The organism is Prauserella sediminis (assembly GCF_014195435.1).
In the GTDB taxonomy this organism is placed as follows: Bacteria; Actinomycetota; Actinomycetes; order Mycobacteriales; family Pseudonocardiaceae; genus Prauserella; species Prauserella salsuginis.
In genome coordinates this window covers 1,925,058-2,038,578 of record NZ_JACIBS010000001.1, presented here as the reverse complement: position 1 = coordinate 2,038,578, position 113,521 = coordinate 1,925,058, and the positions used below count along the sequence as shown (strand labels likewise).

At 69.5% G+C, this 113,521-nt stretch carries 106 protein-coding genes, 1 tRNA gene and 1 pseudogene (1 of these 108 running past the window's edge); 45 read left to right on the top strand and 63 right to left on the bottom strand.

What is annotated here, in order from left to right:
* On the top strand, positions 1–1,019 hold the 3' portion of the coding sequence (locus tag FB384_RS09245; RefSeq protein WP_183781525.1) for an NDMA-dependent alcohol dehydrogenase. The gene continues 94 nt to the left of window position 1, outside the view; the window shows 1,019 of its 1,113 coding nt (coding positions 95–1,113); its start codon lies beyond the left edge, outside the window; its stop codon occupies positions 1,017–1,019.
* Positions 1,020–1,413: 394 nt separating this feature from the next.
* On the opposite strand, the gene FB384_RS09240 is transcribed toward FB384_RS09245, so the two are convergent.
* Positions 1,414–1,698, bottom strand: coding sequence for a YciI family protein (locus tag FB384_RS09240; protein ID WP_183781507.1), 285 nt, complete (start codon positions 1,696–1,698; stop codon positions 1,414–1,416).
* Positions 1,699–2,031: 333 nt separating this feature from the next.
* Between FB384_RS09240 and FB384_RS09235 the strand changes: the two genes are divergently transcribed.
* The 3 genes from FB384_RS09235 (at position 2,032) to FB384_RS09225 (ending at position 4,653) form a co-directional block, all read left to right on the top strand.
* A complete protein-coding gene (locus tag FB384_RS09235) occupies positions 2,032–2,745 on the top strand; it encodes an RNA polymerase sigma factor (RefSeq protein ID WP_228725992.1) in 714 nt (237 codons plus the stop codon).
* 241 nt (positions 2,746–2,986) lie between these two features.
* Positions 2,987–4,156, top strand: coding sequence for an N-acetylglucosamine-6-phosphate deacetylase (gene nagA / locus FB384_RS09230; protein WP_258936789.1), 1,170 nt, complete (start codon positions 2,987–2,989; stop codon positions 4,154–4,156).
* Positions 4,157–4,221: 65 nt separating this feature from the next.
* Complete coding sequence (locus tag FB384_RS09225) at positions 4,222–4,653, top strand: hypothetical protein (protein ID WP_183781504.1); 432 nt, start codon at positions 4,222–4,224, stop codon at positions 4,651–4,653.
* A gap of 166 nt (positions 4,654–4,819) precedes the next feature.
* Here FB384_RS09225 and FB384_RS09220 read toward each other — a convergent pair whose 3' ends face one another.
* A complete protein-coding gene (locus FB384_RS09220) occupies positions 4,820–6,223 on the bottom strand; it encodes an FAD-binding oxidoreductase (RefSeq protein ID WP_183781500.1) in 1,404 nt (467 codons plus the stop codon).
* A 222-nt stretch (positions 6,224–6,445) separates the two neighbouring features.
* Here FB384_RS09220 and FB384_RS09215 point away from each other — a divergent pair, with 222 nt between their 5' ends.
* The 3 genes from FB384_RS09215 to FB384_RS09205 all read left to right on the top strand — a co-directional run bounded on the left by FB384_RS09215 (position 6,446) and on the right by FB384_RS09205 (position 8,957).
* On the top strand, positions 6,446–7,012 hold the full coding sequence (locus FB384_RS09215; RefSeq protein WP_221212679.1) for a MarR family winged helix-turn-helix transcriptional regulator: 567 nt from the start codon (positions 6,446–6,448) through the stop codon (positions 7,010–7,012).
* 367 nt (positions 7,013–7,379) lie between these two features.
* Positions 7,380–8,201 carry a YceI family protein gene (locus FB384_RS09210; protein WP_183781497.1) on the top strand — a complete coding sequence of 274 codons (822 nt, stop codon included), beginning with the start codon at positions 7,380–7,382 and terminating at the stop codon, positions 8,199–8,201.
* An 87-nt stretch (positions 8,202–8,288) separates the two neighbouring features.
* Positions 8,289–8,957, top strand: a complete 669-nt coding sequence (locus tag FB384_RS09205) for a DedA family protein (RefSeq protein WP_372497741.1) — start codon at positions 8,289–8,291, stop codon at positions 8,955–8,957.
* A gap of 157 nt (positions 8,958–9,114) precedes the next feature.
* On the opposite strand, the gene FB384_RS26820 is transcribed toward FB384_RS09205, so the two are convergent.
* Positions 9,115–10,941 (bottom strand): ABC-F family ATP-binding cassette domain-containing protein, encoded by a 1,827-nt coding sequence (locus FB384_RS26820; protein WP_407676072.1) that lies wholly within the window; start codon positions 10,939–10,941, stop codon positions 9,115–9,117.
* A 428-nt stretch (positions 10,942–11,369) separates the two neighbouring features.
* Positions 11,370–12,005 (bottom strand): nucleoside/nucleotide kinase family protein, encoded by a 636-nt coding sequence (locus tag FB384_RS09190; RefSeq protein ID WP_183781494.1) that lies wholly within the window; start codon positions 12,003–12,005, stop codon positions 11,370–11,372.
* A gap of 180 nt (positions 12,006–12,185) precedes the next feature.
* Here FB384_RS09190 and FB384_RS09185 point away from each other — a divergent pair, with 180 nt between their 5' ends.
* Positions 12,186–13,220 (top strand): LacI family DNA-binding transcriptional regulator, encoded by a 1,035-nt coding sequence (locus FB384_RS09185; RefSeq protein ID WP_323985178.1) that lies wholly within the window; start codon positions 12,186–12,188, stop codon positions 13,218–13,220.
* Between the two features lie 245 nt (positions 13,221–13,465).
* A complete protein-coding gene (locus FB384_RS09180; RefSeq protein ID WP_183781489.1) occupies positions 13,466–15,658 on the top strand; it encodes a molybdopterin-dependent oxidoreductase in 2,193 nt (730 codons plus the stop codon).
* A gap of 105 nt (positions 15,659–15,763) precedes the next feature.
* Here FB384_RS09180 and FB384_RS09175 read toward each other — a convergent pair whose 3' ends face one another.
* Entirely contained in the window at positions 15,764–16,366 is a 603-nt protein-coding gene (locus FB384_RS09175) for a TetR/AcrR family transcriptional regulator (protein WP_183781486.1), read from the bottom strand.
* 37 nt (positions 16,367–16,403) lie between these two features.
* Between FB384_RS09175 and FB384_RS09170 the strand changes: the two genes are divergently transcribed.
* The gene (locus tag FB384_RS09170; RefSeq protein ID WP_183781483.1) at positions 16,404–16,997 is read left to right on the top strand and encodes a GNAT family N-acetyltransferase; all 594 of its coding nucleotides are present in this window, start codon (positions 16,404–16,406) and stop codon (positions 16,995–16,997) included.
* Between the two features lie 95 nt (positions 16,998–17,092).
* Here the strand turns inward: FB384_RS09170 and FB384_RS09165 are convergent, their stop codons facing one another.
* From FB384_RS09165 to clpB, 7 genes are all read right to left on the bottom strand, one after another.
* Positions 17,093–17,764, bottom strand: coding sequence for a TrmH family RNA methyltransferase (locus FB384_RS09165; RefSeq protein ID WP_183781479.1), 672 nt, complete (start codon positions 17,762–17,764; stop codon positions 17,093–17,095).
* 179 nt (positions 17,765–17,943) lie between these two features.
* Positions 17,944–18,339 carry a DUF2784 domain-containing protein gene (locus FB384_RS09160; protein ID WP_183781476.1) on the bottom strand — a complete coding sequence of 132 codons (396 nt, stop codon included), beginning with the start codon at positions 18,337–18,339 and terminating at the stop codon, positions 17,944–17,946.
* A gap of 210 nt (positions 18,340–18,549) precedes the next feature.
* On the bottom strand, positions 18,550–20,136 hold the full coding sequence (locus tag FB384_RS09155) for a flavin monoamine oxidase family protein (protein WP_323985177.1): 1,587 nt from the start codon (positions 20,134–20,136) through the stop codon (positions 18,550–18,552).
* A gap of 275 nt (positions 20,137–20,411) precedes the next feature.
* The gene (gene pyrE / locus FB384_RS09150) at positions 20,412–20,981 is read right to left on the bottom strand and encodes an orotate phosphoribosyltransferase (RefSeq protein WP_183781473.1); all 570 of its coding nucleotides are present in this window, start codon (positions 20,979–20,981) and stop codon (positions 20,412–20,414) included.
* A 124-nt stretch (positions 20,982–21,105) separates the two neighbouring features.
* The gene (locus FB384_RS09145; protein WP_183781471.1) at positions 21,106–21,870 is read right to left on the bottom strand and encodes an SDR family NAD(P)-dependent oxidoreductase; all 765 of its coding nucleotides are present in this window, start codon (positions 21,868–21,870) and stop codon (positions 21,106–21,108) included.
* A complete protein-coding gene (locus tag FB384_RS09140; protein ID WP_183781468.1) occupies positions 21,870–22,628 on the bottom strand; it encodes a type III secretion system chaperone family protein in 759 nt (252 codons plus the stop codon). Before FB384_RS09140 ends, FB384_RS09145 begins: the two co-directional genes overlap by 1 nt.
* A gap of 72 nt (positions 22,629–22,700) precedes the next feature.
* Positions 22,701–25,307, bottom strand: a complete 2,607-nt coding sequence (gene clpB / locus FB384_RS09135; protein ID WP_183781465.1) for an ATP-dependent chaperone ClpB — start codon at positions 25,305–25,307, stop codon at positions 22,701–22,703.
* A gap of 566 nt (positions 25,308–25,873) precedes the next feature.
* On the opposite strand from clpB, the gene FB384_RS09130 reads away from it, so the two are divergent.
* The 3 genes from FB384_RS09130 (at position 25,874) to FB384_RS09120 (ending at position 31,268) form a co-directional block, all read left to right on the top strand.
* Complete coding sequence (locus FB384_RS09130) at positions 25,874–27,475, top strand: alanine/glycine:cation symporter family protein (RefSeq protein WP_183781462.1); 1,602 nt, start codon at positions 25,874–25,876, stop codon at positions 27,473–27,475.
* 496 nt (positions 27,476–27,971) lie between these two features.
* Positions 27,972–29,561, top strand: coding sequence for an alanine/glycine:cation symporter family protein (locus FB384_RS09125; protein ID WP_183781459.1), 1,590 nt, complete (start codon positions 27,972–27,974; stop codon positions 29,559–29,561).
* A gap of 531 nt (positions 29,562–30,092) precedes the next feature.
* Positions 30,093–31,268: an FAD-binding oxidoreductase gene (locus FB384_RS09120; protein WP_183781456.1), complete on the top strand. Its 1,176-nt coding sequence runs from the start codon at positions 30,093–30,095 to the stop codon at positions 31,266–31,268.
* Between the two features lie 169 nt (positions 31,269–31,437).
* Here FB384_RS09120 and FB384_RS09115 read toward each other — a convergent pair whose 3' ends face one another.
* The gene (locus tag FB384_RS09115) at positions 31,438–32,106 is read right to left on the bottom strand and encodes a hypothetical protein (RefSeq protein WP_258936780.1); all 669 of its coding nucleotides are present in this window, start codon (positions 32,104–32,106) and stop codon (positions 31,438–31,440) included.
* Entirely contained in the window at positions 32,103–33,584 is a 1,482-nt protein-coding gene (locus FB384_RS09110; protein ID WP_183781453.1) for an alpha/beta hydrolase, read from the bottom strand. Before FB384_RS09110 ends, FB384_RS09115 begins: the two co-directional genes overlap by 4 nt.
* Before the next feature lie 183 nt (positions 33,585–33,767).
* Here FB384_RS09110 and FB384_RS09105 point away from each other — a divergent pair, with 183 nt between their 5' ends.
* Genes FB384_RS09105 through FB384_RS09095 form a run of 3 tightly spaced genes read left to right on the top strand, consistent with a single transcriptional unit; the run spans position 33,768 to position 36,361 of the window.
* Complete coding sequence (locus FB384_RS09105; RefSeq protein ID WP_183781451.1) at positions 33,768–34,952, top strand: sensor histidine kinase; 1,185 nt, start codon at positions 33,768–33,770, stop codon at positions 34,950–34,952.
* On the top strand, positions 34,953–35,630 hold the full coding sequence (locus FB384_RS09100; RefSeq protein WP_183781449.1) for a response regulator transcription factor: 678 nt from the start codon (positions 34,953–34,955) through the stop codon (positions 35,628–35,630).
* 26 nt (positions 35,631–35,656) lie between these two features.
* Positions 35,657–36,361 carry a dienelactone hydrolase family protein gene (locus FB384_RS09095; RefSeq protein WP_183781447.1) on the top strand — a complete coding sequence of 235 codons (705 nt, stop codon included), beginning with the start codon at positions 35,657–35,659 and terminating at the stop codon, positions 36,359–36,361.
* 242 nt (positions 36,362–36,603) lie between these two features.
* Here FB384_RS09095 and FB384_RS09090 read toward each other — a convergent pair whose 3' ends face one another.
* The 5 genes from FB384_RS09090 to FB384_RS09070 all read right to left on the bottom strand — a co-directional run bounded on the left by FB384_RS09090 (position 36,604) and on the right by FB384_RS09070 (position 42,022).
* On the bottom strand, positions 36,604–37,053 hold the full coding sequence (locus FB384_RS09090; RefSeq protein WP_183781445.1) for a heat shock protein transcriptional repressor HspR: 450 nt from the start codon (positions 37,051–37,053) through the stop codon (positions 36,604–36,606).
* On the bottom strand, positions 37,053–38,261 hold the full coding sequence (dnaJ, locus tag FB384_RS09085) for a molecular chaperone DnaJ (RefSeq protein WP_183781443.1): 1,209 nt from the start codon (positions 38,259–38,261) through the stop codon (positions 37,053–37,055). The genes FB384_RS09090 and dnaJ overlap by 1 nt, the downstream gene beginning before the upstream one ends.
* A gap of 27 nt (positions 38,262–38,288) precedes the next feature.
* Complete coding sequence (grpE, locus tag FB384_RS09080; protein WP_183781441.1) at positions 38,289–39,047, bottom strand: nucleotide exchange factor GrpE; 759 nt, start codon at positions 39,045–39,047, stop codon at positions 38,289–38,291.
* Positions 39,044–40,915 (bottom strand): molecular chaperone DnaK, encoded by a 1,872-nt coding sequence (gene dnaK, locus FB384_RS09075; RefSeq protein ID WP_183781424.1) that lies wholly within the window; start codon positions 40,913–40,915, stop codon positions 39,044–39,046. The genes grpE and dnaK overlap by 4 nt, the downstream gene beginning before the upstream one ends.
* A 324-nt stretch (positions 40,916–41,239) precedes the next feature.
* Positions 41,240–42,022, bottom strand: a complete 783-nt coding sequence (locus FB384_RS09070; RefSeq protein WP_183781422.1) for a DUF4097 family beta strand repeat-containing protein — start codon at positions 42,020–42,022, stop codon at positions 41,240–41,242.
* A 255-nt stretch (positions 42,023–42,277) separates the two neighbouring features.
* Between FB384_RS09070 and FB384_RS09065 the strand changes: the two genes are divergently transcribed.
* On the top strand, positions 42,278–42,826 hold the full coding sequence (locus FB384_RS09065; protein ID WP_183781420.1) for a YbhB/YbcL family Raf kinase inhibitor-like protein: 549 nt from the start codon (positions 42,278–42,280) through the stop codon (positions 42,824–42,826).
* Between the two features lie 496 nt (positions 42,827–43,322).
* Here FB384_RS09065 and FB384_RS09060 read toward each other — a convergent pair whose 3' ends face one another.
* Positions 43,323–43,886: a TetR/AcrR family transcriptional regulator gene (locus FB384_RS09060; RefSeq protein WP_183781418.1), complete on the bottom strand. Its 564-nt coding sequence runs from the start codon at positions 43,884–43,886 to the stop codon at positions 43,323–43,325.
* Positions 43,883–44,209: a DMT family transporter gene (locus FB384_RS09055; protein ID WP_183781416.1), complete on the bottom strand. Its 327-nt coding sequence runs from the start codon at positions 44,207–44,209 to the stop codon at positions 43,883–43,885. Before FB384_RS09055 ends, FB384_RS09060 begins: the two co-directional genes overlap by 4 nt.
* Positions 44,210–44,369: 160 nt before the next feature.
* Between FB384_RS09055 and FB384_RS09050 the strand changes: the two genes are divergently transcribed.
* Positions 44,370–46,673: a (Fe-S)-binding protein gene (locus FB384_RS09050; protein ID WP_183781413.1), complete on the top strand. Its 2,304-nt coding sequence runs from the start codon at positions 44,370–44,372 to the stop codon at positions 46,671–46,673.
* Between the two features lie 159 nt (positions 46,674–46,832).
* Here FB384_RS09050 and FB384_RS09045 read toward each other — a convergent pair whose 3' ends face one another.
* The gene (locus tag FB384_RS09045) at positions 46,833–49,067 is read right to left on the bottom strand and encodes an esterase-like activity of phytase family protein (RefSeq protein ID WP_183781411.1); all 2,235 of its coding nucleotides are present in this window, start codon (positions 49,065–49,067) and stop codon (positions 46,833–46,835) included.
* Between the two features lie 116 nt (positions 49,068–49,183).
* Here FB384_RS09045 and FB384_RS09040 point away from each other — a divergent pair, with 116 nt between their 5' ends.
* Together FB384_RS09040 and FB384_RS09035 are read left to right on the top strand one after the other, a co-directional pair.
* Complete coding sequence (locus FB384_RS09040; RefSeq protein WP_183781408.1) at positions 49,184–49,795, top strand: TetR/AcrR family transcriptional regulator; 612 nt, start codon at positions 49,184–49,186, stop codon at positions 49,793–49,795.
* On the top strand, positions 49,774–51,402 hold the full coding sequence (locus FB384_RS09035) for an acyl-CoA dehydrogenase family protein (protein WP_183781405.1): 1,629 nt from the start codon (positions 49,774–49,776) through the stop codon (positions 51,400–51,402). Before FB384_RS09040 ends, FB384_RS09035 begins: the two co-directional genes overlap by 22 nt.
* A 105-nt stretch (positions 51,403–51,507) precedes the next feature.
* On the opposite strand, the gene FB384_RS09030 is transcribed toward FB384_RS09035, so the two are convergent.
* The 3 genes from FB384_RS09030 to FB384_RS09020 form a co-directional block, all read right to left on the bottom strand.
* Positions 51,508–52,311, bottom strand: a complete 804-nt coding sequence (locus FB384_RS09030) for a CAP domain-containing protein (protein WP_323985174.1) — start codon at positions 52,309–52,311, stop codon at positions 51,508–51,510.
* A gap of 118 nt (positions 52,312–52,429) precedes the next feature.
* Positions 52,430–53,011 carry a dCTP deaminase gene (gene dcd / locus FB384_RS09025; RefSeq protein WP_183781402.1) on the bottom strand — a complete coding sequence of 194 codons (582 nt, stop codon included), beginning with the start codon at positions 53,009–53,011 and terminating at the stop codon, positions 52,430–52,432.
* A gap of 24 nt (positions 53,012–53,035) precedes the next feature.
* Complete coding sequence (locus FB384_RS09020) at positions 53,036–54,265, bottom strand: oxygenase MpaB family protein (RefSeq protein WP_183781398.1); 1,230 nt, start codon at positions 54,263–54,265, stop codon at positions 53,036–53,038.
* Positions 54,266–54,408: 143 nt separating this feature from the next.
* Here FB384_RS09020 and FB384_RS09015 point away from each other — a divergent pair.
* Positions 54,409–54,482: transfer RNA gene (locus FB384_RS09015), tRNA-Gly, on the top strand.
* Between the two features lie 170 nt (positions 54,483–54,652).
* Here FB384_RS09015 and FB384_RS09010 read toward each other — a convergent pair.
* Positions 54,653–54,943 carry a DUF2283 domain-containing protein gene (locus tag FB384_RS09010; RefSeq protein ID WP_183781396.1) on the bottom strand — a complete coding sequence of 97 codons (291 nt, stop codon included), beginning with the start codon at positions 54,941–54,943 and terminating at the stop codon, positions 54,653–54,655.
* A gap of 63 nt (positions 54,944–55,006) precedes the next feature.
* The gene (locus FB384_RS09005; protein WP_183781394.1) at positions 55,007–55,357 is read right to left on the bottom strand and encodes a VOC family protein; all 351 of its coding nucleotides are present in this window, start codon (positions 55,355–55,357) and stop codon (positions 55,007–55,009) included.
* Between the two features lie 229 nt (positions 55,358–55,586).
* Here FB384_RS09005 and FB384_RS26490 point away from each other — a divergent pair, with 229 nt between their 5' ends.
* The gene (locus tag FB384_RS26490) at positions 55,587–56,330 is read left to right on the top strand and encodes a class I SAM-dependent methyltransferase (RefSeq protein WP_323985290.1); all 744 of its coding nucleotides are present in this window, start codon (positions 55,587–55,589) and stop codon (positions 56,328–56,330) included.
* Between the two features lie 109 nt (positions 56,331–56,439).
* Here FB384_RS26490 and FB384_RS08995 read toward each other — a convergent pair whose 3' ends face one another.
* From FB384_RS08995 to FB384_RS08980, 4 genes are all read right to left on the bottom strand, one after another.
* Complete coding sequence (locus tag FB384_RS08995) at positions 56,440–57,366, bottom strand: NAD(P)H-binding protein (protein WP_221212677.1); 927 nt, start codon at positions 57,364–57,366, stop codon at positions 56,440–56,442.
* Between the two features lie 135 nt (positions 57,367–57,501).
* Complete coding sequence (locus FB384_RS08990) at positions 57,502–57,849, bottom strand: nitroreductase/quinone reductase family protein (protein ID WP_183781388.1); 348 nt, start codon at positions 57,847–57,849, stop codon at positions 57,502–57,504.
* Between the two features lies 1 nt (position 57,850).
* Positions 57,851–58,699 (bottom strand): ABC transporter permease, encoded by an 849-nt coding sequence (locus FB384_RS08985; protein ID WP_183781383.1) that lies wholly within the window; start codon positions 58,697–58,699, stop codon positions 57,851–57,853.
* A complete protein-coding gene (locus FB384_RS08980) occupies positions 58,696–59,640 on the bottom strand; it encodes an ATP-binding cassette domain-containing protein (protein WP_183781380.1) in 945 nt (314 codons plus the stop codon). Before FB384_RS08980 ends, FB384_RS08985 begins: the two co-directional genes overlap by 4 nt.
* Before the next feature lie 94 nt (positions 59,641–59,734).
* On the opposite strand from FB384_RS08980, the gene FB384_RS08975 reads away from it, so the two are divergent.
* Positions 59,735–60,496 carry a TetR/AcrR family transcriptional regulator gene (locus FB384_RS08975; protein ID WP_183781378.1) on the top strand — a complete coding sequence of 254 codons (762 nt, stop codon included), beginning with the start codon at positions 59,735–59,737 and terminating at the stop codon, positions 60,494–60,496.
* 81 nt (positions 60,497–60,577) lie between these two features.
* On the opposite strand, the gene FB384_RS08970 is transcribed toward FB384_RS08975, so the two are convergent.
* The 5 genes from FB384_RS08970 to FB384_RS08950 all read right to left on the bottom strand — a co-directional run bounded on the left by FB384_RS08970 (position 60,578) and on the right by FB384_RS08950 (position 63,644).
* Positions 60,578–60,949 (bottom strand): VOC family protein, encoded by a 372-nt coding sequence (locus tag FB384_RS08970; RefSeq protein ID WP_183781376.1) that lies wholly within the window; start codon positions 60,947–60,949, stop codon positions 60,578–60,580.
* A gap of 150 nt (positions 60,950–61,099) precedes the next feature.
* Complete coding sequence (locus FB384_RS08965; RefSeq protein WP_228725990.1) at positions 61,100–61,573, bottom strand: hypothetical protein; 474 nt, start codon at positions 61,571–61,573, stop codon at positions 61,100–61,102.
* Between the two features lie 161 nt (positions 61,574–61,734).
* On the bottom strand, positions 61,735–62,988 hold the full coding sequence (locus tag FB384_RS08960; protein ID WP_183781373.1) for a WXG100 family type VII secretion target: 1,254 nt from the start codon (positions 62,986–62,988) through the stop codon (positions 61,735–61,737).
* A 9-nt stretch (positions 62,989–62,997) separates the two neighbouring features.
* Positions 62,998–63,285 (bottom strand): hypothetical protein, encoded by a 288-nt coding sequence (locus tag FB384_RS08955; RefSeq protein WP_183781370.1) that lies wholly within the window; start codon positions 63,283–63,285, stop codon positions 62,998–63,000.
* Positions 63,282–63,644, bottom strand: coding sequence for an SAV_915 family protein (locus FB384_RS08950; RefSeq protein WP_183781368.1), 363 nt, complete (start codon positions 63,642–63,644; stop codon positions 63,282–63,284). Before FB384_RS08950 ends, FB384_RS08955 begins: the two co-directional genes overlap by 4 nt.
* A 262-nt stretch (positions 63,645–63,906) precedes the next feature.
* Here FB384_RS08950 and FB384_RS08945 point away from each other — a divergent pair, with 262 nt between their 5' ends.
* Positions 63,907–64,788: an LLM class F420-dependent oxidoreductase gene (locus FB384_RS08945; RefSeq protein WP_183781366.1), complete on the top strand. Its 882-nt coding sequence runs from the start codon at positions 63,907–63,909 to the stop codon at positions 64,786–64,788.
* 57 nt (positions 64,789–64,845) lie between these two features.
* Here the strand turns inward: FB384_RS08945 and FB384_RS08940 are convergent, their stop codons facing one another.
* The 3 genes and pseudogenes from FB384_RS08940 to trpS all read right to left on the bottom strand — a co-directional run bounded on the left by FB384_RS08940 (position 64,846) and on the right by trpS (position 67,322).
* Complete coding sequence (locus tag FB384_RS08940) at positions 64,846–65,526, bottom strand: cation transporter (RefSeq protein WP_372497729.1); 681 nt, start codon at positions 65,524–65,526, stop codon at positions 64,846–64,848.
* Between the two features lie 355 nt (positions 65,527–65,881).
* A pseudogene (cmtR, locus tag FB384_RS26815) lies at positions 65,882–66,196 on the bottom strand (Cd(II)/Pb(II)-sensing metalloregulatory transcriptional regulator CmtR); the annotation flags it as partial.
* An 82-nt stretch (positions 66,197–66,278) separates the two neighbouring features.
* The gene (gene trpS / locus FB384_RS08930; RefSeq protein WP_183781362.1) at positions 66,279–67,322 is read right to left on the bottom strand and encodes a tryptophan--tRNA ligase; all 1,044 of its coding nucleotides are present in this window, start codon (positions 67,320–67,322) and stop codon (positions 66,279–66,281) included.
* Positions 67,323–67,621: 299 nt separating this feature from the next.
* On the opposite strand from trpS, the gene FB384_RS08925 reads away from it, so the two are divergent.
* Positions 67,622–67,990, top strand: coding sequence for a hypothetical protein (locus FB384_RS08925; RefSeq protein ID WP_183781360.1), 369 nt, complete (start codon positions 67,622–67,624; stop codon positions 67,988–67,990).
* Here FB384_RS08925 and FB384_RS08920 read toward each other — a convergent pair.
* A complete protein-coding gene (locus tag FB384_RS08920; protein ID WP_183781358.1) occupies positions 67,978–68,586 on the bottom strand; it encodes a hypothetical protein in 609 nt (202 codons plus the stop codon). The two genes, FB384_RS08925 and FB384_RS08920, sit on opposite strands and share 13 nt — an antisense overlap.
* A 247-nt stretch (positions 68,587–68,833) precedes the next feature.
* Between FB384_RS08920 and FB384_RS08915 the strand changes: the two genes are divergently transcribed.
* On the top strand, positions 68,834–69,484 hold the full coding sequence (locus FB384_RS08915; protein WP_183781356.1) for an MBL fold metallo-hydrolase: 651 nt from the start codon (positions 68,834–68,836) through the stop codon (positions 69,482–69,484).
* A 143-nt stretch (positions 69,485–69,627) separates the two neighbouring features.
* On the opposite strand, the gene FB384_RS08910 is transcribed toward FB384_RS08915, so the two are convergent.
* Complete coding sequence (locus tag FB384_RS08910) at positions 69,628–70,008, bottom strand: hypothetical protein (RefSeq protein WP_183781353.1); 381 nt, start codon at positions 70,006–70,008, stop codon at positions 69,628–69,630.
* Here FB384_RS08910 and FB384_RS08905 point away from each other — a divergent pair.
* From FB384_RS08905 to FB384_RS08895, 3 genes are all read left to right on the top strand, one after another.
* Positions 70,007–70,153, top strand: a complete 147-nt coding sequence (locus FB384_RS08905) for a hypothetical protein (protein ID WP_183781350.1) — start codon at positions 70,007–70,009, stop codon at positions 70,151–70,153. The genes FB384_RS08910 and FB384_RS08905 overlap by 2 nt on opposite strands.
* 355 nt (positions 70,154–70,508) lie before the next feature.
* Positions 70,509–71,195, top strand: a complete 687-nt coding sequence (locus tag FB384_RS08900) for an alpha/beta fold hydrolase (RefSeq protein WP_183781348.1) — start codon at positions 70,509–70,511, stop codon at positions 71,193–71,195.
* A gap of 69 nt (positions 71,196–71,264) precedes the next feature.
* A complete protein-coding gene (locus tag FB384_RS08895; protein WP_183781346.1) occupies positions 71,265–71,825 on the top strand; it encodes a dihydrofolate reductase family protein in 561 nt (186 codons plus the stop codon).
* 21 nt (positions 71,826–71,846) lie between these two features.
* Here the strand turns inward: FB384_RS08895 and FB384_RS08890 are convergent, their stop codons facing one another.
* Together FB384_RS08890 and FB384_RS08885 are read right to left on the bottom strand one after the other, a co-directional pair.
* The gene (locus tag FB384_RS08890) at positions 71,847–72,179 is read right to left on the bottom strand and encodes an MmcQ/YjbR family DNA-binding protein (RefSeq protein ID WP_183781342.1); all 333 of its coding nucleotides are present in this window, start codon (positions 72,177–72,179) and stop codon (positions 71,847–71,849) included.
* 66 nt (positions 72,180–72,245) lie between these two features.
* The gene (locus FB384_RS08885; protein ID WP_183781339.1) at positions 72,246–72,437 is read right to left on the bottom strand and encodes a hypothetical protein; all 192 of its coding nucleotides are present in this window, start codon (positions 72,435–72,437) and stop codon (positions 72,246–72,248) included.
* 331 nt (positions 72,438–72,768) lie between these two features.
* On the opposite strand from FB384_RS08885, the gene FB384_RS08880 reads away from it, so the two are divergent.
* The 3 genes from FB384_RS08880 to FB384_RS08870 all read left to right on the top strand — a co-directional run bounded on the left by FB384_RS08880 (position 72,769) and on the right by FB384_RS08870 (position 76,183).
* Entirely contained in the window at positions 72,769–73,617 is an 849-nt protein-coding gene (locus FB384_RS08880) for a response regulator transcription factor (protein ID WP_183781336.1), read from the top strand.
* 256 nt (positions 73,618–73,873) lie between these two features.
* Positions 73,874–75,718: an acyl-CoA dehydrogenase gene (locus FB384_RS08875; RefSeq protein ID WP_183781333.1), complete on the top strand. Its 1,845-nt coding sequence runs from the start codon at positions 73,874–73,876 to the stop codon at positions 75,716–75,718.
* A gap of 183 nt (positions 75,719–75,901) precedes the next feature.
* Positions 75,902–76,183 (top strand): GlsB/YeaQ/YmgE family stress response membrane protein, encoded by a 282-nt coding sequence (locus FB384_RS08870; RefSeq protein WP_183781330.1) that lies wholly within the window; start codon positions 75,902–75,904, stop codon positions 76,181–76,183.
* Positions 76,184–76,292: 109 nt separating this feature from the next.
* Here FB384_RS08870 and FB384_RS08865 read toward each other — a convergent pair whose 3' ends face one another.
* The 8 genes from FB384_RS08865 to FB384_RS08830 form a co-directional block, all read right to left on the bottom strand.
* A complete protein-coding gene (locus FB384_RS08865) occupies positions 76,293–78,449 on the bottom strand; it encodes a VanW family protein (protein ID WP_323985173.1) in 2,157 nt (718 codons plus the stop codon).
* Between the two features lie 22 nt (positions 78,450–78,471).
* The gene (locus FB384_RS08860; RefSeq protein ID WP_183785204.1) at positions 78,472–78,765 is read right to left on the bottom strand and encodes a GroES family chaperonin; all 294 of its coding nucleotides are present in this window, start codon (positions 78,763–78,765) and stop codon (positions 78,472–78,474) included.
* A gap of 60 nt (positions 78,766–78,825) precedes the next feature.
* Entirely contained in the window at positions 78,826–80,727 is a 1,902-nt protein-coding gene (locus FB384_RS08855) for an NHL domain-containing thioredoxin family protein (RefSeq protein ID WP_183781327.1), read from the bottom strand.
* Between the two features lie 279 nt (positions 80,728–81,006).
* Complete coding sequence (locus tag FB384_RS08850; protein WP_183781324.1) at positions 81,007–81,489, bottom strand: SRPBCC family protein; 483 nt, start codon at positions 81,487–81,489, stop codon at positions 81,007–81,009.
* Positions 81,490–81,577: 88 nt separating this feature from the next.
* The gene (locus FB384_RS08845) at positions 81,578–84,526 is read right to left on the bottom strand and encodes an oxidoreductase (RefSeq protein ID WP_183781322.1); all 2,949 of its coding nucleotides are present in this window, start codon (positions 84,524–84,526) and stop codon (positions 81,578–81,580) included.
* A 303-nt stretch (positions 84,527–84,829) separates the two neighbouring features.
* Positions 84,830–85,543, bottom strand: a complete 714-nt coding sequence (locus FB384_RS08840; protein ID WP_221213120.1) for an amino acid ABC transporter ATP-binding protein — start codon at positions 85,541–85,543, stop codon at positions 84,830–84,832.
* A 77-nt stretch (positions 85,544–85,620) separates the two neighbouring features.
* The gene (locus FB384_RS08835) at positions 85,621–86,430 is read right to left on the bottom strand and encodes an amino acid ABC transporter permease (protein WP_183781319.1); all 810 of its coding nucleotides are present in this window, start codon (positions 86,428–86,430) and stop codon (positions 85,621–85,623) included.
* An 81-nt stretch (positions 86,431–86,511) separates the two neighbouring features.
* The gene (locus FB384_RS08830; protein WP_183781316.1) at positions 86,512–87,438 is read right to left on the bottom strand and encodes an ABC transporter substrate-binding protein; all 927 of its coding nucleotides are present in this window, start codon (positions 87,436–87,438) and stop codon (positions 86,512–86,514) included.
* A gap of 303 nt (positions 87,439–87,741) precedes the next feature.
* Here FB384_RS08830 and FB384_RS08825 point away from each other — a divergent pair, with 303 nt between their 5' ends.
* The 5 genes from FB384_RS08825 (at position 87,742) to FB384_RS08805 (ending at position 92,244) form a co-directional block, all read left to right on the top strand.
* Positions 87,742–88,314, top strand: a complete 573-nt coding sequence (locus FB384_RS08825; protein WP_183781314.1) for a biotin transporter BioY — start codon at positions 87,742–87,744, stop codon at positions 88,312–88,314.
* Positions 88,311–89,636, top strand: a complete 1,326-nt coding sequence (locus FB384_RS08820) for an AMP-binding protein (RefSeq protein ID WP_183781311.1) — start codon at positions 88,311–88,313, stop codon at positions 89,634–89,636. The genes FB384_RS08825 and FB384_RS08820 overlap by 4 nt, the downstream gene beginning before the upstream one ends.
* Positions 89,633–90,736: a thiolase family protein gene (locus FB384_RS08815; protein ID WP_183781308.1), complete on the top strand. Its 1,104-nt coding sequence runs from the start codon at positions 89,633–89,635 to the stop codon at positions 90,734–90,736. Before FB384_RS08820 ends, FB384_RS08815 begins: the two co-directional genes overlap by 4 nt.
* Positions 90,737–90,773: 37 nt before the next feature.
* The gene (locus FB384_RS08810; RefSeq protein ID WP_183781305.1) at positions 90,774–91,442 is read left to right on the top strand and encodes an energy-coupling factor ABC transporter ATP-binding protein; all 669 of its coding nucleotides are present in this window, start codon (positions 90,774–90,776) and stop codon (positions 91,440–91,442) included.
* 196 nt (positions 91,443–91,638) lie between these two features.
* Positions 91,639–92,244, top strand: a complete 606-nt coding sequence (locus FB384_RS08805) for an energy-coupling factor transporter transmembrane component T family protein (RefSeq protein WP_183781302.1) — start codon at positions 91,639–91,641, stop codon at positions 92,242–92,244.
* A 298-nt stretch (positions 92,245–92,542) separates the two neighbouring features.
* Here the strand turns inward: FB384_RS08805 and FB384_RS08800 are convergent, their stop codons facing one another.
* From FB384_RS08800 to FB384_RS08790, 3 genes are read right to left on the bottom strand one after another with little or no spacing between them, the layout of a single operon-like run.
* Complete coding sequence (locus FB384_RS08800; protein WP_183781299.1) at positions 92,543–94,033, bottom strand: dihydrolipoamide acetyltransferase family protein; 1,491 nt, start codon at positions 94,031–94,033, stop codon at positions 92,543–92,545.
* A gap of 9 nt (positions 94,034–94,042) precedes the next feature.
* Positions 94,043–95,071, bottom strand: a complete 1,029-nt coding sequence (locus FB384_RS08795) for an alpha-ketoacid dehydrogenase subunit beta (protein WP_183781296.1) — start codon at positions 95,069–95,071, stop codon at positions 94,043–94,045.
* Positions 95,071–96,285 carry a thiamine pyrophosphate-dependent dehydrogenase E1 component subunit alpha gene (locus FB384_RS08790; RefSeq protein WP_183781293.1) on the bottom strand — a complete coding sequence of 405 codons (1,215 nt, stop codon included), beginning with the start codon at positions 96,283–96,285 and terminating at the stop codon, positions 95,071–95,073. The genes FB384_RS08795 and FB384_RS08790 overlap by 1 nt, the downstream gene beginning before the upstream one ends.
* 369 nt (positions 96,286–96,654) lie before the next feature.
* Here FB384_RS08790 and FB384_RS08785 point away from each other — a divergent pair, with 369 nt between their 5' ends.
* Both FB384_RS08785 and FB384_RS08780 read left to right on the top strand, forming a co-directional pair.
* Positions 96,655–98,070: a M20/M25/M40 family metallo-hydrolase gene (locus FB384_RS08785; RefSeq protein WP_183781290.1), complete on the top strand. Its 1,416-nt coding sequence runs from the start codon at positions 96,655–96,657 to the stop codon at positions 98,068–98,070.
* A gap of 75 nt (positions 98,071–98,145) precedes the next feature.
* Positions 98,146–99,576, top strand: a complete 1,431-nt coding sequence (locus FB384_RS08780; RefSeq protein ID WP_183781287.1) for a M20/M25/M40 family metallo-hydrolase — start codon at positions 98,146–98,148, stop codon at positions 99,574–99,576.
* A 320-nt stretch (positions 99,577–99,896) separates the two neighbouring features.
* On the opposite strand, the gene FB384_RS08775 is transcribed toward FB384_RS08780, so the two are convergent.
* A complete protein-coding gene (locus tag FB384_RS08775) occupies positions 99,897–100,421 on the bottom strand; it encodes an FxsA family protein (RefSeq protein WP_183781284.1) in 525 nt (174 codons plus the stop codon).
* A 138-nt stretch (positions 100,422–100,559) separates the two neighbouring features.
* On the opposite strand from FB384_RS08775, the gene FB384_RS08770 reads away from it, so the two are divergent.
* Positions 100,560–101,012, top strand: coding sequence for a VOC family protein (locus FB384_RS08770; RefSeq protein ID WP_221212676.1), 453 nt, complete (start codon positions 100,560–100,562; stop codon positions 101,010–101,012).
* A gap of 18 nt (positions 101,013–101,030) precedes the next feature.
* Here FB384_RS08770 and FB384_RS08765 read toward each other — a convergent pair whose 3' ends face one another.
* The gene (locus FB384_RS08765; protein ID WP_258936312.1) at positions 101,031–101,585 is read right to left on the bottom strand and encodes an SCP2 sterol-binding domain-containing protein; all 555 of its coding nucleotides are present in this window, start codon (positions 101,583–101,585) and stop codon (positions 101,031–101,033) included.
* 117 nt (positions 101,586–101,702) lie between these two features.
* On the opposite strand from FB384_RS08765, the gene FB384_RS08760 reads away from it, so the two are divergent.
* A complete protein-coding gene (locus FB384_RS08760; protein ID WP_183781281.1) occupies positions 101,703–102,185 on the top strand; it encodes a hypothetical protein in 483 nt (160 codons plus the stop codon).
* A gap of 51 nt (positions 102,186–102,236) precedes the next feature.
* On the opposite strand, the gene FB384_RS08755 is transcribed toward FB384_RS08760, so the two are convergent.
* The 3 genes from FB384_RS08755 to FB384_RS26805 are packed head-to-tail and all read right to left on the bottom strand — an operon-like array spanning position 102,237 to position 104,821.
* Positions 102,237–102,785 (bottom strand): DUF3558 domain-containing protein, encoded by a 549-nt coding sequence (locus FB384_RS08755; protein ID WP_183781278.1) that lies wholly within the window; start codon positions 102,783–102,785, stop codon positions 102,237–102,239.
* Positions 102,786–102,818: 33 nt separating this feature from the next.
* Positions 102,819–103,259, bottom strand: a complete 441-nt coding sequence (locus FB384_RS08750; protein ID WP_183781275.1) for a hypothetical protein — start codon at positions 103,257–103,259, stop codon at positions 102,819–102,821.
* A 44-nt stretch (positions 103,260–103,303) separates the two neighbouring features.
* Positions 103,304–104,821 carry a hypothetical protein gene (locus tag FB384_RS26805; protein WP_228725989.1) on the bottom strand — a complete coding sequence of 506 codons (1,518 nt, stop codon included), beginning with the start codon at positions 104,819–104,821 and terminating at the stop codon, positions 103,304–103,306.
* Positions 104,822–105,203: 382 nt separating this feature from the next.
* Here FB384_RS26805 and FB384_RS08740 point away from each other — a divergent pair, with 382 nt between their 5' ends.
* Positions 105,204–105,854, top strand: a complete 651-nt coding sequence (locus FB384_RS08740; RefSeq protein ID WP_183781272.1) for a TetR/AcrR family transcriptional regulator — start codon at positions 105,204–105,206, stop codon at positions 105,852–105,854.
* A gap of 13 nt (positions 105,855–105,867) precedes the next feature.
* On the opposite strand, the gene FB384_RS08735 is transcribed toward FB384_RS08740, so the two are convergent.
* On the bottom strand, positions 105,868–106,542 hold the full coding sequence (locus FB384_RS08735; RefSeq protein ID WP_183781269.1) for a TetR/AcrR family transcriptional regulator: 675 nt from the start codon (positions 106,540–106,542) through the stop codon (positions 105,868–105,870).
* A 151-nt stretch (positions 106,543–106,693) separates the two neighbouring features.
* Here FB384_RS08735 and FB384_RS08730 point away from each other — a divergent pair, with 151 nt between their 5' ends.
* Positions 106,694–107,557 carry an NmrA family NAD(P)-binding protein gene (locus FB384_RS08730; RefSeq protein ID WP_183781265.1) on the top strand — a complete coding sequence of 288 codons (864 nt, stop codon included), beginning with the start codon at positions 106,694–106,696 and terminating at the stop codon, positions 107,555–107,557.
* 124 nt (positions 107,558–107,681) lie between these two features.
* Here the strand turns inward: FB384_RS08730 and FB384_RS08725 are convergent, their stop codons facing one another.
* Positions 107,682–108,320 (bottom strand): isochorismatase family protein, encoded by a 639-nt coding sequence (locus FB384_RS08725; protein WP_183781262.1) that lies wholly within the window; start codon positions 108,318–108,320, stop codon positions 107,682–107,684.
* A 149-nt stretch (positions 108,321–108,469) separates the two neighbouring features.
* Here FB384_RS08725 and FB384_RS08720 point away from each other — a divergent pair, with 149 nt between their 5' ends.
* Positions 108,470–109,420 (top strand): GlxA family transcriptional regulator, encoded by a 951-nt coding sequence (locus tag FB384_RS08720; RefSeq protein ID WP_183781259.1) that lies wholly within the window; start codon positions 108,470–108,472, stop codon positions 109,418–109,420.
* 231 nt (positions 109,421–109,651) lie between these two features.
* Here FB384_RS08720 and FB384_RS08715 read toward each other — a convergent pair whose 3' ends face one another.
* Both FB384_RS08715 and FB384_RS08710 read right to left on the bottom strand, forming a co-directional pair.
* Positions 109,652–110,497 carry a MaoC family dehydratase gene (locus FB384_RS08715; RefSeq protein ID WP_183781256.1) on the bottom strand — a complete coding sequence of 282 codons (846 nt, stop codon included), beginning with the start codon at positions 110,495–110,497 and terminating at the stop codon, positions 109,652–109,654.
* 1 nt (position 110,498) lies between these two features.
* Positions 110,499–111,845 (bottom strand): 3-oxoacyl-ACP reductase, encoded by a 1,347-nt coding sequence (locus FB384_RS08710; protein ID WP_183781251.1) that lies wholly within the window; start codon positions 111,843–111,845, stop codon positions 110,499–110,501.
* 176 nt (positions 111,846–112,021) lie between these two features.
* On the opposite strand from FB384_RS08710, the gene FB384_RS08705 reads away from it, so the two are divergent.
* Positions 112,022–113,350, top strand: coding sequence for an acetyl-CoA C-acetyltransferase (locus FB384_RS08705; RefSeq protein WP_183781248.1), 1,329 nt, complete (start codon positions 112,022–112,024; stop codon positions 113,348–113,350).
* Positions 113,351–113,521 lie beyond the last annotated feature (171 nt).

Here is a 113,521-nt window from a genome sequence, read left to right as displayed (position 1 = left end):
TCAAGTACACGTCGGCCGGGTTGTGCCACTCGGATCTGCACCTCATCGACAACGATCTGGTTCCGCGGTTCCCGATCGTCGGCGGACACGAAGGTGCGGGCATCATCGAGGAGGTCGGCCCCGGCGTCACGAAGGTGGCCCCCGGCGACCACGTCGTGTGCAGCTTCATCCCCAACTGCGGCACGTGCCGCTACTGCTCGACGGGCAGGCAGAACCTGTGCGACATGGGTGCCACGATCCTGGAAGGGCACATGCCCGACGGCAGTTTCCGCTTCCACGGAAACGGCGACGACATCGGCGCCATGTGCATGCTCGGCACGTTCTCCGAACGCGCGACGATCTCGCAGCACTCCGTCGTGAAGGTGGACGACTGGCTGCCGCTGGAGACGGCCGTGCTGGTCGGCTGCGGGGTGCCCACCGGCTGGGCGACCGCCAACTACAGCGGCGGCGTACGCGCGGGCGACACGGCTGTGATCTACGGCGTCGGCGGCATCGGCATCAACGCCGTGCAGGGCGCGGCGCACGCGGGTGCGGCCAACGTGATCGCCGTCGACCCGGTGGCGTTCAAGCGTGAATCGGCGCTGAAGCTCGGTGCGACGCACGCGTTCGCGACCGCCGAGGAGGCTGCGGAGAAGGTCACCGAGCTCACGTGGGGCCAGATGGCCGATCAGGCACTGATCTGTGTCGGCACCGTCGACGAGGCGGTGGTCAGCTCGGCGTTCGACGTCGTCGGCAAGGGCGGCACCGTCGTCGTCACCGGTCTGGCGAACCCGGAGAAGCTGACTGTGCACGTCTCGGGCGGTGTACTGACGCTGTTCGAGAAGACGATCAAGGGCACGCTGTTCGGGTCGGCCAACCCGCAGTACGACATCGTGCGCCTGCTGCGCCTCTACGACCAGGGCCACCTGAAGCTCGACGAGCTCGTCACCACGAAGTACACGCTCGACCAGGTCAACGAGGGCTACCAGGACCTGCGCGACGGCAAGAACATCCGAGGCGTCATCGTCCACGACGCCTGACAAGCCGGGCGTGGGCGTTCGCGATCACGTGAGCGCCCACGCCCTTCCATCCGACGACCGTGGGTGCCGCGTGACGACACCCACGGTCGCGTCCGTGGGCGCGTCGGTGTTCCGAATACCGCGGACTGCCGGGCACCGCGGACTGCCGGGCACCGCGGACTGCCGGGCACCGCGGACTGCCGGGCACCGCGGACTGCCGGGCACTGCGGACTGCCGGGCACTGAGGATTGCGGGGCACTGCGGACGACCCGTTCGGCTGCTGTCGCCCGCGCGGCCGTGTTGTCCGGGTTGTCCGGGCGGTGCGGGCGCTGCGGTCGCCCTCCGCGCCCCGCGCGGCAGCGCCGAAACAATGCCCCGAAGGTGCCCTGGGGCACTCGAGTGGCACCCACGTGGGCTACTCCGAGGACGGCAGCCACGCTCCGAGGACGGGCTTCCACTCGCGGATCGTGCGTTCCGCCAAGGCGCCCTCCAGGTGGTACGGGTCGGCGTCGAGCAGTGCCTGGAGCTCGTCCCGGTCGGCGGCCTGCATGACGATCATGCCTCCGACGTTGTCGTCGAGCGGCCCGGCCAGCGCCACGATGCCGCGCTCGGAGAGGTCGGCGAGGTACTCCCGGTGCCGAGGCCGCACCTCCACGTACTTGTCACCGTCGTACCGCGTCTGAACCACATACCAAGTCATCCCCCGAAGATACGGTCGCGCGGAGCGCGTCGATGAGGGGCTGCGGTCGGGCGAGGGGCAGGCCCCGCCGCGCGGAGGGCGGCAGTGAGGGGCCGCGGCCGGGCGAGGGGTCGGCCCTTTCGCGCGGAGCGCGTCGATGAGGGGCGGCGCTCCGGCGAGGGGCAGGCCCAGCCGCGCGGAACGGACGATGCGGGCGACAGGGACGAACGAACACCGTCCCGGCGGCAGCGGCTCACGTCGGGGACGTCACCTTGGCGGGAATCCTGGGTCGGGCACCCACCGACCCGATACGCTGATCACGCGGTGAGATCCCCGGCACCGAAGGACGGTTCGATGAACAATGCCGAGCGCGGCGCAGCAGCCGGCGGTGCCGCCGACGGCGGCGCGGCCGGTCACGGCAACGCGGCCGGTCACGGCGGTGCGGCCGGCCATGGCGGCGCGCCCGGCAACGACAGTGCACCCCGCGAGGGCGGGGCGACGAACGCCGTCGAGCAGACACTCCGGCACCTGCGCACTCTCGACGCGCCCGTCGAGGAGGCCGCCGACGCGCCGTCGCAGGGCCCGCTGACGCTGGAGGACCTCTACCGCCAGCACCGCATGCGGCTCGTCCGGCTGGCGATCCTGCTGGTGGACGAGCCCGCCACGGCCGAGGACGTCGTACAGGAGGCGTTCACCGGGCTGCATCGCAACTGGGCGAAGCTGCGCGACGCGGCGGCCGCGGTCGGTTATCTGCGCGCGGCGGTCGTCAACGGGTCGCGCAGTGTGCTGCGCAGGCGCAAGACGGCGCGTGAGTACGTGCCGCCGCATGCGGTCAACGCTCGGTCGGCGGAGAGCCTGGCGATGCTGTCGACCGAGCACCAGGCCGTGGTGAAGGCATTGTCGAACCTTCCGCCGCGGCAGCGTGAGGTATTGGTGCTGCGCTACTACGGCGGCCTGTCGGAAGCGGAGATCTCCGAGGCCACAGGCATATCGAAGGGCACGGTCAAGTCGACGGCCAGCCGGGCGCTCGAGGCGCTGCAGCGCACGATGCCCGATTCGAAACGCTGAGCGGCGTTCCGGACGGACCTCGCCGGCCGGTTCGCGGCACCCTGCAACCGCCGTACGCCGCGCCGCGGAAGCGGCAGCAGCCGCTGCCCCTTTCCACTGTTCGCATTTCGCCCACAGCGAGCGTTTCCGGTTCGGATCCGCCACGCGCGGGAAGCCTCGTTCACGGACACGTCCCGTGTTCGCCACATGACACCTTGCTGGTCAGTCGCTCGCTGCTGGTCTGGACCAATAGGATGGCGACGTGAGCATTCCCGACGACCACACGTCCGAACCTCCGGACCTCGTCCTCTCCGGAGGCCGGTTCGCCTTTCCCGGCGGAGTGGCCGACGACGGCTGGGTCGCGATCACGGGGGAACGCATCACCGCGACGGGCACCGGAACCGCGCCTGCGGCCCGCGAGCACGTCGACGTCGGCGGCCGCCTCGTCGTCCCGGGTTTCGTCGACACCCACTGCCACGGCGGCGGCGGCGCGTCGTTCTCGACGACCGATCCCGCCGACGCGGCCCGCGCCGTGGCCGCACACCTCCGCCACGGCACGACGACGATGCTTGCGAGCCTGGTCAGCCAGCCGGTCCCCACGCTGACGAGCCAGGTCGCCGCGCTCGCAGAGTTGGTCACCGACGGCCTGTTGGCGGGAGTGCACCTCGAGGGCCCGTTCCTCGCCGAGGCTCGCTGCGGCGCGCACGATCCGACCGCGCTGCGCGAACCCGACGGTGAGTCCGTGTCGGCGCTGCTCGACGCAGGCCCGGTCCGCATGATCACGCTCGCCCCCGAACTACCGGGCGGGGTCAAAGCGGTGCGGCGGATCGCCGAGCACGGCGTGATCGCGGCGCTCGGCCACACCGACGCCCGCTCCGAACAGCTGCGCGCCGCGGTCGACGCGGGTGCCACCGTCGCGACCCACCTGTTCAACGCGATGCGGCCGCTGCACCACCGCGAACCCGGCGCCGTCGGCACCCTGCTCGACGACGACCGGGTCACCGTCGAGCTGATCTGTGACCTCATCCACGTGCACCCCGACGTGGTGCGCTTCGCCGCCGGTCACGCGGGCCCCGGCCGGACGACCCTGATCACCGATGCGATGTCCGCCACCGGCGCCCCCGACGGCGACTACACCCTCGGCGCGCTCGACGTCGAGGTGCGTGACGGCGTCGCCAGGATCCCGGGGTCCGGTGCGCTCGCCGGCAGCACGCTGACGATGGACACGGCGTTCCGCAACGTCGTCGCCGACGTCGGCATGAGCATCGACGACGCGGTCCACGCCACGGCCACCCGGCCGGCGCGGTCGCTCGGCCTCGACCACGAAGTCGGCAGTCTCGCCACCGGTCTGCGCGCCGATCTGGTGGTGCTCGACGGCGAACTCCGGACACAGCGAGTGATGCATGTGGGACAGTGGGTCACCACCGGGTGACCCACTCGCAACCCGTCCGAGCACCGGCTGACCCGCCAAGGCCGACAGCATTACGCTGGGCAGCGATGAGCGACGACCCCGAGCGCCTGCTGGCCGAGGCGTTGCGGGCACAGGCTCGCAACGCGCCTCCCGCTGGGCACCCGGCGCCGCAGCACACCGCCCACCACCAGGAAGCAGCCGGACCGACACCCGTAGTCGAAACCCCGGGCGGTTACGGCCTGCTGTCCGGCGCGGGCGAAGGTTCCCTCGAACGCGAACGTGCCGCGCTCGACGCCCAGACCGAACCGCCCGCGCAGGCCGTCGAGCCCGCGAGCACCCCGGAATCCGCGTCGGCGTCGGCGGGGTCGGGCACGCAGCCCGCCGTCACGCGCACCGGTGGCCGTCACCACCGGGCCGACACCGGCGGCCTGCAGGTGACACTGCCCTGGATCATCCTGCTCGCCGCAGTCCTCGGCCTCGCCTGCGGCTGCGTCATCGGCCTGCTCACCATCGCCTGACGTCGAGCGCCCGGCGCCGGCAGGCACCCGCGCCGCCACACAAGACGCAGCGCGAAGCTGTTCCTCACCTGCCTTTCGGAAGTGACGGCGTCACTTGCCGTGGGCCGTCAGCTGGCACCGCCGCAGGTTCTGCCACCCGCACCGTGACGCAGGTCGCCACAATTCGTCACTCGAACATCGAGCCGGGGTTGAAGACGCCGTGCGGGTCGAGTGCCCTGCGGATGTCGCGGTGGACGCGCAGGCCGACGGGCCCGAGTTCGCGGGCCAGCAGATCCTGCTTGAACTTGCCGATGCCGTGTTCACCGCTGACCGTGCCGCCGAGGGACAGGCCGAGTTCGCAGATCGCGTCGAACGCGGTTCGCGCGCGAGCGAACTCGTCGTCGCCGTCGTAGATCACGGTCGGGTGCATGTTGCCGTCGCCCGCGTGCCCGTTGACGACGATGCGCAGGCCGACCTCCTCGGAGATCCGCGCACAGCCGTCGATGAGTTCGGCGATGCGGGTCCGCGGGACGCACACGTCGTCGATCATGTGCTGAGCACCCATGCTCTCGATCGCCGGATGCACCGAGCGCCTCGCCTGCATCAGCAGGCCGCCCTCGGCGGGGTCGGTGGTGGCGTGCACCAGCGCAGCACCCGATTCGTCGCACACGCGTTCCAGCGCGGCCAGTTCGCGGGACGCCGCCTCGCCTCCCGCGTCCGACTGGCACAGCAGCAGCGTCCCGCCGCCGTCGCCGCTGCCGAGGTCGGTGCCGAGGTGCCGTTCGACGGCACGCACCGTCGTGGCGTCCATGATCTCCATCAGCGACGGCACCAGACCTTCGCCGACGATCCTGGTGACGGCCGTGCCGGCGTCTGCGGTGTCGGGGAACGAGGCGACGAGGGTGCCGGGCGCCTGCGGGAGCGGCCGCAGCGCCAACGTCGCCCGGGTGATCACGCCGAGCGTGCCTTCGCTGCCGACGAACAGCTTCGTCAGGTCGTAGCCCGCGACGCCTTTGACGGTGCGCCTGCCGGTCCGCAGCAGGGAGCCGTCGGCGAGCACCACGTCGAGACCCAGCACCGAATCGCTCGTCACGCCGTACTTCACGCAGCAAAGGCCGCCCGCGTTGGTGGCGAGGTTGCCGCCGAGAGTGCAGAAGTCGTAGCTCGCGGGGTCGGGCGGGTAGAACAGATCGTGGGCCGAGACGGCCTGCCGCAGATCGGCGTTGATGACACCGGGCTCGACGACCGCGACCCGGTTGGCCGCGTCTACCTCGACGATCCGGTTCATGCGCGTGAGCGCCAGCACGACACAACCATCGAGCGCGTTGGCTCCGCCGCACAGCCCGCTGCCCGCTCCGCGTGGCACGACCGGCACGCCCGCGTCGGCGCATGTGCGGACGACGTCCTGCACCTCCTCGGTGGACGACGGCAGCGCGACGGCGAGCGGGGTGCCGGAGGGCGCCAGTGGCAGGCGGTCACGCGAGTAGGCCGCCATGACGTCGGGGTCGGTGAGCACACCGGACGTGCCGAGGCGCGCGGTGAGCAGGTCCACGAGACCGGCTGCGGTGCCGGCCGGGGAGGTACTGGCCATGATCTGCACCGTAATCCGGCCTCACCCGAACCGGTAAGTACGTGCGGTCCTTCACAACGGTCGGTGTCCGGTCGGATCTGCCCGAACGCCTCCGACTGAGCTAGGATAGTTGTAAACGTCAAATAAAACGGCGGGCGGTGCCCCGGGTCCCCGGTCCTGATCGATCCGAGGCGGCCGCCGGCGCGACGTGGCAGTACGGACCCCGCGGCGAAAGATCACCCCATGACAGTTCCCTCCCAGGACGACCTCGACGTCGCGGATGCACTCGGCGGCCAACTGGTGCGGTTCTACCGGGCGATGGCCAAGACGAAGTCGTACCTGTCCAAGATCGGCCCGGACGGCATCGAGCGAGCCGCGTACGCGATCCTGTTCTACCTGGTCAACAACGGTCCGCAGCGCACGTCCGCGCTGGCCGACGCACTGCATTCGGACATCTCCACGGTCAGCAGGCAGAGCAGCACACTCGTGCAGCACGGGCTGGTGGAGCGCACCGCCGACCCCGAGGACGGGCGGGCCACGCTGCTCGCACCGACCGGCGAGGGCCTGCGCGTGTTCGAGGAGAACCGGCAACTGCGCGCGCGATGGATCGCCTCGATGCTCCAGGAGTGGCCGCGGGAGGACCGCGTCGCCGTCGCCACCCTGCTCGATCGGCTCAACGCCGAGATCGAGCAGTTCCAGGAAGGCCTCAGCGAAACCACCGGCGACGGGACCGCGTCGGCCGAAGCCGGTGCCGACACCACCCGCGGCGCCGCGGAGGGCGGGAACGCCGCCCCGGGGAACCAGGCGTGACCGGGGCGATCCGGCGCCCGCGCACCACCCCGTCGGGGAGTGGCAATCGGGCCCCGTCGGTGACACCGGCCGATTCCGGCGTCGTCATGATCAGCGCTAGCATCACACGAACGGATGGCAGCCATTCACTCACCGCAGTCGGCGCGGGTGTCCGCCCCCTCGCCGCCCGCGGCGGACGGCTCCGCCCGCCGGCAGCGACGACGCCGACATCCACGACACCGCCGACGACGCCGCCCATGCCTGCGGTGCGACGCGGCACGACGTCGAGTTCACCGACGACGTCCGCCCGAGCGAAGGCGAAGCCACCCCACGACGACCGGCCGGGGTACGAACACGTGCTCACGCGAGTGAAGGGAACCCACCTCTGATGCCCGGACTGTCCGCCACCGTTCGCACGACCGACGGCTGGGGAATCGAGCACGCCGTCCTCACCGTCACCGACCTCAGCGGACGGCAGGCCGCACACGCCACCGCCGACGCCCAGGGCACGCTGGGCACCGACCTGCTCGAGCCCGGCGTCTACACCGCCGTCGTCACGGCGGCCGGCTACCTGCCCGTGGCCCGCACGGCCCAGGTCGGCAGCGCAGGCGGGGCCGAGCTCGGCGAGGTCGTCCTCGAACTGGAGGAGGGCGCCATCGAACTGCCGCCCACGGGGCCGTGGGTGGTCGACCCGATGCACTCCTCGGTGCAGTTCGCAGCTCGCCACCTGGGCATTTCCAGCATCAGGGGCAGGTTCGGCGAGGTGCAGGGCCGGGTGGACATCGCCAGGCCGGTCGAGCAGTCCGTCGTGCACGCCCAGATCAGCGCCGACACCATCGACACCGGCATCAAGATGCGCGACGACCACCTGCGCTCGGCCGAGTTCCTCGACGTCGCCGGATTCCCGACGATCGACTTCGTCAGCACCGGTCTCGTCCAGCGCGGTTCGGCCGAGTGGACCATGGAGGGCGAGCTCACCCTGCACGGCGAACGCAAGCCGGTCACGCTCGAGATGACCTACGGCGGATACGGGCCCGACCCGTGGGGCGGCACCCGCGCCGCGTTCCACGCCGAGACGCAGCTGCGACGCGACGACTTCGCGATCAACTACAACGCGATGGTGCGCGCGGGTGTCGCGGCGGTCGGCACGACGGTCAAGGTGGAGATCGACTTGCAGCTCGTCCAGGGCGAACAGCTCCCCGAGATGTGACATTCCGCGTCGGTGATCCGGACCGCGAGCCACTGATTTCGGTACTTGCGGGTGATACGCCGATGCGGGCACGTACGCTGGGTCGCTGTGAGTGGTGCGTACGCGATGGGCGCCGGGTTCGGCATGGATTGGCTCGCAACGGTCGGGCCGGTGCTGCTGTGGGTCGTCGTGCTCAGCTTCGTGTTCATCGAGTGCGCGTTGATCCTGGGCTTGTTCCTGCCCGGCGACTCGCTGTTGTTCATCGCAGGTCTCATCCTGGCGCAGGACAACGCGAGCGACATCGAGGTGTGGGCGATGGCGGTGGCAGGTCTCCTGGCGGCCATCGTGGGCAACCGGGTCGGCTACTACGTCGGCGACCGCACCGGCACGCGGTTCATCTCGGGACGGGACGGCAAGGTACTCAACCAGCGCAATCTCGACCGGGCACACGAGTTCCTCCAACGCTGGGGCTTCCTCGCGATCGTCGCGGCCCGGTGGATCCCGTACGTGCGGACGGTCGCGCCGATGCTGGCCGGCGCGGCGCGCATGGAGATGCGGCGGTTCATGGCGTCGACCACGGTCGGCGCGATCATCTGGGTGCCGACACTCGTGCTCATCGGTTTCTACGGCGCGGGCCTGATCTCCCACATGCCGTGGCTGACGGAGGGCCTGATCTGGATCAGCGTCCTGTTCTGCATCGCCAGCACGGTCTACGGCGTGGTCCGCTACCGCAAAGAGACCCGCAAGCCCGCAGCGGACGTCGAGCACCCCGCCTGACCGGTCGCCCCCCCCCCCCCCGGATCGGACCACAGCTGTGTGCCCCAAGGGCACCTTGGTCGTGTTGAACCCAGCCACGCGCCAGCGCGCCCGTGAGGGGTGCCCGGTGGTCGGGCTGGCGTGAGGGGCCCAAAGGTGCCCTTGGGGGCTTCAACGCCTACTGCTCGCGCAGCGCTCCGTTACGGAGTTCGAGGTGGCGCGTCGGCCGGACGGATGACAGGAAGCGCTCGTCGTGGCTGACGACCACGAGCGCGCCCTCATACGACCGCAGGGCACTCTCCAACTGACCGACGCTGACGAGGTCCAGGTTGTTCGTCGGCTCGTCGAGCAGCAGCAACTGCGGCGCCGGTTCGGCGAACAACGTGCACACCAGCGTGGCCCGCAGCAGCTCGCCACCGGACAGCGAATGCACCGGCCGCTGCGCACCGTCACCCCGGAACAGGAACCGTGCGAGCAGGTTCATCCGGTCGACCGGCGGCATCGACGGTGCGAACAGCGCCAGGTTCTCGGCCACCGACCGGTCGGCGTCCAGCACGTCGAGTCGCTGCGTCAGCTGCGCCACCCGCCCGTCGAGCCGCCGCACGGTGCCGGCCTCCGGTTCGACGTCCCCGCTGATGACGCGCAGCAACGTCGACTTCCCGGAGCCGTTCGGCCCGGTCAGCGCGATCCGCTCCGGTCCACGGATCGACAGGTCCAGGCCGGGCTCGGGGACGTCGACGCCGGCCGCCTCGCCGTCCACCTCGACACCGACGCCGTGCCCGGGACCAGGCTGCCCGGGATCGAACTCGGCAGGGTCGAACTCGGCAGGGTCGAACTGGGCAGGGTCGAACTGGGCAGGGTCGAACTGGGCTGGATCGAACTGGGCTGGGTCGGGGTCGAACAGGTCGCGCACGCGGATGCCGTCGCCGTGGAACACGGTTCGCCCCGCGGGCACGCTGGTCTTCGGCAGGTCGACGATGATCGTGTCGTCGTCGCGCAGCGAGCGCTGAGCGTCGTCGAGGCGCGCGCGGGCCTGCGCGAGGCGGGAACCGTGCACGTCGTCGTTCTTGGCGGCCGAAACCTGTGCCTTGCGTTTCAGCTCCCCGGCGACGATCTTCGGCAGGCCCGCCTCTGCGGCCTTCCTCGAACCGGTGCTCGCCCGCCGGTCCGCGCGCTCGCGGGCCTGCTGCATCTCCCGCTTCTCTCGTTTGACCTGCTGTTTCGCGGTGCGAATCCGCTGCTCGGCCGCCTGCTGCTCGACGTCGATCGCCTCCTCGTACGCGGTGTACCCGCCGCCGAAGAATCGGATCTCGCCGTCGTCGAGCTCGGCGATGCGGTCCATCCGGTCGAGCAGTGCGCGGTCGTGACTGACCACGACAAGACAGCCCGACCAGTCGTCCAGCACGTCGTGGAGCCGATGCCGGGCGTCGACGTCGAGGTTGTTCGTCGGCTCGTCGAGCAGCAGTACATCGGGGGCGGCGAGCAGTTCTGCGGCGAGTCCGAGCGCCGTGATCTGACCGCCCGACAGCGTGTGCAGCGGCCGCGCCAGCTCGACGCCGATGAGGCCGAGCCGGTCGAGCTGCGCCCGTGACCGCTGCTCGACGTCCCAGTCGTTGCCGATGACGGTGAAGTGGCGTTCGTCGACGTCACCGGCTTCGACGGCCGAGATCGCAGCGAGCACGGGCGCGACACCCAGCACGTCGGCGACCGTCAGGTCACCGCGGTACGGCAGCGTCTGCGGCAGATAGCCGAGCACCCCGTCGACGGTGATCGTGCCGGAACGCGGCCGGTGCAGCCCGGCGACGAGTGCGAGGAGCGTGCTCTTGCCCGCGCCGTTCGGCGCGACGAGGCCGGTGCGACCCGGCCCGACGGTCAACGACAGGTCGTCGAACACCGGGGTGTCGTCGGGCCATGCGAAGGACAGATGTGAGCAGACGATCGACGGCGACGAACCCGGTGTGGTCGCTCCGGGAGTGAACGGCGAACCGGAAGAAACGTGGGACACGGCTGATACCTCGGGAATCGAGTGACGCGGACGCGGACGGGCGGCCACCGGCGGTGGCGGCTCCGCGGATCGGCGCAGGCCGTGCGGTCAGCGCGTGCGGTGAAGTCGGCACGGGCAGTGCATCAGCCGGATCGGAGCTGGGCCGATTCGACGGGTGGGCCGTGGCGAATCAGCCGAATGCTCCCCACGTGGCTCGACGGCCGAGTGGTGATCGCGATCAACGCGGAGCTGTCAGGCGTCACCCAGCATGTCGCGGACTCCCAAGAACGGCAGCAGGCCGCTGTCCAGGCTACTCGACGTCCACAGCGCCGGGCGACGCATTTTTCGCCCGGCGACGTTGCTGCCCGCAAGCTGCAATCCACCTGTGGACAGGCCTGTGGATAACCCGCATTTGTCCACAGGTCGTGGACAAATGCGTCGACCGATGGTCACACCGCGAAGGTCGGCAGCTCCATGTCCTTGACGACGAGGTCGGCACGGGCCGCGCTCGGCGCGACCAGGTCGGCGTTGCGCTGGTCCGATCCCCAGGCCCGCTGCTGCGCCTCGACGAGCGACCGGCCGTACTTGCGGTGCCGCGACACGAGTCGTTCGAGGCGCACCTTCTCGTCCGGCTCCAGGAACCACGCCTCGTCCAGCAGTGGCCGCAGCTGCGCCCACGGCTCGGTGTCGAGCAGCAGATAGTTCCCCTCGGTGATCACGAGCGGCACGTCCTCGGGCACGGCGACCGCACCCGCGATGGGCTCCTCGATCTCCCTGCGGAATTCAGGGGCGTACACGCGCTCGTCACCCGCGGCCAGCCTGCGGACCAGGTGGGCGTACCCGGGACCGTCGAACGTGTCGGGCGCACCCTTGCGGTCGGCGTTGCCCAGCCGGGCGAGCTCCACCTGTGCGAGGTGGAAGCCGTCCATGCCGACCACCTTCGCGCGGTTGCCGAGCGCACCGGCCAGCCGCCACGCCAACGTCGTCTTGCCGGACGCCGGGCAACCCGCGATGCCCAGCACACGCCTGCCGCCGGATGCGGCGAGCGCCTCGGCGCGCGCCAGCAGATCATCAAACGTCGTCATCTCGCTCCCATCATGACCCGTGCACCGCACCGCCGGTTCGCCGACCCCGCCGCCGAACGTGTCGCCACACCCCACCGCCGCACCGGGTGTCGATCAGGATCGACAGTAGGCAGCGGTATCGTGCCGCGCAATCGAGCGCGCAAACGCTTGCCGCCCATCGGGAAGGAGCCCGTCGTCCCCGTGCCGAAGAGACCGAGCCGGCCGACCCAACGCGACATCGCCGAACTGGCCGGAGTGTCGATCACCACCGTGTCACACGTCGTGAACGGCACGAGAGCCGTGGCGCCCGCGACCCGCGAGGCGGTCCTCGCCGCTGTCGAGCGGACCGGCTACACGGGTGACGTCATCGCTCGTTCGCTGGTCACGGGCGGCACGCAGACGATAGGGCTGGCCGTGTCGCTCAGCGGCAGCCCCCACGTCGCCACCCTCGTGCAGGCCGTCGAGCGCGAAGCGGCAGCGGCCGGATACACCGTGCTGCTCTCCGACACCCACGATGACGCCGAGACCGAGCGCTCGGTCGTCCGCGCCCTCCGGGCCCACCGCATCGAGGGTGTCGTGCTGGTGTCGGCACCCGACGACCGCGACGTCGTCGACGAACTGCTCGCCGCGGACGTGCCGACCGTGCTGCTCGACCGGCTCACCACCCGCAGCGACATCGACCAGGTCGGCCCCGAGAACATCCAGGCCATGTCGGCACTCACCGAGCACGTCGCCGCGCGGGCGCACCGGCGGATCGGCCTGGTCAGCGGTCCGGAAGGCCAGGTCACCAGCGACGAGCGCGTCCTCGGCTACCGCCTCGGTCTCGGCAGGGCCCGCGTGCCGTGGAGCCCGGAACTGGTCGCGACCGGCGATCGCAACCGCGACGGCGGTGCCACGGCACTGTCGTCGCTGCTGGAGCTGCCGGAACCGCCGACGGCCGTGTTGGCCGCCGACGACGCGATGGCCGCGGGCGTGGTCGTGGAGGCGCGGCGACGCGGCCTGCGAATCGGCACCGACCTGGCCCTCGCGTGCTTCGACGAGCCGGAATGGGCCGACCTCGTCGATCCGCCGCTGACGACGATCGCCCAGCCCGTGGCCGACATGGGCAGCGAGGCGATGCGCCTGCTGCTCGCCCGCCTGAAAGACCCGGAACGCGAACCGGAGACGGTGCGGCTGCCACCGGCGTGGCGCCACCGGACGTCCTGCGGCTGCCCGCCGGAGAACTCGGCTCGCTGACACGCCCGGCCGTCGCGGCGGTGCCGGGCCCCGTGTTGCGGATTCCAGGGGCCGTGTTGCGCCCGCCCGTCGCCCGGGCACCGCCTCATCGACGCGACGGTGCCGCCTGGGGCCATATTGCGGATTCCGGTGCCGCGCGCCCAGACGGCGATTGCCCGCTGCTACGACCGCTCTTCTGCCACAGGCCGCTCCCGCTGCGCTCGTGAACATCGACAGCCCGATGTGTCCGGTGTCACCATCGATCCATGACAACGGCATATGTCACTTGTCCGCTGTGTGAGGCGACCTGCGGGCTGGAGGTGACGCTGGACGCCGCGACGGTCACGGGAGTCCGAGGCGATCGCGACGACGTGTTCTCCCACGGCTACGTCTGCCCGAAGGGGGCGTCGCTCGGCGCGCTGCACCACGACCCGGACCGCCTGCGAACACCGTTGATCCGCCGCGGCGGCGAACTCGTCGAGGCGTCGTGGGACGAGGCGTTCGCCGAGATCGACGCCCGCCTGCCCGGCATCATCGACGCCAACGGCCGGGACGCGGTGGCCGTCTACGTCGGCAACCCCGTTTCGCACAACGTGTCCGCCTCGGTGTACCTGCGCGCACTCGTCAAGGCGTTGCGCACCACGAACGTCTACACGGCCGGCACTGTCGACCAGATCCCGAAGCACTACTCGTCGGGGTACCTGTTCGGCGGCGCCATGACGATCCCCGTGCCCGACCTGGACCGCACCGAGTACGTCCTCGTGCTCGGCGCGAACCCGCTCGTGTCCAACGGCAGCCTGATGACGGCCGGTGACGTGCGGTCGCGGCTGCGCGGGATCCGTGACCGCGGCGGGCGGATCGTCGTGGTCGACCCGCGGCGCACGCGTTCGGCCGAGTTCGCCGACGAGCACCACGCCATCCGACCGGGCGCCGATGCCCTGCTGTTGCTGGCGATGGTGCACACGCTGTTCGCCGAGAACCTCGTACGACTGGGCACGCTCGCCGGCCACGTCACCGGAGTGGACGAAGTGCGCGAGCTGGCGGCGGAGTTCAGCCCGGAAACGGTCGCCGACGCGACGGGCCTGGCAGCGGCCGACATCCGGCGGCTCGCCCGTGACCTCGCCGCCGCCGACCGGGCCGCGGTCTACGGCCGGATCGGCACCACGACGCAGGAGTTCGGCACGCTGACCAGCTGGCTCGTTGACGTGCTGAACGTACTCACCGGCCACCTCGACCGTGAGGGCTGCGCGATGTTCCCGCTCGCGGCCGCGGGCCAGGCGAACACCGCGCCGAGCAAGCCGTTCCGGGCCGGACGCCGCCGCACCCGCGTACGCGACCTTCCCGAGGTCCTCGGCGAAGTGCCCGTCGCGACGCTCGCCGACGAGATCGAAACCCCGGGCGACGGTCAGGTGCGAGCGCTCATCACGATCGCGGGGAACCCGTGCCTGAGCGCGCCCAACGCGGCCCGCCTCGACGCCGCGGTGGCCGGTCTGGACTTCATGGTGTCGATCGACATCTACCGCAACGAGACCACCCGCCACGCCGACGTGGTCCTGCCCGCACCGAGCCCTCTCGAACGGCCGCACTACGACGTGACGCTGTACCAGCTCGCGGTACGCAGCGTCGCGAACTGGACCCCGGCCACGCTCACATCCGAGATTCCGCAGGAGTGGCGGACGTTGTTGCGCCTCAGTGGCGTCATCGCTGGCCAGGGGCCGGATCCCGACGTCGACGCGCTCGACGACCTGCTCGCCGCCGACCTGGCGGACCGCTACGGCGTCACCGCCGACGACACCCGGCGCGGGCCGGAGCGGATCGTCGACCTGATGCTGCGCGCAGGACCGTTCGACCTGACGCTCGCCGACCTCGAAGCCGCCCCGCACGGCATCGACCTCGGCCCGATGCAGCCACGCATTCCCGACGTGCTCGCCACCGAGAGCGGCAAGGTCGAGCTGGCGCCGGAGGCGATCGTGTCGGACATCCCGCGGTTGGCGGCCTCGCTGGCCGGGTCCGCGGGATCGGCGCCGGGGTCCGCGGGTTCCGACGGCCAGGGCACCGGCAGGCCGACGGACCTGATCCTGATCGGAAGACGGCAACTGAGCTCGAACAACTCGTGGATGCACAACCTCGAACCGCTCGTGCGCGGCAGCAACCGGTGCACGGCGCAACTGCATCCCGACGACGCCGGCAGGCTGGGGTTGGTCGACGGCGACCCGGTGACCGTCACCGCCCGCACCGGATCGATCGACGTGCCGGTGGAGATCACCGACGCGATGCGGCCCGGTGTGGTGAGCATTCCGCACGGCTGGGGACACGACGTAGCCGGCGTGCGGACGGCGGTCGCGACCCGGCACAGCGGCGCGAACGCCAACGTGCTCACCGACGACCGGACCCTCGACGGTCCCACGGGAACCGCCGCACTGGGCGGAATCCCGGTCACCCTGACCCCGACCCGCTGACGCCGTGTTGCGGATTCCGGGGACCGTGTTGCGAATTCGCATACGCAGTGCCGTCTCAACTCCGTCTGTCCACAGTGGCTACCGACGGGCCGCGGCGCCACTCGCTCAACCGACGTTCAACAGCTCGCCGAGCGCCTTGTCCAACACATCGTGGGGAGTGAACGCGATGTCGGCATGGAGTGCCTCGTAATGCGGGGCCCGGTCGGCACTCACGGGGGCGTCCACTTCGCGGCCGGCCGCCTGATAGGTGAGCGCACTGCCGATGACCAGGTTCGTGGCCGCATAGGCCCGGGATAGTGGGTCGGATCGGCCGGATTCTTGCAACCCCCGGACCAGCGATTCCGAAAACTCGAGGTAAGCAGGTCCACGAGGCGGCCGCATAGCGACGACGTGGACGGCCCAGGAGTGTTCCAGCAGGTGCTCGAAGAACGCTCGCAGGATCTCGACCGCTTCTCCTCGAGATATCGCCTGCTGGATCGAATGGTCCGCACCGAGCGCATGATCCAACGCCAGATCCAGCGCGTCCGATGTGCCACGAATGCGCGAGTAGAGGCTGGCGGGTGCGACGTCGAGCCAGTCCGCGAGTAGGCGCAGTGAGAACTCGTCGTAGCCGACCTGATCGAGTAATCGCGCCGCCGTGCGAGCGATGGCCTCCGGTTCGAGGACTCGGCTGCGGCGTACGGCTTTGGCGGCATCCCAGTAACTCATCGCTTCCCCTTAACCAATCACTGTTAGTTTAGTGGATGTGATTGATCCGGCACTGTTACCCGTCAGCGATCGCCTACGTGCGTTGCGCGCGCTCGCGCCCGTCGACGCCGTCCGTTACGCGGAAGGCACCCGGGATCCGCTCGTGCAGCAGTTCGGGCATCTCCCCGAGTCCGAGTACACGCCGGAGTCGGTGGATCGCCTCGCTCGAACCGTGGTGCCCTCAGGCCTCGCCCGAGGAGACCTGGCGGTGCTGAGCATCGTCGACGTCACCGACGACACGTTCCTCGGCAGCCTGGTCCTGTTCGATGTCACCGCAACGGAGGCCGAGGTCGGATTCTGGCTCCACCCCGAATCCCGAAGGGGCGGGCACGCGACCGGGGCCCTCGAACTCGCCGCGCAGCTCGCGGCCGGCAGTGGACTCGACGCACTCACCGCTCGGACCCTGACCGGAAACGTCGCCTCACAACGCAATCTCGAACGGTCGGGGTTTCAGTTCGTCGAGCAAGTGGAGGATCGAACGCCCGCGCAGGAGCTCGTCCCGTTGCTCCACTACCGACGTCCCCTCACGGCGCCCCGCAGCAGGATTCGCGACCCGGAATACCGCGACCCGGAATACCGCGACCCGGAATGATGAACGCCCCGAGCGGGCGCACCGCGCCTGCATCGTCGCCAACAGCCTGGCCACCCCTGTCCGGGTGCGGACGACCGTCGTGACCGGGTAGCCGGTCAGTCCCAGGCGTCGGCGACGTCGGCGTGCTGGCGCACCCACGTGTGCATGACGATGCCCGCGGCGACACCCGCGTTGATCGACCGGGTCGTGCCGAACTGCGCGATCGACACGACGAGTGCCGCCGCGTCCTGCGCCTCCTTCGACAGGCCCGGGCCTTCCTGGCCGAACAGCAGCACGCACTCGCGCGGCATGTCCGCCGTTTCGAGCGCCACGGCGCCCGGGGTGTTGTCGACCGCCACGATCGGCAGCGCCCGCGCCGCGGCGAACTCGACCAGCCCGTCGACCGTCGGGTGATGGTGGAGGTGCTGGTACCGGTCGGTCACCATCGCACCGCGGCGGTTCCAGCGGCGCTTGCCGACGATGTGCACGGCCGCGGCGGCGAACGCGTTGGCCGTCCGCACGACCGTGCCGATGTTGTGGTCGTGCTGCCAGTTCTCGATCGCGACGTGGAACGGGTGCCGCCGCGTGTCCATGTCCGCGACGATCGCCTCGCGCCGCCAGTACCGGTAGGCGTCGACGACGTTGCGGCGGTCGCCCTCGGCGAGCAGTTCCGGGTCGTAGCGTTCGTCGTTCGGCCACGGTCCGTCCCACGGGCCCACGCCCACCTCGGGGTTCGCGCCCCACTCGGTCGGCCCTGGCTCACCGGCCCCGGTCGGATCAGACGTCACCAGGCCATTCTCCCGCGGGCCACGATCGGCGAGGGCACTGCCCGGGCCGACCTCCGCCGCACCCCGCCGCTGCCGGGGCGGCGGGGCGCCGGGCTCCCGCAGCAGCCCTGTCCTTCCGCTGCCCTGTCCCGCAGCAGCCCTGGCCTTCCGCCGCCCCGTCCTGCCGCCGACCGGGTTCCTCAGCCCAGGCGAACGGAGTGGCCGTGACCGGCGTTCGACTCGTGCACGCGGTGCCGCCACAACACGTACAACCCGACGTAGGACACCGCCACCAGCAGCAACGCGGCGACGCCGACGAACGGCAGGATCGAATGCGGAATCAGCGTGCCGTAGATGTAGTACTCGTTGAAGCCGCCGGGAAGCGGGTCGAGTCCGCGCTGCTGGCGCAGGAAGTCCTCGGCGACGGTCAGCGGACAGGCGAGTGTGAACACGTTCACCGCGACGCCCCACGCCGCGAAAAACACGTGCACGAAGAACGACCTCGGCCACAACCACGCCAGAAAACCGCCGAGGCCGATGTAGGCGAGCGCGAGGAAATGCACGACGGTGACCATGACGGTCAACAGCCCCAACATCAGACCCCACCTGCCCCGGTGACCGGCGACAACCCCCTGTGATTCCAACCCCTGTCACGGTCAACATAGCCCGCCGCGACCACATTCCGCGTCCGGGAAAACACCTAAGGGGCGGTTTTCGCCCCGGCCGTTATGGTTCCGATATGCAGTTCGCTCGCGGGCGAGCCGTCCAGGTGGTTTCCGGGTACCCGAAAACCGGGCCGCCGAGAACTACGAGTTCCGCACCCGGTCGTGCAATGCCGTCACGACGTATCGCGCCGAGTCGATCGCACCGGCCTGCCAGGCGATGAAGTGGCTGAGCCAGTCGCCCGCGAAGTAGACGTTGCCCGCGGGCTTGTTCAGCAGGTCGTACTCGCCGGAATCGCGGGACGGCCAGTGCACCCAGCCGCCCTCGATGTGCGGCGTGCGCTCCCAGGACACGGAGAAGGACGCCTGCACGCCCTGGCGGTACTTCTCGCCGTGGATCTTCGCGCCCTGCGCCAGCGCGCGGCGTTCACGTTCGACGGGGGTCAGCCGGCTGTAGGCCTCGGAGTACGGCCCCTCGGTGTAGTACCCGACGACCACACCACGGTCGGTGTGGAAACCGTGCGACGGGTACCAGATGTTGAGCACATCAAGGTCGGTCATGGTGATCCCGCCGTAGATCCGCTCGTCGAGCTCCCACCACCGGCGGTCGTACTCGAGCCCGATCTTCCCCGCGGAGAAGGCCTCCGGGAACCGCAGGGCCGACGTCACACGGGAGTCGAGGTTCGTCGGGATCTTCGCCATCACGTTCGGCGGCAACGTCGCCACGCAGAAGTCCCCGCTGATCCGGGTGTCCTTGCCGCCGGGACCGCGATAGACGACGTCGACGCCCGCGTCGGTGTTGCGGACCTCGGACACCGGGGCGCCCGTGACCACCTCCGCACCGGTGCGTTTCGCCGCCTCGTGCAGGGCGTTCGTGATCGCGTCCATCCCGCCGACGGGCTGCAGCAACGTCATCGCGTGGGTGTAGCGGGATTCGAACGACAGGTACCGCCCGAGCCGGCTCGACAACACCTCGGACAGCGACGGCGGCGGCCCCAGCGGCACGCCCTCCTGGTCGGCGGCGCCCGGCTCGACCTCGTACCCGCGCCTGCTGCTCCCGGTGTACGCGAACCCGGAGTTCTTGTCGCCGATGTCGCCGTAGTACGACAGGAACGTCAGCAGCGCCTCCTTGTCGTCCGCGGTGAGCTCTGCGTCCAGCGCACCCTGGTCGACGGCCTTCGACAGCAGTTCCGACACGTAGCCCTGGTAGTCGGCCTTCACCGTGCGGTACTGCTGCGCATCGGAACCCTCGCCGTGGATGAGGTTGTTGGCGTTGTGAGCCAACAGCGGTTCCAGCGGCACGCCGAGCTCGCGGCAGTAGTCGAGGGTGATGTGCGACTGCGGAATCCGCGCGGCCCCTGCGTTGAGATAGCTGCCGGGCTCCTTGCTGAACCGGGCGGTCTGGGTGTGGCCGTCGAGGTCGGTTTCGGTGGTGCCCGAGCGCACCGTCCATACCCGACCGCCGACCCGGTCCTTCGCTTCCAGCACGACGCATCGGTAGCCGGCCTTGCCGAGTTCGTACGCCGCCGTCAGCCCCGCGACGCCCGCACCGAGGATGACGACCGTCTTGCCGCGGTTCGCAGCGGCGAGATCGCCCGCGCGTGGTTCACGGAAGTCGGGGACGGCCAGTGCCTGTGGCGAGGCGACCAGGCCGAGCGCACGCATCGATTCGAACATCGCACCCGCACCACCCGCCACGCCGATCGAGCGCAGCAGACTGCGGCGGGTCACCCCAGCACGTTCGGTTGGCAACGTCGACTCCCTTCATCGCGAGGACGGAGGAAGTCTGCCGGTTGTACCCACCCTTGTGGGTGATGCCGATACATCCGTTGCGTTCGGGAACACGGGTTGAAAATGCAGCCATGCGCCAGCGTGTCCGTGAGGGGCGGTGGTCGGGCCGACGGGTGGGCAAATGCCCCAAGGCACCTTCGCGGCGTTGAGTGCCCCAAGGTGCCCATGGGGGCGCTAAACCGCTGGGCTGTTCGAGGTCGCCCGATGGTGAGTGGTCAGGTGCCGGACAGGCCGAGGTCGTCGAGGTCGAGGAGGTACCGGTATTCGAGGCCCGCCTCCTCGATCGCCTCTCGCGCGCCGGTACCGCGGTCGACGACCGTCGCCACGCCGACCACGGTCGCGCCCGCCTCGTTGAGCGCCTCCACGGCCGTGAGCACGCTGCCGCCGGTCGTGGACGTGTCCTCCACTGCCAGCACCCGCTGCCCGGCGACCTCCATGCCCTCGATCCGGCGCTGCATGCCGTGTTCCTTGAGGTTCTTCCGCACGACGAAAGCGTCGAGCACCATGCCGTCGGCCGCGGCCGAGTGCAGCATCGACGTCGCCACGGGGTCCGCGCCGAGGGTGAGCCCACCGACCGCGACGTAGTTCCAGTCCGCCGTCAGCTGCCGCAGCAATGTGCCCATAAGCGGCGCCGCCGCGTGATGGAGCGTGGCCCGGCGCAGGTCGACGTAGTAGTCGGCCTCCTTGCCGGACGCGAGCGTCACCTTGCCGTGCACCACGCACAACTCGGTGACGAGCCGGGACAGTTCGCTCTTCGCCGCTTGATCCAACGAGGGTGTCGCCACGGCCGCAGTTTGGCACGCGCGCCTTCCGGCTCCGGCCGCGGCCCGCGGCAGACGTGACGCTCGCCGCCCGTGGAATTCGCCCCGTGGAATCCAGCGAGGACACCGCGCGGCGGCGGGCAGCGAGTCAGGTGCGGTCTCGGCCGGCGAACAGCCCGCCGAGACGGCGGATCAGCCCGCGCGGCAGCAGCTTCCCGACCGCCACCGCGAACTTGTACTGCCTGCCCGGCACCGAGACGGCCTTGCCGCGCCGCAGGTCGGACAACGCCTCAGCCACGACGACGTCGGCCTCCAGCCAGATGCCCTTCGGGCCGGACTTCTCCAACCCGGCACGATCGTGGAACTCGGTGTGGGTGAACCCCGGGCACAGCGCCATCACCCGCACGCCCGAGCCCTGGAGGGCGGACGCGAGGCCGTCGGAGAACGACGTCACCCAAGCCTTGCTGGCGGTGTACGTCGATCCGCGACCGGAGAAGAAGCCGGCGACGCTGGAGACGTTGACGATGTCACCGCTACCGGCCTCACGCATCGCGGGCACGGCCGCGCGGGTCAGTTGCAGCACCGCCGTGACGTTGACGTCCAGCTGGTGTTGCAGCTCCTCGGGCGGTGCGGTCCAGAACTCGCCGGCCAGGCCGAGCCCCGCGTTGTTGACCAGCATGTCGACGCCGTCGGCCAGCCGCTGCTCGACGGCCGCACGCCCCTCGGGCGTGGCCAGGTCGGCGGTCAGCACGTCGACGGAAACGCCGTAGCTCTCGACGAGCGCGTCCGCACGGGTACGCAGGCGCGTCTCGTCCCTGGCGACGAGCACCAGGTCGTAGCGCTCACCGGCCAGTTCGCGCGCGAAGGCGGCACCGATGCCGGACGTGGCGCCGGTGATGAGGGCTGTCGGCATCAGCGGTTGACGCCTTCCCCTGGCGTGTTCACGCCGGGCTCGTCGACCTCGGTGTCGGACGGATCAGCGGCGGGCGGTTCGACACCCGGTGCCTGCGCGGGCACGTATCGCTCCTCCATCGCCTCCTCCGAAGGGTCGATGATGTCGGCGATCTCGCCGAGGTCGCGCAGCAGGCGTTCCAGCCGCGACGGCCCGACGTTGGGCGCGACGCTGGCCAGCACCCATTCCTGCTCGATCCACGCGACACCGACGTCGCCGCCGAGCGCGTCGGCCGCCTCGACCAGTTCCTGGGTGACCAGGGCGCGGCCCGCGGCCACCTCGTCGGCGAACGCGTACCGCTGGCCGACCGGCCCCAGCAGCTCCGGCATCTCCGTGCGCTGGAACGGCACGCTCGCCAGCCACAGTTCGAGCAGTACCGGCTGCACGCGGTTGCAGCGCACGGCCACGATCACCGAGGGGATGACGCCGTCGGCGACGATGTCGAACACGAACACCGGACGCCTGCCGTCCGAGGTGAACGTCGAGCCCGCGACCACGTTCACCGCGGCCTCGGCGCCGAAGTAGCCGATCGCGCCGCCCGACCATTCGCGCGGCAGCTCCTCGTCCTCGTCGACGTACTGCCAGCCGCGCAGCTCGGCCCAGCGCGCGCGTTCCCGGTTGCGGGAGCTCTCGCGCGCGCGGTCGGTCATCAGCAGAGCGAGACCCGCCACGGCGGCGACGGCCGCGATGACGAACCAGATCCACGCCGGAATACCCACGCGAGCAGCGTATCCCGCCCGGCCCGCCACACCGAAGAGGCAGGCCGGGCGGAAACCGACTCGTCCGGGCGGTTACGAACCCCGGGTGACCACGAGTGATGCGGCGGCCTCGAACTCGGGGGCATCGACCCGCACCGTGTCACCGTCGCGGATGTCGCCCGCGAGCAGCTGTTTGGCCAGCTGATCGCCGATCGCCGACTGCACGAGCCGCCGCAGCGGACGCGCACCGTACACCGGGTCGTAGCCGTTGAGGGCCAGCCAATCCCGCGCCGCCGGCGACACGTCGAGTGTCAGCCTGCGCTGCGAGAGCCGCTGGCCGAGCCGCGCGACCTGGATGTCGACGATCTCGCCGAGCTGTTCGGTGCCGAGCGCGTGGAACACGACGATGTCGTCGAGCCGGTTGAGGAACTCCGGCTTGAAGTGCGACTGCACCACCGACATGACCGCGTCCCGCCGCTGCCGCTCGTCGAGCGCCGAGTCGGCGATCGCCTGCGAGCCGAGGTTCGAGGTCAGCACGAGGATCGTGTTGCGGAAGTCGACGGTGCGGCCCTGACCGTCGGTGAGCCTGCCGTCGTCGAGCACCTGCAACAGCACGTCGAACACGTCGGGGTGCGCCTTCTCCACCTCGTCGAGCAGCACCACCGAGTACGGCCGCCTGCGCACCGTCTCGGTGAGTTGACCGCCCTGGTCGTAGCCGACGTAACCCGGGGGAGCGCCGACCAGCCGCGCGACGCTGTGCTTCTCCGAGTACTCGCTCATGTCGACGCGCAGCATGGCGCGCTCGTCGTCGAAGAGGAACTCGGCGAGCCCCTTCGCCAGCTCGGTCTTGCCGACACCGGTGGGCCCGAGAAACAGGAACGACCCCGTCGGACGGTCCGGATCGGCCACCCCGGCGCGCGCCCTGCGCACCGCGTCGGAGACGACCTTCACGGCGTCGGCCTGCCCGACGACCCGCCCGGTCAGCTCCTCCTCCATGCGCAGCAGCTTGCCGGTCTCGCCCTCGAGCAGCCTGCCCGCGGGAATGCCGGTCCACGCGCTGACGACGTCGGCCACGTCGTCACTGCCGACCTCTTCCTTGAGCATCACGTCGGGCGCGGACTCGGCAGCCTGTGACGCCTCCGTGGCCTGGTCGAGCTCCTTCTCCAGCTGCGGGATGCGGCCGTAGCGCAGCTCGGCGGCACGGCCGAGGTCCGAATCGCGTTCGGCGCGGTCCGCCTCGCCGCGGAGTTGTTCCAGCTGCTCCTTCAGCTCGCGGACCCGTTCGATCGAGCCCTTCTCGTTCTGCCACCGGGCGGTGAGCGCGCTGAGCTGTTCGCGCTTCTCGGCGAGCTCCTCCCGCAGCGCCCCGAGCCGGTCCTTCGAGGCGGCGTCGCTCTCCTTCGACAGCGCCATCTCCTCGATCTCGAGCCTGCGCACCGCCCGTTCGACCTCGTCGATCTCCACCGGGCGCGAGTCGATCTCCATGCGCAACCGCGAGGCCGCCTCGTCGACCAGGTCGATCGCCTTGTCCGGCAGGAAGCGCGCGGTGATGTAGCGGTCCGACAGCGTGGCGGCCGCGACCAGCGCGCTGTCGGTGATGCGCACACCGTGGTGCACCTCGTAGCGCTCCTTGAGACCCCGCAGAATGCCGATCGCGTCCTCGACCGACGGCTCACCGACCATGACCTGCTGGAAACGGCGCTCCAACGCGGCGTCGGACTCGATGTGCTTGCGGTACTCGTCGAGCGTCGTCGCACCGACCATGCGCAGCTCACCCCGCGCGAGCATCGGCTTGATCATGTTGCCCGCGTCCATGCTGCCGCCCTCGCCCGAGGCACCGGCGCCGACGATCGTGTGCAGCTCGTCGATGAACGTGACGACCTGTCCCTCGGAGTCCTTGATCTCCTTGAGCACGGCCTTCAGCCGCTCCTCGAACTCGCCGCGGTACTTCGACCCGGCCACCATCGAACCGACGTCGAGCGAGACGACGCGCTTACCGCGCAGCGACTCCGGCACGTCACCGGCCACGATCCGTTGCGCGAGCCCCTCGACGATCGCCGTCTTGCCGACACCCGGCTCGCCGATCAGCACCGGGTTGTTCTTCGTCCGGCGCGACAGCACCTGCACCACCCTGCGGATCTCCGGGTCACGGCCGATCACCGGGTCTAGCTCACCGGCCCTGGCGAGTTCGGTCAGGTCGACGCCGTACTTCTCCAGCGCCTGATACGTGCCCTCCGGATCCGGGTTCGTGACCCGCGCGGAACCGCGAACCTGCGTGAACGCGTCCTGCAACGCCTCGGGCGTCGCACCATTGCGGCTCAGCAGCTGTGACACCGGACCGCCCTCGGCCGCCAGCCCCACCAGGACGTGCTCGGTCGAGACGTACTCGTCACCCAGCTCCGTCGCCAGCTTCTGGGCATGTGTCAACGACTTGACCGCGTGACCGTCGAAATTGGGGGAAGACACGGTGGAACCCGTCGCGGCCGGCAGCTTCGCGACGATCGGCTCGAGCTCCGAGTGAATCGTCTGCGGATCGGCTCCCACCGCCGTCAGCAGCGGCCCCGCCAGCCCGTCCGACTGGGCCAGGAGCGCACCGAGCAGATGTGCGGGCGAGATCTCCGGATTGCCCGCCATCGTCGCGGCCTGCGCCGCCGACGAGATCGCCTGCTGGGTCTTCGTGGTCGGATTGAAAGCGTCCATCCCCTCACCTCTGGATCGTCAGCACTGGGAGCAGCCTCGCAGGTCGAGCACTGCCATGTAGTCCAACGTCAGGAAACTTGAGTCTGTTCCGCTCAATTATTGCAGAGCGACCCCCGGAGACCCCACGTCGCGCGCTCCGCGCCGTTGCGGGAGCGACCCCCGCAGACCCCACGTCGCACGCTCCGCGCCGTGGCGTGCGTGCGCTGGACCCGCTGGGATCGAACCGGCGCGGCGGCACACGCGGGCACTGACGCCTCGGAGTGGGAAAAGCCCGGCGTCGACACCTGACAGGTGGGCGCGATGGAGTCCACCGCGACAGACGGACGCGGCAACGTGGCGCCGGCCCTGAACCTGGTCACACTCGACCCACCAAACCCCGCGTGACAGCACTTCACCAAGAAGCCCCTACCGGGGCTGCTGAGGGTGGAGCACCGGCCGTCGGAGGTGCCTGATTGAGGCGTTTTGCACCTTTGGCGCACATCTAAGTCAGCTGTTTTAACGACTCGGCGTAACAAACCGGCCGAGAACCTTGTTTGACAGCGACCGTACGGGTCAACCTTTACGTCATGCCTGTACCGAGCGCAGTCTCCACAAGCTCGCCGCCGACGTCGGGAGACACCCACGTCCTGGCCGCCGAGAGCGAATTCCTCTCCTCGATCGAGACCTGGATCAACGACATCTTCACGCCGATCTCGGACGGCTTCTCTGCCTTCGTGTTTGCCGAGATCAGCGTGTTCGGTGTCTCGTTCCCCTGGATCGTGGCATGGCTGGTCCTCGCGGCCGCCATCTTCACCATCTACTTCGGATTCATCCAGTTCCGCCGGTTCAAGCTCGCCACGCAGATCGTGCGCGGCAAGTTCACCGACAAGTCGGAACCGGGCGAGATCCACCACTTCCAAGCACTGGCCTCAGCACTATCCGGCACCGTCGGACTCGGCAACATCGCCGGTGTCGGTGTCGCCGTGACGATCGGCGGCGCGGGTGCGACGTTCTGGATGATCCTTGCCGGCCTGCTCGGCATGTGCACCAAGTTCGTCGAGTGCACCCTCGGTGTGAAGTACCGGGAGGAGCACGAGGACGGCACCGTCTCCGGTGGCCCGATGCACTACCTGCGCAAGGGCCTCGCCGAGCGATTCCCCAACGCGTTCGGCGTCGGCCTCGGCAAGGTACTGGCCGTGCTGACCGCCATCGGCATCCTGTTCTTCGGCATCGCCGGCGGCAGCATGTTCCAGGCCAATCAGACCTTCCAGCAGGTCCGCGACGTCACCGGTGGTGACGACGGCATGTTCGGCAGCGACGGCTCCGCCCTGATCTTCGGCATCGTGCTCGCGCTGATCATCGGCGTCGTGATCATCGGCGGCATCAAGTCCGTCGGCGCCGTCACCGGCAGGCTCGTGCCCGCGATGGCGATCGTCTACATCGCGGCGTGCCTGCTCGTGATCATCATGAACATCGGTCACGTGCCGGACGCGATCGGCCAGATCGTCAGCGGTGCTTTCACCGGAGACGGTGTCGCTGGCGGCATGATCGGCGCACTGATCGTCGGCTTCCAGCGGTCCGCGTTCTCCAACGAAGCGGGCCTCGGCTCCGCACCCATCGCCCACTCCGCGGTCAAGACGAAGAACCCCGCCACCGAAGGCTTCGTCGCCCTCCTCGAACCCTTCATCGACACCGTCGTCGTCTGCACCATGACCGCCCTGACCATCGTCATCGCGAGCCCGCAGATGTGGCTCAACACCAAGGCGACCGTGGCCGCGGGCGGCGAGGCGCCCGACAACGAGCAGGGCGTGACGATCACGTCCGAGGCGTTCGGCACCGTGCTGCCCTGGTTCCCGTACGTGCTGACCATCGCCGTGGTGCTGTTCGCCATCTCGACGATGATCACGTGGGGCTACTACGGCCAGAAGGCGTGGACGTTCCTGTTCGGCAGGTCGCGCGTCGGTGAGCGCATCTACCAGGTGCTGTTCTGCCTGACCGGTGTCGTGGGCTGCGTGCTCACCCTCGGCAGCGTGCTGTCGTTCGCCGACGCCGTGGTGTTCTCGCTGGCGCTGTTCAACATCATCGGGCTCTACCTGCTGATGCCGGTCGTGAAGAAGGAGGTCAAGGGCTTCCTCGGCAAGCTCAAGTCCGGCGAGATCCAGCGCACCGACAAGGAACCGCAGAGCTGACACTCCGGACCGGCGTCGCATCGACCCGGAATCCGAATCGGAACGCCCCCGGGCTCACTGGTCACACGCAGTGCGCCCGGGGGCGTTCGCTGTGTGAACCGGGGCTCCGGCAGCCTCACCCGCGCCGGGCGCGAGCTTCGTGGAAACCGGGTTTCCACCGATCGACAGGGCTTTCACCGGAGATGGAAACCGAGTTTCCAGCCGCCGACCGGGCTCCGTCCGGTCCCGGGCACGTACTCGAGTGAGCGGCCGCCGCCGATGATCGGCGCATGGTACCGACAGTGATCATCTCTGAACCACTTTCGGAGGACTCGAGTGAACGGGAACACATAACATTCGGCCAATCGACCTACGGCGGGCGTTGCCCCATTCGTCCCTCTGACCTGCGTCAGGTGACGTAGCGAAGCCGTCCGATACGCCAGGTTGTAATAACGCGCCGTAACAAATCGTTTGATTTGCTTGCTCTAAACCATTCGTTCAGGTCAACTACCTGACCATGTATCTGCACAGCACAGCCGGCGCGGCCGATCCGCCCGGCTCCACCCACACCCTCGCGGCCGACGGAGGGGGAATCTTCGCCGGCGTCGAGAGCTGGATCGCGGACAACTTCACCCCGATCGCAGACGGGCTGTCGAACTTCGTCTTCGCCGAGGTAACCCTCGGCGGCGTGACGTTCCCGTGGATCGTCTCCTGGCTGATCCTGGGAGCGATCGTCTTCACCATCTACTTCGGGTTCATCCAGGTCCGTAAGTTCAAGCTCGCCACCGACCTGGTGCGAGGCAAGTTCACGGACAAGAACGAACCCGGCGAGATCAACCACTTCCAAGCCCTCGCCTCGGCACTGTCGGGCACCGTCGGACTCGGCAACATCGCCGGTGTCGGTGCCGCGGTCACCATCGGTGGTGCGGGCGCGACGTTCTGGATGATCTGTGCCGGCTTGCTTGCCATGGCCAGCAAGTTCGTCGAGTGCACCCTCGGTGTGAAGTACCGGGAGGAGCACGAGGACGGCACCGTCTCCGGCGGCCCGATGTACTACCTGAGCAAGGGCATCGCCGACCGGTTCAGGAACGGCTTCGGCGTCGGCCTCGGCAAGGTACTGGCCGTGCTGACCGCCATCGGCATCCTGTTCTTCGGGATCATCGGCGGCAACATGTTCCAGTCGAACCAGGCGTTCGCGCAGATCAGAGACGTCACCGGCGGCGACGACGGCATATTCGGCAGCGACGGCTCCGCCCTGATCTTCGGCATCATCCTGGCGATCGTCATCGGCATCGTGATCATCGGCGGCATCAAGTCGATCGCCAACGTCACGTCGCGGCTGGTGCCGACCATGGGCGTGCTCTACATCGTCGCGTGCCTCGTGGTCATCCTCGTCAACTTCACCGCGGTACCCGCGGCGGTCGGCGAGATCATCAGCGGTGCGTTCACCGGCGAAGGCGTCGCAGGCGGCATGATCGGCGCACTGATCGTCGGTATCCAGCGGTCGGCCTTCTCCAACGAAGCAGGCCTCGGCTCCGCACCCATCGCCCACTCCGCCGTCAAGACCAAAAACCCCGCCACCGAAGGCTTCGTCGCCCTCCTCGAACCCTTCATCGACACGGTCATCGTCTGCACCATGACCGCCCTGACCATCGTCATCGCCAAGCCCGCGATCTGGACCCAGGGCTTCGCCGACGTCAACCAGAACGGCGCCGACGCGCCAGACGGTGTGACGGTCACATCGAACGCCTTCGCGACGGTCATGCCGTGGTTCCCGTACGTGCTGACGGTCGCCGTGGTGCTGTTCGCCATCTCGACGCTCATCACGTGGGGCTACTACGGCGAGAAGGCATGGGGCTATCTGTTCGGCCGCAATACGGTGTCGATCCGCATCTACCAGGTGCTGTTCTGCGTGATGTCGGCTGCGGGCGCGGTGCTCACGCTCCAGTCGGTCATCGACTTCGCCGACGCCGTGCTGTTCCTGCTGGCCCTGTTCAACATCACCGGCTTGTACCTGCTGCTGCCGGTGGTCAAGAAGGAGGTCAAGGACTTCCTCGGCAAGATCGACAGCGGGGAGATCCAGAAGAAGGAGAAGACGAAGGTCTGACGACCCGTCCGCGACTTCCGTGGCAGATCCCGCAAGGAGCGGCCCGGCATCCAACTGTGGGTGCCGGGCCGCTGTGCGTTAACCCCAAAATCCCCCTGGAGGGCGATGTAGTTGATCACGAGATGTGACGAATGAGGCGTTATCTCTGGGTGACGACGCACCTCAGCAAAAGTGACATAGAACCCAAAAGCTCCGGATGATCCACCCATCCGGAGCAACAACGGGACGAGCGAGCCCGAACGCCCTACCGTGCAGCTGCACATGAATTTATGGTGAGCCCGTGCGTACGCACCGAAAGGCGGATTGGACAGTGAGCTTGACTGGGAGCTTCTCGCCACGGCCCCACGCCGGGGCGGGAAACGGTTCGACCACAACCGGCGTCCCCACGCCGGCCGCCGGGTCACCCGCGCGCGCCTAGCCCTGGAAGGCCCTGACGATCACAGTGCGTATCGACTGCAATCCCACCCGCCACCACGCAGGGAACCGCCGCGTCCCCGGCACCGGTGGCATTGCCGAGCCCGGTGCCGCGACATGACAGCCGAGCCGCTCAACCCCATCCCGAAGGTCGCCGACTCGGGCAACGCCCCGGCGGCCGTCACGTCCATGGTCCGCCACATCCGCGACACGTGGCGTGAGATCGAGCCCTACACCCCCGAGGTCGCCCAGTTCTTCTACGGGATGCTGTTCACCCTCGCTCCCGAGGCACGCGACTTCTTTCCGATCCACATGGACGTGCGCAGCGGCAAGCTCGTCCGCGCGATCGTCAACATCCTGCAGTCGGTCGACCGGCCCGACGACGTCGCGCCGTACCTGGTGCAGCTCGGCCGCGACCACCGCAAGTTCGGTGTGCAGGCGCACCACTACGAGGCCATCGGCACGGCACTGCTGGCCGCGGTGAAGCGGCAGTTGGGGCCCGGCTGGACCGACGACGTCGAACGCGCGTGGGCGGAGGCGTTCACCATCGTCGCCCGCTCGATGCAGGACGCCGCAGAGGCCGACGAGTACCCGCCGTCGTGGACGGGCACCGTCGCCGAACACCGCAGGCTGAGCTGGGACCTGGCGCTCGTCCGGATCGAGCCCGACCGCCACATCCCGTACCGGCCGGGCCAGTACCTGAGCGTCGAGGTGCCGCAGCGGCCACGGCTGTGGCGCAACCTCTCGCCGGCCAACGCGCCCCGTCCGGACGGTTCGATCGAGTTCCACGTCCGCGCCATCGAGGGCGGCTGGGTCTCGCGCGGCATCGTCAGCCACACCCAGCCCGGCGACGTGTGGCGGTTCGGCGCGCCGATGGGGCAACTGAACGTCGACCGCGAGTCGGGCCGCGACGTCCTCATGATCGCCGGTGGCACGGGCATCACCCCGCTCCAGTCGCTCCTCGACGACCTCGGCCGGTTCGGGAAGAACCCCAACGTGACGATCTTCTACGGCGGCGCCGCCCGCGAGGACCTGTACGCGCTTGAGGTGCTGCGGTCGATGGCGTCGACGAACCCGTGGCTCACCGTGCACCCGGTGGTCGAGCGGGACGAAGGGCTTTCCGGGTTCGAGGTCGGCACCCTGGCGGACGTCGTCTCCTCGTACGGCGCGTGGGCCGACCACGACGTGCTGGTCTCCGGGTCGCCCGCCATGATCCGCGCGACCGTCAGCCGCATGCTCGTCGCGGGCACCGCCCTCGACCAGATCCGCTACGACCCGTTCATCGAGGAATAGTTCGCGTTCCAGGCCGCGTGTCCTGCATTCAGCACCGCGTGTCCTGCACTCAGCACCGCGTGTTCTGCGCCCCCGTCGCCCCCAACGTCGCCCCAACGCTGCGCTGTCGCGCGACTGCGTCCTCGCGCGTGTTCTGCACTGGTGCCGCTAGCTCGGCGGATTCGAACGATCAGCCGACGGCCCCGTCGAGCAGTCGGCTGTAGCGCAGCCGAAGAGCCCGCTCGGTACTGGCCATTGCCGCCGCGACGGTGACCGTGATGTTGGCCCAGACCGGCAGCTCCACGGGCGCGCTGAAGGTGCCGAGGTGCTCGGCGATCTCCGGCACCCGCGTGATCGATCCGACGATCTGCGTGAGCAGAACGAGCAGCGCTACCAACAGCACACCCACCGAACCCGCGCCCATCCAGCGGCTCAACGTGGGGTGTTGACGTTCGAGGCGCAGCCGCCGCCCTTCCGCGGAGGCCGGATCGGGGTCGAGCCGGTACTCGGCGCCCGCTGCGGTGACGTAGTGGCAGCGTTTGAGGCCGAAGCCGCTCGCCGCCACCTCGATGGTGCCGCCGGGCACGGGGAAGTGGGCCGGGATGGTCGAAGTGGCGTGATGCCTGCCGTCGAGATACAGATCGGCGCTCCGGCGGCCGTTCGAGTCGTACTTGCCGTGCATCACGTCGACGCTGTAGACCGGTTGCCTGCCGTCGTCGGACAACCGCACGTGCAGCAGTGCGCGCCGCGTCCACTGCCACCACCGGAACCGCTTCAGCTCCCGCCCGTCACCGGGCTTGACGCGGCCCAGTGCCCGCGCTTGCCGCCACGCCCGGACCCTGCCGCCCACGCTGGTCACCGGCCCTTCTCGGCGGTGCAGGCCAGGTCGTGGTCGGGACGACCCCCGGTGGTCAGGTACGTCGTCACGGCGTCCTTCGCGCAGCTGTTGGCGCCGAACGGGTAGACACCGTGCCCGCCCTGGTCGGCGGTGACCATCGTGGCGCGCTGCCCGAACGCGCGGCGCAGCTTCCTGGCTCCGGCCAACGGTGTCCCCGGATCGCGCTCGTTCTGCACCATGAGCACGTTCGACGGGCCGCGATCACCGATGTGTACCGGCGGCTCCGGGCGTTCGTCCGGCCAGAACGCACACGGTCCGATGTTGGCCGTCGACCCGCCGAGCATCGGGTACTTCGCCCGGTCCACGGCGACATTGCCCTGGTACTGCCACACCGAGTCCGGCCAGCGCGAGTCACCACAGGTGACGGCGAGCCGCGCCGACATCAGGTTCTCCATGTCGCCGGAAGGGGGCGGCGGTGCCGGCGGCAACGGCCCGTTCTCGTCGAGCGCCTGCCACATCTCGGCCAACAGGGGCATCAGCGCGTCGCTGTAGAGGTACTCCAACGTGATGCCTCGCAGCAGCGTTCCGTCGATGCCGTGGACGGGCTTGTCGTCCAGCCGATCGGCCAACTCGAAGAACTTCGCCCTCACCTGCGCCGGCGTACTGCCGAGCCCGTACTCGGGGTGGGCGGCGGCGAACGCCGCGAAGTCCGGGAACCGGTCGGCCAGCCCGCGGGCGAACAACCGCATGGCCTCGTAGTCGTAGCCGCTGTCACTCATGTTGCTGTCGAGCACCACGCGGTCGCTGCGCTGCGGGAACATCGTCGTGTACACCGCGCCGAGGTAGCTGCCGTAGGAGGCGCCGAGGTAGGAGACCTTCGGCTCACCCAACGCCGCGCGAAGCCGGTCCATGTCGCGAGCGGTGTTGGCGGTGGTGGTGTGCGGCAGCATCCACGCCGTACGCGAGGTTGCGCACTGCTCGGCGATGGTCCGCGCGTACCGGGCTTCGGTCACGACATCGACGGGAGTGTGCGCGTACTGCGCGAATGCGCCGCGAGCCCGTTGCCGCTCAGTGAGGTCGCACGTCACCGGCGCACTCCGGCCGACACCACGCGGGTCCATGCCGACGACGTCGTAGGAGTCGAGCACCCGCCTCGGCAGCCCCGACGCCGCCAACGCGGCCGGATAGTCGAGCCCCGGGCCGCCGGGGCCGCCCGGGTTGGTCAGCAGCACGCCCCGGCGCCGTGAGGGGTTCTCGCTCGGCAGGCGGGACACCGCGATCTCGATCTTCCTGCCGTCGGGCTTCCGATAGTCAAGGGGCACGGTCAGCGTCGAGCACTCCAGGCGCGGCGCGGACACCTCCTCGGGACACGGCCCCCACCGAAGGGAATCCCAGGCCACCGATCCGTCCGGCGTCCGTGTTTCCCGCGCCGCCGACACTCCCGGGACCGCGGACAGGACAAACGCGGCGACGAGGACGCAAGCCACGGTTCTACGCATGTGTTCCCCCACGTTCGGTGCCATCACAGGCAGCGATCTTCGTGGAGTGCCGTGCGATCCACATCGTTCCGGCGTCCAGAGCTTCCTCGACCCGCGTCGGAGACGCGGGTTCGACCTACGTCTGATCCGACACCGTCCTCACGGCCACTGCGCGGGACGTGCGGCTCCGCAATACTGACCGAGATGATCACGGACGCCGCGCCCGGGCTCAGCCGGCTGCACCAGGCGTGGCGGCTCCTCGCCTGCGCCGCGATCGGTGGCCTGCTGTGGCTCGCGACCAGTGTTCAGCTCGCGCAACAGCACTCGGCCGGACCGGACACCTGGTTCTACACCGGCGACCCGCTCGTCGGAATCGCCTGCCTGGTGACGCTCGTGTGGCGCAGGCGGTTCCCGCTCACGGTGGCGCTGGCGACAGCGCTCGCGTCGGCGGTCTCGACCACAGCCTCCGCCGCCGCACTACTGGCGCTGTGTTCACTCGCCACCCGTCGGCGTCCGATGGAGATCGGCGCGGTGCTCCTCGTCTCGGTCGCCGCGTCGCAAGCTCACGTCGAGGTCCGTATGGCGGACGCGCCGAACGGCCCACTGTGGCTCCAGCTCGTACTCGCGGTGCTGGTCATGGGGATTACCGTCGCCGTGGGCGTGGCCGTCGGCGCCCGCCGTACCGAGGTGCGCTCGCTGCAGCACCGGGCGGAGAGCGCCGAGCGGGAACAGCTCGCACGAGCGGCACAGGCGCGCACCCAGGAACGGGCGCGCATCGCCCGCGAAATGCACGACGTGCTCGCGCATCGGATCTCCCTGGTCGCCATGCAAGCCGGGGTGCTGAACCATCGCGCCGACCTGTCGACCGACGATCGGCAGGTCATGATCCGCGGTATCGCCGACGGCGCGCACCAGGCGCTGGAAGAACTGCGGGACGTGCTCGGGGTGCTCCGCGCCGACCCGGACCGGCCGGAACAGCCGCAACCCACCGTCGAGAGCATCCCGGACCTGGTGACCGACGCCCGCACGTCGGGCCTGGAGGTCACGTGGACCACCACCGTGCGGGGCACACCGCCGGAGACCATCGGGAGGGCCTGTTACCGGGTCGTCCAAGAAGGATTGACCAACGCCGCGAAACACGCACCCGGCGCCGCCGTGCACGTCAGTGCCGGCGGAATGGAAGGCCACGAACTGCGGATCAGCGTGGCCAATTCGCCGGCCACCGGCGTCCCCGCGCGACGACCCGAGTCGGGATTCGGCCTGCTCGGTCTGACCGAACGCATCACGCTGCTGGGCGGGGAACTCGACCACCGTCGAAGCGCCGATGGTGGGTATCTTCTCGCCGCGCGCCTGCCCTGGCCGCGTCACGACGACGAAAAGAGGGCCTGAGTGGAGAGCGAAAGCGGTCCGGTGCGGATCGTCGTCGTCGACGACGACCAGCTGGTGCGCATGGCGCTGCGTCTCGTGCTCGACGGCGAGCCGGACCTCACGGTGACCGCCGAAGCGGCCGACGGCGACGACGCGATCGCCGCGGTGGAACAGCACCGGCCCGACGTCGTGCTGATGGATGTCCGCATGCCGGGCCGGGACGGCATCACCGCAACCGGTGACATCCTCAGCCGCCCCACGCCGCCCCGGGTGCTCGTGCTGACCACGTTCGATTCGGACGATTTCGTGCTCGGTGCACTGCGTGCAGGCGCGCTCGGGTTCGTGCTCAAGGACACGCCGCCCGCGCAGATCGTCGACGCGATACGAACCGTCGCCCAAGGAAACCCCGCGCTGTCACCCGCAGCGACCGCGCGAGTGATCGCGGCGGCCACCGGACCCCGATCCTCCGAGGCCAGGCGTTCCGTTCGTTCGGCCGCTGCCGCGAAACTAGCCACGCTGACCGAACGCGAGCGCGACACGGCCCGGGCCATCGCGGACGGACTCGGCAATTCCGAGATCGCCGCGCGACTGCACGTCAGCGTCGCGACCGTCAAGGCACGCATCGGAAACGTACTCGGCAAACTCGCGGTCGAGAACCGCGTGCAGATCGCCCTCGTCGTCCGCGATGCGGAGAACTGATCACCGATTCCGACCGAGGAGGCACCGTGGAGACCACCATCGACGTCGCCGACGGAACGATCGACGGCTACCTCGCCGAGCCACAGCCCGACGTCGCCGGACCGGGACCGTGGCCCGGCGTCGTTGTCGTGCACGACGTGTTCGGCCTGACCCGGGACACCCGCCTCATCACGGAGCGCTTCGCCACCGCGGGATTCGTCGCACTCGCGCCAGATCTCTACTCGCGAGGTGGACTGGTCCGATGTGTCCGGTCGGTGTTCCGCGCGATGCTGGCCGGCGAAGGCAGAGCGTTCGACGATCTCGAAGCGACGCGCCGCACGCTGGCCGACCGCGAGGACTGCAACGACCGCGTCGGCATCGTGGGCTTCTGCCTGGGCGGCGGGTTCGCGCTGGTGGCGGCCGGCGGCGAATTCGACGCCTCGGCGCCGTACTACGGCCAGCTGCCGGAGGACGGGTCCGTGCTCGACGGTGCCTGCCCGGTGGTCGCCAGCTTCGGCGGCAAGGACCCGACGTTGAAGGGCGCCGCGGACGAACTCGAAACCGCACTCACCGCACGCGGAATTCCCCACGACGTCAAGGAGTATCCGCAGGCCCGGCACAGCTTCGCCAACCAGCTACCGCTCGGGCCGTTCAACCTCGTCGCCCGCATCAGCGGATTCGGCTACGACCACGAAGCCAGCGAGGATTCGTGGCGCCGGGTGCTCGCGTTCTTCAGCAAGCAGCTGCGCTGAGTCCGTGCCCGCCGACGGCCGTGCACTCCAACGGCCGGGGCGGTCACGCCGTCGCACGGCCACGCGCCGTCGGGGCAGCGGTCCGATGTCTGGCGCACGCAACACGAACTCCGGAACGTGCAACACGGGCCCCGGAAACCGCAACACGGCCTCCGGAAACCGCAACACGGCCTCCGGAAACCGCAACACGGGTCCCCGAATCGACAACACGGGCCCGCGAACGCAGAACACGCACGAGGGGGTCAGCGCTTCGGCCTGCCCGGCTTCCAGACCACCATGGCGTTCTGCTTCCGGAACGGCACGAGGTCCTTGCGGTACGACGCGTGAACGGCGGCCGCCGCCTGCTCCGCAGCCGCGTAGGCCGACGACAGTTCCTCCGCCAGTTCCGTCACACGGGCCTGCAGCGCCTCGACCTGGTTCTCCAGCTCGATGATCCGCTTGATGCCCGCGAGGTTGACGCCTTCCTCCTGGGACAGCCGCTGCACCTCACGCAGCTGTGCGATGTCACGCATGGAGTAGCGGCGGCCGCCACCGGTCGTACGACCGGGCGAGACGAGTCCCATCCGGTCGTACGACCGCAGTGTCTGCGCGTGCAGCCCCGAAAGCTGCGCCGCAACGGAGATGACGAAGACGGGCGTGTCCTCGTCGGCGCCGTACGGCATGCCGAACCCCGGCGAACCTGAACCGAACATCACTCACCTCTGTCGCGCAACAGCGCAGTGATCTCGGGTCGCGGATCGTGCTTTGCGACCGCATCGGCGTACTTCTCGAGTGCTGCCTTCGCTTCGTCGTCGACCTTCGAGGGCACGACGACCTGCAGCGTAACGAGGAGATCGCCCTGCGAGCCATCCCGTTTGGCGATTCCCTTGCCGCGCACCCGCAGCACGCGGCCGCTCGCCGTGCCCGCGGGCACGCGCACGGACACCTTCGAATCGAGCGTCGGCACGGTCAGTGTCGTGCCGAGCGTCAGCTCCGTGAACTCCACGGGGAGGGTGATCGTCAGGTCGTTGCCGGACCTGCCGAACACCTCGTCGGCGCGCACGTGCACCCGGACGAACAGGTCGCCTGCGGCCGCACCGCCCTTGCCCGGTTCGCCCTGCCCTGCGAGGCGGATCTTCTGGCCGTCGTCGACGCCCGGCGGAATCCGCACCGTGAGCGTGCGCGTCCGCGTGGACACGCCCTCACCGGCGCACTCCGGGCACGGGTCGTCGATCTGGTGGCCGCTGCCGCGGCAGTCCGGGCACGGTTCGGAGAACGCGAACGCACCCTGGTTGCGGTTGACGAGTCCGGCTCCGGCGCACGTCGGGCAGGTCCGCGGGGACGTGCCGGGCCGGGCGCCGTTCCCGCCGCACGTACCGCACGTCGCGGGGCTCGACAGCCGCAGCGGCAGCGTCGCGCCCTTGACCGCCTCGGCGAAGTCGATCCGCACGTCGGTTTCGACGTCGCTGCCACGCTGACCACGCTGCGCACCCGCCGCGCCGCCGCGGCGTCCGAACAGGTTGCCGAGCATGTCGCCCAGGCCGCCGAACCCACCGGCGCCACCGGGACCACCGGGGCCGGCGCCCTGGCCGAAGATGTCACCCAGGTCGAATCCGCCGGCACCGCCCGCGCCACCGGGGCCGCCGCCGGGGAACCCGCCGAAGCCGCCACCGGTGCGCCCGGAGCCGAACAGGGCACGCGCCTCGTCGTACTCCTTGCGCTTGTCCGGATCGGACAGCACGCCGTAGGCCTCCGAGACGGCCTTGAACTTCTTCTCCGCCTCGGCGTTGCCGGGGTTGGCGTCGGGATGGTTCTCCCGCGCCAACTTCCGGTACGCCTTCTTGATCTCGTCCGTGGAAGCGTCGGAGGAGACGCCCAGCTCACGGTAGAAGTCCTTGTCGAGCCACTCCCGAGCGCTCATCGGGCGTCTCCTCCTTTCCGCTTGTCGTCAGTTCCGTTGCTCATCGCCGTCGATGGGGAGCTCACCTTCGACCGGCGGGTCGATCGGCGCCTCCGCATCGGACGCCTCCGCACTTGCGGGCGGAGCGTCCGCCGCCGGAACGGCCGGCTCGGCGGGTGCCTCACCGGGCTCGTGGTCGGTCACGGCCACCAGCGCCTCCCGCAGCACCCGGTCACCGAACCGGTAGCCGCGCCGCAGCACGGTCGTCACGGTCGGACCGGACACCTCCGGCGACGTGTCGTGCTGCACCGCCTCGTGCACGCTCGGGTCGAACTCGTCGCCCTCGGCGCCGAACGGCTCCAGGCCGGCCTTCTCCAGTGCCTCGACCAGCTTGTCCGCCACCGACTTGAACGCGCCGGTCAGGTCGCCGTGCTGGGCGGCGCGCTCGACGTCGTCCAGCAGCGGCAGCAGGTCGCCCGCCAGGGACGCCTTGCCCGACGCCGCGAGCTGCTCCCGCTCCCTGTCGGCACGCCTGCGGTAGTTGGCGTACTCGGCCTGGACGCGCTGCAGGTCCGCGGTGCGTTCCTCCAACTGTTTGGCCAGGTCGGAGTCGACGTCGGACGCGGCCTGCCCGGCATCGCCGGCCGCCCCGCCGATCTCCGTGCCCGCGAGCTCACCCGCCGGCACCTCGACCGCCTCACCGTCCTCGGGAGCGCGCAGGTCACCCGACTCCGGGTCCACCTTGCGACGGTCCCGAACGACGACCGGCTCCTCTTCCCGGACTTCGGTCTCGTCCCGCTCTGTCACTTCTTGTCGTCCTCGTCGACGATCTCGGCGTCCACGACGTCGTCGTCGGCCTTGGCGGACCCGGTGTCACCGCTCGCGCCCGCAGCGCCGGCGGCACCGGCGTCGGCACCGGCCGCGCCCTCGGCACCCGAGTTGGCGTACAGCGCCTGGCCCAGCTCCTGCGAGACCGTGTTGAGGTTCTCGACGGACTCCTTGACCTTGGCGATGTCGTCGCCCTTGAGCGCCTCGTTGGTCTCCTCGATCGCCGTCTTGACCTTGGTCTTGAGCTCGTCCGGCAACTTGTCCTCGTTGTCGGTCACGAACTTCTCGGTCTGGTAGGAGAGCGTCTCCGCCTGGTTGCGGGTCTCGGCCTCCTCGCGACGCCGCTGGTCCTCCTCGGCGTGCGCCTCGGCGTCCTTGACCATCTGGTCGATGTCCTCCTGCGGCAGCGCGGAGCCACCGGTGATGGTCATCGACTGTTCCTTGTTGGTGCCCAGGTCCTTCGCCGTGACGTGCACGATGCCGTTGGCGTCGATGTCGAAGGAGACCTCGATCTGCGGCACGCCACGCGGCGCAGGGGGAAGGCCCGTCAGCTCGAACATGCCGAGCTTCTTGTTGTGCGCCGCGATCTCGCGCTCACCCTGGAACACCTGGATCTGCACGGACGGCTGGTTGTCGTCGGCCGTCGAGAAGATCTCGCTTCGCTTGGTCGGGATCGTCGTGTTGCGCTCGATGAGCTTGGTGAACACGCCGCCCTTGGTCTCGATACCCAGCGACAGCGGCGTGACGTCCAGCAGCAGGACGTCCTTGACCTCGCCCTTCAGCACGCCGGCCTGCAGGCCCGCGCCGACGGCGACGACCTCGTCCGGGTTGACGCCCTTGTTCGGCTCCTTGCCGCCCGTCAGCTCGGTGACGAGCTCGGTCACGGCCGGCATCCGCGTGGAACCACCCACGAGCACGACGTGGTCGATCTCGCCGACCGAGATGCCCGCGTCACGCACCACGTTGTTGAACGGGTTACGCGCACGCTCGAGCAGGTCGGAGGTGATGCGCTGGAATTCGGCGCGCGAGAGCGTCTCGTCGAGGAACAGCGGGTTCTTGTCCGCGTCCACCGTGATGTACGGCAGGTTGATGTTGGCGGTCGAGGAGCTCGAGAGCTCGATCTTCGCCTTCTCCGCGGCCTCCTTGATGCGCTGGAGGGCCATGCGGTCCTTGGTCAGGTCGATGCCGTTGGACGCCTTGAACTTGTCCACCAGCCAGTCGACGATGCGCTCGTCCCAGTCGTCACCACCGAGGTGGTTGTCACCACTGGTGGCGCGGACCTCGACGACACCCTCGCCGATCTCCAGCAGCGAGACGTCGAACGTGCCGCCGCCGAGGTCGAAGACCAGGATGGTCTGTTCCTTCTCGCCCTTGTCGAGGCCGTAGGCCAGCGCGGCCGCGGTCGGCTCGTTGACGATGCGCAGGACGTTCAGGCCCGCGATCTGGCCGGCTTCCTTCGTGGCCTGGCGCTGGGCGTCCTCGAAGTACGCCGGGACGGTGATGACCGCGTCGGTCACCTCGTCGCCCAGGTAGGACTCGGCGTCGCGCTTGAGCTTCATCAGCACGCGCGCGCTGATCTCCTGGGCGGTGTAGGCCTTGTCGTCGACCTCGGTCTTCCAGTCGGTGCCCATGTGCCGCTTGACCGACCGGATCGTCCTGTCGACGTTGGTGACGGCCTGGTTCTTCGCGGGTTGCCCCGTGAGCACTTCGCCGTTCTTGGCGAAGGCGACGATGGACGGGGTGGTACGTGCGCCCTCCGAGTTGGCGATGACCGTCGGCTCACCGCCCTCGAGCACGGAAACGACCGAGTTCGTCGTACCAAGGTCGATGCCGACCGCTCGCGCCATGTGTCTTTCCCTCCTACTGATCCTGTGGACACCCCACCGGCCCGGCTGACCGGGCGCCTCGGCGTATCGCCGAGACCTGAGCGGGGCTCACTCAAGTTCTAACCGTACCGGCCGAGAGTCGTCAAACCAGACTTGAGCGATGACTACTCAACCTTTCTGCCAGCATAACGTCCGACCTGCGACGTTTGTTCCCGCGGCGGCCACAGCCGCCAGGTCGAGACAACTCGTGGCGCGACCGGCCGGTCACGGCTCCCGCGCGGCTGACGACACCGCACGGCTGACCCCGCCACGCGGCCAACCCCGCGCGGCCGTCCCGGCACGCAGCTAGCGACGGCGGACCGTGACGTCTCCACTGCCCGTGTCGAGCGACAGTGTGTGACGCGCACCCGGGGACGTGTCGACACCGATCTCCCGCGAACCGCTGCCGCTGTCGCCCGCGATCCGATAGTCGGCGCGCGGCACCGTCAGCGCGATGTCCCCACTGCCCGTCGAGGCCGTGACACCGGCGGGGCGGGACAACTCGAGGGTGATCTCGCCCGAACCGGACTCGGCCTCCACCGGCCCGGCCAGCCCGCGCCCGGTGATCCCACCGGAGCCGGCGTCGACGGTCACCTCGCCGCCGATGCCGCTGAGCTCGACGTGTCCCGAACCGGCATCCACGCGTGCGTCCCCCTCGACGTCCGAGACCCGCGCACCGCCGGAGCCCACCTCGACATCCAGCGACTCCGCACCCGTCACGTCGAGCTCGCCCGAACCGATGTCCCCGGAGACCGCCACACCGCGCGGCACGACGATCTCGTGTGTCGTCGTGCACCACATGCCGCAATCGGGCAGTGTCAGCACGTCGTCGCGGACCTCGAACACCGGGTCGTCGTCGCCCCACCGATAGGACTTGGTCTCGACGACCCTCGCAGCCTCGACATCACCGGCACGGATGGCCACATCGCCCGCACCCTTGTCGAGCTCGATCCGCTCCACCCCGGTCACCGACTGCCGGTGCGTCACGCTCGCCTCGTCGAACACCCCGAACCCGATCGCCGCGCCCGCGCCGACGAACACCAGTCCGCCGATCGCCAGCGCCGGACGCCGAATTCGCGGAGCTGCCATGGGCCCTCATTCCCCCTGTCGTGGTTGTGAGAACAGTAGGCCCACCGCGCCGCCCCCGACATTGGGGCCAACCCCGATATGACCCTGATTCCGACGGGCCACGACCGGCACGCACCGGCGTGCGGCGCGCCCACCCTGACGCACCGCATTCGGCTGCCTACCCTGGGGCCGGGTCAGCGATACACCCGACGACATGCCCCTGGGGACTTCAACACCTCCAGCCGGCTCAGTGCCACAGACCACGAGGAGCGTGAGATGGCCGACGCGCCGTTCAACTTCAATCCCTACGACTTCCTGCCGCAGGTGCCGAGCTTCGACGTGCGCAGTGACGACGTGGCCGACGGCCAGACACTGCCGACCCCGCAGCTGTCCGGCCTGTTCGGCGCCGGCGGTGAGGACACCTCGCCACACCTGGCGTGGTCCGGCTTCCCCGACGGCACGAAGAGCTTCGTCGTGACCTGCTACGACCCGGACGCGCCGACCGTCAGCGGGTTCTGGCACTGGGCGGTGTACAACATCCCCGCCTCGGTCACCGAGCTGCCGACCGGCGCGGGCGACCCGAACGGTGCCAACCTGCCCGAGGGCGCCAAGATGCTCACGACCGACGGCGGCGTCCGCCAGTACCTCGGCGCCGCTCCGCCTCCCGGGCACGGCCCGCACCGCTACATGTTCGTGGTGCACGCGCTGGACGTCGACTCGCTCGACATCCCCGACGAGTCCCGGCCCGCGTTCCTGTCATTCAACATGTTCGGCCACACGCTGGGCCGCGCGACCCTGACTGCCCTCTACGAGAACAAGGGCTGACACCAGCCGACGCCGACCATCCGCGCGTGTCCTGCACTCGCAACCGCGTGTCCTGCACTCGCAACCGCGTGTCCTGCACTCGCAACCGCGTGTCCTGCACTCGCAACCGCGTGTCCTGCACTCGCAACCGCGTGTCCTGCACTCGCAACCGCGTGTCCTGCACTCGCAACCGCGTGTCCTGCACTCGGTCGGCGCGCGAGGGCGCGCCGACCGAGCCTGACATCTCGCGAGGGGCGGGAACCGCGCGATGGGCGGGAGCAACGCGGGCCCGGAAACGCACTCCCCGGGGCCCGAAGAACCACAGTCAGCCGGTAGCCCGTCGATGAGGGGCCACGTTCGGGAGCAACACGCGCCCCGAACTTGCCCAACAGTCCCCGGACGAAACGACACGGCGTCCCGGGACGTAGGACAGGGCGGCCTGAACGCAGAACACGCGGTTCTCAGTGCAGAACACGCGGGTCTGAATGCAGGACACGCGGGATGACCGCTGGGCGGTTCACCTCGGGTTGAGCAGGTAATCGACCACCGGGCGGAGTTCCTCCTCGCCGGGGGGTTCGTCATCGATGAGACCCTGGATCAGCAGGCCGTCGATGCCGGCGAGGAACACGCGGAAGGCGACCTCGTCGTCGTGGCGCACCATCGACGTGAGCACGTCGAGCCAGCGCCGCGCGGCGGGGCGCAGCTCCGGTTTGCGGGCCGCCAGCAGGTACAGCTCGTACTCGGCCATCGTCCGCCCGCGTTTCGGTCCGAGCGCCTCGGCCAGGAGCTTGGCGATCTCCTCCGCGCCACGGCCACGGCCGTGTGAGCGCGCGCGATCGATCATCCAGTACACCTCGGTGGCCATGTCGCGCGCGCAGTCGATCAGCGTGGCGATGAGGAGGTCGTCGAGGGTCGCGAAGTGGTAGGTCGTCGACGTCGTCGGCACACCCGCCTCCGCCGCGACCGTGCGATGCGTGACCCCGGCGACGCCGTCACGTTCGATCACGCGCAGCGTGGCCTCGATGATCTCCGTGCGCCGCTTCTCGCCGCGCGCCTTGCGGCCGTCGACCTGCCGCTTCACGCCGCACGCCCGGTCTCGAGCAGGACGACGCCGCCGATGACGAGCGCCAGGCCCACGGCCATGGTCAGGTTCATCGGTTCACCCAGGAACGCCGCGCCGATAAACGCCACGAGCGCGACACCCGCGGCCGCCCAGATCGCGTACGCAACCCCGACCGGCATACCGTGTTTCAGCGCCTGTCCCAGCAGCACGAATGCCGTGCCGTACCCGATTAGCACGGCGATCGAGGGCAGCAACCTGGAGAAACCCTCCGACAACTTCAACGACACGGTGCCGGCGACCTCGGCGACGATCGCTCCGGCGATCAATAAATATGCACCCACTCCGGTGAAGATACCTGAACGTTCGTCCCACTATTGGCGAGGTTTCTGCCACATCAGTGGGACTCGGGCATCTCTTATCCATTACTCCTCAGTAGGAACCAACCGGAGAAGAGATACCCTCCCGACACCCACCACGAAGACCGAACCGAAAGGCCCGATCATGGGTGCACTGCAGATCACGCTCGGCGTGATCGGCGTTGCCGTCAGCATTGTCGCTTGGGGTGTGTTCGCCGCCGCCGTCGTCCGGCAGGTGCGCATCATCCGACTCGGGCAGCCGGACGGCACGCGCTACGGACCGTTCGTCCCGCGTCTGAAGACGCTGATCAAGGAGTTCGCCGCCCACACGCGGATGAACAAGTTCCGCCGCGTCGGACCATGGCACTGGCTCGTGATGTGGGGCTTCCTGCTCGGCTCGCTGGCACTGTTCGAGGCCTACGGCGAGATCTTCGACCCGCACTTCGCGTGGCCGATCATCGGCCACTGGGAGCCGTGGCAGCTGCTGCTCGAACTGCTGGGCATCGGCACCGTGGTCGGTGGTGTCGCGCTGGCGATCATCCGGCAGGCCAACCACCCGCGCCGCGCCGACCGGCAGTCCCGGTTCCAGGGGTCGAACTTCGCGGCCGCCTACTTCGTCGAGGCCGTGGTGGTCATCGAGGGTCTCGGCATCCTCGGTGTCAAGACGTTCAAGATCTCCAGCGGCATCGAGGACCCGGCCCTGTGGTCGAGCTTCGTGACGCAGCCGCTCGCGCAGCTCCTGCCGAGCGCCACCGCCGCCGTGTCCATCATGGCGCTGATCAAGCTGCTGTCCGGCATGATCTGGCTGGTCGTGGTCGGCCGGAACCTGACGATGGGTGTCGCCTGGCACCGGTTCAGCGCGTTCTTCAACATCTACTTCAAGCGCGAGGACGACGGCGGAGTCGCGCTGGGCAAGCTCAAGCCGATGATGAGCGGCGGCGAGCCTCTCGACTTCGAGGAGGCCGACCCGGAGAAGGACGTCTTCGGTGCAGGCCAGGTCGAGGACTTCAGCTGGAAGGGCTGGCTCGACTTCTCGACGTGCACCGAGTGCGGCCGCTGCCAGTCGCAGTGTCCGGCGTGGAACACGGGTAAGCCGCTGTCGCCGAAGATGCTGATCACCCAGCTCCGCGACCACGCCTACGCCAAGGCGCCGTACCTGATGGCCGGCGGCAAGAAGGACATGGCCGGCGACGAGATCGGCCTGACCGGGGACGACCCGCACGCCGGCATCGACGTGCTGGCGCTGGCCGAGTCCGAGCGGGCGCTGGTGGGCGACGCCGAGGCGAACGGCGTCATCGACCCGGACATGCTGTGGTCGTGCACCAACTGCGGTGCGTGCGTCGAGCAGTGCCCGGTCGACATCGAGCACGTCGACCACATCGTCGACATGCGCCGTTACCAGGTGATGATCGAGTCGAACTTCCCGACCGAGCTGAACGCGCTGTTCAAGAACCTGGAGAACAAGGGCAACCCGTGGGGTCAGAACGCCAAGGACCGCATGGCGTGGGCCGAGGACCTCGACTTCGAGGTGCCGGTGTTCGACGGCGAGTTCGGTGACGCCGAGTACCTGTTCTGGGTCGGCTGCGCCGGTGCGTTCGAGGACCGTGCGAAGAAGACGACGCGTGCGGTGGCGGAGCTGCTGCACATGGCGGACGTGAAGTACACGGTGCTCGGGCCGGAGGAGACCTGCACCGGTGACCCGGCTCGCCGCGCGGGCAACGAGTTCGTGTTCCAGATGCTCGCGCAGCAGAACGTCGAGGTGCTGAACTCGGTGTTCGAAGACGTGGAGCCCGCGAAGCGCAAGATCGTCGTCACGTGTGCGCACTGCTTCAACACGCTCGCCAACGAGTACCCGGACCTCGGCGGCAACTACGAGGTCGTGCACCACACGCAGCTGCTCAACCGGCTGGTGCGGGAGAAGCGGCTGACGCCGATGGCGCCGGTCGCGCAGGACATCACCTACCACGACCCGTGCTTCCTCGGCCGCCACAACCAGGTGTACGAGGCGCCGCGTGAGCTCGTGGGCGCGGCGGGCGCGAACCTGCGCGAGATGCCGCGGCACGGCGACCGCTCCATGTGCTGCGGTGCCGGTGGTGCTCGCATGTGGATGGAAGAGCAGATCGGCAAGCGCATCAACGTCGAACGCGTCGACGAGGCACTCGGCACCGCGCCGTCGAAGATCGCGACGGGCTGCCCGTTCTGCCGCGTGATGCTGAACGACGGCGTCACTTCGCGCCAGAGCGACGGCAGCGCCAGCGAGGACCTGGAGGTCGTCGACGTGTCGCAGCTGCTGCTGTCGGCCGTCAAGCGGGGCTCCGACAAGGAGCCGGTCGCGGTGGGCGCCCCCGAGGCCGAAACGGGCGGCGAGGCCGAGCCGGACGGCAAGGCGGACACGGCCGGTACGGCTGATGCCGCGGGCGACAAGCCCGGGTCGGCCGACGACTCGTAACCGAGGTGGGTAAGCCGAAGCGGGCGCCGCACCGGACTTCCGGTGCGGCGCCCGCTTCTCGTTTCGGCACCGATCACAGCGGTTCGGCCGCGATCGGCGCGCCCGGCCGGAGGACTCCGGGAACGGGCCGGCGGTGTCTCCCGTCCGCCGGCCCCTTCCTCAGGCGCGGCCCAGTCGCAGCAGGACGGACTCGCCGGGAGCGTCGTCGAGACCGTCGTTGTCGACGGCACCGACGAGACGGCCGTCGCCGGTCACGGCGAGACCTTCCGGCTTGTCGGCCACGACGCCGCCACTGGCTTCGAGCGCGGGCAGCAGGTCCTGCGAGAGCTTCTTGCGCAGCACCGGTTTCGCCTCACCGGCGGGCGCCGGGTCGACGGTCGAGACGTCGACCTCGTAGACCTTCTTGGTCCGCGCGTTCTCACCGCGCTGGTTGTCGCGTTCGAGCACGAGCAGCCGCCCGTCGCCGAGCGCGGTCAGCTCGGACACGCCGATCCAGCCGTTGTCCGGCGCGGCGTCGAGCGGGTAGGCCGCGAACGCCCACTGCCCGGTCGCGGGCGTGTAGCGGGCGAGCGTGGTGCGCCCCTGCTCGTTGTCCGCCCACTCCCGCTGCACGGCGACCCACACGTGGTCGCCGGAGACGGCCACACCTTCGAAGCCGTACTTCTCTGCTCCGTCGGCGATCTCGTCCGGCAATGTGATCTCACGGCGCACCTCGCCGCCGGAGTCGACGTCGACGAGCAGGTTGCGGATCCCCTCGGCAGGCTTGCCCTCGGTGGCGAGCCAGTAACCGCCGTCGGCGCGAGCGGCGATGCCCTCGGTGTCGTAGGCGGCCTCCTCACCGTCGCGCGTGATCGGCAGCTCGGCCGTCACGCGGGCCGGATACGAGGCGCTGTCGACGGTGAGCACGCGGCTCGGCGTGTACGCGTCGTCGGTGACGGCCACGACCTCGCCGGGCTCGCCGGGAACGCCGGAAAGCCCCGACAGGGCGCCGAATCCGGTGCCGTCGGAGACGATCGACGGCGCGCCCTGGTTGTGTGTCAGCGAGGCGGCGAGCGGCTTGCGCGTCAGCCGATACCGGCTGAGCGAGGAGCGCACGTCGTTCTCGGCGTCGTCCTCCTCGGCGGAGACGACTAGCCCGCCGCGCTGCGGCACGGGCAGCACGCCCTCGGGCGCGACGCCGGTGGGCAGTCCCTGCACCAACTTCGGCCGTCGCGGATCGTCCACGTTGTACACGGCGACGAGGTTCGCGCGTTCGAGCGCGACGAACGCGTAGCGGTGCTTGCCGTATGTGGCGACGGCCAGTCCCTCCGGTTCGACGCCCTTGTTCTCGGCGCGATGCTCCGGGTACTGGCCGTACGAGATGGCGAGTTCCTCCAGCTCGGCACCCGAGCTGTACACGACGTCGCCGGTGCGGGCGTCGAACGCGGTCCAGGTGCGGGTACCGCCCTCGTAGTCACCTTCGTCGGCGGTCGCGAGGGTGTCGTCGTCGAGCCAGCCGACCGAGTCGGGTTCGCGCGGCCCCGTGACGGTGCCGTCGCGTTCGATCGCGCCGTCCTCGGTGGTGTCGACTCCGCGGACGGTCGCCGTGCCGGCACTGAAGTCGCTGCGCACGTCGCCGCTGTCGAGGTCGACGACCGCGATGTGGTTGTTCTCCTGCAGTGTCACGGCGACCTCGCCGCGCGAGTTGATCGAGACGTACTCGGGCTCGGGGTCGCTCGGCGCGACGTCGGCGAGGCCGGTCAGGTCGGTCTTGCGCACCTGCCAGTCCGCGGGGGAACCGTCGAGGTCGACGATGTCGAGGAACCCGGCCGGCTGCTGCGGGATCGCACCGTCGCCCGAGTCCTCGTCGCGCTCGTTCTCGATGGCGACGGCGGCGTGGCGGCCGTCGTGGGAGATGTCGATCGCATCGGGTTGGCCGCCGAGGTCGTGGCTCGCGACGACGGAACGCGCGTCGATGTCGACGACCTCGAGCACGCCCGACGGTTCCGTGTAGCTCTCCGAGGTGTTCACGGCGACGAGCGCCAGCCCGCCGACGACGTCGACGGACGTGGGCTCGCCCGGCATGTCGAGGGTGCCCGCCGGTTCGACGGAGTCACGCCGCACGAGGTTCGCGAAGCCGATGCGCTCACCGGGCGAATCGGTGTACACCACGGTCCGGCCGTCGGGGGTGACGGCCGAGATCTCGGCCGCGGTCTCCTCATCGGGCGAGGAGTTCTCGTGGACGGGCATCGTCGCCGTGCGCACGAAGTGCTCACCGGGGTGGGACGGCACGGCTTCAGCAGACCCGGGGTGAGACGGCCTGTCGCCGGCGGGGCTCGCCGTGGCGGTCGGCGCCAGCGTGGCCGTCAGCGCCGCGGTGGCCGCACAGGCGAGGAGTCGGTTTTTGTTTCGCACCCGAGCTTTGTAGCCCGTTCGTGTGTTGCCGGGCTGAACACAACGCGAACGCCGCATACCGATGTCCGTGACCGGGCACCTTGCCCCAAGGAATGAATAGTGGTTCACTACTTGGCATGGTGTACCGCCGCACCCCGAAGATCCAGGCACGCATGGACTCCCAGCGCGCCGCGATCCTCGACGCGGCCGTGGAGCTGCTGGCCACTCGCGGATACGCGGGCTGTTCCGTGGCCGCGGTCGCCGACGGTGCGGGCGTCGCCACCGGCAGCGTCTACCGGCACTTCGCCGGCAAGGGCGAACTGGTCGCCGAACTGTTCCGGCAACTGGTGACGCGGGAGGTCGAGGCCGTCGAACGCGCGGCGCAGCGGCCGGGGTCGGCGGGGGAGCGAGTGGTCGCCGTCGTCGACACGTTCGCCGCACGCGCGCTCAAGGCGCCTCGTCTGGCGTACGCGCTGCTCGCCGAGCCGGTCGATGCGCCCGTCGAAGCCGAACGCATCGTGTTCCGCCGCGCGTTCCGCGACGTCATCGCGGAACGGATCGCCGAGGGCGTGCGCGACGGGACACTGCCACCGCAACAAGCCCAACTCACCGCCGCCGCAGTCGTCGGCGCCGTCGCCGAGGTCATGATCGGACCGCTGACCTCGGGCGGCGAGGACGCCGTCGGCGAGCTGTCCACGTTCACCCTGCGAGCCCTAGGAGATCGGCGATGCCAGCAACCCACGACGTGACGAACCAGGTGCCGCAACTGACCGGCCACGACGTGGCCGACGACCCGACCCTGCTCGCCGCGCTGGAACGCGAGGGAGCCGACTGGGCCGCCGACGAGGTGCACGAGCTCGGCACGCTCGCGGGCAGCGAACGCGTGCAGGAGTGGGGCAGGCTGACGAACGAGAACCCGCCGGTGCTGCGCACCCACGACCGCGTGGGCCATCGGATCGACGAGGTGGAGTTCCACCCGCACTGGCACGACCTGATGGACGTGGCCGTGTCGCACGGGCTGCACGCGACGCCGTGGCGGGACTCGCGGTCCGGCGCGCACGTGGCGCGCGCGGCGAAGTTCTACGTGTGGAGCCAGAACGAGGCCGGCCACACGTGCCCGATCTCGATGACGTACTCGGCGGTGCCGACGCTGCGGCACAGCCCGCAGCTCGCCGACGTCTACGAACCGCTGCTCGCGGCCCGCGAGTACGACTACGGCCTGCGCGTGCCGACGGGCAAGCGTGGCCTCATCGCGGGTATGTCGATGACGGAGAAGCAGGGCGGCTCGGACGTGCGCGCCAACACGACGACCGCGACCCCGGCAACCGACGGCACCTACACGCTGACGGGCCACAAGTGGTTCACGTCGGCGCCGATGTCGGACGTGTTCCTGACACTCGCGCAGGCACCGGGCGGGCTGTCGTGCTTCCTGCTGCCGCGCGTACTGCCGGACGGTTCGCGCAACGCCATCCATCTGCAGCGGCTCAAGGACAAACTGGGCAACAAGTCGAACGCGTCGGCCGAGATCGAGTACGACGGGGCGGTCGGCTGGCTCGTCGGCGAGGAGGGCCGTGGGGTCCGCACCATCATCGAGATGGTGTCGAACACGCGGCTGGACTGTGTCATCGGCGGGGCCGCGGGGATGCGCTACGGCACGGTGCGGGCGGCGCACCACGCGCGGCACCGGTCGACGTTCGGCACCCGGCTGGCCGACCACCCGGCGATGGCGAACGTGCTGGCGGACCTGGCCGTCGAATCCGAGGCGGCGACGCTGGTGGCGATGCGACTGGCCGGTGCGAGCGACCGCGCGGCGGCCGACGACGGCGAGGCCGCCTTCCGGCGGTTGGCACTGGCAGTGACGAAGTACTGGGTGTGCAAGCGCGCGCCCGCGCACGCGGCTGAGGCGCTGGAATGCCTCGGCGGCAACGGTTATGTCGAGGAATCGGGCATGCCGCGACTGTTTCGCGAATCGCCGTTGTCGTCGATCTGGGAGGGTTCGGGCAACGTGGCGGCACTGGACACGTTGCGCGCCATGGCGAAACAGCCGGACTCGGTGGAGGCGCTGATGGCCGAACTCGACGCGGCGTCCGGTGTGGATGGACGCCTGGACGAGGCGATCGCCGGAGTGCGCAAGGAGCTCGCCGACCTGTCCGATGTGGAGTACCGCGCGCGCAGGCTCGTGGAGCGGCTCGCGCTGGTGTTGCAGGGGTCGCTGCTGGTGCGACACGGCGACGAGGCGGTGGCGGACGCGTTCTGCGCGTCACGCCTGGCCGGCGACTGGGGCGCGGCGTTCGGCACCCTGCCGACGGGCGTCGACACGACTCGCATCCTCAGCCGCATCACCCCGACCGAGTGAGCGCCCGTCCGAGTGGGGCCCACGTGCCCCCAAGGGCACTTTGGTGGCGTTGAGAGCCCCCAAGGTGCCCTTGGGGGCTTTGCCCGCCCCACGGCCCGACGACTGTCAGTAGCCCAGGTCGAGGGTCCAGTACCAGCCGTCCTCGTTGAGGCCGATGCCGAGGGAGGTGACGTCGCAGTCGGTCATGTTGGCCCGGTGGGCGTCCTGGCTCATCCAGTTGTCGACGACGGCGCGCGCGGACGTGACGCCCATGGCGAGGTTCTCGGCCGCCGGGTCGTCGTAGCCGTGCGATTCGACGCGGTCCTCGAACGAAGTGCCGTCGGACGACTCGTGTGACAACCGGCCCTGCTGGGACATGTCGTCGCTGTGCGCCTGCGCGGACTCGTCGAGCGACGAGGCGAGGCGAGCGGCCGGGCAGCCCGCGAGCTTGCGTTCCTCGTTGACGTACCGCGCGAGCTCTTCGACCAGCCGTCCGCTGCGGTCCTCCTCGGTGGTCGTGGGTGAGGCGGGCGACGTCGTGGTGTCCGATGTCGAGGTCTGCGGGCTGGTGGTCGGTGTGGTCGAGACGTCGGGTGCGCCGCTGGTTTCCGGCGAGGCCGACGTCGTGGTGGGCGGTGCGGGTTCGGCGCTGGTCGTGGTGGGAGCGTCGCCGGGCAGCGAGACCGACGACGTCGTGGGCGCGGGGGTCGCGGATGCTTCGGCGCCCGGCCCGCCCGGCTGGCCCGCCGGATCGGCTGGCGGCGGTTCGGACGACTGCCGTTCCAGACCACTGGCGGGTCCTGCGATCTGCGCGGTGTCGGCGGAGTCGGTGTCGGGCCACAGCAGGTGGCCGCCCACCGCGCCCGCGACGCCGACGAGCACGCTGAGCGTCACCAGCGCGGCGCGGGATCGGGAGGTCGGGGTAGCCACGACCGGGCAAGCTACCACCAACGGGTGACTTATCGAACCGTTCTGTGAGACGGATCAGTCACGCGTCCGCACGCCGTCGCATTTGTCCGCGGATCGAGCTCGAACGTGGTCTCGACCTTCAGCGCGCGGTGTCGACCCGGTCGAAGTTGCGGTACGCGCGGCTGGGCGTGGGGCCGCGCTGGCCCTGATACTTGGAGCCTGCCTCGCTGGAACCGTAGGGGTGCTCGGCGGAGCTGGTGAGCCGGAACAGGCACAGCTGGCCGATCTTCATGCCAGGCCACAACGTGATCGGCAGGTTGGCGACGTTCGACAGTTCGAGCGTGATGTGCCCGTCGAACCCGGGGTCGATGAACCCGGCGGTCGAGTGCGTCAGCAGGCCGAGCCTGCCGAGCGACGATTTGCCTTCGAGCCGGCCGGCGAGGTCGTCGGGCAGGCTGAAGATCTCGAACGTCGATCCGAGCACGAACTCGCCGGGGTGCAGCACGAACGCCTCGCCGTCGGTCTTCTCGACGAGCGAGGTGAGCTCGTCCTGCTGCAACGACGGGTCGATGTGCGTGTACTTCGTGTTGTCGAAGACGCGGAAGAACCGGTCGAGGCGCACGTCGATGCTCGACGGCTGGAGCATCTGCGGCCCGTACGGGTCGACGGCGAGTCGGCCTGCGTCGAGCTCCTTGCGGAGGTCGCGGTCACTGAGCAGCACGGACCCACCCTATCGCCGCGGGGTTCAGGCCGCGGTCCGCATGTGCCGTGCGTAGGTGCGGTCGATGCGGAACAGGGAGCCGAGCCTGCGCTGGTACTGCCTGCGCCCGAGCTCGCCGATGCGTTCTGCCGCGACTGTCGCGCCTGGTACGGCGCGTCGCACACTCTCGGCCGCGAAGTTGACGGCCGCACCGGCCAGCACTGCGCCCTGCGCGACGGGGTCGTTCGGCAGACCGAGGAAGTCGGCGTTGTCCTTGCCGAGCACGAGCCTGCTGACCGAGCCGTGTAGCCGCACCGACGTGTGCGCGAGCACCTTGCCGAGGGCGCCGCGGCCCTGGCCGACGCCTTCGTGTGCGGCGAGCAGCGCGGCGGCGAGGCGTTTCGAGTCGTCGTCGGGGATGAATTCGCTGGTGGCGAGTAGCCAGAGCAGGCGCCAGGAGTCGTCCTCGGTGGCGGGGAGGAGTCCGTCGGTGATGCCCATGAGCCAGCCGATGTAGCGCCACAGATGGTGGATGTCGGCACGTTCGTCGCCGCTGTAGCGGACGCCGAGCAGCTGCATGCCCAGTACGTAGACCAGCGAGAACAGCAGGAGCGTGCCGACGGTCTGGATCTGGTTGATGGGCCGGTCCCAGGCGCCGTAGTCCCAGTCGGGGCGGCGGTTCATGGCGGCGCGGACGTGCGCGTGGACGAGGCGGACGCGCAGCACGGCGGCGTAGCCGTGTTCATGGGTGCGCAGCGCACCGGGCGTCGTGACGTCGAGCCACCAGTGCGTGGTCTCGACGAGCCTCTTCGGGGCCATGTCCTCGATGAGGGCGCCGGTGCCGACCAGGGGTTTCGTCGCCCTGGACGACAGGTAGCCGCCCATCAGGGCCATGTCGCCGAGGGGGAACAGGCCGAGCAGGCCGGTGCGGACGATGGCGCGGGCACCCGCGTCGAGGCGAGCGTGGTCGACCCAGTACGGCGTGGCTTCCGTGTGGCGGAAGAACGCGTCGAGCTCGGCGGGCGCGTCGGGTACGGCGTCGATGCCGTCGGCGAGCGCACGCTCGAAGAGGGCGCGGCCCTCACCGTCCGGGAGGCGTTCGATCAGGGCGACGAGGTCGTCGGCGAGCGGATCGGCCGTCTGGGCGTACTCGCGAAGGGCGTCGAGCTGACGCCGGGTGCCGCGCACATCACCGGGTGCATACAGCAGCGTGGCCAGGCGAAACCCACCGGTGCGCAGGAAGTCGGGCTCGGGCAGCCGTTGGTCGCCACTCATCGCATGCTCCTTCGCACGACCCGTTCAGGTGATGACAACAAGTGTTGTCACTCTCCGGGCAGACGTCAAGCAAAGCGGGACTGAAGTTGACCGGGGGTGGGGGTGACGAGCCGCGCGGACGTTGTAAGATCGGTCGGCAGCAGGCGGATGTAGTTCAATGGTAGAACATCAGCTTCCCAAGCTGAGAACGCGGGTTCGATTCCCGTCATCCGCTCCAACCACGAAGGCCCAGGTCAGAAGGCATCCACTTCGGACCTGGGCCTTCGTCGTGCCGGGGCCGAACGAGCCCGCCAACAACATCGGTCGGCGGACGTCTCGTCCCCACCCTCCTCGGAATCCGCCTCCGAGCGTCTCTCCCCGGTGCTCGTCAACCGGAGCTGAGTCCGGTCAGCGATCATCCGGTCGGCCTCGCTGGGAGCCCGCTGGTAGATCAGGGTCGTCCCCGGGTGGCATGGCCTGCGCAAGCAGATCCGGGTGCAGGAGGGCCGAGGCCTCGAGGACTTCAAGGCCCGTGATCTTGCCGTCCTTCCAGTCCATGACGACCGTCGCCGGGGAGTCCGGTGGTGTTTCCAACTCGATTGATTCCCGGCCAGGCGTGAGCCGGGCGTCGGTGAGGTAGAGGTAGGCGGCGTCGACCTCAGGGTCGTATTCGATGCGCCCCTGAGCATGGTGACCCATCAGGCCCTGGTGCCCATAGAGTTCGGCGCCCCCACGGCAAGGACACGTCCGGCTCAGTGACCGTCAACGTGGTTCGAGCAGGCAGAACTCGTTGCCCTCAGGATCCGCGAGAACGGTCCACTCGGCCTCGGCGGGTTGTCCCACGGAAACCCGAGACGCTCCCCGTGCGAGCAGCCCATCCAGCGTCGCCTCGTGGTCACCGGCATACAGGTCGAGATGCAACCGGTTCTTGACCGACTTCGGGTCATCGACCGCCACGAAGAACAGGGAAGGCGCGCGTCCACCTGGTTCCTGCACTTCGACGCCTCCAGGGACCGGATCCGTCAACCTCCAGCCGAGCGTCTCCGCCCACCACTGCGCGAGGGAGAACGGGTCGCGCGCATCGATGGTCAACGCCTCCCACCTGATCACCATGACGGCAGGATCCACCGACCCACGCCAACCAGCAACAGCAGTCACCGACAGACACCCGGCGCACACCCTCACCTGCAGCAGGTCGAGGCCACTTTCCAGGGACGTCCCGCCTGATTCCCGAGCGGCGGGCCGATTCCGTCATCCGCTCCGGCGCCGGAGCTTGCTCGGCTCGCCAACAACGTGCCAGCAACATCAAGCGGCGCAGCTACTTCTTGACAGGATTCACCATGTGACAGACGAACAGGAAAACACAGGGGTCCAAGAGCGGCGACGAGTAAACGACTACGACGCTTTCGCCGCAGCCTACTCGGCGGAGAACGACGGCAGCCTCGCCAACGCCTACTACGAGCGCCCCGCGATGCTGGCGCTGGTGGGAGACGTGGCGGGCCACAGCGTCCTCGATGTCGGGTGCGGTTCAGGAAAGCTGTCGGCCTCGTTACGCGACCGCGGCGCCACCGTCACCGGCATCGATGCCAGCGCCGGAATGCTCGAACTGGCCGAGCAACGCCTCGGCGACGACGCCGAGCTGCTCCTGGCGGATCTGAACGACCCACTGCCGTTCGACGACGAAACCTTCGATGACGCGATCGCCTCGCTGGTGCTGCACTACCTGGAGGACTGGACTGCGGCCCTGGCCGAAATGCGGCGGGTGCTGAAGCCCGGCGGCAGGCTTTTCGCGTCGGTCGACCACCCTTTCGTCGCCTACACCATCCAGGAGCCCAGACCGAACTACTTCGCGAACACGAGTTACGAGTTCGAATGGGAATTCGGTGGCCGGCGTGTCCCGATGCGGTTCTGGAGAAAGTCGCTGCAGTCGATGCTCGACGCGTTCGCGTCCGCCGGTTTCCGTGTCGCAAGCATCAACGAACCGCAACCCGCGCCGGAGGCACGCGAGCTGTTCCCTCAGGACTTCGAGCACGTCTCGACCGCACCCGTATTCCTGTTCTTCGCGCTCGAAGCGGTTCAGGACTAGCTTCCTGCCCTGGCCAGCAGGCCGGTAAACCACGGTCAACAGCGATAGTTCGCGCACACCCGGTTGCCGCACCCTGATCGCCAAGCCACTCCCGTCATCGGGGGTGTCGTCAAGACCCGTCCGGTGTTGCCACTCGGTCGGCGAGCCGCGCCGCCCATTGCCGAAACGTCTGCGGTGGTCGGCCGAGTAGCGTCCGGGCCGTTTCCTCCTGCTCTCGCAACGCCGGATTGTCGGGCTCCGCGGCGAAAGCGGGCAACGCGTACAGCATCACGCCGATCGTGTCCTCAGGCCAGCCTGCCTGCCGCCACCGCTCCGCCGCTTCGTCCGCCGTCAATTCGACCAGCTGCGGTTCGACACCGAGAGCAGCGCCAAGGGCGGCGAGCCGTTCCACCGCGCTCACGGTCGTCCCGCTGACATCGACCGTCCCGCTGCGCCGGTCGCCGAGCAGCAGGGTCGCGGCGATCTCGGCCAGATCGTCCTCGTGGATGAATGCGTACGGCGCAGTGGGCAGGTACTCGTGAACCTGTTGACCGCGTCGAATCCTGTCCACCACCGCGGAACCCGGAATGGGGTACCCGCCGACATCCGCGCTGGCCATCACCGCCGTCGGCCGCAGCCACACCCGGCCGATCCCGCTGTTCTCCAGGCACCGTTCGAACGCCGACCATTGCCACGTTTCGTCCGATATCCCGGCGTCGAAATCGGATCCGTGTGAGCCGAGCACCACGACCCGCCTGACCCGTCCCGTGACGAGCGTGGTGGTGAGCTCGCGCAGGGACGCGAGGGGTTCACCGACGAGGCCGGCGAGGAACACCAGCTCGGCATCCGCAACGGCCGCGGCGAACTCGGCCGGGTCGGTGACCCGGCCGAGATGCAGCTCGACGCCATCAGGCCAATCGCCGGCCTCCGATTCCGGGACGAGCACACGAACCCGCTGCCCACGTTCGGACAGCCGTTCCGCCAGAGTCCGGACCACCGGCACGGTCGGTACGGCTCCCGGTGCCCGGGAGGCGGGCATCGCCGTCAACAGCATCATCGGAACTCCCCGTGCAGACCGTTCGTTCGACCCGAAGCTAGCGACGGCCTAGTGCGCTTCTCTAGTCGAGAGTCGCGACGGATTTGTCAAGTCCTCGCGCGCCGCCCTGGCACCGAGTCACGGCTCGAACGCGCACTACTCGATCCACCGAAATCGCACGAAGGTCGGCGGATCAGCTCGCCAGGCGCTGATGATCGCGCGGTGTTCTGCGTACTTGCCCGCGAACGCATCGAGGGCGTGATCCACCTCCTCGGCGTCGTGGACGAGCGCGGCCTCGGCCGTCCAGGACAGGTGACCCCGGCGAAGTTCGACAGCCGATGCCGCCACCGCATTCCGCAGCCAGTCGCTCCGCAACCCGTGCCGGGCCGCGACGTAGACCGCGCCTCCCGCGCCCGCGAACCACGTCGTGACCGGGTGGACCCTGCCCGTCACACGCCCCCGGGTGACGATCCGGATGGTCTTGACCTTCGGATCCCACGCCACGTCAGCGACCGAGATTGCGGAACCGGCGCACCCCGAGCGGCAGGAACACCGCAGTGATCACCAACGGCCAGATGATCGCCGCTGCGAGCGCGTGTACCTCCGGCCACGCATCGCCGATCGGAACCGGGTTGCCGAACAACTCTCGGATGGACGTGGCGGTCGCCGAAACGGGATTCCACTCCGCGACGGGCTGCAGCCAGCTGGGCATCAGCTCCGGCGGCGTGAACACCGAGGAGATCATCCCGAACGGGAACGCCAGCGCGAAGAGATTGCCCGCCTGCTCGGTGCCCTTGACGAGGAGGCCGAGCCAGATCCCGACCCAGATCAGCGAGAAGCGCAGCCACAGCAGCAACGCGAACGCGGCGAGCGTCTCCAGGGCCGTACCGTCGGAGCTCCAACCGATCAGCAACGCGATCACGGCGAGCACTGCCAGGTCGACGGCAGCGTGAATGGTGTCGGCCAGGTTTCGGCCCACCACGATCGCCGACGAGGCCATCGGCATCGACCGCACCCGGTCGATGAATCCCTTCTCCTTCATGTCCGCGACGGCGAAGGCGGTGTTCATGAACCCGAACGCCATCGTCATCGCGAACAGGCCCGGCATCGCGTAGCCGATGTAGCCCACACCCGCGCCCTGACCGGTGACGTCCATCGCCGAGCCGAACACGTAGACGAACAGCAGGACCATGACCACCGGGAAGCCGAGCTGCCACGCGAAGTTGGCCGGCTGCCGCAGCAGGTGGGCGAACTCCTGCCCCACCACGACCCGATAGTCGCTGAGGGTCCAGCGGATCCGGTGGCCGACGGTGTCGTCGGTGGCCGGTTTCAGAGGTGTCGTGCCGTGGGTCATGCCGTCTCCCTTCCCACCAGCTCGAGGAACGCCTCGTCGAGCGTGGGCCGCCGAAGCCCGAGATCGGCGACCTCCAACCGCTGCTCGCGGATCGCGGCCGCCGCGGTCACCAGTGCGTCCACCGGGTCGTGCACGAACGCCGACACGGTCAACGTGCCGGGCTCGACCGACGGTTCACCCGTCGCGACCGACGCGACCACCGCGGTGATCGGCTCCAGCGCCTCGGGCGCTGTCGCCATCACCTCGAGCCGCTCGGCCCCCATCCGCCGCTTGAGCCCGTCGGGCGTGTCATCGACGACGTTGCGGCCGTGGTCGACCACGGAGATCCGGTCGCAGAGCCGGTCCGCCTCGTCGAGATAGTGGGTCGTGAGCAACACGGTGGTGCCACCGGCCGTCAGCCCGGCAATGGCCTCCCAGACCTCCCTGCGCCCGGCCGGGTCCAGCCCGGTGGTCGGTTCGTCGAGGAAGAGGACGTCCGGTGCCAGGATCATGCTGGCGGCGAGATCGAGCCGACGGCGCATGCCACCGGAGAACTTCTTCGGCACCCGGTGTGCGGAACCGGCGAGACCGAACTGGGCGAGCAGTTCGTCGGCGCGCTTGCGGGCATCGGCCTTGCCGAGCCGGAACAGGCGTCCGAAGTAGACGAGGTTCTGCCGCGCGCTGAGCAGGTCGTCGACGGCTGTCTGCTGCCCGGTCAACCCGATGCGGCGACGGACCTGTCGCGCCTCCCGAACGACGTCGTGCCCGGCGACGATCGCCGTGCCGGTGTGCAGCCGCTGCAGCGTGGTGAGGATCCGGACCGCCGTCGTCTTGCCCGCGCCGTTTGGCCCCAGCAACCCGTGGACACTGCCGCGCGCCACCTCGAGGTCGAAATCGTCCAGGGCGACGGTTTCCCCGAATCGTCTGGTGAGGCCGTGAGCCTCAATGACGGAGCTACTCATCAGAACTCCAGAAGGTATCCGAGTACGATGTACTCAGTTATAGCGTACGACGTACCCGGTTCGCCAGTGCCGGGGCGGTTAGGATTCTCGTTCCATGAGCTCTCCCCAGACCGGTGCAGGCGATCCACGTCGCAGCCTCGAACTGCTGTGGCGCGAGGGCGGCGCCCAGGAGGGGCGGCCGGGACCCAAACCGCGGTTCACCCTCGACCAGGTCGTCGCCACCGCGATCGCGCTCGCCGATCGTTCCGGCGTGACCGCGCTCAACATGCGAGCGGTGGCCGACGAGCTCGGTACCGGCCCGATGACCCTGTACCGCTACGTACCGGGCAAGGCCGAGCTGGTCGATCTCATGGTCGACCGCGCGACGGAACCGTCACCGGAGGAGCTCGCGGTGACCGGCGAGACCTGGCGCGAGCATCTCGCCCTCCTCGCCGAGGGCACCTGGGACGGCTATGCCGCCCACCCGTGGTTGCTCGAACTGAACCAACGTCGTCCCGTGTTGGGCCCCGGTTCGCTGGCCGGGTTCGACTGGGCACTGCGCGCGTTCGAGGGCCACGACATCCCGGGCCGCGAGCAGAATCTGATCATCACCGGCGTGATGAGCATCGTCATCGGTGCCGCGCGCGATCACCTGATCGCCGACTCGTCCGACACCCCGCCGCCCACGACCGAAAGCGAATGGTGGGCCGCACAGGAGCCGTATCTCATCCGCGCCTCCGAGAGCGGCGACTACCCGCGGCTCGCTGCCGTGAGCAACGAGGAAGATGCCTGGAGTTTCCAGGGTCGGGAGGCGATGCGTTTCGCCCTCGACGCCTTCCTCGACGGCGTACAGGCACGCTGGTCGTTGGACCAGTAGGCGCAGCCGCACGAACGGAGCACAGCCGCAGCGAATCGTCGACGGGAGCGCAGCACCGGGCCCGCGAGATCGCCGTTCATCTCATGCGGCAGTCCAGACACCGAGCTCGTTGCCGGCCGGATCACGGAAGTGGAAACGCCGCCCACCGGGAAAGTCGAACGGCTCCTGGGTGATCTCACCGCCCGCCTCGCGCACGGCGCGAAGACTCGCCTCCAGATCCGTCGAATACAACAGCACCAGCGGTCCGCCCGGCGTGACCTGCTCCTCCTTCCGGAAGCCCCCGACCTCGTCGTCGGACGTTCCACGGATTCCGACATACGCGGGCCCCGGGCCGTAATCGGTGAACTGCCAGCCGAACGCGTCGCCGTAGAACGTCTTCACCGCGTCGAAGTCGGTGACGGGAAGCTCGACGTAGTCGAGCGCGTGATGGGTGTTCCTCGCGAAATCAGCCATGCACCGATCCTGCCCGCCACCCACGACAGTTTCGGGCGCCACCGCCCGCGGCAGCGCCCGAGCCCGCCGCACGGCGAGCGGCGGCGCTGACCAGTGGCGGCGCTGACCAGTGGCGGCGCTGACCAGTGGCGGCGCTGACTAGTGGCGGCGCTACTGCGGGCGAAGAGTCGGTGGATGGTCGAGCAGGAGGTAGTCCCGAGCCCGCTTGTTCGTCTCCGCACCACCCACGTGCACCGAATGCAGAATTCCGTTGTACACCAGATCCCAGAGCCGATGGTTTCGCTGGAGCCTGATTATTTTAGGACGCAGGGAACGTCCTTGGCTGTCAACCATTTCAATCGCGTGCGCAGCCCCATCAAGGTGTACTTTAACGGTGACGAGGTCGTACGTTTTTACGTACGCGTAACCATCCAACGCGAGCCAGTCAACACCCGCGCAGACCTGCTCAGAACCAGCCGAGACGAGGAAAACCAATGGCCATGGCAAAATAATTATCCACAACCACCACACGCCCATCCAGGAGAATCCGCCGTCCAGAATTACGCCGAAGACGACCAGTATCGCCGACATGGATGCGCCAGCCATCACTCGACCTGTGCGCGTGGGGTAGAACCACTCCAGCATCGGGCCTTCATCCACAGGAGAACGAGGTACACGATCCGCGCTCAGTTCTCGCCGGTCGTCCGGTCGTTCTCCCTCAGATTCCAGCGGGGCACCCGGGGGACGAGGTTCGCCCGTATACAAATCAGGCTTGGGCGGAAGCCTAGAAACATCCATATACCCGCCTAAAACAGATCACCAAAGAAATCACCGACCGCCCGTCCTGCCTTACCTATCGACTCTCCCGCGTCGGACAAACGGTCGCCAGTCCAGTCCACCGCGTCGCCCGCCATGTCAGCGACGTCATCGCCCCATTCGTCAATGGCAAGCCCGACTCCCGCAGACACGACCGCACCTCCGGCCACAGCCCATCCGACCGGCCCGCCCGCGCTTGCCACAGCCGCTGTTGCCAATGAGCCAGCGACAAAGCTGCCGGCACCCGATGCAATGGCCTTTCCCGGGTCCTTACCACCGCGAATATCCATTCCCACACCGACCGCGGTTAAACCGGCCCCGAAAACCGGGATCTTGCTGGCAAACTTCGTCGCACCACGGAGTGCCGGATTTGAGCCAGCCTTCGCGGATTCCGCCTTCCCGAAGTCGAAGTTCGTCGTGAGCGCTGTTTTCAGGTGTTTCGGCAGCTTGTCCACCATGCGGGCGGTACGTGTGGCTGTCGCCCGGTTCAGCTCTGCCTGCTTGGCGAGCCTGCGTTCGATCTCCAAGGCATCCGCGCGTGCCTGTGCGTACGGGTTCGTCCTGCCGCTCTTCGCGTACGCGGCCGCACGTTCGATCGCCGGGTCCAGCGCCTTCGCCGCCGCCCGGTACTGACTCGTGCGTTGGGCGACCGCTCCCGCCAGGCCTGTGCTGATGTCGGCGATGTTGATCGGCGCCTTCTCCGCATACCCCTTCGCGAACCTAACGAACGTCTGCTGCGACTTGATGAGCGCCTCACGAGCCGGAGTCGCTGACCGCTCCGCTTCCACGTAGGCCTTGACCTGCTTCTCGTGCGCCGCCTGCGCCTGCGTGGCCTGGTCGTGGATCTGCTGTTGGCGTGGACTCGGCTTCTCATCGGTCGGCAACGGCGCCGGAGCTGCCGGCGCAGGACCCGGTTCCTGGATGATGTTTCCGCTGATCGTCAGGCCGCCGTTGCGCGCGATCTCCAGCGCCTGCGACATGCGTGACTTCGCCGTATGGATGTCATCGGCGTGCGAGTTCAACTGGGACGACGTGCGGGACAGGTCCGTGCTGAGGCCGTCGATCTGCCCACCGAACTTCGTCATGGTGCTTCGGAACCCGTCCGAAGCCTCGCCCGTCCACGTGGATTCGGAATCGCCGCGCGCCCCGTACACCTGCGTCCCCGCCGTGTCCGCGTTCTGGGACCACTGCGCGACGCTCCGGATGCTCGCCGCATCCGCCTTGACCTCGGTGTCGATCGGCATGGCTCCCCCTCACAGCCCACCGCTGGCGTTGGACACGTCGGTGCGACCGTCTTGCTCGGCCTTCTCGTACGCATCGCGTCCGGAGGCCACTGCATCGCCGGCGGCTCCACAACCTTCGACAACACCGGCGAGTGAGGTCGACAGCGCACCGACGAGCCCCTGGACCACCCCACTGATCTCACCCGCGTTCGGCGCAGGCGGACGCTGCCCCGCGGCCTGTTCCAGCGAACTCGCGCCGTTGCGCAGTTTCGACGCGATCCCGTCCAGCGAACCGGTACCCGCGCCGTATCCACTCACGACACGCCTCCGGTAGGTGCTACCTCCTGACGCTGGTCGTCCGGAAGAACGGCGTTCCACAAGACCTCGGTGGCGCCACTGTCGGCCGCGATGCGGTTCAGATAGTCACTTCGCACCGACAACCACGGCTGGCCTTCGCCACAGCCCTCGACGAGAGCTTCCAGTGAGGTGAAGGCGAGCAGGACGAGACGCTCGTCCTCCAGTCGCCGCAACTCGACCGTCGCCTCCTCATCGCCGTAGTGAAAGCGTTCGGAGGGTAGGTAGACCTCGTCGGGCTGGTCGTCGGCCGCATCGGCGAACTCCGGTCCGATCACCGGAGGTGCAGGGGCGTCCTGAGCCCCGAATCGTTCTTCAGGCACGTCCTCCTCCCAACGTCGTGTCCGGTTCGCACGAAACCACCAAAACGTCCTGACCAGCGACTATGGCGGCGTGTGGCGAAAAGTAACACGGCGTGATGCTCGAGGCCCGGAACCGGAGTCGGCCGCGTGAAGCCACGGGCGTTCGCGTCGTCGCCCGGCTCCGTAGACATGCGCTCCCGCGGTACCGAGGACTCGCGGGAGCCGCTGCCAGGCGGCAGTCACCACCGGGCGATGACCACCGCACGGACGTAGGGTCGGTCACATGGAGCTCGGACTGCACTACTACACGTTCACCCACCCGGAGTGGGAAACGACGCTCGCCGATCGCCTTGCCGAGACCGCCCGCGTCGCCGACGACGGCGGCGTGAGCCTGCTGACCCTGATGGATCACTGGTTCCAGATGGAGAACGTCGGCGGTCCGTACGAACCGATGCTCGAGGGGTACACGGCACTCGGCTACCTCGCCGGGATCACCACCGACGTCCGCCTCGGACTGCTCGTCACCGGCGTGACCTACCGGCACCCGGGCCTGCTCGCCAAGACCGTCACGACCCTCGACACGCTGTCGCACGGCCGCGCGGTGCTGGGTCTCGGCGCGGCCTGGTACGAACGGGAGCACGCGGGCCTCGGCGTGCCGTTCCCGCCGCTTGCCGAACGGTTCGAACGCCTCGAGGAGACGCTGCAGATCTGCCGGCAGATGTGGTCCGACGACGACGGCGCCTACAACGGCAAGCACTACCGGCTCACCGAGACGATCAGCCTGCCCCAGCCCGCCAACGGCACGATCCCCGTCCTCATCGGCGGAGGCGGCGAACGCAAGACGCTCCGGCTCGTCGCGCAGTACGGCCAGGCCTGCAACCTGTTCAGCGCCGCGAGCGAGGAGGCCGTGGCGGCCGTACGGCACAAGCTGGACGTACTGCGCGGGCACTGCGAAGCGCTCGGCACCGACTACGACGCCATCGAGAAGACGATCCTGTACCAGGGCGACACGATCACCGACCCCGACGGATTCCTCCGCCAGATGGAGACCTACCGGAAACTGGGCGTCTCGCTGGTCAGCCTCGTGCCGCCCGCGTACCAGGATCCGGTGCCGTGGGCGACGAGCCTCGTCGGCGACATCCGGCCGAGACTCGCCGACATCTGACGTCCACTGTGGAGTCGGCGGCCCTGCCCGGTGGCCGGGCCGGGCGCGGCGGCCTGCTCAGCAGCAGTGGTCGCCGCGCCAGGCGTCGCGCCCCTCCTTCACGGCGAGTGCGGCGATCACCAGCGCGGCCGCCGGATCGGCCCACGCCCAGCCGAACAGCGAGTTCAGCAGCAAGCCGACCAGCACGACACCCGACAGGTAGGTGCACAGCAGCGTCTGCTTCGAATCGGCCACGGCGCTCGCCGACCCCAGCTCGCGCCCGGCACGGCGTTGCGCGTACGACAGAACCGGCATGATCACCAGCGACACCGCCGCCAACGTGATGCCCACCGTCGAGTGGTCGGCCTGCTCGCCGCCAACCAACGTCGTGACCGACTCGAACGTCACATACGCCGCCAGCGCGAAGAACGACACCGCGATGACCTTCAGCGCGACACGTTCGCGCCGCTCCGGATCACGCCCCGCGAACTGCCACGCCACGGCCGCGGCCGACGCGACCTCGACCGTCGAGTCCAGGCCGAACCCGATCAGCGCCGCCGAGGACGCGATCGCACCCGCGGTGATCGCGACGACGGCCTCGATGACGTTGTAGGTGATCGTCGCGGCCACGAACAGTCGCACGCGACGCGACAACACCGTGCGCCGGTGATCGTCCGGCTGCGCCGTGCCGGTCAGAGCGCCTCCCGACCGTGGGGGCGCAGCCTCCGTCGAACAGCACCCGTCACCGCACGCCGCCACGTCGGCGGGCCCGGCCGTGTTCGCCGTCGCCGTGTCGTCGGGCGAACCCGCGGAGACCGCGATGCCCGTGGTTGCGGCGGTGGCCCCGGTGGCCGACGCAGCGTCGGCGGACGCGGCGTCGGCGGACGTGGTGGCCCGCGAATCGCTCGGGCCGCAGCAGTCGTCAGCCATCGGTGGCGACCTCCCCGTCCGTGACAGCGGTGGCGCCCTCACCGACGACGCTCCGACCGGTGCCGACCTCGTCGGTGCACGGCGGCGCAATGGCTTCCGGTGCGGCGGCTTCCGGTGCGGCGGCTCCCAGTGCAGCGGATTCCGGTGCGGCGGATTCCGGTGCCGGTGCCGCGGCGGGCCGCGTGTCGTCGACGCACGGCTGGCCCGTGTCGACAGCCAGCACCACCTGCACGAACTCGCCGAGTGCGCCGGCGAGGTGCGGATCGGCCAGCTCGTACCGGACCTGCCTGCCCTCGTAGGCGGCCACGACCAGGCCACAACCGCGCAGGCACGCCAGATGGTTCGACACGTTCGAGCGCGTCAGGTCGAGCTTCGTCGCCAGCTGCCCCGGGTAGTTCACCCCGTCCAGCAGCGCCACCAGGATCCGACACCGAGTGGGGTCGGCCAACGCCCGCCCCAGGCGCGACAACGCGGCTTCGCGCGTCTCACTCGTCAGCATGCATCGAACAGTACAGCGGAGGCTGATCATTCAGCAATCGCTGAACCATCACCGGCGGGACACATCACACGGGCACGCCCGGTCAACGCGTCGCCGAACGGGCGGCCTTGCGGCGCAACCGGTTGTACGCGCCGGTCAGCCCCATCGCCCTGCGCGCCTCGAAGACGACCTCGCGGACCACGGTGCGCGTGCGTTCCGTACCGGAGGTGATGAGCTCGTCGACGTATCCGGACCGCGCGGCGTACTCCGCGCGCCGCTCCCGCACCGGATCGAGGAACCGGTTGAGCGCCGCCGCCAGGGCCTGTTTGACCTCGACGTCGCCGACGCGCCCCTCGCGATACCGCTCCTCCAGGTCGGCCACTTCAGCGCGGTCGTCGTTGAACGCACGGTGGTACTCGAACACCGGATTGCCCTCCACGGTGCCCGGTACATCGGCGCGCACCCGCTGCGGATCGGTGTACATGCGGGCCACCTTGCGGTCGACGTCCTCGGGCGGGTCGGACAGGTAGATCGCGTTGCCGAGCGACTTGCTCATCTTCGCCTGCCCGTCGGTGCCGATCAGGCTGGGCACGTCACTGGTGACGGCGGCAGGCACCGGGAAGACCTCGCCGTACAGGCCGTTGAACCGCCGTGCGATCTCCCGCGTCACCTCGACGTGGGCGTTATTGTCCTGCCCCACCGGGACGGCTCCGGCCTTGACGCACAGGATGTCCGCCGCCTGCAGCACCGGATACCCCAGCAGCGCGTAGCCCATCTCGCCGCCGAGGCTCATGTCCTTCAGGCTCGGGATGCGCTGCAGCCGCGATACCGATACGAGGCTCTGCAGCAACGTGTTCAGTTCCGCGACCTCACCGATCGCGGACTGCAGGTAGAACGTCACGCGCTCCGGGTCGACACCCACGGCGAGCGCGTCGAGCACCTGCTCCCGGACGTGCTGCGGAATCCGCGCAATGGCGTCGGGGGAGTTCTCCGTCGTGAGCAGATGCAGGTCGGCCAGGATCAGGAACGTCTCGTACTCGCGGGCCAACCGGACCCGGTTGGCGAGACTGCCCACGTAGTGGCCGAGATGGAGCCTGCCGGTCGGGCGATCACCGGTGAGCAGACGGGGACGGGACGGGTGCGACATATCGGTGCCTCCACGATCGAGTCGGAGACCACCCGCGGACGCACCGTCACGGAAACGCGAAAACGGCCGCCCTCCGGGCGGCCGTGGTGAACATGCGCAAGGTCAGGGCCGCCGGTCGGCGGCCCACCACATGGCGATTCGAGTGCGCATACGTCGATGATATCCGATCCGCGCTGCCGATCCGCCGACGACGCCCACGCAACACGACGGCGCACCGGGGCACGGCTGAGAGCCGACACGGCCGGATTCCGGGGGTTGTCCCCATGGCAGACACCCGCGTGGTTGTGGATCGTCGGAGCATGACTCGTCCACATGAGCTACTGCGATTCGGCTTCACGGCCTGGCGCCTGCCCGCGCGAAGTCCCGGCTTCGACCGCAAGATAGTCCACTATGGACTTTCCGCCGTTGCCGTCGTCGCCGCCGTGCTGATCGTGTACCTGATCCTGGCGGGGTGGCTGTATCCACTGCGACCGGACACGATCGAGCACCTCGCACATCCGTTCGCGGACGCGCTCGGCGCCGGCACGTGGGGCGGCCCGACACTCGTCGGCGCGTGGGCCGTGCACGCCGCCATCGCGGTCGTCATGCAGCTCGCGGCGCTGGTGGTCATCGCGCTCTGCCGGGCGGGCATCGTCCCCCGCCGCGGCGTGGGAGGTCAGCTGGAGTGACGTTCGCGGTAGTCGAACGGCACACCGCCCTGGGCGCACGCCCGCTCCAGCAGGTCGCGCACCCGCTCGGCCTCAGCCTTGTCCGGCACACCCAGGTTGGCCTTGATCTTCTGCCCGGTGAACACGCTCCGCTGCGGTTCCGTCGTCGTGCGCGCCTTCACCGCCGCACCGTCGGCGAGTACGAGCAGGGCGTGCATACCGACCTTGCCCTTCCCGCCCATATTGGTCAGGACCTCCAACCGGAACTGGGACAACTCACGCCACGAGAGCTGGAAACCGCCACGCGTGATCGGACCCGACGGCGTGACGATCAGGTCGATCAGGTCGTCGCCCGCGTAATTCGCACTGCGCTTCGCCCGCGGATACAGCACCAACGTGAACATCGCACATCCGGCCACACCGAACGCGAGCAGCAGCCAGCGCACCGGCGGCTCCAGGAAGAACGCGAGCACGCCCATGACCAGCAGTTCGAACACGCCCGTGTACAGGTAGGTCGTCGCGAGGCGGTTCTGTGCCGACGAGTCGGCGACATGACGGTAGATCTCGCCGTGCCGCTGGGCGGGCGGCATGGCCGGGGCACGAACGGGGTCAGTCATGACACTCCTCGGACGTCGGGCAGCACCGCGGATCCTACGAGAACCGACACGTCGGTGGTGCCGGATTCCGCGTTCCCGCACCGGCACCGGCTCGCGGCGGCACGAGCGGCCGCCACCGTGTGGACGGTCGGCGTCGTGGGCACCGGGGCCGGCGAGTATGGGACGGCGGGTGCTGGGATCGGCGAGTGTTGACTTCAAGTTAACTCGAAGTCCTAGCGTTCCTTTCAAACGAGAGAAGGGAACCGAGATGAGGAAGATCGCCGACGACCTGTGGGAAACCGAACCCGAGTACCCGTTCCCCGGGCTGAGCACCCACGCCTACCTCTGGCTCGCCCCGGCCGGCAACGTGCTGTTCTACAACACGACCCACGACACCGAGTTCGACCGCATGGCCGAGCTGGGCGGAGTCGCCGACCACTACCTGAGCCACCAGGACGAGATCGCACCGTCGCTCCGGACGATCAAGGAACGCTTCGGCTCGACCCTGCACACCCACGCGACCGAAGCCGACCTGGCAAGCGAGGTCACCCCGGTCGACGACGCCTTCGAAGGCAGGCACGTGACCGCCTCGGGAATCGACGTGATCCCGACACCGGGACACACCCCCGGCAGCGCCTGCTTCCTAGTGCCCGTTTCCGGTCGGACGTATCTGTTCACGGGCGACACGCTCTACGTCGACCCGAACGGCCACTGGCGCGCCGGCTACATCCCCGGCATGAGCGACCACGCTCAGCTCACGTCGAGCCTGGGCGACCTGGCGACGCTGGAACCCGATGTCGTCGTCTCCAGCGCGTTCGCCGGCGACTCCGGAGTGACCGAACTGGGGGAGCGCAGGTGGGCGGACTGCGTACAGGAGGCACTGGCCGCGCTCGAACCACAAGCGGCGAGCAGCAGCTGACACACGGTGTCCGGACGCCCGGGCGATACACGAGCGTCCGGACGCCGTGCTCTGCCGCGTCACGGCGACGGGGTCGTGGCGGGGCCGCCGTAGCGACGGGACCGCGGCGGCACCACAACCGCGGCGGCGGAACCACGGCGGTGTCACCACGGCGGCGCCACGGCCACGGCGTCACGCCCAGACAGCTCTAGTGCCACGGCGCCGCGGTTCCAGCACGGCGCTGCGACCGCGGCGCGCCACACCGCCACACCCGCCTCGATCACCGCCCCAACCTCGATCACCGCCCCAACCTCGACCGCCGCACCCATCCCCACCGCTGCAACGTCCGAACCATCCGGGTGACGACCGATCGCGCGCACGAGAATCGGGATATAGCAGGCGAAGCGCACAAGAGGACCCGACCACAGCCACCATTCGGGTGATGCATGCCATTCGATGTCACGGCGTGATAACGGACAGGGGAAGTGCGGCGATACGCCGGATGACCCCATACACATCCCCGACGCGAGATGGAGATGGCCCATGTGGACATCTGCCTCGGCGGGTGCGCTCGGAATCGCAGGACTGGCCGCATGGTCGGTCACGGGCGTGCCCGCATTCCTGGTGGCAGGACTGGCGTTCCTGCTGCTGCTTTCGCTCGTGGTGCTGTCACCGAGCCCCTCGCGGTAACACCGCGACAGGCACCACGTACACGTCGGCCGAGCACGCCAACCCCGGGCGCGCGCCGCGGACACCCCCGATCGCCACGAAGGAACCTCCCCGGTTCCGTCCCGAATCGTGACGAGTCCGCGACGTCGCAGGCGATGCAGGCCGTCGGTGACCGGACACGAACGGCGCCGGACCGGTAGCCCCGAACCGGCCGGCGCCGTTCGTGCCCATCCCGTGCGACGAACCCGTTCCCCGGGGCAACCTGGTTGAATCCGATCGAACACCGCCACGCGGAGCGTTCCCCTTCGGGTGGCGATGGGAGACGGGTGGACGCAACCACGGGGTCCACGGGGTTCGTCCGCCACAGGAGGCGTGCATGGGTATGCGCACGATTGCGCTGGTGCACAGTCCGTTCCTCGGGCCGGGGAGCATGCGCCCGCTCGCCGACGTGCTCGTCGCACGCGGACATCGCGTCGTCGTCCCCGATCTACGCGACGGCCTGCGGGCCACGCCGTGCCACGACGGCATCGCCGCCCGGTTCGCGGCCCAGGTTCCCGGCGAGCCACTGCTCGTCGCCGGGCACAGCGGCGCAGGCCCGCTCCTGCCGCATCTCGCGCGGCCCCGCCCCGGCAGTCACGTCGTCTATGTCGACGCCGGCCTGCCCACTCCGGGCCGGAGCTGGCACGACACCGCACCCGCCGAGCTCTACGACACCCTGGCGAGCGGCGCCACCGTCGAGGACACCGGCGACCGCACCGAACTGCTCCTGCAGCCCTGGCACACGTGGTTCGACCCGAGCCCACTCACCAGCGAGGCCCTCCGCGACGCCGTCCTGCCCGACGAACCGCGCGTGCCCGTGCGGTTCCTCCGCGAGCCGCGTCCCCACACCGATGAGCCACCGAGCGCCTACCTGCGGCTGTCGGCCCCCTACGACAGTGCCGCCGAGCACGCACGCGCCCGCCACCTGCCCGTCCGGTCACTCCCGGCGAGTCACCTCGCCACGGTGGACGATCCCGAACCGGTCGCAGCGGCCGTCGAAACGCTGGCCCGCGCCCTCGACTGAAGGTCGGACCCGTCGGGCATCCTGGGCCGAGCCACGCACCGCCGCCGACGCCGACGTCCTGGGGCCATCATGCGCACGCTCGCCATCACGCAGAACATGACGCTCGACGGCTGCGTCGAGATGCTCGATTCCTGGTCTGACCCGACGGTCGAGTTCGACCCGACAGCCGACAACACCGAGCTCGTCGCGGAGAATCGCCGCCATCAGGACCGGTGCGACGCGGTCCTGCTCGGCAGGCAGACGTTCGAGGACTTCCGCGGCTTCTGGCCGAACCAGACCGGCGAGGTCGCCGACTTCCTAGACCGGGTCGACAAGTACGTGGTCACCGGCACGCTGACCGACCCCGGCTGGCAGAACACCCACCTCATCGGCACCGACGACCCGGTCGCGGCGATCCGCGAGCTCAAAGAACAACCGGGTTCGGACATCGTCGTCACGGGCAGCATCACGCTCTGCCACTCGCTCATCCGGGCAGGCCTCGTCGACGAGTACCGCCTCTTCGGCTATCCCGTCGTGCAGGGGCGCGGGCGCAGGCTGTTCCCCGACGGCTTCACGCTGCCCCGAATGGCGTTGCGTGACATGAAGTCGTTCCCCGGCGGCATCACCTACACCTGCCACACCCCGAGCTGAAACCGCAGCTCGGCCGGTGCGTCAACGTCGGCGTTTCGCCCGTTCGGGTGCCTTGCGGTTCCAGGACTCCTCGATCAGTTCGTGCAGTTGCGCCTCGTCGACGATGTCGAGGTCGACGAGGATCGCGCCGTAACCGTCGTAGTGCGACGTGGTGTAGAAGGCCGGTTCACCGGAGGCCAGTAGTGCTTCCTTCTCGTCCAGGCCGCACAGCAGCACCAGCCCGCCCTCGGCGTCGGTGCGCAGTCGCGCGAAGCTCTTGCCGTTGACCTTCAGTGCGGGCGTGCCGTACGAGGTCGACTCCTCGACTTCCGGCAACGCGGTCGCGAACGTCACCACGTCGGCCCATTTCGGCATCCCGGCACACCCCTCTTACCGGTCGGCGTCTGTTCCTGCCGGCACCCGCTCACCGGGCGTGGCCGGCTACGACGAGCGTTCCCGCAGTTCGGCCTGGAATCTCGCGGGCGCAAGCGGGTCGACCTCGCCGAGGGCCGCGAGCTGCGCGTCCCTGCTGCGGGCACGCTGACGGTCAGCGCGGCGGTCTTCCCACGTCACGATGACCGCGGCGACAGCAAGCAGCAGGACGAAAAGCCCGAGCACCGATGCCAAGTACACGCCATCTCCTTTGATGCCGGCCTGTGTGGCAGATCACACAGCATAGGCAATCGGTCACCCTCGGCGCCACCCCACCGCCCGGATCACTACGGCACGTCTCCACGAACCGGCTGTGACCAGCGATGTATCAACCGTTTGCGCGCCGCAACCAGCGCGTAGCCGACCGAAAGGGCACACTCCGCCTAGGAACTGAATAAAACATCGGCTCATCGCGTCATGAGGTCGAGGCTCGCCAGTCACAGCTGCGAACGACAGCGAGCAGATCTCGCCGGGGGACCGTGGCGACACGGCGGCGAACACGTCCGCGAGGACGTGCGGAGACGGAGTGGTTATGGCGCAAAGCATCGACAGAAGCCGCCCAGCAGGCGGCCTGGGACCTTCGGGAACGCGAACCCTCACGGTCGCGGCCCTCGACCCGGTCCCGGTCTTCCGGGAAGGCCTGAACGTCCTGGTCAGCAAGACGCCGGGACTGCAGTGGGCGGGCCACGCAGCGAGTCATCACGCGTCGCTGCAGCTGTGTGAACAGCTGCGGCCGAACATCGTGATCCTGGACTCGGGCTTCGATCCGCACTGCCACCTGGTGCGACTGCTCCGGGACGGCGATCCGACGCTGGTCGTCGTGGTGCTGGTTCGGGATGCGCACCGCACCCCGCAGTTCCTGTCGGCTGCATCGGCCGCGGGTGCCCACGCGACCGTGCCGCGCACGGCCGAGCCCCGCCGCCTCGCGGAGGCGATCCGGCGGGCACACATCGACCGCCGCTACACCGATCCGGCGCTCGCCGCGCTGACGGCGCGTCCGAAGCGGCAGCCTGCGGCCGACGCGACGGGCACGGGCGGCAAGCAGCAGATGCCACTGTCGCGACGCGAGTACCAGGTGCTGCAGCTGGTGGCTGAAGGTCTGGAGAACTCGGCGATCGCCAAGACGCTGTTCCTGTCCGTGGAAACCGTGCGCACGCACGTCAAGAGCATCCTGCGCAAGCTGTCGGCGCGAGACCGTACGCACGCGGTGACGAAGGCGTTCCGGTCGGGAATCCTCATCCCGCGCCCCGAGGAGAACACGGCGCCGTCGGCCGACAGCTCGCCGGGACCGCCGCCGCAACATGCCCCGCAGGCGCACACTCCGCCCCAGCACGCCCCGGCGGCGAACACGTCGTCGGCACCGCCGACCGCACCGGCCTGACGCGGCCACCGCGCCCCGGGCCACTCGCGGTTCACCCGGAGTCACGCTGTCGCGACCATCCGAAAGGACGGAAGAGCGGAGACGAGACCCAGAAAACACCGCTACGACTTGCCGCCGATTACTTAGTAGTAATATCCTTAAGTTACCGGCGAGTAGGGCCGTGTTGTCCGGAGCTGTCCACATCACGGGCTGTGTATGGACGTACGAACAGCGCCCCGGCCGCCACACCCGAACAACCTTCGTACGGAGCGACGACATGGGCCACTACAAGAGCAACGTGCGGGACCTGGAGTTCAACCTCTTCGAGGTCCTCGGCATCCAGGACCGGCTCGGCAAAGGCGTACTGGCCGAGTCCGACGAAGACACCGCCCGCGGCGTGCTGTCCGAGCTGAACAACCTCGCGACGGGACCGCTGGCCGAGTCGTTCGAGGACGCCGACCGCAACCCGCCGGTGTACGACCCGAAGACCTTCTCCGCCACGCTGCCGGAGCCGTTCAAGAAGAGCTACCAGCAGCTGTGGGACGGCGAGTGGTGGCGGCTGGGCCTGACCAACAAGCTCGGCGGCTTCGGCCTTCCGCCGACGGTGCAGTGGGCCGCCTCCGAGCTGATCCTCGGCGCGAACCCGGCGCTGTACATGTACATGGCAGGCCCGAACTTCGCGATGGTCGTCGACCAGAACGGCACCGAGGAGCAGCAGCGCTGGGCGCAGCTCATGATCGACCGCGCCTGGGGCGCCACGATGGTGCTGACCGAGCCGGACGCCGGTTCGGACGTCGGCGCGGGCCGCACCAAGGCCGTGCAGCAGGAGGACGGCTCCTGGCACATCGAGGGCGTCAAGCGCTTCATCACCTCGGCCGACCAGGACATGACCGAGAACATCATGCACCTGGTGCTGGCCCGCCCCGAGGGTCACGGCCCCGGCACCAAGGGCTTGTCGTTGTTCCTCGTGCCGAAGTACCACTTCGACACCAACACCGGCGAGATCGGCGAGCGCAACGGCGCCTACGTCACCAACGTCGAGCACAAGATGGGCCTGAAGGTCTCCACCACGTGTGAGCTGACGTTCGGCCAGCACGGCACGCCCGCCAAGGGCTGGCTGCTGGGCGAGGTGCACAACGGCATCGCGCAGATGTTCCAGGTCATCGAGTACGCGCGCATGATGGTCGGCACGAAGGCCATCGCGACGCTGTCGACCGGTTACCTCAACGCGCTCGAGTTCGCCAAGGAGCGCGTGCAGGGTCCGGACCTGACCAAGCAGACCGACAAGAGCGCCCCGCGCGTGACGATCACGCACCACCCGGACGTGCGCCGCAGCCTCATGCTGCAGAAGGCCTACGCCGAGGGCATGCGCGCCGTGTACCTCTACACGGCGTCGTTCCAGGACCAGGTGTGGACGCAGGAGGACCCTGGCTCCGACGAGGAGTCGATCAAGCTCGCCGAGCGCGTCAACGATCTGCTGCTGCCGATCGTCAAGGGCGTCGGCTCCGAGCGCGCCACCGAGCAGCTGGTGCAGTCGCTGCAGACGTTCGGCGGTTCCGGCTTCCTGCAGGACTACCCGATCGAGCAGTACATCCGTGACTCGAAGATCGACTCGCTCTACGAGGGCACCACGGCCATCCAGTCGATGGACTTCTTCTTCCGGAAGATCGTCCGCGACAAGGGCCAGGCGCTGACCTACATCGCCGGCGAGATCTCGAAGTTCGTGGAAGGCGGAGCGTCCGAGCCCGATTCGCGCCTGAAGAAGGAGCGGGAGCTGCTCAAGCAGGCTCTCGACGACGTCCAGGGCATGCTCGGCTCGATGATCGGCAACCTGACCTCGGCGCAGGAGGACGTGAACAACGTCTACAAGGTCGGCCAGCACAGCGTGCGGTTCCTGCTCTCGGCCGGCGACCTGATCGTCGGCTGGAAGCTGCTGCAGCAGGCCGAGATCGCGCTGGGCAAGCTCGACGAGGCGAGCGGCAAGGACAAGTCGTTCTACGAGGGCAAGGTCGCCGTGGCGTCGTTCTTCGCCAAGCAGGTGCTGCCGGAGCTCACCGCCCGCCGCGCCATCGCGGAGGCCGCCGACAACGACCTGATGGAGGTCGACGAAGCGGCGTTCTGATCCCCGCGATCGAACACCACGACCGAAAAGGGCACCCCGGCCGCGACTCGATTCGCGCGCCGGGGTGCCCTTTTCGTGTTCGTTCGCCTGAACTGCGGGTTGGCAGTGCGATCATTGGGTACGCACAGACTGCCGCCCGCCGTCGGCGGGCGGGAGCGCACGCAGACACGCAGGAGGCTCGGCATGGAGATTTCGGGCATCATCTCGGCGATCGTCGTCGGGCTCATCATCGGCGCGCTCGGCAGGCTCGTCGCACCCGGCAAGCAGAAGATCGCCATCTGGCTGACCCTGCTCGTCGGTATCGTCGCGGCGTTCGTCGGGACGGCCATCGCCCGCGGCCTCGGCTACGCCGACACCGACGGCTGGGACTGGCTCGAACTCATCACCCAGGTCGTCGTCGCCGCCATCGGCGTTTCCCTCGTCGCAGGCTTCGCGGGCAAGGACCGCAAGAAGGTCGACCGCTGAGCCCGTCCACGGGCTCACGCGGGCGGCGGCAGGGGCCTCGGCGGCGACGGAGACGAGTAGACGACGCGGGTCGTGACGCTGCCGAGGCCCGGCCCGGCCTGCCGGCTGTTCAGCCTCGACTGCGGTCGACCTGCTGCGAACGCTCGTCACCCGGAAGGAACGGCCACCCGGGGCGTCGCGGGTCGCCGCCGCCGTCGTCGCCCCCGTCGTTGCCGCCGCCGTCACCCGATTCGCAGACCACGCGCGGCACCGGCCGGTAGGTCACGGTCGTCGACTGCCGGTCCACGACACGGTCGCCGCGCAGTGCCTTCACCACGCGCGTGTCGGTGACGGTGAAGCCCTCCGCGCCCGACGTCTCCTCACAGCCCGGACCGCGGTCCCGCTTGACCGGCGGGGACTTCACGTCCGTGCGGTCACTCGTCGACCCGCTGACGCGGTACTGCTTCGTGCTCCACAACCGCACCGTCACACTGTCGCCGGATGTCCAGGCCTGCACCGCGACACCGCTGTCGAGGTTGTTGGTCAGCGACATGTCGACCGACGAGCCGTCGGGCAGGTGTGACACGGCGTCTCGGCCCGCGGGGTAGCGGTCGACGAACGTCGGGTGCGCCCTGTGGCCCGCGTCCTTCAACCCGGCTTCGTACGCGGCGTTGTACAGCGTGCTCGTCAGCTGTGACACGCCGCCGCCGATGACGCGCGGGCCGGTGCCGCCGGAGTACAGCGGCGCCTCGACGTAGCCCTTCGACGACGTGCGCGGGCCGGTCGCCGCTTCGAGGCTGAACGTGTCACCGGGGCGCACCACGGAACCCGTCACCGCGGCGGCCATCGTCGACACGTTCCGCGCTGCGGCACCGGAGAGCCCGCCGGTCGTGAATTCGCCGACGACCTCCTTCATGCCCAGCTTGCGCAGCTCCTCGGTGCTCACGTCGGGCGCCTGCACCTGGTACACGACCTCGAGCGTGCGCCCCTCCTGCTTGCCCGCCACGGTGAAGAACGGCGCGAACGTCTCCTGCCAGTCGATCTGCCTGCCTTCCTTCGACGGTTCGACCGAGGGCCGCGAGCCCGCGAACACCAGCTCGGCGTTCGACGCGCGCCGTTCGGTCTCGCCCAGCCGCGGGATCAGCACGTCCTGCAGCTTCGCCCGGTCGAGGGTCACCTGCAGCGCGCCCTCGTCCGACGGTTCGTGCTGCATCGCGTCACTGATGTGCCGCGGGGTAAGCGTGGCCGTCGTCTTGTCGGCGCGCACCGTCACGGGGCCGGACACGAGCGGTTTCGTCTGCTCGAGTGCCCGCCGCACGGCCTCCTCGGTCGTCTTCGCCGGCGTGACGTCGACGTCGAGCGTCACGCCCTTGTCGGCCAGCCAGTCCGCCTTGATCTGCTTCATCGCGCCGTCGACGTCGGTGAGGCGCTGCCCCTGCCGCGGCATGATCGGGAACGGTTCGACCGCGCTGCCTTCCACGGTGCGGAACCCGACGTCCCCTTCGCGCACCTCGTGGTTGATCTCGCCCGCGGCCAGACCGTTGATCGCCTCGCGCAGCACGTCGTCGTCGGCCGAGGACACGACGCCGATCTCCCGCGTGGTGAACAGCGACGTCAGCCGTGACAGCGGATCGATCGGCTGGTTGCCCGCACGTTCGACCGTGCCGGCCCAGTCGAGGCCGAGGCCCGCGTCGGCCGGGTCGAGACGGGTCGTGACATCACCGGCTCGCACGGGCAGCGGGTCCGTGAGCTGCGGGCCGAGCTCATCGCGCAGCTTCTCCTCGGCGTCGGCGCGATTCAACCCACCGACCTCGACGCCCGCCACGGTCACCCCGCGCGGCACGTCGCCCAAGCTGGTGATCAGGTCCACCAAGTACACGAACAGCAGCGCGACGACCGTGCCGCCGAAGATCATGAACGCCTTGCCGATGCCGCGCTGGATCCGCGTGCGTGCGGGCGGCTTGCGGGGGTCGGCCGGTCCGAGCAGCTCATCGGCCAGGCCGACCTCGCCACTGCCCGCGGCGACCTCGTCGCGGTACCGCACGCTCGGATACGCCGAGAACGCCGCGGCGGGCAGGTCCGTACCGGTGGCCTCCGGGTCGGTGTTGTCGGCGGGCCACGCAGGGTCGTGCGAGAGCAGCCAGTTGTCCGGCAGGTTCAGCGAACCGTCGTCCTCATGGACCTCGTACCCGCCGTGACCGGCCTCGCCGTGCTCACGCGGGGAGTGGGCAGAGCCGCCCTCGGGGTGGGCCGGGTGTTCCCACGGCCGGTCCAACTCGTCGCGCACCAGCCCTCCCGCGTGGTCGGCGTTACAAGTACAAGCCTGTGCCCTGTTCGGTCCGCTCACTCGCGATCGCGTGGATGTCACGCTCACGCATCACTAGGTAGGCGTCGCCCTGGATCTCCACCTCGAGCGGGTCCTCGGGGTTGAACAGGACCCGGTCACCGATCTTGATGTTGCGTACGTTGTTGCCGACGCCGAGGACGTCGCCCCAGCAGAGCCGGCTTGCCATCTGCGCAGTCGCCGGGATGACGATGCCGCTGCTGCTGCGCCGCTCACCGTCGTCCGACGGCTGCCGCACGAGCAGCCGGTCGTGCAGCATCTGGATTTCGAGCTTCGCGTTCGAATCCGCGTTGTTCCGGGGTTCCACCACGCGTTCATGTTAAGCCCCCGACGGACCCGGGTTCCCGGACATCACCAGGCTCAGCTCGCCGTCACCACCGCGCTCGACGCGGATCGGCACACCCCAGTCCTGGCGGGTGACCCGGCAGACGGGGTGCTCGGCGTCGATGTCGCAGCTGGCCGCCTGGGCGACGACCTGCAGCACACCCTCGGTCACCTCGTCCGAGAGGCGGATCAGGCGCGACAGGTCGGTGTCGGCGCCGTCGCCCTCGACGAGCAGTTCCGGCGGGGACGCGCTCACCTCGAGACGGGTCGACGGGCCGTAACGCTCGTCGAGCTTCTGCCCCGGCGGCGGGGTGAACACCACGTTCAGCTGCACCGCTCCCGAAGCCAACACCGTCGCGGGCCTGCGCACCTCGAGCGCCTCGCCCGCGACCTGATCGGCGTCCGACATCTCCAGCGGCGTCAGCCGGTGCGCGCCCGTTTCGACGACGAACACCACGCCGCCGGAGACGACGAGGCCGGCCGGTTCGGCCAACCCCGACGCGATCGTGACGACCTCACCCGTCGCGGGGTCGTAGCGGCGGATCGCACCGTTGTAGGTGTCGGCGACGCCGACGGTGCCGTCAGGCAGCACGGCCACCCCCTGCGGGTGCTGCAGCAGCGCGTGGGCGGCCTTGCCGTCGCGGTGGCCGAAGTGGAACAGGTCCGTGCCGACGGCGGTGTACACGGCGTAGCCGTCATCGCCGTCACCCTCGATCCACCGCAGCGCCGAGGTCTCGGCGTCGACGAACCACATCCGGTTGCGGCCCACTGCCAGTCCGGACGGCTGCGCGAGGAACGCCTCGTCGGCGCGGCCGTCGCGCAGCCCCTCGGTGGTCGTGCCCGCCAGCCTGCGCACCGTGGCATCGACCGGGTCGAACAGGCCGAGAGTGTGGTTGCCCGCCATCGCGACGACGACACCGCCGGGGCCGCCGTCGGCCTCGTCCCACCAGCACACGTCCCACGGGCTGGTCAGGTCGACGTCGAGTGCCTTGCCCGTGTCGTCGCCGTCCCGCCACTGCTCACCGGTGCCGGCCACGGTCGTCACGGCGCCGTTCGACAGGTCGACGCCCCGCAGGGTGTGACCCGCCGTGTCGGCGACGACCAGGTGGTAGCCGACCCGCTGGGCGACCGCCTCCGGCAACAACGTCAGACCCGACGGCTCGGCCAGCGACGCCACGTCGAACGCCCCGTCGCGGCCGCCGCGCTCGCCACTGCCGAAGCGGCGCACGACCGTCTCGGCGTCCGAAGCGAACTCGGCGACGCCGTGCCCCGCGGTGTCGGCCACGAGCAGCCGGCCGCCCGACGTCGCGACGGCCTTCGCGGGGAAGCGCAGTTCGGTGTCGGCCGTCTCGTCGGCCACGTACGGGTTGCCGCCGCGGCGCAGCGTGCCCTTCGCGTCGTGGGTCTCGACCAGCTCGCCGACGACGCGGCGCAGCGCCTCGCCGTGACCCTCACCTGCGGCGACATGCGCGATGTAACCCTCGGGGTCGACGATCACGAGGGTCGGCCACGCCTTGATCGCGTACTGCCGCCACGTCGTCATGTCCGGGTCGTTGAGCACCGGGTGGTGTACGCCGTACCGCTCGACGGCCGCAGCGATCGCGTCGCGCTCACCCTCGTGCGTGAACTTCGGCGAGTGCACCCCGATGGTCACGAGCACGTCGGCGAACTCGTCCTCGATGGGGCGGAGTTCGTCGATCACGTGCTGACAATTGATGCACCCCGACGTCCAGAAGTCGAGCAGGACGATCTTGCCTCGCAGGCCCGCGAGGCGGAGCCGCTCGCCACCCGTGTTCAGCCAGTCGGTGCCGGCGAGCTCGGGCGCGCGGACATGCTGCCGCGCGGCGCTGCTCGCGGGCACTGGGTCGGTGTCACTCACATTTCCAGTGAACGTCATCGGACCGGAAAGGTGAGCCCCCGCGTGCGGCATTACACCCGCGAGAGCGATCACCCTCGAGTGAGGGAATGCGGAGGGTGTTTCCGCACGTCAGCTGTCACGGCCGCACTGCGCCGATCGGGCGCGGGCCGAACGGGGGCCACACACACCGGCCATCACCGGGCGCGGTAATCCGCCGACCGCCGGCTGGTCACCTCGGCCGAGTAGGCGGGCGCGGCGACGCGGAGCCCGCCGGACTCAACCTCCGGCGGGCGCACCTCCCGCAGGTTCGCGCCAGGGTCAACCGGCCGTCACGGACTCCGCACGCCGCTTCACGCCCGCGAGCGTCTTGTCGATGTTGCGCTTGTTGATACCGGCTCGGTCCATCGTGCCGACGACCACGCCCGTGACCACCCTGGCCCAGCCGGGGCGGCGGTCCCACGTGCTCTCGACGACCCGGCAACCGTCACCGTCCGGTTCGAAGTCGTACTGCCACCGGGCCACCTTCAGCGGACCGACCGCGACGTCGAAGGCGAACTTCTCACCCTCCGCGGCGTCGGTCACCGTCGCCGTCGTGCTCCACCGGAAGAAACCGTTCCGATTGCGGCCGCGGAACCTGGCGCCCGGCACCGACTCGGTCGCCCCGCCCAGCCAACGGAAACCCTCGTACTCGCCCGCGAGCTCGGCCAGCACGCCGGGATCGCTGACCAGCGAATAAACCTGTTCCGGCGAGGCGTCGATGTGGATCGAACCGGAGGCGTCGGGCTCCTTCGCGGTCGACATGGCCGCTCCTCTCGTGTGACGACGTACCGGGGAGTGTCTACCGGCCACCCTGCGCCCGTCGCCATAGCGCAGCCGTGCGACCCGCAGCTCACTTCACGTTGTTACGCCGCAGGGCACGGCCCATACCGGCGGCCGCGGTGGTCGCGAGCACCCAGCCCATCGCCGTGAAACCGGTCGCGACCCACATGTCGGCCCCGCTCAGATGCCACCTGCCCTTGTTGCCGAAGTCGACGATCGGCACCAGCAGATCGACGGTGAACAACACCGGGTTCCAGTTCAGGCCCGTGTCGTCGGCGTTGACCGCACACCGCCTGCCGTCCACGGCCAGCAGCTCCCCGTCCCGGATGCAGCCGTCGACCCCCACGCCGAACCACACACTGCCCGCGACCAGGAGCAACAGCAGCAGCACGACCGCCCGCATCGGGCGGTAGCCGTAGCCCACCGTCCACCGCTGCAGCAGGCTCCACAGCCGCACCCCGAGGCCCACGACCGGCTTGCCGTGCGCGAGCGACTCGTACCTGTACTGCTGCTTCTTGGCCAGCACCCAGTCCGCATGCTCCTCGTTGCCGGACGAACGGAGCATCGCCGCGAACTGATCGTACGGGCCCGGCCGGTAGCCGCCGATCGCGTCGTGCAACAGCCGGAGCCTGCGCCTCACCTCCGCGGTGTCGTCGATCCCGATCGGCGTGCCGAGGCTGTCGTAGCGGAAGTCCTCGAGGTCCAGCCCACCGGTCGCCAGCCACAGGCTCCCCTCGGCACCGGTGGCGCCCGTGTCAGTGGCATCGGCGTCCTCGGTGAGCGTGCCGCAATGGGCCCGCAGCAGCACGACCTTCCCGAGCGGCGGACTGCCTGGGGCGAGGACGAACTCGTCGGCGTGAGTGTCACCGGCGTCGAACGCGACCGTCGCGGGATCGTCCGTGCCGTCGACCGCTCCGCACAACTGCGCACCGGTGACGTCGAGCTGCCGCTGGATCTGCGCCCCGTCCATGGTCACCCCACCGCGGGCGGTGAACGGGCGCTTCTCCTCGGCCGTGAGCAGCACGCTGCGGGCCACCCGTACCGACCGCAGGTCCACGGCCCAGTCGCAGCTGCCGTCATCCTTGCGCTCCGGTTTGCCGACCTCGGTGCCCTGCAGATCGATACTGCCGCCCACCGTGATGCCCATCAGCCGCAACGTGCCCTCGGCGTGACACCGCCGGATCTTGAGGTTGCCGGACACGCTGCTGCGGCGCAGCGACAGCACGTCCCGGCCGGGGTGGCTGAACGTGCCGTCGGTGAGGTGGACGTTGCCGCGGATCGTCACATCCGCGATGCGCACCTGCCCCTTGGCGCGGATGCCCTTGCTGTCGAGATCGCCGCTGATCTCGCTGCCGTCGAGGTGCACCGCGCGGTCCCGGAACGGCGGTTTGCGACTCGGCAGCACGCGGATGTGGGACTCGGCCAGCCGCAGTGAACCGCCGAGCCGCGAGTTCACCATGCGCAGCGTGCCGTCGACATCCAAGCCGTCCGACAGCTCCACGTTGCCTTCGACGTGCAGCCGGTCGGCGATCAGCGCCGGATACGGATCGACGTACCAATCGCCCGTCTTCCACGTGTCGACGCCGACCCCGCCCTGTTTGACCTTCAGCTCCGCGCCGCGGAAGTTGAGATCACCGGAGACACGCATGCTCGGCAGGTACAGCAGCCCACGCGTGCGGAAACGCTGCTCGCCGAGCTCGCCGCCGGTCCGGTCGACCTCGCACAACAGGCTGCCGCCGACGACCGCGCCGTTCCCGTTCAACGCGAACCCGTCGGGATTGCGCAACAGCGCACCCGAGAAGTTGACGTTGCCGCCGGTCCGCAGCCCTGGGATGCGCACCTCGCCCTCCGCGTCCAGCCGGTACGCCAGCAGCGCACCGGTGACGAGCAGCCGGTCGGCATGCAGCGCCTTGCCCTGCGGATGGACGATCCGCGTGGCCGTGAACACCGCCGACCCCTCGATGACGGCGTCGGTCAGGTTGACGGCCGCGTCGGGCATGCCGCGGTCGACCCCGTCGGCGCGGCGCATCGTCGTCTCGCCGTCGGTGCCGCCCGCCTCCGCCTCGATGTAGGACTTGATCAGCCGGAGGTCGTTGCCCGTGCGCAGGTTGCGAGCCAGCAGCCCGGGCAGGCGGCAGCGCTGGAACACCAGGCCGAGGAGCTTGGCCTCACGCACATCGGGCGCATGTTCGAACCGGCAGCGTTCGAACCGGAACAGGTAGCGCAGGTCGGCACCGCGCAGATCCAGGCGCCCGGTGATGTAGGCGTTCTCGACCTGCACGATCGGCGCGTTCGTCGACTGTTTCCGCCAGCGCAACAGCCCGCTGAGGCCGCTGTCGAGGACCTGGGGGACCAGTTCGGAGGCATCGACGACGTGATCCGGTTCGGAGTCGGGGTCGAACGGGTCGTAGCGATCGCCGTCGTCGGGCGAGGCAGCCTCGTCCGGGGCACCCGACCTGCCCGGCCTGCCCGGCTTTCCGGCGTTGGCGGTCCTGCCGGGTCTGCGGGCGCGGGGAACACCGAACGCCGGCTTCGGCGGAATCGGCAAGCCCGATCCCGGCGTCCTGGCGTCGGGGACTCTGGCGTCGGGAGTTCGGGCGTCGGGAGTTCTGGCGCCGGGAGTTCCGGTGCCGGGGCTTCCGGTGCCGGGGGCGTCGCGGGACGTGGCGTGGCGTGGCGTGGAGTCAGGCGATGCGGAGGGCGACGGGACGTCGCGCCGATCGATGTCCGGAGCGGGAACCCAGCGCGTGGAGGTGATGTCGACGTGACCGTCCATGGCGCCGGAGGCCGGGACTTCGGCGGTCGGGTGGTCGGCGGCCGGGTGGTCGATGGTCGGGTGGTCGATGGTCGAGGTGTCGGCGTTTGAGGTGTCGGAGTCCGGGGTGTCGTCGGAGCCCGGTGTATCGGAGTCGGGTGTGTCGGAGTCGTCGGCCGACGTGTCGGGGAGGCGGCCACGGGACTCCTCGTCGGGATGGTCGTCGCCCTCGTCGCGACCACCTCGTCGGCGGATGCTCGGCATTGCGCAACGCCCCTCTCTGGTCACCTGCCGACCGGAGCCGGCCCCCGATCACGGTGCGGGCGGCCGAGATGGGAGGCGACACCCGGTACCGATGCGACCGCGCAGAGCGACAACTTACCGCGCAACCGCCCGAAACATCACCCGTTTCAGCGATCTCGCAGCCCCGCCCCGCACAAGGGACTAATCAAGGCCACGGTGGTCGGCGCACGCAGCCACGCGTCAGCGTGGCGATGAGAGGTGGGCGGGTGGGCGCCCTTTCGGGCGCCCCTCGGGGCACCCGAGGGGCTCACCCGGTCAGTGGTGTCACTCGACCTCGGAGGCGTGGACCGGGTTGAGGACGCGGCTGAGGAACGTCTTGGTGCGGTCCTCGACCGGGTCGGCGATGACCTTGGACGGCGGGCCCGATTCGACGATGACGCCGCCGTCCATGAACAGCACCTTGTCGGCGACCTCGCGTGCGAACTGCATCTCGTGCGTGACCACGAGCATCGTCATGCCCTCGTGGGCGAGCTGGCGCATCACCCCGAGCACATCGCCGACCAGCTCGGGGTCGAGCGCAGACGTCGGTTCGTCGAACAGCATCACCGCGGGTTGCATCGACAGCGCCCGCGCGATCGCCACCCGCTGCTGCTGCCCACCGGAGAGCTGCTCGGGCATCGCCCCGGCCTTCTCCGCCAGACCCACCTTCTCGAGGTTCTCGCGCGCGATCCGCTCGGCCTCGCCCTGTTCCCGTTTCAACACCTTGCGCTGCGCGACGGTCAGGTTGTCGAGCACCGACAGGTGGCCGAACAGGTTGAACGCCTGGAAGACCATGCCGATGGAACGCCGCGCCTTGTCGATGTCGACGTCCGGGTCGGTCAGCTCGAAGCCGTTCACCACGACGCGGCCGGAATTGGGCTCCTCGAGCAGGTTCACGCAGCGCAACAGCGTCGATTTGCCGGAACCCGAAGGGCCGATGATGCACACGACCTCACCGCGCTCGACGCTCACGTCGATGCCCTTGAGCACCTCGAGCATGCCGAACGCCTTGTGCAGGCCGGTGATCTCGACGATCGGCCCGCCGCTCGCGGCGGGCGCGTCACCCGTGTCGGCGCTCACGCCGTCACCTCCAGTCCTTCGTCGCGCTTGCGGCCCGCGCGGCGTTCGAGGTACCGCGACAGGTAGCCGAGCGGCACCGTGATGAGCAGGTAGCAGAGGCCGGCCAGCAGGATCGGCGACATCGAGTTGGTCGCGTTCATGCCCTCCCGGCCGAACTTCGCCAGCTCGTACTCCGTACCGAGCAGGCCGAGCAGGTAGATCAGCGACGAGTCCTTCGTCAGCAGGATCAGCTCGTTGGTCAGCGGCGGCAGGATGATGCGGAACGCCTGCGGGATGACGACCGTGAACGTGGCACGCGACTGCGACATGCCGAGCGAGCGGGCCGCCTCGACCTGCCCCTTCGGCACGGCCTGGATGCCGGCGCGCAGCGTCTCCGCGATATAGGCCGACCCGACCAGGCCGAGCGCGATCGCCGCCGTCGAGTAGGTGTCGAACTGGATCTGGAACGCCAGCGGCACACCGAACCCGAGCGCGATGAACACCAGCAGCGCCGGCACCCCGCGGAAGAACTCGATGTACGCGGTGGCGATCCACCGGTAGGGCGCGACCGGGGACAGCTTCATCAACGCCAGGACGAGCCCCACGGCCAGCCCGAGCGCGAACCCGAGCCCGGTGTAGATGATCGTGTTGACCAGCGCCGTGGTGATGATCCCCGGGAACTGGGTGCTCATCGCCTCCAGATTGAAGAACGCGTTGCCGAGCGTTCCCCAGTCGGCGAAGAACGCCACGGCCGCCACGACCAGCACGAGAATCCCGTACTGCACGCCACGGAAGGCCTGCGCCCGCTTGCGCGGCGACATCGGCATGAACCGACTCCTCACACGTTGCCCATCGCAAGGAGCCGGCCCCACGACGGAGGCCGGCCCCTCGAGGAACGATAGTTGTGCCTACTTGCCGCTCTCGTCCGAGCCCTCGCCGTCGTCCTCGGGCGGGGCCTCCCCGAACCACTTCTTGTAGATCTCGTCGTACCGACCGTCCTGCTTGGCGGCGTCGATGACCTCATCGATCTTCGCCTGGAGCGCACCGTTGCCGTCGGCCACGGCGATGCCGTACTGCTCGCCGGTGTCGAACTCGGCGCTGACCTCGAGAGCGTCCTTCGACTTCGTCGCGTACAGCAGCACGGAGTTGTCGTTGATGCCTGCCGAGACGGCACCGTTCTGCACACCCTGCTGCAGCAGCTCGAGGTCCTCGTACTGGCGGGTCTCGTAGCCGTACTTGTCCTTGTTCTCGGTCGCGTACTCCTCGCCGGTGGTGCCCTGCTGCACGCCGAGCACCTTGCCCTCGAGGTCGTCGAGGCCGGCGACGTCGGAATCGGACTTCACGACCAGCGCCTGGTCGGCGTCGAAGTAGCCCTTGGAGAAGTCCATGACGCGGTCGCGCTCGTCGGTGATCGTGATGGCGGCGGCGGCGAGGTCGCAGTCGCCGGCCTCGAACACCTGGCCGGTCTCGATGCCTTCGAAGCTCGTGTCCACCAGCTTCTGCTTCACGCCCAGGTCCTTGGCGACGAGGTCGACGAGGTCGACGTCGAAGCCGACGGTGTCGCCGCCCTTGCGGAACTGGAACGGCTCGTACGGCAGGTGGGTGCAGACGGTCAGCTGGCCATCGTTGATCAGCTCGACCTTGTCGCCCGCCTGGCTATCACCGGCGGTGTTGACCTCCTCGGCGCAGCCGGCCGCGGTAGCGGCCAGCGCCAGCACGGGAAGCACGGCGAGCGAACGGAGCTTGCGCTGCGTGGGTTTACGCCGGGGGTTAAGCACCACGATCTTCACTCCTAGTAGTGGGCACTGGTCGGTGAGGGAATAGTGCCACTCCATATGGGTAGTTGGCACTAGCCGGGTCGTTACATAGCGGTTTCGATACCGATCACGCCCGCGTTGCCCGCCCGACACCCGCCACCGACTACCCCGCGTGTCCTGCACTCAGACCCGCGTGTCCTGCATTCAGACCCGCGTGTCCTGCATTCAGACAGCCGTGTCCCGCACTCGGACCCGCTGTCCTGCATTCACCCGTCACCCGGCCACCGCCCCTCGACGCGCGGGGAGCCGTCCCTCCGCCGGGGACCTGGGAGTGACTTACGTCTACCGCCATTCGGACCGCGGTGGCGTTACCTTGCCAGCATGCCCGCACCACGCGTCTCGCTGCCCGCAGCCGACCTGGCACGCATCGTCGTCTTCGCGGCGTTCATCGCCGTGCTCGGAATCTTCCCCGGCATCTACTTCGGCGCGTCCGGCGTTCCCGTGGTCATCCAGAACGCCGGTCCGCTGCTCGCGGGCGTGCTGCTCGGCGCCCGCCGCGGCACCGCTGCCGTCGTCCTGTTCCTGGCGCTGACGGCCATCGGCCTGCCGCTACTGTCCGGCGGGCGCGGCGGGCTGGCACCGTTCGTGGGCCCGAGCGGCGGGTTCCTGTTCGGCTGGATCCTGTCCGCGCTCGTCGCGGGCCTCATCGTCAGCCGCGCCGCCAAGCCGAACCTGCCGGTCATCGGGCTCGCCACATTCGCGGGGCTGCTCGCCGACTACCTGATCGGTATCCCGTTCCTCGGCGCCTACATCGGCGACCTCGGCGCGGCCGCTGTCCAGTCGCTCGTGTTCGTGCCCGGCGACCTCGGCAAGGTCGCGGCGACGGCGGTGATCGCGGCCGTCGTCCACCGCGCCCTGCCCGGAACCCTGCCCCGGACGGCCCGCTCCGAGTGACCCTCACGGCCCACGTTCCCGCCACGGCCCACGCTGCCGCCCGCACCCTCGCGGAACGCGGCGTGGGGGTCGGCACCCGCATCGCCGTCGAGGGCACCGGCGACGTGCTGTCGTGGCTGCTCGGAGCCGATCTCCTCGGCGCAGCGACGCTCGTGCTCGAACCGACGTGGACGGCCGCCGACCGCGCCGCCGTCCTCGCCGACGCACGGCCTGCGCTGATCGTCGACGGCAGCCCCGATCCCGCGGAATCCATCGCCCGCGACGGCGTGTTCGACAGTGGCCACACCGGCGGCGACGGCGATCCGTACTTCTACCTGCCGACCACCTCCGGCAGCACCGGCACGCCCAAGGTCGGCCTGCGCACGCGTTCCTCCTGGATCCGCAGCTTCGAGGCGCTCGGTCCCGTCGAAGGGCCCGTGCTCGTGGCGGGTCCGCTCAGCTCGTCGCTGTTCCTGTTCGGCGCGCTGCACGCCACGTGGTGCGGCGCCGACCTGCGCCTTCACGACCAGTGGCGGCCCGCCGACGCCCGCGAGGCCGCCACGGTGCACCTCGTGCCCGCGATGCTCGCCGAGCTGGTCGCGGACGCCGAACGCAGGCCGGGCCCTTCGGCGCTGCGGACCGTCGTCTGCGGCGGCGCTCACCTCGGCGATGCGCTGCGTGACCGCTTCACCCGCGCCTTCCCGGAGGCACGGCTGGTCGAGTACTACGGCTCGGCGGAACTGTCCCTGATCGCGATCCGCCGTGACGGCGAGCTGCGCCCGGCCGGCGGTGTCGACGTCGACGTCTCCGACGGCGTGCTGTGGGTGCGGTCGCCGCTGGCCTTCAGCGGCTACCTGCGCGGCGGGACCCTGGAACCCGCAGCCGAGTGGCTCAGCAACGGCGACCACGGGCACCTGACCGGCAGCGGCGGCCTCGTCGTCGACGGGCGCGGATCGGCCGTCATCGCCAGCGGCGGCACGCAGGTGCCCGCCGAACCCGTCGAGGACGCGCTGCGTACCGTCCCGGGTGTGGACGACGCGCTGGTCACGGGCACCCCGCACCCGCGGCTCGGCCTGCTCGTGACCGCGGTCGTGCAGGCCCGGCAGCCGCCGGCTCTGACCGAACTGCGCGCCGCCGTGCGCGACGCCCTCCGCCCCGAGCTGCGGCCACGGCGGTGGCTGTGGACCACGTCGCTGCCACGCACCGCGTCCGGCAAGACCGCCCGGGACGTTGCGCAGCGACAACTGCGGGACGGCACCTTCGACGCCGTCCCGCTGACCGCCCCGGAGACAGCGGTGCCGGATACCGGTTCACCGGGACCGATCGCGGGGACCGAGTCGTGACCGAGCCGGTGGTCATCGCCGCGCGGCGCACCCCGATCGGCCGGGACGGCGGTGGCCTTCGCGAGTACACCGTCGACGAGCTCGCCGCGCCGGTGTTGCGGGCCGCGCTCGACGACGCCGGTGTCGACACGGTCGATGACGTCGTGCTCGGCAACGTGTTCGGCCCCGGCGGCAACCCGGCGCGCGTGGCTGCGCTGCGAGCCGGACTGGGCGTCGGCGTTCCCGGCGTGACGGTCGACCGGCAGTGTGCGAGCGGGCTCGCCGCCATCGCGCAGGCGGCCGCGGCCGTGCGCGCGGGCGAGGGCGAGGCCTACCTGGCGGGTGGCGTCGAGAGCGCGTCGACCGCGCCGCAGCGCGCGTGGCGCGCCGATCCGCCGACGCCGTACTCGCGCGCACCGTTCGCACCGCCGGAGTTCGGCGATCCCGACATGGGTCCCGCTGCCGACCTCGTGGCGGCCGAGGCGGGCATCTCCCGCGAACGTCAGGACGCCTTCGCCGCGCGCAGCCACGCCCGCGCCGTCGCCGCCCGCAGCGAAGGTCGGTTCGACCGGGAACTCGTGCCCGTCGGCGGTATCGCCGCCGACGAACGTCCCCGCTCCGGATTCACGGTCGAACGCCTCGCACGGTTCCGGCCCGCCTTCACCGATGGGGGCACGGCGACGGCGGCCAACTCGTGCGGGGTCAACGACGGCGCCGCGGCGGTGCTCGTGGTGAGCGAACGCCTGCGCGCGCGACTCGGCGTGCCCGGACTGCGGCTCGTGGCGTCGGCGACCAGGGCGTGCGACCCGGCCCGTCTCGGCCTTGGTGCGGTGCCTGCGATGCGGGACGTCCTCGGCTCCGTGCCGGACGTCGTCGAGTTCAACGAGGCGTTCGCCGGGCAGACACTTGCCTGCATCGACGCCGTAGGTATCGACGAACCGGCGGTGAGCCCGGACGGCGGCGCGATCGCGCTCGGCCACCCGTGGGGCGCGTCCGGCGCGGTGCTCGTGGTGCGATTGTTCTCGCGGCTCGTGTGCCAGGGCATGGGCTCGACGGGACTGGCCGCGTTGTCCGCGGGCGGCGGAGTCGGAGTGGCGACGATGTGGACGGTCGTGCGGTGATGTGGACGAAGGACGCCGTGATGTGGACGGGTGCGCGGTGATCGAATTCGAGGGTGTCGGGCACACGTACGACACGAAACCCGTGGTGTCCGATGTGGATATGAAACTCGACGAGCGCCGAGTGGCGTTCGTGGGCGCCAACGGCTCCGGCAAGTCGACCGTCGCACGGATGATCAACGGCCTCGTCGTGCCGACCCGCGGTCACGTGCGCGTCAACGGCCTCGACACCGCATCGGAAGGACGCAAGGTCCGCAAACACGTCGGATTCGTGTTCACCAATCCGGATTCGCAGATCGTCATGCCGACCGCGGGCGAGGACGTCGCCTTCTCGTTGCGCGGCAGCGGGTTGTCCAAAAAGGAGCGTGCTGCCCAGGCGGCCGAGGTGCTCGCCGAGTACGATCTCGACCCGGAACACCCCGCGCACCAGCTCTCCGGCGGACAGAAGCAACTCCTCGCGCTGTGCTCCATGCTCGTGCTCGACCCCGACGTGCTGGTCTGCGACGAGCCGACGACACTGCTCGACCTGCGCAACAAACGCCGGTTCACCGACCTGCTGGCCGGACTGCGGCAACAGGTCGTGCTCGTGACCCACGATCTCGATCTGCTCGACGGCTTCGACCGCGTGCTCGTGTTCGACGACGGCCGAGTGGTCGCCGACGACGAACCCGCCGCCGCTGTCCACTACTACCGGCGGCTGGTGTCATGACGGGGCCGATGCAGCACTTGATCAAAGGAACATTCGGTGCTCCCGCCCGACGGCCCGGCCACCGCCCCTCATCGACACGCTGGCGCGTGGCTGCCCCCGCCCGCCGGCCCGACCACCACCCCTCATCGACACGCTGGCGCGTGGCTGCGTTTTCTGGCCCCAAGGTGCCCTTCGGGGCTGCCGTGAGGTGGTCGGCGTGACGCCGCTGGGGCTGTACGAACCGGGCGGGAGCGTCCTGCACCGCGCACCCGCCGGGCCGAAACTGCTCGCCGTGGTCGCGCTCGCCGCCGCGGTCGTCGTCCTCGACTCACCGTCGTGGCTGGGCGGACTGCTGACGGTGGTGCTGGCCGGCTACGTCGTGGCGCGGGTGCCGCGGCGCCGGTGGTGGCCGCTGGTGCGAACGCTGGTGATCGTGTCGGTCGTGGTGTTCGCGGTGCAGTGGTGGCTGCTCGGCGCGATGACGGCAGCGACCGTGTGCTTGCGGCTCGTGACGGCCCTGGCGGCGGCGAGCCTGTTCACGCTGACGACGCGCGTCGACGATGTGGTGTCCACTGTGGAGCGCGTGATGCGGCCGCTGCGGCGGTTCGGCGTGCGACCGGAGATGGTGGGACTGCTCGTCGGGCTGACGGTGCAGGCGATCGCCGCCCTGTCCGGCATCGCAGGGGAGGTACGGGCCGCGGCGAAGGCACGCGGTGCCGACCGCAGCCCGACGGCGTTCGTCGTGCCGTTCCTGGTCCGCACCCTTCGGCACGCCGACCAGCTCGGCGAAGCCCTCGCCGCCCGCGGCACCGGAGACCGCTGAGTACGGTTTCGGACGCGTTCGGTACCCGTGATGTGCACCGATCCACAGGTGCGAACGCAGAACACGCACGAAGAGACAGCCGCGCCCCGAGCGTCGTGTAGGGGTGGTGGTCGGGCGGGAGCGGAACACGCGGGTCTGAGTGCAGGACACGGCGTGCTGAGTGCAGGACACGCGCCCGGCGCATCCCCGGGCCCGGCCACCACCCCTCGCTGGCACGTGGCTGTGTTCGATGCCCCCAAGGTGCCCTTGGCGGCACCTTGGGGGCATCTTGGGGCTTCGCCTCCTGGAGGGTTCGGCGTTAGAAGGTGATCGCCATCGCCGGGTCGGACATCAGTGCTCCGACGTCGGCGAGGAACTGCGAACCCTGCTGGCCGTCGATGACGCGGTGGTCGAAGCTCAGCGACAACTGCATCACCTTGCGCACGGCCAGTTCACCGTCGACGACCCACGGCATGTCGCGGATCGCCCCGACGGCCAGGATCGCCGACTCACCGGGGTTGATGATCGGCGTTCCCGTGTCGACGCCGAACACGCCGACGTTGGTGATCGTGAACGTCCCGTTCAGCATGTCCGCGGGCTGCGTCTTGCCGTCACGGGCCGTCGCCGTCAGCTCCTCGATGGCACCGGCCAGCTCGGGCAGTGACATGCCGTCGGCGTCGCGGACCTTCGGCACCACGAGTCCGCGCGGCGTCGCCGCGGCGATCCCCAGGTGCACGTAGTCCTTGAACACGATCTCGCCTGCGTCGCCGTCCCACAGGGAGTTGACCTCCGGCGTGCGCTTGGCCGCCAGGCACACGGCCTTGGCGGCGAACGCCAACGGCGTCAGCTTCACGCCTGCGAACTCCGGGTGGGACTTGAGCTTCTGCCGCAGCTCCATCATCGGCGTCACGTCGACCGTGAGGAACTCCGTGACGTGCGGTGCGGTGAACGCGCTGTGCACCATCGCCTCGGCCGTCGCCTTGCGCACGCCCTTGATCGGCACCCGGTGCTCACGCGCACCCGCATCGGCGGATGTCGCGGCCTGCGCGGGGGCCTGCTCCGCCGGGGCCGCACCGGCGTGCTGCACGTCCTCCCTGGTGATCACCCCGCCGTCGCCGGAACCGGTCAACGATCGGAGGTCCACGCCGAGGTCCTTGGCGAGCTTGCGCACCGGCGGCTTCGCCAACGGCACGTACCCGCCGCGTGCGTCCGACCCCACCGCCTCCGACGCCGGGGCGGCCGACGTGGCCGGAGCCTGCGCGGCCGCCGGAACCCCGGATTGCGGAGCCGACTGGGCCGGCGCCTGCGTCGCCGGTGCAGAGCCGTTCGCACCGCCGCCGTTCGCACCCGTGCCGTTCGCCCCGGCACCGCCGGAACCCGAACCGGCCGCGGGCTTCCGGGGCCGCCGTTTCGTGCTGGTCGTCTTCGAGCCGTAGCCGACGAGCGGCTTCATCTCGTCGCCGTCGCCCGCATCGGAACCGTCGCCCGAAGCCGCACCGCCCGCGGACGCACCGTTGGCCGCCGGCTGTGCGGCGGCGTCGTCCGAGGCCGGAGCGGTGCCGTGCGGATCGACGTCGACCGTCAGGATCGGCGCGCCGACCTCGACCGTCTGCCCGGGTTCGACGAGCAGCTCGGTCACGACGCCCGCCCACGGGATGGGCAGCTCGACAGCCGCCTTCGCGGTCTCGACCTCCACGACGATCTGGTTGACCGTCACCTCGTCGCCCGGCTGCACCTTCCATCCGAGGATCTCGGCCTCGGTCAGCCCCTCCGCGGTGTCGGCGAGGGGAAACTGCTTGTACTCAGGCATGGATCCTCCTCACCAGTCCAGTGCGTTGTCGACGGCGTGGAGCACCCGGTCCAGATCGGGCAGGAAATGCTCCTCCAACTTGGCCGGCGGGTACGGCGTGTCGAATCCGGTCACCCGCTGCACCGGCGCTTCGAGCGAGTAGAAGCACTCCTGTTGCACACGGGCGGCCACCTCGGAGGCAAGGGAAACCTCGGACGATGCCTCGCTGACGACGACGAGCCTTCCGGTGCGGCGCACCGACTCGAACACCGGGCCGAGGTCGAGCGGCGACAGCGTGCGCAGATCGATCACCTCGAGACTGCGGCCTTCCTCCTGGGCGGCCGTGGCCGCGTCGAGCGCGACCGGCAGCGAAGGACCGTAGGCGGCGATCGTGGCCGAGTCACCGTGGCGGACGACCCGCGAGCTGTGCAGCGGATCGGGCGTGGCCGTCGTGTCGACGGGGGCCTTCAGCGCGCTCGAGTGGTACAGCTTCTTCGGCTCGAACAGCATCACCGGGTCGTCCGAGGTGATCGCCTGCTGCATCATCCAGTAGGCGTCGACCGGGTTCGAACACGACACGACCTTGAGCCCCGGGATGTGCGAGAACAGCGACTCGGGCGATTCCGAATGGTGCTCGACCGCGCCGATCCCGCCACCGAACGGCACCCGGATCACGACGGGTGCCTTGAGCTTGCCCTGCGTGCGGTAGCGCAGCTTCGCCAGCTGGCTGGAGATCTGGTCGAATGCGGGGAAGATGAAGCCCTCGAACTGGATCTCGCACACCGGCCGGTAGCCGCGCACGGCCAGTCCGATGGCGGTGCCGACGATGCCCGACTCGGCCAGCGGCGTGTCAAGCACGCGGTGTTCGCCGAAGTCCTTCTGCAGCCCGTCGGTGACCCGGAAGACGCCGCCGAGCTTGCCGACGTCCTCGCCCATCACGAGAACCTTCGGATCGGCCTCCATCGCCGCGCGCAGGCCGTTGTTGAGCGCCTTGCCGATGGTCATGGTCTGGGTGCTCGCCGACTGGGTGTCCACAGGGGACTGGACAGGTGCCGCCATCAGTGCTCACCTCCCGCGAAACCGGCGAGGTAGCTCAGGTACTCCTCGCGCTGGGCGTCCAGTGCGGCCGGGGTGTCGGCGTACACCTCGCTGAAGATCCGTTCCGGTGGCGGATCGGGCATGTTGAAACAGAAGTCGCGCAGCTGTGCGGCGAACTCGTCCGCCTCGGCGTCGACACCGTCGAAGAAGTCCTGCTCGGCACAGCCCGCCCGCGCGAGGTGGACGCGCACCCGCTCGATCGGGTCCTTGAGCTTCCACGCCTCGAGTTCGTCCGAGAGCCGGTAACGCGTCGGGTCGTCGGTCGTGGTGTGGGCGTCCATGCGGTAGGTGAACGCCTCGATGAGCACCGGCCCGTTGCCGTGGCGGCACTCGTCGAGCGCCCACCGCGTCACGGCCAGACAGGCGAGCACGTCGTTGCCGTCGACCCGGATTCCGGGGAAGCCGTACCCGCGGGCGCGCTGGTACAGCGGCAGCCGCGACTGGCGTTCGGTCGGCTCGGAGATCGCCCACTGGTTGTTCTGGCAGAAGTAGACGACCGGGGCGTCGTAGACCGCGCCCCACACGAAGCCCTCGTGCACGTCACCCTGGCTGGTGGCGCCGTCACCGAAGTAGACGATCGTGGCCTCGTTGTCGACGTCGTCGGCGTTGCCGACCTTGCCGTCGAACTTCTGGCCCATGGCGTAACCGGCGGCGTTGAGCACCTGGTTGCCGATGACGATCGTGTACGGGTGGAAGCCGTATTCGGCCGGGTCCCAGCCCGAGTGGTCGGTGCAGCGGAAAATGCCCAGCAGGTCACGGAAGTCGATGCCGCGCGTGTACGCGACGCCGTGTTCGCGGTAGCTGGGGAACGCCATGTCGGCGGGCCGCAGCGCGCGGCCGGAGCCGACCTGCGCGGCCTCCTGCCCGAGCAGCGGAACCCAGATACCGAGCTGGCCCTGGCGCTGCATGGCGTTGGATTCCCGATCGGCCCTGCGCACCAGCACCATGTCGCGGTAGAGCCCACGCAGTGCCTCGGCATCGATATCGGCGAGATAGGGGTCGAACCGGCTGTCGGCCAGCCGCTCACCTTCCGGCGTCAGCAGCTGTGTCAGCTCTGCACCGCCTTCTGTCGTCGCTCGCAAACCCGCGATCACCTGCTCCGGGGATGGCTGTGCCGCTGTCGCGGCGGGGCCGGCGCCCGGGTCCGGTCGCGTCCACTGTTCTGGGGACGGCATGGTTTCTCCTCCAGGTCGTGCCGCTCGGCCGCTTGTGGCGACCGTGGCGACTCGCCGCCGGCACCGCCGGCACGTACCTGTGGTGTGGCCGCGCCGGTGTCCGTCGGCGGTGACGGTTCACGTCGTCATCCTGGCACGAACGGGGGAGGTTTGCGGAGGCCCCGTGGCCGAATCTTTGTCGGGAATGCGGCCGTGAACTGGGAAAATACTCGGACTACCAACGGTGAGGCCGCCGAAAGTCTGGCGTCCATTGCGCTCCTGGCCAGCACCGCACCCGTGACACCACGACGACCGGTGACCGCGCCGTCGCGAGCCGTGCGAGACGTGAGCGACCCGCGTCACACCTTCGCGGCATGTTTGGATGACGGCATGGATGCGGCGGTGATTCGGGAAACGGTCCGTGGCCGGTGGTCGGCCGATTCGGGTGCGGCGCTGGAGGGCCTGTCGCGGCTGGTGGAGATACCGGCCCTGTCGCCGTCGTTCGACGCGGAGTGGGAGACGACGCGGCAGCTGCACGCCGCCGTCGACCACGTGCGCAGCTACCTCGACGCCCTGGATGTGCCCGGCGCGAGCACCGACGTCGTCGAACTGCCCGGCCGCACCCCGGTGCTGCTGCTCGACGTCCCCGCCACCGGCGACGCCCGCACCGACGAGACCGTCGTCGTCTACGGCCACCTGGACAAGCAGCCCGCCGCGGGCGAGTGGTCGCCGGGTCTGGGGCCGTGGACGCCGGTGGTGAAGGACGGCCGGCTGTACGGCCGGGGCGCCGGCGACGACGGCTACGCCGCCTACGCCGCGGCGACCGCCCTGGAAGCGCTGCACGCGGGTGGCGGCGCGCACGCCCGCACGGTCGTCCTGCTGGAGACCTGCGAGGAGTCCGGCAGCCGCGACCTCGGTGCCTACCTGGAACACCTCCGGCCGCGACTGGGTGAGGTCGGCCTGGTCGTCTGCCTCGACACCTCCGGCGTCGACTACGAGCGGCTGTGGCTGGCCACGTCGCTGCGCGGGATGGTCTCGTTCGACCTGTCCGTCCGGGTGCTCACCTCGGGCGTGCACTCCGGGCACGGCAGCGGTCTGGTGCCCAGCAGTTTCCGCATCCTGCGAGAGTTGCTCGACCGGGTGGAGGACCCGCGCACCGGGCGGCTGCATCTGCCCGAACTCGTCACCGAGGTGCCGGCGGATCGGCTCGCCGAGGTCCACGCGGCGGGCGATGCCCTGGCTCCGACGCTGCCGCTCGTCGACGGCATGCGCTACGCGCATGACGACGTCGCCGACCTGGTGCTGGCGAACACGTGGTCGACGACGATGTCGGTCACGGGCGCCGACGGGCTGCCGCCGTTGCCGGAGGCCGGCAACGTGCTGCGGCCTTACACGAGCGTGAAGCTGAGCTTCCGCCTGCCGCCCACGGTCGACGCCGACACCGCACTGGCCGCGCTGACCCGGGTGCTCACCACCGATCCGCCGTTCGGCGCCCAGGTCGAGATCACCCGCACCGACGCGGCCACCGGATGGAACGCGAACCCGCGCGCCGGCTGGCTGGAGTCGACCCTCGACGAGGTCGGCGACGAGGTGTTCGGCCTGCCGTGGCGTGCGCTCGGCCTCGGCGGCACGATCCCGTTCCTCGGCCTGTTCGGCCGCGCCTATCCGGACGCACAGTTCGTCGTCACCGGCCCGCGCGGCCCCGGCAACAACGCGCACGTGCCCGACGAATGGCTGCACCTGGAACAGACCGAACGCGTCACCGAGGCCGTCGCGCGGATCATCCACGCGCACGCGAGGTCGTGAGGCGCTCCCGGCGGCACCGACCCGGCACACCCGGCGTCATGTGCAGCGCCGGCCCGGCGGATTCGCAGTGGCAGGATGGGTGAGGTGGAACAGCGAACCGTAACCGACACCGTTCAGAAGACGTGGTCGGAAGAGATCCTGCCCAGCCTGTCCGGTCTCGTCGAGATCCCCGCACTGTCGCCGGGATTCGACCCCGAATGGGAAACCTCCGGCCACCTCGACGCCGCGATCGCGCACGTACGCGCATGGATGGAGTCCCGGCAGATCCCGGGAGCGACCATCGACGTCGTGCAGCTCGAGGGCCGCAGCCCGGTGCTGTTGCTCGACGTCCCCGCCACTCCCGGCGCCGAGGACGCGGGCACCGTGCTGCTCTACGGCCACCTCGACAAGCAGCCACCGGTCGGCGGCTGGTCCGAGGGGCTCGGGCCGTGGAAGCCGGTCGTCGACGGGCACAAGCTGTACGGCCGCGGTTCCGCCGACGACGGGTACGCGGGCTACGCCGCGACCGCCGCGCTCGAAGCGGTGCGCGCGGGCGGGGGCATGCACGCACGCTCCGTCGTCCTGCTGGAGACGGGTGAGGAGTCCGGCAGCCCCGATCTGCCCGCCTACCTTGAGCACCTGTCCGACCGGCTCGGCCGCGTCACGTTCGTCGTGTGTCTCGACTCCGGGGGCAACGACTACGAGCGGCTGTGGTTGACGACGTCGCTGCGCGGGCTCGCCCAGGTCGACGTGACGGTGCGCGTGCTCGACTCGTCGCAGCACTCCGGGCTGGCCAGCGGCGTGGTGCCGGACTCGTTCCGGGTGCTGCGCACGCTGCTCGACCGCATCGAGGACTCGGCCACCGGCGAGGTGCTGCTGCCCGAGTGCAACGTCTCGATCCCGCAGAACCGGATCGCCGAGGCGGGCGCGACCGCCGAGGTCACGCCGCCCGGTTCCGTCGCGGGCACGTTCCCGTTGCACGGATCGACACAGTCGGTCGCGGGCGACGACGTCGAGCTGCTGTTGAACAACGCGTGGCGGCCCACGCTGTCGATCATCGGGGCGTCCGGTTTCCCCGAACCCGCCGACGCGGGCAACGTGCTGCGGTCCGCCTCGACGCTCGCGCTGAGCTTCCGGCTGCCGCCGACGGCCGACTCCACCGCCGCGCTCGAAGCCATCAAGAAGGCGCTGACCACCGACGTGCCGTACGGCGCGACCGTCGAGCTGTCGGGTGTCGAGGCCGCCGACGGGTGGAACGCACCGGACGCGGCGCCGTGGCTGGCCTCGACGTTGGAGTCGGTGAGCAGCACGGTGTTCGACGCGCCGTGGCGTACCAGCGGGCTCGGCGGGTCGATCCCGTTCATGGGCCTGCTCGGGGAGAAGTACCCGGAGGCACAGTTCCTCGTCACGGGCGCCCTCGGGCCGGATTCGAACGCCCACGTGCCCGACGAGTGGCTGCACATTCCGCAGGCCACCCGCGTCACCGAGGCGGTCGCCCACTTCCTGGACGCCCACGCCCGCGGCTGACCCGCGTGTCCTGCACTCAGACCCGCGTGTCCTGCACTCAGACCCGCGTGTCCTGCGTTCAGACCCGCGTGTTCTGCGTTCAGACCCGCGTGTTCTGCGTTCGCGGCCTCCGGCTCCCTCGTTGCCGGGTCCGGAGGCCGCGGCGGGTCCTGTGTTGCACGCGCCCCGTGTCGCAGGTTTCGGGGCCGGCCGCCGTCCTCATCGACGCGGTGACGCGACCGCATCCGTGGGCCGTTTTTACGGATCGGGGAGGGCACTCCCTGACGTGAAGACGCCCGCTGACCTGCGGCGTCGCCTACCACGCGCGTCGCAGGCCGGGGTCAGCCTTCGATGATGCGGGGTGGGCCGTCGTCGCGGTCGTCGCCGGAGCGGTCACGTTCGCGGGACGTGTCGCCCGTGTCCTCGCCGTCGGCCACGACCTCGCTGTCGACGACGATCACCTGGCTGCGCATGCCGGGGCCGAACGGCCCGCCGCCGTATGCGGCTCCACCGGCGGGCGCCCGCTTCTGCGCGCGGCGCAGCCAAGACCTGCGGACGACCTTCCGCGTCGGCGGGATCAGGAACAGCAGTCCGAGGACGTCGCTGACGAACCCGGGCAGCAGAATCAGCATGCCGCCGACGCCGACGAGCATGCCGTCGGTGATCTCCTCGTGCGGCGACTTCCCGGAGCGGGCAGTCGCGCTGAAGGCGCGCATCGCCTTGCCACCTTCGCGGCGCGCGAGCCACGAACCGACGAACGCGCCCGCGATGAGCAGTCCGATCGTCGGGAGGAAGCCGATGAACGACGCCACCGTCCACACGGCGGCTACCTCGGCGATCACGTACAGCAAGAGCAGAACGGCCATATCGGGTCAACGTACGCGACGCCCGTTTTGATCCTGCTCGTGATCACTGCGTGAAGCGTCCGCCCGACAAACCACCCACTCCGGGCAGGCCCGTATGCCGCTGCAGCAGCCAGGGAGGGGCGAGGCACAATCCCGGGCATGACCGAAGTACCCGAGCGGACCGTGCCGCAGCGGATGAGTGTCGTGACGTTGGCCGTAAGCAACGTCGAGGAACTGCGCGACTTCTACAAGGCGCTCGGCTGGGAGGAACTTCCGTCGAGCCACGGCGACTGGGTCGGCTTCCTGGCAGGCGGCGTGGTGCTGGCGCTGTATCCGCGGGCGGCGCTCTCGGCGGAGACCGGTGCCGGCATGTACGGCGGCGGGTTCACGCTCGCCGTGAACGTCGACAGCCCCGAGCAGGTCGACACGGCCTACGAGGCTGCCCTCGCGGTGGGCGCGGGCGCCGTGGCCGAGCCGCAGGAACGCCCGTGGGGCGGCAGGTCGGCCTACTTCGCCGACCCGGAGGACAACCGCTGGGAGATCGCCTACAACGAGACGGCCGTGTTCGGCGAGCATGGTGAGGTCGTCGGATTCGGCGCCGCGAGCGAGTGACCGACGGCCCGAGGGGCGTCAGTCCGCGCCGGGCAGGTCGAAGAAGCTGAGCATGCGGACGGCTGGCGTGTAGTCGCCCTTGACCCTGAGTTTGCCCCTGACGAACTGCGAAGCCGGGCGCGCGTTGCCGGTGGCCACGCGGAGGAAGTCCTCGAACGGCGCGGTGATCGTCGTGTCCGGCGTGAGTACGCAGTCGGCGGTCGACACGCAGCGGCCGTCCTCGATGACCGTCTGGTAGCGGTCGTAGTCGTCGCCGTTGGGGAAACGCCAGGTCACGACGATGTCGGCGTCTCCGGCGCGTTCGGCGTTGAAGTGGTCGGCCATGCGGCGGAACACTTCTTCGAGGAACAACGCGCGCAGCTGCGGATGCCGCGCCAGCCCGCGGAGCTGCTCCTTCGAGGCCGCGCCCACGACGTCGGCGAGCACCTCCGTGGACAGCGAGCTGAGCTCGATACCGGACCCGGTCGCGTCCAGCATGTGGAGCGTTTCGAGCACGCGGAGGAACTGCTCCGTGCTCAGCACTCCCACGTCGATGCTGCGCGCGAACTCGTCGAGCACACTTCCTGTCGGCACGGCGTCAGGTTACTCAGGGGTATACACGGCGGCAAACACACCTGTCGCACTTGTCGCGCCCGGCGAACTGCAGTCGAACCGCCCACGAGTGACCTCGTCGCCGGGACAATAGGCACCGTGCGAGGTGTGTTCTGGTCGAGCGTGCTGCTGTACGCGGCGGTGCTCGTCGTGTTGTGGTTCGTACTCCCAGCCGATGGTGTGGTCCTGCATTCCGGACTGAGTGGTCCCGACCGGTGGGGAAGCAGGGGCGAGTTCATCACCGTGATGGCGGCAGTGGGTGCCGGACTCACGGTGTTGGTGGACGTGATCGCAAGCCGCTTGATCAGTCGGGTTGCGATCACGTCGCCGATGGTGAACCTGCCGCACAAGGCGTGGTGGTCCGCCACGCCCGAACGCAGCGCGAGGGCACAGCGGATGATGACGGCGGACTGCTACGTCCTCGGCGCGGGCACGATGGTCTTCGTATCGTTGATGGCGGTGCTGACCCAGTTCGCCGATCCCTGGATCGCGCTGACGACAGCCGGCGTCGGTGTACTGGCGCTCCTCGGCTGGAGCGTGCAGCTGATGACGAGGCGCTATCGCCCGGACAACGCCGCGTAGCCACACCCGGGCCACTGCGGGCAGCCGCCGAGTGGGCCGTGGGTTCTCCGGCTAACCTTGCGGAACCCTGGGCTCCGCGAGTTCCGTCAATGTGTTCGCGAGCTCGCAGGCTTTTTCGGTGGTCTCGGCACTGGTAACCATGATGTCTACGCGGGTTTTTTCGGTGACACCGATTGCAATATTGCAGTTCCCATGTCCCGCAGCCTGCGCGTAGTCGCGACCATCCTCGGTCGTAAACTGCACGCCCCTACCGATGTCGTTCATATCCTGCACGCCGCCTTTATCCCGGATAGCGACAGACGGCGTCGGCACCAACGCGGCGGTGTCTTGGGCTTGCGCAGGCCATGTACAGGTCGGCGCGCCACCTACAGTCGTATGCTCAGGCTGCTGAACCTTCGCATGCTCAGATATTTCCTCGACGGCCAAAACAGAACACGGGTCCAATTCTGACACCGAAGCAGCATCAGCGGATTCGGAACTCTCCACTATAGAGGAACCCGGCACAGACGTCGACCCGTCCACACTCGACTGCGGTGTACCACCTTCGCTATTCGAACAGGCCGAAACCGTCAGGCCGGCGGCGGCAACGAATGCCAACATAGCCGAACGTGTGAGACGCACTGGTGCTCGCTCCTACTGCTTAAAGGTGCTCCGCTGCTCTTCCTCGGACTCACGGTAGTTTTCCATAGCGACCTTCAACGCTTCCTCCGACTGCTCGATAACCTTTTGCAGCTGGCGAAGCATAGGAAGAACACCCTGTGGACCGTCTCCACTTTGTTGGACATGCTGCGCAACCTGCTGTGCGTAAGGTCCAGTTCCGAGCATCGGGGCGACTGCAAGGTTATTGGCTTCCGCCATGATATTCCCCAGATCCTGCTGCGCTTCCTTCAGCGCATCGCGGATGGGCTCGGCCGCATTCTCGCTCACGCGGAAGCCGCCGCCCTTCGCCGAGTCGAGCAGTGCGCCGGATTGGGCCTTCGCGTCGCCGACTTGCTTGGCGAGGGCGCCGACGGCGCCGCCGATGCGCATAGCGCTACCGCCTGTGGGGGCGGGGATGTCACCGAATTCAGGCATCTTCTCGATTCCCTCGTCGATCCGTAAGCGTGTGCGGGCAGTGACTATTCGCCGATGACGGGTGGGGCGGTGCGGGCGTCGGTGCCGAAGAGGCTGTCGGGGTCGGCTTCGACGAGCCAGGAGGGGCGCTGGTGTTCCTCTTCATCGCCGCCCTGCTGGCCCTTGCCGGCGCCGGCGCCGCCCATCATTCCGCCGCCGCCTCGGGCACCCGAGCCGCCGGCGGCGGCAGCGGCGCCCGGTGCGGCACCGGCACCGCCGCTCATGCCCTTCGCGGCACCGGAAGCGGCTCCCGCACCGGCAGCACCGCCTGCGCCCGCGGCACCCGCGGCACCCTTGGCCGCTCCGGCCGCGGAGCCACCACCGGTCGGGCCGAACCCGGCCGAGGCGGCTCGGCCGCCGAGCTTGCTGTTGTACGGCGTCGAACCACCGGCCTGGCCACCGCCCATCGGGCCGACCGGCGCCGGACCCATACCGGGAGCGCCCGGGCCGCCTGTCGTCGGCACTCGCGGCGTCATCGGGTTGTTGCCCTGCGGGCCCGTGCCCGGCAACTGGCCCGCACCGGTCGACGGGCCACGGCCCGCGATCGGAGTCGGGGCCACGTTGGGGTTTCCGCCGGAGGGGGAGTTGTAGCTGCCGCCGCCACCGGTCGGGCCGCCACCGGTGACCGGTGCGCCACCCGTCGGCCCACCGCTGTAACCGGACGCGCTGGTCGTGTCACCACCCGAAATGTCGACCACGTCGCCACCGCGGCCCAAACCTGCCTTGTCACCGGAACCCGCCGAGAACGTCGGCGGTTCGGAGAACGCCGGCTGCTTCGACGCTGCCTGGTAGAGGTTCTGGTCGTAGGTGTTCATGACCTGCACGGCCTGCTGGTGGGCCGCGTCGGACTTCTCCCGCGTCTCCATGGCCTTGTTGAACGCGCCGATCGGGTCCATCGGGTTGTCCTTGACGGCCGAGCCGAAGTCCTTCATCAGCCCGTTCGTCTCAACCGGCTCGGGCATCGTGTTCTTGGCCGTCTCAGCCGCGTTGGACTGGGAGTAGGTCGCTTCCGAGGCCAGCTGCGCGTTGGTGGCGTTCGAATCGGCCCACGTCGACATCTGGTTGAAGTATCCGAACGCGTTCTCGGCAGCGTCGCCTTCCCACTCGTGCCGCGCCTTGCCCACGCTCTCGTTCGTCCGCTGCGACAACCGGTCGAGCACGCTCTTGATCTTGCTGAACGTCTCCGACATCTGGTTGACCTGGGCGGGGTCGAGGTTGGTGGTCACGAAGCCCTTGATCTCGGCATGCTGCCGGCCCTGGTAGTTCTCGTCCGAGCCGTTGAGACCGTCGAGCACCTCCGCGTTCTGGGAGAGCTCCTTGATCTGCTGCTCGTTCATGCCCGCTGCGCGTGCCTCGGCAACAAGCTGCCCCATGGGCATGCCGAACGGGGCGTTTCCGTACTGGGCCTGACCTTGGGCCTGGTACATCGCCTCACGCTGCTGGGGCGACAGGTTCGCACCATCGCTGCCGGTCCCGGTGCCCACCGGGCCGGTGTTGCCCTCGCCGTTACCGGGCTGCGACATAGCTACTTCCCCCACCTCGTCATCAGGTCGCCACGAGACACGTACGTTAGGTGACGGTACTGGGACGTTCGGACCGTGTCAGCGGTTCCCACGAAATCACACGACCTCCGTTGGCCACTCCCACGAGCGCGTCGGCGCAGCGTAGGAGCGTGGAGGTACAGCCCCGGACGTGCCGTTCGACACGGTCCGCGGACCCACGAGTGGCGAATCCCGCAGCTCGGCCACCACCCCGAAGCACGATCCGCGCGAACGGGCAGTAAGCGCCTCCCGCGAGCGCCGCCGTGAGCAGATCGCCGGGACGCGGCCACCCGGAGCGGCGTAAAGTCATCCAGCGGTATGTCGCAGGGACACCGGCGACACGGCACATCGGCTGGGAGGACGCGTGACGGAGAGCGGGCAGCAGGCGGAGAAGTCGAAACGCCTGCCGAGGGCGGTGCGCGAGAAGCAGATTCTCGACGCCGCCGTCACGGTGTTCGCCCGCCACGGGTACCACCCGGCGTCGATGGACGAGGTGTCCGAGGTCGCAGGCGTGTCGAAGCCGATGATCTACAGCTACCTCGGCTCGAAGGAGGACCTGTTCCTCCACTGCATCCGCCGCGAGGCGAACCGGCTCATCGACGCCGTGCAGACGGGCATCGACGCCGACGTCGCCGCCGACATGCAGCTGTGGACCGGGCTGCGCGCCTTCTACGGGTTCGTCGCCGAGCACCGCGCGTCGTGGACGGTGCTGCACCAGCAGGCACTGGCCGTGGGCGGGAAGTTCGCCTCCGAGATCACCGCGCTGCGCTCCCACGCGATCGAGATGGTGACGAAGCTCGTCGTGTCGGAGGGCTCCCGCAAGGGCCTCGGCGAGCAGGCGGAGTTCTCCGGCGAGGGCATGGCGGCCGCGCTCGTGGGCGCGGCCGAGGCGCTGGCGGACTGGTGGCTGGACCACCCGGACCTGTCACCCGGGGTGCTCGCGTCGTGGCTGATGAACCTGACCTGGCTGGGCTTCAACGACCTCGTCGAAGGGCAGGTGTGGCGGCCCAGCTGACCGCCGCCTGCGGCTACTCGCGAGGCCGGCGGATTCCGTCGAGCAGGAACGTGGTGCGCCGGTCGTAGTCGGCCACGGGAGGCCGGGTGCCGTACTTGAGCGCGAGCGCACTGTCGTGGACGAGCGCCTCCAGGTCGTCGGTCCGGAACTCCGCCCTGAGCTCGCCCGAGGCGTGGCCCGCGGCGATGAGCTCCGCGTTGAACTCGCCCGCCACGTGGCAGATCGCCATGAGCTGCTGCGACTCCGGATACATTTGCAGCAGTACGTCGTTGACGGCGGGCTGGCGGTACTGGAGCTCACGGATCGCGGCGAGGTAGTACGCGACCCGCTCGCCCGCGTTCGCGATGGTGCGCGCGTGGTCGACGATCGCGTACAGCTCGGCCGCGACGAGCTCTTCGATCACCGCCTCGATGAGTCCGATCCGGCCGCCGAACCTGTTGAAGACCGTCGCCTTGCTCACGCCCGCCGCCTTCGCCACGTCTTCCAACGGCACGGCGAGCCCCCGGCCGCGGAACGCATCGATCGCGGCACGGCGGATCTGCTCCGTGTTGCGCTTGGCATCGGCACGCATCCGAGACTTCCCGGACTGCGGTTTCCCGGACTCCGACCTGCCGGACTCGGATTCCACAAGCTCCGGTTCCACAGGCTCACGTTCCGCGGGCGTCGGTGCTGCGAGCTCGTCGGTCATGCCTCACCTTCCCCTCCGACCACCGGACCACAAGTTGACCGATGAGGTCAGTTTATCTATCGTCGATGTCGAACACAAACTAACCAGCCAGGTCAACTTACGCGGGGCGTGCCGATTCAGCCCGGCATGACTCCAGGGAAAGGTCACGAGAATGATCGTTGTCACGGGTGCCACCGGCACTCTGAACGGAGCCACCGTCGAGCACCTCCTCGAACGCGTACCGGCCGAGCGCATCGGCGTCAGTGCCCGCGACGTCGGCAAGGCACAGCACCTCGCCGAACGCGGCGTACGTGTGCGGCAGGGCTCCTACGACGATCCGGTCGCGCTACGTGATTCGTTCGAGGGCGCCGAGCAGGTACTGCTGGTGAGCTCCAACGACATGTCGGCCGACGTGCTCGGCCAGCACCGCACGGCGATCGAGGCCGCCGTCGCGGCCGGCGCCACGAGGATCCTCTACACGAGCCAGCAGAACCCCGTCGGAAGTCCGTACACCCCGGCGGCCGTGCACGCCGCCACCGAGGCCGCCCTTGCCGAGGCCGCCCTCACCAATTCCGGAGTCGCGTGGACCGCGCTGCGCAACGGCTTCTTCGGCGACCTCGACCAGTTGCTGGGCCCCTGGCGGCAGACCGGCGTGATCGCGCAACCGGCCGACGGCCCCATCCCGTGGACCGATCGCCGAGACCTCGCCGAGGCCGCAGCGGTCATCCTCGCCGGGGACCGTCCGTTCGACGGCCCCGTGACACTCGCCGCGCCGCCCGTCACCCTCGACGACTTCGCCAAGGCGCTGACCGAGGCCACCGGCCGCACGATCGAACGCATCGTCGTCGACGACCAGCAGTGGCTCGCCGACCGGATCGCAGAGGGCACACCGGAGTTCGTGGCCGACATGACGCTCAGCATGTTCCAGGCCGCCCGCGACGGTTACTACGCGGAGTCCGGCCCGCTACTGGGCGAGCTCCTCGGCCGGGAGCCCCGCAGTGCCGCCCAGCAGGTCGCCGGCCGGATCGCGGCCTGACGTACGTCGCCCTTCGCCGGGCAGCCGCATCGGACACGGAACCCGACGAAGGGGACCTGCACTGCGGGGTCGCAGGCGTGGCGGCCAGGCCGACCGCCACGGCCGAGCCGGGAGGCGTGTCGGGTCAGACCGTGGTGGCCTGCATCGCGCCCTGGACGGCCGAGCTGCCGATGTCGCCCTTCGGCAGGGGTTGCTGCGCCTCGAGGGCCCCGGTCCAGTCATCCGTCGAAGCGACCGCGGCCCAGTTGGAGTTGAGCAACGTCATCAGGGTCGTGTGCACCGTCTTGGCATCCGCGGCACCGGCGTCGTTGGCGAGGTTGACCGCACCGGTCGCGTCCGAGAGCACCTCGGTGGCGAATCCCAGGTACTCGGCCTCGACCGCGGAGGCCAGCACACAGTTGTTCGTCATGTAGCCGACCAGTGTGACCGTGTCGACGCCCTGACTACGAAGCCAGTCGCCGAGGTCCGTGCCTGCGTAGATCGAACTGTTCTGCTTGACGAACTGCTTCCAGTCGTCGGTTCGGCGAGCGGCGACCTCCGGGTGCAGTTGGAAGTCGGGCTGGGTCGGGTTGAACAGGGGCGCGTCCTCGCCCATGGTGTGCTGCACCGCGACGACGGGGATCCCGCCGGCATTGGCGGCGTCGACCGCACGGGTGATGCGGGACAGGGACTCCGCGTGCGGCGGGTACTGGATCTCCAACGGGCCGTCGAAATAGACCTGCTGGACGTCGATGACGACGAGCGCGCGTCGAGGTGTGGTCACGAAGTCCTCCTTGGACTGGCATGGGTCTCGGAGTGGTGTCGCCGCGCCACTGGTGACGCTTCGTAGTCGATCCTGCCGAGGTTCCTGCGTACCGGCGAGTGGCGTGAACGCCGATATACGATGAGTTCACGCCAACCGGAGGTGCTGGGATGCGAGTCGGGATCCACGCGTTCGACGGCGTCACGATGTTCCACCTCTCGGTCCCGCAGATGGTCTTCGACGAGGTGACCCGGCAAGGCTTGGCGCACTGGGAGACGTTCCTGTTCGGCGACACGCCGGGCACGATCCGCACCGCCGAGGGTTACCGCATCGGAGACGTCGCCGGGCTCGCGGACGCCCGGGAGGCCGACGTCGTCGTGATGCCGTCCTGGTTCCTGGACGGCCGCCCCGCCACGGCCGCCGTACGCGCGACGCTGACCAGCGCGCACGAGTCGGGCGCCACGATCGTCGGGCTCTGCCTCGGCGCGATCCCCGTCGTCGACGCCGGCCTGCTCGGCGAACGTCCTGCCGTCACGCACTGGCAGGGCTTCGATCTGCTGGCGCAGCGCCATCCCGGCCTCGACCTCGACGACTCCGTGCTGTACATCGACCACGGGGACGTCCTCACGTCGGCCGGCACCGCGTCCGGGCTGGACGCGTGCCTGCACCTGGTCCGGTCACGTCTCGGCGCGACCGCCGCCAACAAGGTCGCCCGCAGCCTGGTCATCGCACCGCACCGGGAGGGCGGACAGGCCCAGTACATCGAACGCCCCATGCCTCCGCGGTCGGCCGGCGACGCGATCTCCCGTGCGATGGAGTGGGCCGAACAGCGGCTGGCGGAACCGTTGCCGGTCGAACGGCTGGCCGCCACCGCCCACATGAGCACGCGGACGTTCGTGCGGGCGTTCCGCTCGGCGACGGGTGCGACCCCTGCCGCCTGGGTTCGCGCACGCCGACTGGACGAAGCCCGCCGGCTACTGGAGACGAGCGACCTGCCGGTCGACCGGATCGCGGTGGACTGCGGCTTCGGCAGCGCTGTGACGATGCGTCAGAACTTCTCGGCCCGGTTCAAGATCTCGCCCTCGCAGTACCGCCGCCGTTTCCACGCCGCCGCGGATTGAAACAGCTACGGATTGAAACAGCTGCGGGCTGAACCGGCATCCGACGCCGACCTCGCGACCGGTGCGGCTCGTCGTGAACCGCACCGATCCCGGGAGATCGCCACGGGCGCCCGTCCCGACGTCGCAGCACCACGGCCCCGCGGTGCTACAGGACTGCGGGGCCGTGGGACTACGCGACCGCTGGACTGCGGTGCTACGGAACTAGGTGCTACGGAACTCGCGCCTACGGAACTACAGGTGCGTGATCGTGCCCGACAGGTGCGGCTTCGGCTTGCGCGCGTTCCACGCCTCGAAGGCGTGCCCGTCGTCGGTCCGCCACGCCGTGAACGCCACCTTCGCGGGCAGCAGCACCGGCAGCTTGAACCTGACGTCGACCGAGTAGGCGTCCGGCAGCCTGCCCTCGAACGCGGCGAGCGCGCGCGCCTTCGTCCACATACCGTGGGCGATCGCCGAGGGGAAGCCGAACGCCTTCGCCGTCAGCGGGTGCAGGTGGATGGGGTTGCGGTCGCCGGACACCTCGGCGTAGCGGCGTCCGATGTCGCCGGGCACGCGCCAGATCGCGCCCGGCGTCGGGGCCGCGAGCTGCTGGCCACCTCCGCTCGAGCCGGAACCGCCACCTCGCCGCAGGTACGTGCTCACGTCCGACCACACGAGTTCGTCGCCGGCCAGCGCCTCGCTGATGACGTCGAACTGTTTGCCCTTCTCGTGCGGGCGCAGGTCGGCCACGCGCACGCGCAGCGTCACCGCCTCGTCGAGCCGGACCGGCCGGTACTGGGTGATGCGGTTGGCGACGTGCACCATCCCCAGCAGGGGGAACGGGAACGACGGCTCGGCCATGAGCGCCATCTGCATGCCGAACGCCTGGATGTGCGGGTAGGTGATCGGCAGCTCGTCGGCGAGCCGGAATCCGCACACCTGGTTGTAGGCGGCGAGCTCGTCGGGATCGGCGACCACGCCGGTGCGCACGAACTCCAGGTCCGGCAGCGTGTCACCGCCGTTCTTGCGCAGCCCGCCGAGCACGACCTTCGGGTACAGCGCCGCCACGTTCGGGGCGCTGTCGAGCTCCTTGACCGTCATGTCACGCCCCCAGGAACGCCTGGCCGCACACGCGCACGACGTTGCCGTTGACCGCGGCCGACGCCGGGTTCGCGTACCAGGCGATGGTCTCGGCGACGTCGACCGGCAGCCCGCCCTGCGACAGCGCCGACAGCCTGCGGCCGAACTCGCGGATCATGATCGGTACTGCGGCCGTCATCTGCGTCTCGATGAAGCCGGGCGCGACGGCGTTGATCGTGGCGCCGTAGTCGGCCAGCCGCGGCGCGGTGTCGTCGACCATGCCGATGACGCCGGCCTTGCTGGCGGCGTAGTTGGTCTGGCCGACGTTGCCAGCGATGCCGGCCATCGAGGAGACGCCGATGATGCGGCCGCCGGTGTTCAGCACCTTGTCGGCGATGAGCTTGTCGTTGACGGCGAGCTGCGAGACGAGGTTGACGCTCAGCACCGAGTCCCACGCCTTGTCGGTGAGGTTGCCGAGGGTCTTGTCGCGCGTGATGCCCGCGTTGTGGACGACGATGTCGACGCCGCCGTGGCGCTCGGTGAGGTGCGCCGCGAGCTTGGCCGGCGCCTCGGCGGAGGTGATGTCGAGCTGCAGCGCGGAGCCGCCGATCTTGTTGGCGACCTGCGAGAGGTCGGCGCCCTGCGCCGGGATGTCGAGCACCACGACGTGGGCGCCGTCGCGGGCGAGCGTCTCGGCGATCGCCGCGCCGATACCGCGGGATGCGCCCGTGACCAGGGCGGTCTTGCCCGCGAGGGGAGTGTCCCAGTTCTCCGGGGCGGCCGCGGTCGTCACGCCGCCGGTGCCGACGCGGATGACCTGTCCCGCGACGAACGCCGACTTGGCCGACAGCAGGAATCGGATCGTCGACTCGGTGGCCTCCTCCGCGCCCTCGGCCACGTAGACGAGCTGGGCGGTCGCACCGCGCTTGAGTTCCTTGCCGACCGAACGGGTGAAGCCTTCGAGCGCGCGCTGGGCGATGCGTTCGCCACCGCCGGTCGACTCCGGCGGCGTGCCGAGCACGACGACACGTGCCGACGGGGCGACCTTGCGGATCACCGGCTGGTAGAAGGCGTACAGCTCACGCAGCTGCTCGGGGTCCTTGATGCCGGTGGCGTCGAAGACGAGCGCGCCGTACCGGGTGTCGTCGCCCGCCTGCTCGGTGAGCACGTCGATGCCAGCGGCGCCGATCTGCTTGGTGAGCGTCTTCTCGAGCCGTCCGCCCGCAGCGGCGCCGATCAGCGCCGGGCCCGCCAGCGGCGGCTCACCGGGGCGGTAGCGCCGCAGCTTCGGCGGGTTGGGCAGGCCGAGCTTCGGAACCAGGAACTTGCCCACCGCGCTCGTGGTGAACTCTTGGTACTTGTCCGCCATCGCTGCGTCACCGCCTTCGTCTGAGGTGCCTGTTGCCTCACACCCTAACCTACTCGCCAGTAAGTTACACTCGGAGTCGCAGGGCCGCGAGCGCAATCCGACACTGAACCAGTGCGCAGGCCGCCCAGCGCCCACAGCACCGGGGAAGCCCGAGTACCAGCCAGCAGGAGGAAGTCATGACCTCAGCGGAGAAGCCGAGCGGCGGCAAGGCCCGGTCGAGCAAGCCGAAGGCGCCGACCGCGCGCAGGGTCGCGATCGTCGGTGCGAACCGCATTCCGTTCGCACGATCCAACGGCCCGTACGCGAACGCCTCCAACCAGGACATGCTCACCGCCGCCGTCGACGGCCTGGTGAGCCGCTACGCGCTGCAGGACGAAGAGCTGGGCGAGGTCGCCGCGGGCGCGGTGCTCAAGCACTCGCGCGACTTCAACCTGGCCCGCGAGGTCGTGCTCGGCAGCAGGCTCGCACCGACCACGCCCGCCGCCGACGTGCAGATGGCGTGCGGCACCGGCCTGCAGGCCATCGTGGGCACCGCCAACAAGATCGCGCTCGGCCAGATCGACTCGGCGATCGCGGGCGGTGTGGACACCACGAGCGACGCGCCGCTGGCCGTCAACGACGACCTGCGCCGCGTGCTGGTCAAGCTCAACTCGGCCAAGACGATGGCGCAGCGGCTCAAGCTGCTCGGCAAGCTGCGGCCCGGCCACATCGTCCCGGAGATCCCGCAGAACGCCGAACCGCGCACCGGCCTCTCGATGGGCGAGCACGCGTCGCTGACGGCGAACTCGTGGGACATCCAGCGCGCCGACCAGGACGAACTCGCCGCCACCAGTCACCAGCGGCTCGCGGCCGCCTACGACGCGGGCTTCTTCGACGACCTGCTCACGCCGTTCCTCGGCCAGACGCGCGACCAGAACCTGCGCGGCGACTCGACGGCCGAGAAGCTCGGCAAGCTCAAGCCCGTTTTCGGTGGCCCCGAGGGCACGATGACGGCGGGCAACTCGACGCCGCTGTCCGACGGCGCCTCGGCGGTGCTGCTGGCCACTGAGGAGTGGGCCAAGGCGCACAAGCTGCCGGTACTGGCGTACCTCACGTTCTCGCAGACCGCGGCCGTCGACTACGTGCACGGCGACGAGGGCCTGCTCATGGCGCCGGCCTACGCGGTGCCGAGGATGCTCGACCGCGCGGGCCTGACGCTCGGCGACTTCGACTTCTACGAGATCCACGAGGCGTTCGCGTCACAGGTGCTGGCCACGCTGAAGGCGTGGGAGGACCCGACGTTCGCCAAGGAGAAGCTCGGCCGCGACGAGCCGGTCGGCGCGATCGACCGCGCGAAGTTGAACGTCAACGGGTCGTCGCTCGCCGCGGGCCACCCGTTCGCGGCAACCGGCGGCCGCATCGTCGGCACCCTCGCCAAGCTGCTGGCGGAGAAGGGCTCGGGCCGCGGCCTGATCTCGATCTGCGCCGCCGGCGGTCAGGGCATCACGGCGATCCTCGAGAAGTAACCGCCGCGTGGTGTGCCCCGAGGGCACCTTCGGGGCTCCCGCCCGCCGGCCCAGCCACCGCCCCTCAAGGGCACGCTTACGCGTGGCCGTGTTCGATGCCTCGAAGTTCGACGCCTCGAAGCTTCCCCTGATCGACCTCTGCCACGCAGAATCCGCCCATCGGGACAACGG

Bases quoted from the DNA above. Each gene is read 5' to 3' on its own strand.
- FB384_RS08960 (WP_183781373.1), bottom strand. From the start codon at position 62,988: ATGCCGATCGACACCGAGGTCAAGGCGGATGCGGCGAGCATCCGGAGC.
- FB384_RS08720 (WP_183781259.1), top strand. From the start codon at position 108,470: ATGCGAGTCGGGATCCACGCGTTCGACGGCGTCACGATGTTCCACCTC.
- trpS (WP_183781362.1), bottom strand. From the start codon at position 67,322: ATGTCGCACCCGTCCCGTCCCCGTCTGCTCACCGGTGATCGCCCGACC.
- FB384_RS09215 (WP_221212679.1), top strand. From the start codon at position 6,446: ATGACAGTTCCCTCCCAGGACGACCTCGACGTCGCGGATGCACTCGGC.
- FB384_RS08920 (WP_183781358.1), bottom strand. From the start codon at position 68,586: ATGACTGACCCCGTTCGTGCCCCGGCCATGCCGCCCGCCCAGCGGCAC.
- FB384_RS08985 (WP_183781383.1), bottom strand. From the start codon at position 58,699: ATGACCCACGGCACGACACCTCTGAAACCGGCCACCGACGACACCGTC.
- FB384_RS09235 (WP_228725992.1), top strand. From the start codon at position 2,032: ATGAACAATGCCGAGCGCGGCGCAGCAGCCGGCGGTGCCGCCGACGGC.
- FB384_RS09190 (WP_183781494.1), bottom strand. From the start codon at position 12,005: ATGACGACGTTTGATGATCTGCTGGCGCGCGCCGAGGCGCTCGCCGCA.
- FB384_RS08910 (WP_183781353.1), bottom strand. From the start codon at position 70,008: ATGGGCCATCTCCATCTCGCGTCGGGGATGTGTATGGGGTCATCCGGC.
- FB384_RS08750 (WP_183781275.1), bottom strand. From the start codon at position 103,259: ATGCCTGAATTCGGTGACATCCCCGCCCCCACAGGCGGTAGCGCTATG.
- FB384_RS08755 (WP_183781278.1), bottom strand. From the start codon at position 102,785: ATGTTGGCATTCGTTGCCGCCGCCGGCCTGACGGTTTCGGCCTGTTCG.
- FB384_RS08800 (WP_183781299.1), bottom strand. From the start codon at position 94,033: ATGCCTGAGTACAAGCAGTTTCCCCTCGCCGACACCGCGGAGGGGCTG.
- FB384_RS08905 (WP_183781350.1), top strand. From the start codon at position 70,007: ATGTGGACATCTGCCTCGGCGGGTGCGCTCGGAATCGCAGGACTGGCC.
- FB384_RS09040 (WP_183781408.1), top strand. From the start codon at position 49,184: ATGGTGTACCGCCGCACCCCGAAGATCCAGGCACGCATGGACTCCCAG.
- FB384_RS09240 (WP_183781507.1), bottom strand. From the start codon at position 1,698: ATGACTTGGTATGTGGTTCAGACGCGGTACGACGGTGACAAGTACGTG.
- FB384_RS09175 (WP_183781486.1), bottom strand. From the start codon at position 16,366: ATGAGTTACTGGGATGCCGCCAAAGCCGTACGCCGCAGCCGAGTCCTC.
- FB384_RS08825 (WP_183781314.1), top strand. From the start codon at position 87,742: ATGCCCGCACCACGCGTCTCGCTGCCCGCAGCCGACCTGGCACGCATC.
- FB384_RS08975 (WP_183781378.1), top strand. From the start codon at position 59,735: ATGAGCTCTCCCCAGACCGGTGCAGGCGATCCACGTCGCAGCCTCGAA.
- FB384_RS08730 (WP_183781265.1), top strand. From the start codon at position 106,694: ATGATCGTTGTCACGGGTGCCACCGGCACTCTGAACGGAGCCACCGTC.
- FB384_RS08775 (WP_183781284.1), bottom strand. From the start codon at position 100,421: ATGGCCGTTCTGCTCTTGCTGTACGTGATCGCCGAGGTAGCCGCCGTG.
- FB384_RS08860 (WP_183785204.1), bottom strand. From the start codon at position 78,765: ATGCTGCACGACCGGCTGCTCGTGCGGCAGCCGTCGGACGACGGTGAG.
- FB384_RS09010 (WP_183781396.1), bottom strand. From the start codon at position 54,943: ATGGGTCACCATGCTCAGGGGCGCATCGAATACGACCCTGAGGTCGAC.
- FB384_RS08840 (WP_221213120.1), bottom strand. From the start codon at position 85,543: ATGCTCGAGGTGCTCAAGGGCATCGACGTGAGCGTCGAGCGCGGTGAG.
- FB384_RS09065 (WP_183781420.1), top strand. From the start codon at position 42,278: ATGGCCGACGCGCCGTTCAACTTCAATCCCTACGACTTCCTGCCGCAG.
- clpB (WP_183781465.1), bottom strand. From the start codon at position 25,307: ATGGACGCTTTCAATCCGACCACGAAGACCCAGCAGGCGATCTCGTCG.
- FB384_RS08895 (WP_183781346.1), top strand. From the start codon at position 71,265: ATGCGCACGCTCGCCATCACGCAGAACATGACGCTCGACGGCTGCGTC.
- FB384_RS09020 (WP_183781398.1), bottom strand. From the start codon at position 54,265: ATGAGTGGCGACCAACGGCTGCCCGAGCCCGACTTCCTGCGCACCGGT.
- FB384_RS08850 (WP_183781324.1), bottom strand. From the start codon at position 81,489: ATGTCGACCGCGAAGGAGCCCGACGCCTCCGGTTCGATCCACATCGAC.
- FB384_RS09035 (WP_183781405.1), top strand. From the start codon at position 49,774: ATGCCAGCAACCCACGACGTGACGAACCAGGTGCCGCAACTGACCGGC.
- FB384_RS08900 (WP_183781348.1), top strand. From the start codon at position 70,509: ATGGGTATGCGCACGATTGCGCTGGTGCACAGTCCGTTCCTCGGGCCG.
- FB384_RS09145 (WP_183781471.1), bottom strand. From the start codon at position 21,870: ATGCCGACAGCCCTCATCACCGGCGCCACGTCCGGCATCGGTGCCGCC.
- FB384_RS08785 (WP_183781290.1), top strand. From the start codon at position 96,655: ATGGATGCGGCGGTGATTCGGGAAACGGTCCGTGGCCGGTGGTCGGCC.
- FB384_RS09125 (WP_183781459.1), top strand. From the start codon at position 27,972: ATGTATCTGCACAGCACAGCCGGCGCGGCCGATCCGCCCGGCTCCACC.
- FB384_RS08925 (WP_183781360.1), top strand. From the start codon at position 67,622: ATGACTCGTCCACATGAGCTACTGCGATTCGGCTTCACGGCCTGGCGC.
- FB384_RS26805 (WP_228725989.1), bottom strand. From the start codon at position 104,821: ATGTCGCAGCCCGGTAACGGCGAGGGCAACACCGGCCCGGTGGGCACC.
- FB384_RS08710 (WP_183781251.1), bottom strand. From the start codon at position 111,845: ATGGCGGACAAGTACCAAGAGTTCACCACGAGCGCGGTGGGCAAGTTC.
- FB384_RS08970 (WP_183781376.1), bottom strand. From the start codon at position 60,949: ATGGCTGATTTCGCGAGGAACACCCATCACGCGCTCGACTACGTCGAG.
- dnaK (WP_183781424.1), bottom strand. From the start codon at position 40,915: ATGGCGCGAGCGGTCGGCATCGACCTTGGTACGACGAACTCGGTCGTT.
- FB384_RS08890 (WP_183781342.1), bottom strand. From the start codon at position 72,179: ATGCCGAAATGGGCCGACGTGGTGACGTTCGCGACCGCGTTGCCGGAA.
- FB384_RS09005 (WP_183781394.1), bottom strand. From the start codon at position 55,357: ATGGTGATCAGGTGGGAGGCGTTGACCATCGATGCGCGCGACCCGTTC.
- FB384_RS08855 (WP_183781327.1), bottom strand. From the start codon at position 80,727: ATGACGTTCACTGGAAATGTGAGTGACACCGACCCAGTGCCCGCGAGC.
- FB384_RS09180 (WP_183781489.1), top strand. From the start codon at position 13,466: ATGACAACGGCATATGTCACTTGTCCGCTGTGTGAGGCGACCTGCGGG.
- FB384_RS08845 (WP_183781322.1), bottom strand. From the start codon at position 84,526: ATGCCGAGCATCCGCCGACGAGGTGGTCGCGACGAGGGCGACGACCAT.
- FB384_RS09220 (WP_183781500.1), bottom strand. From the start codon at position 6,223: ATGGCCAGTACCTCCCCGGCCGGCACCGCAGCCGGTCTCGTGGACCTG.
- FB384_RS08835 (WP_183781319.1), bottom strand. From the start codon at position 86,430: ATGCCGATGTCGCCGCGCAAGCGGGCGCAGGCCTTCCGTGGCGTGCAG.
- FB384_RS08875 (WP_183781333.1), top strand. From the start codon at position 73,874: ATGGGCCACTACAAGAGCAACGTGCGGGACCTGGAGTTCAACCTCTTC.
- FB384_RS08995 (WP_221212677.1), bottom strand. From the start codon at position 57,366: ATGATGCTGTTGACGGCGATGCCCGCCTCCCGGGCACCGGGAGCCGTA.
- FB384_RS08915 (WP_183781356.1), top strand. From the start codon at position 68,834: ATGAGGAAGATCGCCGACGACCTGTGGGAAACCGAACCCGAGTACCCG.
- FB384_RS08880 (WP_183781336.1), top strand. From the start codon at position 72,769: ATGGCGCAAAGCATCGACAGAAGCCGCCCAGCAGGCGGCCTGGGACCT.
- FB384_RS09160 (WP_183781476.1), bottom strand. From the start codon at position 18,339: ATGTTGGGGCTGTTGACCGTCATGGTCACCGTCGTGCATTTCCTCGCG.
- FB384_RS09070 (WP_183781422.1), bottom strand. From the start codon at position 42,022: ATGGCAGCTCCGCGAATTCGGCGTCCGGCGCTGGCGATCGGCGGACTG.
- FB384_RS08780 (WP_183781287.1), top strand. From the start codon at position 98,146: ATGGGTGAGGTGGAACAGCGAACCGTAACCGACACCGTTCAGAAGACG.
- FB384_RS09090 (WP_183781445.1), bottom strand. From the start codon at position 37,053: ATGTTCGGTTCAGGTTCGCCGGGGTTCGGCATGCCGTACGGCGCCGAC.
- FB384_RS08945 (WP_183781366.1), top strand. From the start codon at position 63,907: ATGGAGCTCGGACTGCACTACTACACGTTCACCCACCCGGAGTGGGAA.
- FB384_RS08790 (WP_183781293.1), bottom strand. From the start codon at position 96,285: ATGCCGTCCCCAGAACAGTGGACGCGACCGGACCCGGGCGCCGGCCCC.
- FB384_RS09050 (WP_183781413.1), top strand. From the start codon at position 44,370: ATGGGTGCACTGCAGATCACGCTCGGCGTGATCGGCGTTGCCGTCAGC.
- FB384_RS08980 (WP_183781380.1), bottom strand. From the start codon at position 59,640: ATGAGTAGCTCCGTCATTGAGGCTCACGGCCTCACCAGACGATTCGGG.
- FB384_RS08705 (WP_183781248.1), top strand. From the start codon at position 112,022: ATGACCTCAGCGGAGAAGCCGAGCGGCGGCAAGGCCCGGTCGAGCAAG.
- FB384_RS09105 (WP_183781451.1), top strand. From the start codon at position 33,768: ATGATCACGGACGCCGCGCCCGGGCTCAGCCGGCTGCACCAGGCGTGG.
- FB384_RS09120 (WP_183781456.1), top strand. From the start codon at position 30,093: ATGACAGCCGAGCCGCTCAACCCCATCCCGAAGGTCGCCGACTCGGGC.
- FB384_RS08965 (WP_228725990.1), bottom strand. From the start codon at position 61,573: ATGCTGGAGTGGTTCTACCCCACGCGCACAGGTCGAGTGATGGCTGGC.
- FB384_RS08795 (WP_183781296.1), bottom strand. From the start codon at position 95,071: ATGGCGGCACCTGTCCAGTCCCCTGTGGACACCCAGTCGGCGAGCACC.
- FB384_RS08770 (WP_221212676.1), top strand. From the start codon at position 100,560: ATGACCGAAGTACCCGAGCGGACCGTGCCGCAGCGGATGAGTGTCGTG.
- FB384_RS09210 (WP_183781497.1), top strand. From the start codon at position 7,380: ATGCCCGGACTGTCCGCCACCGTTCGCACGACCGACGGCTGGGGAATC.
- FB384_RS08830 (WP_183781316.1), bottom strand. From the start codon at position 87,438: ATGGAGTGGCACTATTCCCTCACCGACCAGTGCCCACTACTAGGAGTG.
- FB384_RS08870 (WP_183781330.1), top strand. From the start codon at position 75,902: ATGGAGATTTCGGGCATCATCTCGGCGATCGTCGTCGGGCTCATCATC.
- FB384_RS09110 (WP_183781453.1), bottom strand. From the start codon at position 33,584: ATGCGTAGAACCGTGGCTTGCGTCCTCGTCGCCGCGTTTGTCCTGTCC.
- FB384_RS08715 (WP_183781256.1), bottom strand. From the start codon at position 110,497: ATGACGGTCAAGGAGCTCGACAGCGCCCCGAACGTGGCGGCGCTGTAC.
- FB384_RS09225 (WP_183781504.1), top strand. From the start codon at position 4,222: ATGAGCGACGACCCCGAGCGCCTGCTGGCCGAGGCGTTGCGGGCACAG.
- FB384_RS09130 (WP_183781462.1), top strand. From the start codon at position 25,874: ATGCCTGTACCGAGCGCAGTCTCCACAAGCTCGCCGCCGACGTCGGGA.
- FB384_RS08735 (WP_183781269.1), bottom strand. From the start codon at position 106,542: ATGACCGACGAGCTCGCAGCACCGACGCCCGCGGAACGTGAGCCTGTG.
- dnaJ (WP_183781443.1), bottom strand. From the start codon at position 38,261: ATGAGCGCTCGGGAGTGGCTCGACAAGGACTTCTACCGTGAGCTGGGC.